98 protein-coding genes and 6 tRNA genes (2 of these 104 running past the window's edge) are annotated in these 115,343 nt (G+C 52.1%); 74 read left to right on the forward strand and 30 right to left on the reverse strand.

The features are described from left to right. From X474_RS01065 to X474_RS01080, 4 genes are all read left to right on the forward strand, one after another. Positions 1-2,315: the 3' portion of a bifunctional acetate--CoA ligase family protein/GNAT family N-acetyltransferase gene (locus tag X474_RS01065; RefSeq protein ID WP_044346179.1), read on the forward strand. The gene continues 349 nt to the left of window position 1, outside the view; the window shows 2,315 of its 2,664 coding nt (coding positions 350-2,664); the start codon falls outside the window, past its left edge; the stop codon is at positions 2,313-2,315. Between the two features lie 168 nt (positions 2,316-2,483). Beyond that, positions 2,484-4,328, forward strand: coding sequence for an indolepyruvate ferredoxin oxidoreductase subunit alpha (gene iorA, locus X474_RS01070; protein WP_044346180.1), 1,845 nt, complete (start codon positions 2,484-2,486; stop codon positions 4,326-4,328). 15 nt (positions 4,329-4,343) lie between these two features. After that, the gene (locus X474_RS01075; protein ID WP_044346181.1) at positions 4,344-4,940 is read left to right on the forward strand and encodes an indolepyruvate oxidoreductase subunit beta; all 597 of its coding nucleotides are present in this window, start codon (positions 4,344-4,346) and stop codon (positions 4,938-4,940) included. A 201-nt stretch (positions 4,941-5,141) separates the two neighbouring features. Next, complete coding sequence (locus X474_RS01080) at positions 5,142-6,458, forward strand: phenylacetate--CoA ligase family protein (protein WP_044346182.1); 1,317 nt, start codon at positions 5,142-5,144, stop codon at positions 6,456-6,458. A 216-nt stretch (positions 6,459-6,674) separates the two neighbouring features. On the opposite strand, the gene topA is transcribed toward X474_RS01080, so the two are convergent. Together topA and dprA are read right to left on the reverse strand one after the other, a co-directional pair. Further along, positions 6,675-9,083 carry a type I DNA topoisomerase gene (gene topA / locus X474_RS01085; protein WP_044346183.1) on the reverse strand — a complete coding sequence of 803 codons (2,409 nt, stop codon included), beginning with the start codon at positions 9,081-9,083 and terminating at the stop codon, positions 6,675-6,677. Positions 9,084-9,101: 18 nt separating this feature from the next. Next, the gene (dprA, locus tag X474_RS01090; RefSeq protein WP_044346184.1) at positions 9,102-10,220 is read right to left on the reverse strand and encodes a DNA-processing protein DprA; all 1,119 of its coding nucleotides are present in this window, start codon (positions 10,218-10,220) and stop codon (positions 9,102-9,104) included. A gap of 471 nt (positions 10,221-10,691) precedes the next feature. Between dprA and X474_RS01095 the strand changes: the two genes are divergently transcribed. The 3 genes from X474_RS01095 to X474_RS01105 all read left to right on the forward strand — a co-directional run bounded on the left by X474_RS01095 (position 10,692) and on the right by X474_RS01105 (position 16,007). Continuing rightward, positions 10,692-12,206 carry a hypothetical protein gene (locus X474_RS01095; protein WP_044346185.1) on the forward strand — a complete coding sequence of 505 codons (1,515 nt, stop codon included), beginning with the start codon at positions 10,692-10,694 and terminating at the stop codon, positions 12,204-12,206. 69 nt (positions 12,207-12,275) lie between these two features. Then, a complete protein-coding gene (locus X474_RS01100) occupies positions 12,276-13,991 on the forward strand; it encodes a long-chain-fatty-acid--CoA ligase (RefSeq protein WP_044346186.1) in 1,716 nt (571 codons plus the stop codon). A gap of 147 nt (positions 13,992-14,138) precedes the next feature. Beyond that, entirely contained in the window at positions 14,139-16,007 is a 1,869-nt protein-coding gene (locus X474_RS01105; RefSeq protein ID WP_044346357.1) for an adenosylcobalamin-dependent ribonucleoside-diphosphate reductase, read from the forward strand. A gap of 231 nt (positions 16,008-16,238) precedes the next feature. On the opposite strand, the gene X474_RS01110 is transcribed toward X474_RS01105, so the two are convergent. The 7 genes from X474_RS01110 to X474_RS01145 form a co-directional block, all read right to left on the reverse strand. Next, on the reverse strand, positions 16,239-17,708 hold the full coding sequence (locus tag X474_RS01110; protein ID WP_044346187.1) for a PAS domain S-box protein: 1,470 nt from the start codon (positions 17,706-17,708) through the stop codon (positions 16,239-16,241). Between the two features lie 200 nt (positions 17,709-17,908). Further along, complete coding sequence (gene tpx, locus X474_RS01115) at positions 17,909-18,424, reverse strand: thiol peroxidase (RefSeq protein ID WP_044346188.1); 516 nt, start codon at positions 18,422-18,424, stop codon at positions 17,909-17,911. A gap of 343 nt (positions 18,425-18,767) precedes the next feature. Continuing rightward, complete coding sequence (locus X474_RS01120) at positions 18,768-19,214, reverse strand: universal stress protein (protein ID WP_044346189.1); 447 nt, start codon at positions 19,212-19,214, stop codon at positions 18,768-18,770. A 42-nt stretch (positions 19,215-19,256) separates the two neighbouring features. Then, entirely contained in the window at positions 19,257-20,168 is a 912-nt protein-coding gene (locus tag X474_RS01125; RefSeq protein WP_044346190.1) for a serine/threonine-protein kinase, read from the reverse strand. Positions 20,169-20,321: 153 nt separating this feature from the next. After that, on the reverse strand, positions 20,322-20,882 hold the full coding sequence (locus X474_RS01130; protein WP_044346191.1) for a GAF domain-containing protein: 561 nt from the start codon (positions 20,880-20,882) through the stop codon (positions 20,322-20,324). 719 nt (positions 20,883-21,601) lie between these two features. Next, the gene (locus tag X474_RS01140) at positions 21,602-22,576 is read right to left on the reverse strand and encodes a CsgG/HfaB family protein (protein ID WP_044346193.1); all 975 of its coding nucleotides are present in this window, start codon (positions 22,574-22,576) and stop codon (positions 21,602-21,604) included. A 25-nt stretch (positions 22,577-22,601) separates the two neighbouring features. Beyond that, positions 22,602-23,270 (reverse strand): glycine zipper domain-containing protein, encoded by a 669-nt coding sequence (locus X474_RS01145; protein ID WP_044346194.1) that lies wholly within the window; start codon positions 23,268-23,270, stop codon positions 22,602-22,604. Between the two features lie 1,079 nt (positions 23,271-24,349). Between X474_RS01145 and X474_RS25405 the strand changes: the two genes are divergently transcribed. Both X474_RS25405 and X474_RS01155 read left to right on the forward strand, forming a co-directional pair. Beyond that, on the forward strand, positions 24,350-24,535 hold the full coding sequence (locus X474_RS25405) for an IS3 family transposase (RefSeq protein WP_331456617.1): 186 nt from the start codon (positions 24,350-24,352) through the stop codon (positions 24,533-24,535). 898 nt (positions 24,536-25,433) lie between these two features. Beyond that, positions 25,434-26,237, forward strand: coding sequence for a hypothetical protein (locus X474_RS01155; protein WP_044346195.1), 804 nt, complete (start codon positions 25,434-25,436; stop codon positions 26,235-26,237). A 114-nt stretch (positions 26,238-26,351) separates the two neighbouring features. Here X474_RS01155 and X474_RS01160 read toward each other — a convergent pair whose 3' ends face one another. The 4 genes from X474_RS01160 to X474_RS01175 form a co-directional block, all read right to left on the reverse strand. After that, a complete protein-coding gene (locus X474_RS01160) occupies positions 26,352-29,654 on the reverse strand; it encodes a CHAT domain-containing protein (protein ID WP_044346196.1) in 3,303 nt (1,100 codons plus the stop codon). Positions 29,655-29,778: 124 nt separating this feature from the next. After that, the gene (locus X474_RS01165) at positions 29,779-30,639 is read right to left on the reverse strand and encodes a hypothetical protein (RefSeq protein WP_044346197.1); all 861 of its coding nucleotides are present in this window, start codon (positions 30,637-30,639) and stop codon (positions 29,779-29,781) included. A gap of 90 nt (positions 30,640-30,729) precedes the next feature. Next, positions 30,730-31,425, reverse strand: coding sequence for a DUF4384 domain-containing protein (locus X474_RS01170; RefSeq protein ID WP_044346198.1), 696 nt, complete (start codon positions 31,423-31,425; stop codon positions 30,730-30,732). A 577-nt stretch (positions 31,426-32,002) separates the two neighbouring features. Continuing rightward, complete coding sequence (locus X474_RS01175; protein ID WP_044346199.1) at positions 32,003-32,740, reverse strand: hypothetical protein; 738 nt, start codon at positions 32,738-32,740, stop codon at positions 32,003-32,005. 894 nt (positions 32,741-33,634) lie between these two features. Between X474_RS01175 and X474_RS01180 the strand changes: the two genes are divergently transcribed. From X474_RS01180 to X474_RS01190, 3 genes are all read left to right on the forward strand, one after another. After that, entirely contained in the window at positions 33,635-35,731 is a 2,097-nt protein-coding gene (locus X474_RS01180; protein WP_044346358.1) for an acetate--CoA ligase family protein, read from the forward strand. 85 nt (positions 35,732-35,816) lie between these two features. After that, positions 35,817-36,710: an AraC family transcriptional regulator gene (locus X474_RS01185; RefSeq protein WP_052514726.1), complete on the forward strand. Its 894-nt coding sequence runs from the start codon at positions 35,817-35,819 to the stop codon at positions 36,708-36,710. 167 nt (positions 36,711-36,877) lie between these two features. Then, positions 36,878-38,200 carry an alkyl/aryl-sulfatase gene (locus X474_RS01190; RefSeq protein WP_044346200.1) on the forward strand — a complete coding sequence of 441 codons (1,323 nt, stop codon included), beginning with the start codon at positions 36,878-36,880 and terminating at the stop codon, positions 38,198-38,200. Positions 38,201-38,449: 249 nt separating this feature from the next. Here the strand turns inward: X474_RS01190 and X474_RS01195 are convergent, their stop codons facing one another. Next, complete coding sequence (locus X474_RS01195; protein WP_044346201.1) at positions 38,450-40,558, reverse strand: TonB-dependent receptor; 2,109 nt, start codon at positions 40,556-40,558, stop codon at positions 38,450-38,452. Positions 40,559-40,737: 179 nt separating this feature from the next. Between X474_RS01195 and X474_RS25410 the strand changes: the two genes are divergently transcribed. From X474_RS25410 to X474_RS01220, 5 genes are all read left to right on the forward strand, one after another. Next, the gene (locus X474_RS25410; RefSeq protein WP_082464067.1) at positions 40,738-41,742 is read left to right on the forward strand and encodes a helix-turn-helix domain-containing protein; all 1,005 of its coding nucleotides are present in this window, start codon (positions 40,738-40,740) and stop codon (positions 41,740-41,742) included. A 1,064-nt stretch (positions 41,743-42,806) separates the two neighbouring features. Further along, positions 42,807-45,920 (forward strand): CoB--CoM heterodisulfide reductase iron-sulfur subunit A family protein, encoded by a 3,114-nt coding sequence (locus tag X474_RS01205; protein WP_044346203.1) that lies wholly within the window; start codon positions 42,807-42,809, stop codon positions 45,918-45,920. Position 45,921: 1 nt separating this feature from the next. After that, positions 45,922-46,698 carry a hydrogenase iron-sulfur subunit gene (locus tag X474_RS01210; protein WP_052514728.1) on the forward strand — a complete coding sequence of 259 codons (777 nt, stop codon included), beginning with the start codon at positions 45,922-45,924 and terminating at the stop codon, positions 46,696-46,698. Between the two features lie 354 nt (positions 46,699-47,052). After that, on the forward strand, positions 47,053-47,256 hold the full coding sequence (gene dmpI / locus X474_RS01215) for a 4-oxalocrotonate tautomerase DmpI (RefSeq protein ID WP_044346204.1): 204 nt from the start codon (positions 47,053-47,055) through the stop codon (positions 47,254-47,256). A gap of 118 nt (positions 47,257-47,374) precedes the next feature. Continuing rightward, positions 47,375-47,710, forward strand: a complete 336-nt coding sequence (locus X474_RS01220; protein WP_044346205.1) for a winged helix-turn-helix transcriptional regulator — start codon at positions 47,375-47,377, stop codon at positions 47,708-47,710. A gap of 613 nt (positions 47,711-48,323) precedes the next feature. On the opposite strand, the gene X474_RS01230 is transcribed toward X474_RS01220, so the two are convergent. The 6 genes from X474_RS01230 to X474_RS01250 form a co-directional block, all read right to left on the reverse strand. Further along, positions 48,324-49,073 (reverse strand): hypothetical protein, encoded by a 750-nt coding sequence (locus X474_RS01230; RefSeq protein ID WP_197281913.1) that lies wholly within the window; start codon positions 49,071-49,073, stop codon positions 48,324-48,326. 483 nt (positions 49,074-49,556) lie between these two features. Continuing rightward, positions 49,557-49,700 carry a DUF6538 domain-containing protein gene (locus X474_RS27130; protein ID WP_353743120.1) on the reverse strand — a complete coding sequence of 48 codons (144 nt, stop codon included), beginning with the start codon at positions 49,698-49,700 and terminating at the stop codon, positions 49,557-49,559. Between the two features lie 97 nt (positions 49,701-49,797). Beyond that, positions 49,798-49,874: transfer RNA gene (locus tag X474_RS01235), tRNA-Met, on the reverse strand. Between the two features lie 80 nt (positions 49,875-49,954). Then, positions 49,955-50,974: a DUF933 domain-containing protein gene (locus X474_RS01240; RefSeq protein ID WP_044346207.1), complete on the reverse strand. Its 1,020-nt coding sequence runs from the start codon at positions 50,972-50,974 to the stop codon at positions 49,955-49,957. Further along, complete coding sequence (gene hemB, locus X474_RS01245; RefSeq protein ID WP_044346208.1) at positions 50,975-51,955, reverse strand: porphobilinogen synthase; 981 nt, start codon at positions 51,953-51,955, stop codon at positions 50,975-50,977. It lies immediately after the preceding gene. A gap of 133 nt (positions 51,956-52,088) precedes the next feature. Further along, positions 52,089-52,985, reverse strand: a complete 897-nt coding sequence (locus X474_RS01250; protein WP_044346209.1) for a 50S ribosomal protein L11 methyltransferase — start codon at positions 52,983-52,985, stop codon at positions 52,089-52,091. Between the two features lie 426 nt (positions 52,986-53,411). On the opposite strand from X474_RS01250, the gene X474_RS01260 reads away from it, so the two are divergent. Further along, complete coding sequence (locus X474_RS01260) at positions 53,412-54,359, forward strand: HEAT repeat domain-containing protein (RefSeq protein WP_044346211.1); 948 nt, start codon at positions 53,412-53,414, stop codon at positions 54,357-54,359. Positions 54,360-54,366: 7 nt separating this feature from the next. Here X474_RS01260 and hemW read toward each other — a convergent pair whose 3' ends face one another. Continuing rightward, on the reverse strand, positions 54,367-55,521 hold the full coding sequence (gene hemW / locus X474_RS01265) for a radical SAM family heme chaperone HemW (RefSeq protein WP_044346212.1): 1,155 nt from the start codon (positions 55,519-55,521) through the stop codon (positions 54,367-54,369). Next, complete coding sequence (locus tag X474_RS01270) at positions 55,514-55,957, reverse strand: hypothetical protein (protein WP_044346213.1); 444 nt, start codon at positions 55,955-55,957, stop codon at positions 55,514-55,516. Before X474_RS01270 ends, hemW begins: the two co-directional genes overlap by 8 nt. 351 nt (positions 55,958-56,308) lie before the next feature. Between X474_RS01270 and X474_RS01275 the strand changes: the two genes are divergently transcribed. The 8 genes from X474_RS01275 (at position 56,309) to X474_RS01310 (ending at position 71,296) form a co-directional block, all read left to right on the forward strand. Then, a complete protein-coding gene (locus tag X474_RS01275; RefSeq protein ID WP_044346214.1) occupies positions 56,309-58,516 on the forward strand; it encodes an FHA domain-containing protein in 2,208 nt (735 codons plus the stop codon). 183 nt (positions 58,517-58,699) lie between these two features. Further along, the gene (locus X474_RS01280) at positions 58,700-62,515 is read left to right on the forward strand and encodes a serine/threonine-protein kinase (RefSeq protein WP_052514730.1); all 3,816 of its coding nucleotides are present in this window, start codon (positions 58,700-58,702) and stop codon (positions 62,513-62,515) included. Between the two features lie 245 nt (positions 62,516-62,760). Then, positions 62,761-63,372, forward strand: a complete 612-nt coding sequence (locus tag X474_RS01285; protein WP_052514732.1) for an NUDIX hydrolase — start codon at positions 62,761-62,763, stop codon at positions 63,370-63,372. Positions 63,373-63,443: 71 nt separating this feature from the next. Continuing rightward, positions 63,444-63,520 (forward strand) — tRNA-Pro (locus tag X474_RS01290). 248 nt (positions 63,521-63,768) lie between these two features. Next, complete coding sequence (locus tag X474_RS01295) at positions 63,769-65,826, forward strand: serine protein kinase (protein WP_044346215.1); 2,058 nt, start codon at positions 63,769-63,771, stop codon at positions 65,824-65,826. Positions 65,827-65,890: 64 nt separating this feature from the next. Continuing rightward, the gene (locus X474_RS01300; RefSeq protein ID WP_082464069.1) at positions 65,891-67,222 is read left to right on the forward strand and encodes a DUF444 family protein; all 1,332 of its coding nucleotides are present in this window, start codon (positions 65,891-65,893) and stop codon (positions 67,220-67,222) included. A 51-nt stretch (positions 67,223-67,273) separates the two neighbouring features. Then, a complete protein-coding gene (locus X474_RS01305; RefSeq protein WP_044346216.1) occupies positions 67,274-68,926 on the forward strand; it encodes a SpoVR family protein in 1,653 nt (550 codons plus the stop codon). A gap of 3 nt (positions 68,927-68,929) precedes the next feature. After that, positions 68,930-71,296: a serine protein kinase PrkA gene (locus X474_RS01310; RefSeq protein WP_044346217.1), complete on the forward strand. Its 2,367-nt coding sequence runs from the start codon at positions 68,930-68,932 to the stop codon at positions 71,294-71,296. Positions 71,297-71,413: 117 nt separating this feature from the next. Here X474_RS01310 and ahbC read toward each other — a convergent pair whose 3' ends face one another. Both ahbC and X474_RS01320 read right to left on the reverse strand, forming a co-directional pair. Beyond that, the gene (ahbC, locus tag X474_RS01315) at positions 71,414-72,598 is read right to left on the reverse strand and encodes a 12,18-didecarboxysiroheme deacetylase (RefSeq protein WP_044346218.1); all 1,185 of its coding nucleotides are present in this window, start codon (positions 72,596-72,598) and stop codon (positions 71,414-71,416) included. Positions 72,599-72,660: 62 nt separating this feature from the next. After that, entirely contained in the window at positions 72,661-74,460 is a 1,800-nt protein-coding gene (locus X474_RS01320) for an AAA family ATPase (RefSeq protein ID WP_044346219.1), read from the reverse strand. 253 nt (positions 74,461-74,713) lie between these two features. On the opposite strand from X474_RS01320, the gene X474_RS01325 reads away from it, so the two are divergent. The 48 genes from X474_RS01325 (at position 74,714) to rplQ (ending at position 109,429) form a co-directional block, all read left to right on the forward strand. Continuing rightward, positions 74,714-74,789 (forward strand) — tRNA-Thr (locus X474_RS01325). 120 nt (positions 74,790-74,909) lie between these two features. Continuing rightward, positions 74,910-74,994: transfer RNA gene (locus X474_RS01330), tRNA-Tyr, on the forward strand. A gap of 59 nt (positions 74,995-75,053) precedes the next feature. Next, positions 75,054-75,130, forward strand: a tRNA-Thr gene (locus tag X474_RS01335). A gap of 82 nt (positions 75,131-75,212) precedes the next feature. Further along, positions 75,213-76,412 carry an elongation factor Tu gene (gene tuf / locus X474_RS01340; protein WP_044346220.1) on the forward strand — a complete coding sequence of 400 codons (1,200 nt, stop codon included), beginning with the start codon at positions 75,213-75,215 and terminating at the stop codon, positions 76,410-76,412. 15 nt (positions 76,413-76,427) lie between these two features. After that, positions 76,428-76,580 carry a 50S ribosomal protein L33 gene (gene rpmG / locus X474_RS25415; protein WP_082464070.1) on the forward strand — a complete coding sequence of 51 codons (153 nt, stop codon included), beginning with the start codon at positions 76,428-76,430 and terminating at the stop codon, positions 76,578-76,580. A 13-nt stretch (positions 76,581-76,593) separates the two neighbouring features. After that, positions 76,594-76,671: transfer RNA gene (locus tag X474_RS01345), tRNA-Trp, on the forward strand. Between the two features lie 188 nt (positions 76,672-76,859). Next, complete coding sequence (secE, locus tag X474_RS25420) at positions 76,860-77,141, forward strand: preprotein translocase subunit SecE (RefSeq protein ID WP_082464071.1); 282 nt, start codon at positions 76,860-76,862, stop codon at positions 77,139-77,141. Between the two features lie 9 nt (positions 77,142-77,150). Then, positions 77,151-77,684: a transcription termination/antitermination protein NusG gene (gene nusG, locus X474_RS01355; protein WP_044346221.1), complete on the forward strand. Its 534-nt coding sequence runs from the start codon at positions 77,151-77,153 to the stop codon at positions 77,682-77,684. 97 nt (positions 77,685-77,781) lie between these two features. Further along, the gene (rplK, locus tag X474_RS01360) at positions 77,782-78,204 is read left to right on the forward strand and encodes a 50S ribosomal protein L11 (protein WP_044346222.1); all 423 of its coding nucleotides are present in this window, start codon (positions 77,782-77,784) and stop codon (positions 78,202-78,204) included. A 224-nt stretch (positions 78,205-78,428) separates the two neighbouring features. Then, entirely contained in the window at positions 78,429-79,139 is a 711-nt protein-coding gene (gene rplA / locus X474_RS01365; protein WP_044346223.1) for a 50S ribosomal protein L1, read from the forward strand. A 431-nt stretch (positions 79,140-79,570) separates the two neighbouring features. Beyond that, positions 79,571-80,098, forward strand: a complete 528-nt coding sequence (rplJ, locus tag X474_RS01370) for a 50S ribosomal protein L10 (RefSeq protein ID WP_044346224.1) — start codon at positions 79,571-79,573, stop codon at positions 80,096-80,098. Between the two features lie 117 nt (positions 80,099-80,215). Beyond that, positions 80,216-80,596, forward strand: a complete 381-nt coding sequence (rplL, locus tag X474_RS01375) for a 50S ribosomal protein L7/L12 (protein ID WP_044346225.1) — start codon at positions 80,216-80,218, stop codon at positions 80,594-80,596. 190 nt (positions 80,597-80,786) lie between these two features. Continuing rightward, a complete protein-coding gene (rpoB, locus tag X474_RS01380) occupies positions 80,787-84,950 on the forward strand; it encodes a DNA-directed RNA polymerase subunit beta (protein WP_044346226.1) in 4,164 nt (1,387 codons plus the stop codon). A 13-nt stretch (positions 84,951-84,963) separates the two neighbouring features. Further along, positions 84,964-89,088: a DNA-directed RNA polymerase subunit beta' gene (gene rpoC, locus X474_RS01385; RefSeq protein WP_044346227.1), complete on the forward strand. Its 4,125-nt coding sequence runs from the start codon at positions 84,964-84,966 to the stop codon at positions 89,086-89,088. Positions 89,089-89,467: 379 nt separating this feature from the next. Beyond that, positions 89,468-89,839: a 30S ribosomal protein S12 gene (rpsL, locus tag X474_RS01390; RefSeq protein WP_044346228.1), complete on the forward strand. Its 372-nt coding sequence runs from the start codon at positions 89,468-89,470 to the stop codon at positions 89,837-89,839. A 95-nt stretch (positions 89,840-89,934) separates the two neighbouring features. Next, the gene (gene rpsG / locus X474_RS01395) at positions 89,935-90,405 is read left to right on the forward strand and encodes a 30S ribosomal protein S7 (RefSeq protein ID WP_044346229.1); all 471 of its coding nucleotides are present in this window, start codon (positions 89,935-89,937) and stop codon (positions 90,403-90,405) included. Between the two features lie 33 nt (positions 90,406-90,438). Beyond that, positions 90,439-92,541, forward strand: a complete 2,103-nt coding sequence (gene fusA / locus X474_RS01400; RefSeq protein WP_044346230.1) for an elongation factor G — start codon at positions 90,439-90,441, stop codon at positions 92,539-92,541. Between the two features lie 14 nt (positions 92,542-92,555). Then, positions 92,556-93,755 (forward strand): elongation factor Tu, encoded by a 1,200-nt coding sequence (tuf, locus tag X474_RS01405; RefSeq protein WP_044346220.1) that lies wholly within the window; start codon positions 92,556-92,558, stop codon positions 93,753-93,755. Between the two features lie 131 nt (positions 93,756-93,886). Continuing rightward, positions 93,887-94,195: a 30S ribosomal protein S10 gene (rpsJ, locus tag X474_RS01410; RefSeq protein ID WP_156360570.1), complete on the forward strand. Its 309-nt coding sequence runs from the start codon at positions 93,887-93,889 to the stop codon at positions 94,193-94,195. Positions 94,196-94,253: 58 nt separating this feature from the next. Next, complete coding sequence (gene rplC, locus X474_RS01415; protein ID WP_044346232.1) at positions 94,254-94,874, forward strand: 50S ribosomal protein L3; 621 nt, start codon at positions 94,254-94,256, stop codon at positions 94,872-94,874. A 31-nt stretch (positions 94,875-94,905) separates the two neighbouring features. Next, complete coding sequence (rplD, locus tag X474_RS01420) at positions 94,906-95,526, forward strand: 50S ribosomal protein L4 (protein ID WP_044346233.1); 621 nt, start codon at positions 94,906-94,908, stop codon at positions 95,524-95,526. Beyond that, positions 95,523-95,813 (forward strand): 50S ribosomal protein L23, encoded by a 291-nt coding sequence (locus X474_RS01425; RefSeq protein ID WP_044346234.1) that lies wholly within the window; start codon positions 95,523-95,525, stop codon positions 95,811-95,813. The genes rplD and X474_RS01425 overlap by 4 nt, the downstream gene beginning before the upstream one ends. 159 nt (positions 95,814-95,972) lie before the next feature. Further along, positions 95,973-96,800 carry a 50S ribosomal protein L2 gene (gene rplB / locus X474_RS01430; protein ID WP_044346235.1) on the forward strand — a complete coding sequence of 276 codons (828 nt, stop codon included), beginning with the start codon at positions 95,973-95,975 and terminating at the stop codon, positions 96,798-96,800. A gap of 17 nt (positions 96,801-96,817) precedes the next feature. Continuing rightward, entirely contained in the window at positions 96,818-97,099 is a 282-nt protein-coding gene (rpsS, locus tag X474_RS01435; RefSeq protein WP_044346236.1) for a 30S ribosomal protein S19, read from the forward strand. A gap of 8 nt (positions 97,100-97,107) precedes the next feature. Then, positions 97,108-97,440: a 50S ribosomal protein L22 gene (gene rplV / locus X474_RS01440; RefSeq protein ID WP_044346237.1), complete on the forward strand. Its 333-nt coding sequence runs from the start codon at positions 97,108-97,110 to the stop codon at positions 97,438-97,440. 16 nt (positions 97,441-97,456) lie between these two features. Further along, positions 97,457-98,107, forward strand: coding sequence for a 30S ribosomal protein S3 (gene rpsC / locus X474_RS01445; protein WP_044346238.1), 651 nt, complete (start codon positions 97,457-97,459; stop codon positions 98,105-98,107). 27 nt (positions 98,108-98,134) lie between these two features. After that, positions 98,135-98,542, forward strand: coding sequence for a 50S ribosomal protein L16 (gene rplP, locus X474_RS01450; RefSeq protein ID WP_044346239.1), 408 nt, complete (start codon positions 98,135-98,137; stop codon positions 98,540-98,542). 58 nt (positions 98,543-98,600) lie between these two features. Then, a complete protein-coding gene (gene rpmC / locus X474_RS01455) occupies positions 98,601-98,792 on the forward strand; it encodes a 50S ribosomal protein L29 (RefSeq protein ID WP_044346240.1) in 192 nt (63 codons plus the stop codon). Positions 98,793-98,828: 36 nt separating this feature from the next. Next, positions 98,829-99,092 (forward strand): 30S ribosomal protein S17, encoded by a 264-nt coding sequence (gene rpsQ, locus X474_RS01460; protein WP_044346241.1) that lies wholly within the window; start codon positions 98,829-98,831, stop codon positions 99,090-99,092. A gap of 30 nt (positions 99,093-99,122) precedes the next feature. Continuing rightward, positions 99,123-99,491 carry a 50S ribosomal protein L14 gene (gene rplN, locus X474_RS01465; protein WP_044346242.1) on the forward strand — a complete coding sequence of 123 codons (369 nt, stop codon included), beginning with the start codon at positions 99,123-99,125 and terminating at the stop codon, positions 99,489-99,491. Between the two features lie 80 nt (positions 99,492-99,571). After that, on the forward strand, positions 99,572-99,904 hold the full coding sequence (gene rplX / locus X474_RS01470) for a 50S ribosomal protein L24 (RefSeq protein ID WP_044346243.1): 333 nt from the start codon (positions 99,572-99,574) through the stop codon (positions 99,902-99,904). A gap of 94 nt (positions 99,905-99,998) precedes the next feature. Continuing rightward, positions 99,999-100,538, forward strand: coding sequence for a 50S ribosomal protein L5 (gene rplE, locus X474_RS01475; RefSeq protein WP_044346244.1), 540 nt, complete (start codon positions 99,999-100,001; stop codon positions 100,536-100,538). A 20-nt stretch (positions 100,539-100,558) separates the two neighbouring features. Further along, positions 100,559-100,744 (forward strand): type Z 30S ribosomal protein S14, encoded by a 186-nt coding sequence (locus tag X474_RS01480; RefSeq protein ID WP_044346245.1) that lies wholly within the window; start codon positions 100,559-100,561, stop codon positions 100,742-100,744. A 12-nt stretch (positions 100,745-100,756) separates the two neighbouring features. After that, the gene (rpsH, locus tag X474_RS01485) at positions 100,757-101,152 is read left to right on the forward strand and encodes a 30S ribosomal protein S8 (protein ID WP_044346246.1); all 396 of its coding nucleotides are present in this window, start codon (positions 100,757-100,759) and stop codon (positions 101,150-101,152) included. Between the two features lie 14 nt (positions 101,153-101,166). Then, positions 101,167-101,706 carry a 50S ribosomal protein L6 gene (gene rplF, locus X474_RS01490; protein ID WP_044346247.1) on the forward strand — a complete coding sequence of 180 codons (540 nt, stop codon included), beginning with the start codon at positions 101,167-101,169 and terminating at the stop codon, positions 101,704-101,706. Positions 101,707-101,855: 149 nt separating this feature from the next. Then, positions 101,856-102,224 (forward strand): 50S ribosomal protein L18, encoded by a 369-nt coding sequence (gene rplR / locus X474_RS01495; RefSeq protein WP_044346248.1) that lies wholly within the window; start codon positions 101,856-101,858, stop codon positions 102,222-102,224. A gap of 4 nt (positions 102,225-102,228) precedes the next feature. Further along, positions 102,229-102,780: a 30S ribosomal protein S5 gene (rpsE, locus tag X474_RS01500; RefSeq protein WP_044346249.1), complete on the forward strand. Its 552-nt coding sequence runs from the start codon at positions 102,229-102,231 to the stop codon at positions 102,778-102,780. A gap of 13 nt (positions 102,781-102,793) precedes the next feature. Beyond that, positions 102,794-102,976, forward strand: coding sequence for a 50S ribosomal protein L30 (gene rpmD, locus X474_RS01505; protein WP_044346250.1), 183 nt, complete (start codon positions 102,794-102,796; stop codon positions 102,974-102,976). A gap of 17 nt (positions 102,977-102,993) precedes the next feature. Then, the gene (gene rplO, locus X474_RS01510; RefSeq protein ID WP_044346251.1) at positions 102,994-103,434 is read left to right on the forward strand and encodes a 50S ribosomal protein L15; all 441 of its coding nucleotides are present in this window, start codon (positions 102,994-102,996) and stop codon (positions 103,432-103,434) included. Between the two features lie 7 nt (positions 103,435-103,441). After that, positions 103,442-104,749, forward strand: a complete 1,308-nt coding sequence (gene secY, locus X474_RS01515; RefSeq protein ID WP_044346366.1) for a preprotein translocase subunit SecY — start codon at positions 103,442-103,444, stop codon at positions 104,747-104,749. Positions 104,750-104,819: 70 nt separating this feature from the next. After that, on the forward strand, positions 104,820-105,461 hold the full coding sequence (locus X474_RS01520) for an adenylate kinase (RefSeq protein ID WP_044346252.1): 642 nt from the start codon (positions 104,820-104,822) through the stop codon (positions 105,459-105,461). A 26-nt stretch (positions 105,462-105,487) separates the two neighbouring features. Further along, positions 105,488-106,234, forward strand: a complete 747-nt coding sequence (gene map, locus X474_RS01525; RefSeq protein ID WP_044346253.1) for a type I methionyl aminopeptidase — start codon at positions 105,488-105,490, stop codon at positions 106,232-106,234. Positions 106,235-106,469: 235 nt separating this feature from the next. Continuing rightward, positions 106,470-106,586, forward strand: a complete 117-nt coding sequence (gene rpmJ / locus X474_RS01530) for a 50S ribosomal protein L36 (protein WP_044346254.1) — start codon at positions 106,470-106,472, stop codon at positions 106,584-106,586. Positions 106,587-106,597: 11 nt separating this feature from the next. Further along, entirely contained in the window at positions 106,598-106,969 is a 372-nt protein-coding gene (rpsM, locus tag X474_RS01535; protein WP_044346255.1) for a 30S ribosomal protein S13, read from the forward strand. Further along, positions 106,969-107,364, forward strand: a complete 396-nt coding sequence (gene rpsK, locus X474_RS01540) for a 30S ribosomal protein S11 (protein WP_044346256.1) — start codon at positions 106,969-106,971, stop codon at positions 107,362-107,364. Before rpsM ends, rpsK begins: the two co-directional genes overlap by 1 nt. Before the next feature lie 27 nt (positions 107,365-107,391). Further along, positions 107,392-108,018, forward strand: a complete 627-nt coding sequence (gene rpsD / locus X474_RS01545) for a 30S ribosomal protein S4 (protein WP_044346257.1) — start codon at positions 107,392-107,394, stop codon at positions 108,016-108,018. Positions 108,019-108,056: 38 nt separating this feature from the next. Beyond that, positions 108,057-109,061 (forward strand): DNA-directed RNA polymerase subunit alpha, encoded by a 1,005-nt coding sequence (locus X474_RS01550; protein WP_044346258.1) that lies wholly within the window; start codon positions 108,057-108,059, stop codon positions 109,059-109,061. Beyond that, positions 109,058-109,429: a 50S ribosomal protein L17 gene (gene rplQ, locus X474_RS01555; protein WP_044346259.1), complete on the forward strand. Its 372-nt coding sequence runs from the start codon at positions 109,058-109,060 to the stop codon at positions 109,427-109,429. The genes X474_RS01550 and rplQ overlap by 4 nt, the downstream gene beginning before the upstream one ends. A 64-nt stretch (positions 109,430-109,493) precedes the next feature. Here rplQ and X474_RS01560 read toward each other — a convergent pair whose 3' ends face one another. The 6 genes from X474_RS01560 to X474_RS01585 form a co-directional block, all read right to left on the reverse strand. Beyond that, complete coding sequence (locus X474_RS01560) at positions 109,494-110,792, reverse strand: (Fe-S)-binding protein (RefSeq protein ID WP_044346260.1); 1,299 nt, start codon at positions 110,790-110,792, stop codon at positions 109,494-109,496. A gap of 2 nt (positions 110,793-110,794) precedes the next feature. Beyond that, on the reverse strand, positions 110,795-112,183 hold the full coding sequence (locus X474_RS01565) for an FAD-binding oxidoreductase (protein ID WP_044346261.1): 1,389 nt from the start codon (positions 112,181-112,183) through the stop codon (positions 110,795-110,797). Positions 112,184-112,190: 7 nt separating this feature from the next. Beyond that, a complete protein-coding gene (locus X474_RS01570; protein WP_197281915.1) occupies positions 112,191-113,459 on the reverse strand; it encodes a nickel-dependent lactate racemase family protein in 1,269 nt (422 codons plus the stop codon). Between the two features lie 114 nt (positions 113,460-113,573). Next, positions 113,574-114,254: an amino acid ABC transporter permease gene (locus tag X474_RS01575; protein ID WP_044346263.1), complete on the reverse strand. Its 681-nt coding sequence runs from the start codon at positions 114,252-114,254 to the stop codon at positions 113,574-113,576. Positions 114,255-114,348: 94 nt separating this feature from the next. Beyond that, the gene (locus X474_RS01580; RefSeq protein ID WP_044346264.1) at positions 114,349-115,104 is read right to left on the reverse strand and encodes an amino acid ABC transporter ATP-binding protein; all 756 of its coding nucleotides are present in this window, start codon (positions 115,102-115,104) and stop codon (positions 114,349-114,351) included. A 9-nt stretch (positions 115,105-115,113) separates the two neighbouring features. Continuing rightward, positions 115,114-115,343, reverse strand: partial view of an amino acid ABC transporter permease gene (locus X474_RS01585; protein ID WP_044346265.1) — the final stretch only. The gene runs 403 nt beyond the window's last position; only the last 230 of its 633 coding nucleotides appear in the window; its start codon lies off the right edge, out of view; it ends in the stop codon at positions 115,114-115,116.

Below are 115,343 nucleotides of genomic sequence, written 5' to 3' on the forward strand. Positions count from 1 at the left end.
AGATCCTGGCCAAGGCCAGGGAGGGCGGAGTGCGTATAGTGGGCCCCAACTGCGTGGGGATCGTAAGCTCTCCGGCCAAAATGAACGCCAGTTTTGCCCATATCATGCCCAGACCCGGCAGCCTGGCTTTTGTTTCCCAGAGCGGGGCCACCTGCACCGCGGTTTTGGATTACGCCCACACCCAAAAGATAGGTTTCAGCCATTTTGTCAGCATCGGATCAATGCTTGATGCCGATTTCGGTGATGTTATCGACTATCTGGGCAATGACCCCAACACCAGCGCCATTCTCCTTTACGTGGAATCCGTCACCAACCACCGTAAATTCATGAGCGCCGCCCGGGCGGTCTCCAGGATCAAACCCATTGTACTTCTCAAGGTGGGGCGCTCCCAGGCCGGAGCCAAGGCGGCCATGAGCCATACCGGCTCCCTGGCCGGTGCGGACGATGTTTATGACGAGGCCTTTAAAAGGGCGGGCCTGGTCCGGGTCGATACAGTGGAAGACCTCTTTGACTGCGCCGAACTCATGGCCAAGCAGCCCAGGCCCAAGGGCCCCGGCCTGGCCATTGTCTCCAATGCCGGAGGCCCGGGAGTCATGGCTGCGGATTATCTGGCCTTAAATGGTATCGAACCGGCTGAGATCAGGCCGGAGACCATGAAAAAGCTGGATGAGTTCTTGCCGCCCATGTGGAGCAGGAGCAACCCCCTGGATATCCTTGGCGACGCCTCGCCCGAGACCTTCCGCAAAACCGCCGAGATCTGCGCCGAGGCCGAGGAGTTTGACGCCCTTTTGATCATGACCACCCCGCAGGCCCAGTTCCCCTCTACTGAAAAGGCCCTTGAGTTGTGCAAGGCCATGAAAAAGGCCCGTTTTCCGGTCTTTACTTCTTGGGTGGGGGGTGAAGAGGTCTTGGAAAGCCGGGAGATTTTCCGCAAAAACGGCATCCCCACCTATGAGACTCCGGAAAGGGCGGTGCGGGCCTTCCTTTATATGTACAGCTATGACCAGAACTTAAAGGCCCTGCGGGAGGTTCCGCCCAAACTCTCCAAAAAGCTTTTGTTTGATTGGGAATGGGCCGATGCCATAATCAGGAAGACCTTGAGTGAAAATCGGCAGCTTCTCACCGAGACGGAATCCAAAAACCTTTTGGAGAGCTACGGCATACCGGTGACTCCCACCCGCAAGGCCGGGACAGCCAAAGAAGCCTCTATCCAGGCTGAGCAGATGGGCTACCCGGTGGTCTTGAAGCTGGATTCCCTGGATATCACCCACAAGACCGATGCCGGCGGGGTGAAGCTGGACCTGCGCAACTCCAAAGAAGTTGCAGCCGCCTTTGATGAGATAATGAAAAATGCCAAACGGTATGACCCCGATGCCAGGGTCTCCGGGGTTACAGTTCAACCCATGGTGAGTAAAAAGGGGGTGGAGATTATCCTGGGCGCCAAACAGGACCCGGATTTCGGGCCGGTGATTCTATTTGGCATGGGCGGTGTAGCCGCCGAGGTCATGAAGGACAGGGCCATTGGCCTGCCCCCTTTGAATCGTTTACTGGCCAAACGGATAATAGACCGCACCAAGGTCTCCAGGCTGCTCAAGGGATATCGGGACTACGGCACAAATATGGAGCTTTTGGAAGAGGTCTTAGTCCGCCTTTCCCAACTTTTGATTGATTTCCCCGAGATTTACGAGCTGGATGTAAACCCCATGTTGGCCTTTAAGGAAGGCTCTCTGGGTTTGGACGCCAGGGTGATTGTAAAGCCCGCTCTCAAGCCTTCACCCATGCATCTGACCATAAGCCCCTATCCCAACCAATATGAAACCCATAGCACCACAGATGCGGGGCTCAAGCTCTTTCTCAGACCGGTTAAACCGGAGGACAGCCCGGCCATGGAAAGGCTTTTTCAGGCCTTTTCACCCCGCTCCATCTTTTGGAGGTTTGGCAAGCGCCTGGATTCCATGCCGCCGGAGCTTTTGGCCCGCTACACCCAGATCGACTATGACCGGGAACTTGCTGTGGTTGCCCTGGATGAAACCCATGACGAGAATTTTATCTACGGGGCGGGGCGGGTGATCGGCCACCCGGACTCCACCGAAGTCGAGATCGGGCTTTCCGTGGGAGACCCCTGGCAAGGTAAGGGCGTGGGCACAGCCATATTGGAAAAATTGGTGGAAGTGGCCCGGGACCGAGGTTTCAAGACCGCATATGGGGAGGTCCATGAAGACAATAAGGCCATGTTAAAGGCTCTTGAAAAATACTCCTGCACCTTTGAGCCCCTGGAAAAGGGCAATATGAGGGTGACCCTTAGTCTGGAATAGATCAGTCCTCAATAGAGCTTCCTCTTGCCCGTGGTGTTTTCCCGTTTTTTAAAAGGCGGGAAAACACCTTTAAAGGCCTTCTGCGCCCTTTTTCAAGGTGATGGGGCCTTTGAGGATGCAAAGAAAATAGAGCTGTAAAAATACAAACTGAAGCTGACAGGAGGTGTCATGTCGGAGTTACTGACAGACAACCCGGGTAAAAAAGTGATCCTTCTTGGCAACGAGGCCATTGTGCGCGGAGCCATGGAAGCGGGATTGGCCTTTTCAAGCTGCTATCCCGGCACCCCTTCCTCAGAGGTGCCGAACAACCTTTTTGCCCTTAAGGACAAACGCGGGTTTTACATGGAGTTTGCCACCAATGAAAAGGTGGCCATGGAATGCACCGGAGGGGCTGCGGTCTCCGGATTGCGCAGCCTGACCGCCATGAAGCATGTAGGCATGAACGTGGCCTCAGACCCCATGATGACTTTGGCCTGCACCGGGGTCAAGGGCGGCATGGTCATCTATAATGCCGATGACCCATCCATGTTTTCCAGCCAGAATGAGCAGGACAACCGCTATTTTGCCAAGTTCGGCAACCTGCCCCTTTTGGAGCCCACCACAACCCAGGAGATGAAAGACCTTACGGTCTATGCCTTTGAACTCTCGGAAGAACTGGGCATGCCGGTGATCCTGCGCTCCACCACCAGGTTGGCCCATGCCAGGGGGGTTGTGGAACTGGGTGAAATGGGGCCTGTGCAAAACAAGGGGGAATTTAAAAAAGACCCCTGGAATCTGGTTACCCTGCCTGCCACCGCCCCTCAGATGCATAGAAACGTTTTGGCCAGAATGGAAAAGGCCAGGGTGATATCCAATTCATCGGCCTTGAACCAGGTGATCGGCGAAGGGGACCTGGGCATTGTCGCAAGCGGCATCGGCCTTAATTACGCCCTTGACGCGGTTGGTGACCTGGGGCTTTCCGGCAAGGTGAGCGTGCTTAAGCTGGCCATGACCAATCCCCTTCCCGATGAAATGATCAAGGATTTCCTCAAGAACAAGAAGAAGGTTCTGATTGTGGAGGAGCTGGAGCCTTATCTGGAGGAGGCTGTAAAGGTGTTGGCCCAGGAAGAGGGGCTGACCCTTAAGATCAGGGGAAAGGGCGTGGGCCGCATGAGCAGGGTTATGGAATATGATCCTGCCATGGTGCGTCAGGCCGTAGCAGACTATTTCGAGGTTGAGGATAAGACTCCGGTCCCGGTGGATTTGACGGATGTTCCCGAATTGCCGAAAAGGCCGCCCAACCTCTGCCCCGGCTGTCCCCACCGCATGACCTATTACGCGGTTAAGCAGGCCGTGGGCGAAGATGCCATTTTCCCTAGCGATATCGGCTGTTACACCCTGGGCTTCATGCCGCCTTACAATATCACGGATTTTGTGATCTGCATGGGCGCTTCGGCCAGCTCGCCTGCCGGCATCAGCAAGGGCACTGATAAGCCCATTGTGGCCTTTATCGGCGACAGCACCTTTTTCCATTCAGGCATGACCGGTCTGGCCAACGCGGTTTACAACAATCATAAATACACCCTGGTGATCTTGGACAACGGCATCACCGCCATGACCGGCCATCAGCCCTCGGCCGCCATGGATCCCGACCTGGCCGGGCTTGATCTCACCCATATTGAGCTGGAAGACGTGGTGCGCGGCCTGGGCGTGAAGCATGTTCAGGTGGTTAAACCCACCAACATGGCCAAGACCAGGGCGGCTGTGGAAGAGGCGGTCAATTATGACGGCTTAAGCGTGATCATCTCCAGGGAGCCCTGCCCCCTGCATTTGCGCCGTTTTAAAAAGACCAAAAAGCCGGTCTTCATGGTGGATCAGGAAAAGTGCAAAAACCACAGGGATTGTATTGAAAAATACGCCTGCCCGGCCTTTTTCCTGGAACAGGGCAAGGTGAATATTGACCCCAACCTTTGCATTGGTTGCGCCACCTGCGTGCAGGTATGCCCCGAGCACGCCATCCGGCCCAAAAAATAGGGAGGCCTTTGAGATATGAATAGTAAGAGGATCTTCTTTGTTGGTGTGGGCGGACAGGGCAACATCCTGGCCACCAAACTTCTGGGCGAGGCCGCCCTGGCTGCCGGGGTGCCCCTTAATTTAAGCGAAACCCACGGAATGGCCCAAAGGGGTGGGGTGGTTGAATCCACTGCCCTGATCGGGGGTGCAAAAAGCACCATAATCAGCGACGGCGAGGCCGATGTGCTGGTGGCCTTTGAGCCCTTGGAGGCTTTGCGGGCTTTGCGCAAGGCCAATAGTGACAGCCTGGTGATTGTTTCCACGGCCAAGGTGCAGCCTTTTACCGTGGCCATTGGCCAGGGTAAATACCCGGATGTGGATGAAGCGCTTTCCCTGATTTCGAAAAAAGTCAGGCGACTTGTCTCTTTGGATGCCATGGAACTGGCCAGGCAGGCCAATAACCCACTGGGGGTCAACATGGTTCTTTTGGGTGCCTTGGCCGCGGCCGGAGACTTGCCGATCGATAAGGAAAAATTTACGGATGTAATTGAAACTAAAACAAAAAAATCCTTTATTGAAGCTAATATGAAGTGCTTTGAGCTGGGCTATGAGGCTGCGGTTCAAAGTAATTAAGCTTTTTTAATCGCAAACTGGCCCGGTTCCCAGAGGTCAGGTATTATATTGTTCCTATGTAGGCTCTGTGGTGGAATTAGCTTGCCACAGGGCCTTTTTATCGGGATGTCCGCTGATTTGTGATGATGAAATCGGCCTGTGGTTATGAAAAACGGAGATTTTCGGTGAAAAGCTGAAAGGAAAAGACAGCGCGGGGATAAGATGAAAGCTTATTGGAACCAAGAAATGGAAACCATGCCGGAGGAAGAGCTCAAGGCTCTGCAACTGGCCAAGCTTCAGGAAACAGTTGAATGGGTCTATGACCGAGTGCCTTTTTACAGAAAGGCAATGGAGGATCGCGGGGTGCGGCCCGGGGATATCAAGTCCCTGGCTGATATCGCCCTGCTTCCTTTTACCGTGAAGACCGACCTGCGCGACAACTACCCCTTTGGGCTCTGCGCCGTGCCCAAAGACCAGGTGGTTCAGATACATGCCTCCAGCGGCACCACCGGCAAGCCGGTTACCGGGCCCTATACTGAACAGGATCTGGCCAACTGGGCTGAGTGCATGGCCAGAAACCTGTGGGCCGCGGGCATCCGTCCAGGTGATGTGGTGCAAAACGCCTATGGTTACGGGCTCTTTACCGGCGGCCTGGGTCTGCACCAGGGCGCCAGGCGGATCAGCGCGGCTGTGGTGCCCGCCTCCTCGGGCATGACTGAGCGCCAGATAACCCTGATGAAGGATTTCGGAACCAAGGCCCTTTTTTGCACACCATCCTATGCCTTGACCATTGCCGAAAAGGCCAGGGAACTGGGTGTGGATCTCAGGAACCTCCCCCTTTCGGTGGGTGTGTTCGGGGCCGAGCCCTGGAGTGAGGAAATGAAGCGGGAGATTGAATCCCGCATGGGCCTGGTGGCCCATGAGGTCTACGGCCTCACCGAGATGGGCGGACCGGGGGTGGCTTTCAGTTGTTCCGGCAATATCAGCGGATTGCATATAAATGAGGACCACTATATCGCCGAAGTGGTGGATCCCCTGACTTTAGAGCCCCTGCCCTTGGGCGAGGTGGGCGAACTGGTCTTTACTTCGATCCAGCGTCGGGCCATGCCGCTGTTGCGCTACCGCACCAGGGATATAACCCGCCTGGTCCGTAAAAAGTGTTCTTGCGGCCGCACCTTCCTGGTCATGGAAAAGGTGCTGGGCCGAGACGATGATATGATGATCATCTCGGGGGTTAATGTTTTTCCCTCCCAGGTTGAGTCCATATTGCTGGATATCAAGGAGGTGGAGCCCCAATATGTGATAATCATTAAAAAACAGGGTCATCTGGACCGGCTGCACGTGGATGTTGAAGCCAGTAAAAGCGTCTATGAAAAGGGACCGGAAAAAGTGGCCATGGTGGAGAAGGACATCTCTTCCAAGATCAAGGGCATCATAGGGATCAGCGTCAGCGTGCGCCTGGTTCCGCCCAAGACCCTGATGCGTTCCGAAGGCAAGGCTCAAAGGGTGAGGGACACCAGAATGTCCAGAGATCACTGACGCTTTACCTCTAAATTGAGTTAAAAAAGTCCGCTTGGATATATTATCCAAGCGGACTTTTTTGCTGAAAAATTAAATGTTGATAATGCCTGAAATTTTGCTGATCAGGGAAGCCTTCTAAGGGAAGTTTTTGATTGCCTGGAAAAAATAAAACCCGGGGCTGTAATAGTTAATCAGCCCGGGGTTTGTTTTGTTTTAATATTTAAATTGTGGCTTTTATTCGTCTGCGTCCCTTTTGTAGCCGCATTCCTTGTTGGGGCACTGGACGGTTTGTCCGGCCTTGGTGGTCTTTAAGACCAGGAAGGGGTGGTTGCAGTCCGGGCAGGGCTCGGGCAATGGTTTGTTCCAGGTGGCGTACTGGCATTTGGGATAATTGTCGCAGCCGTAAAAGGGTTTGCCCCTGCGGGAGCGTTTTTCAACCAGATCAGCACCGCAGTCCGGGCATTTGACTCCTGTGGGCATGCCCCTGGAGTAGCGGCATTTGGGATAGTTGCTGCAGGAAATGAACTTGCCGCCCACCCTGGTTTTTTTGATCACCAGTTCATGGCCGCATTTGGGGCATTTTTCTCCGGTGGCCTCGGGCTTTTCTTTTTCCTTGGGGTTGCCCTCTTCGTCCAACTCCATGATATTGCGGCACTTGGGATAGGCTGAACAGGCCAGAAAAGATCCATAAGGCCCGTTTTTGACCTGCATTGGAGCCCCGCACTCGCTGCAGTTTATACCCGGGTCGGGAAGGGGCTCGGCCATGATGATTTTGCCGTTGTCATCCCTGGTGAAATCCCTTGTGGTTTTGCATTCCGGATAGCCGTCGCAGGCCAAAAATTCGCCATGCTTGCCCAGGCGAATGGACATGTTCTGTCCGCAGGTGGGGCACTTTATATCCGTGGGCATGCCTTTGCCCTTGATCTGGCGCATCTCGGTCTTGGCCTTTTCCAGGGCATGGGAAAAAGGTCCGTAAAAGTCTGTTAAAAGCTCCCGCCAGTTGCGTTTGCCTTCCTCCACATCATCCAGCTCCCGCTCCAGCCCGGCGGTGAAATCCACCTCCATGACCCGGGAGAAACTCTCCACCAGCAGATCGGTGACGATCATGCCCAAAGGCGAAGGAATAAGATGACGTTTTTTGAATTTGGTTACATATTCCTTGTCCTGCAAGGTGGAGAGGATGGAGGCGTAGGTCGAGGGCCTGCCAATGCCCTTTTCCTCCAGCTCCCTTACCAGGCTGGCCTCGGTGAAACGGGGCGGGGGCTGGGTGAAATGCTGCTTCGGATCAAGGCCCACCAGGTCGACCACCTGGTCCTTGGCCAGGGGAGGCAAGAGCCCGTCTTTATCGATCTGGATTTTCTTTCCGCCTTTTTCGTCTTTATCTTCCACATATACAGCGGTGAAGCCCTTGAATTTAAGGATTTGCCCGCTGGCCCTGAAAAGGCCGGGTCCGGCTGTGATCTCCGCCTGGGTGCGATCGTAACGGGCCGGGGCCATCTGGCAGGCCACAAAGCGATTCCAGATTAGCCTGTAAAGGGCCAGTTCGTCTCTTTTTAAATAGTTTTTTACAGATTCGGGCGTACGTAAGGAACTGGTCGGCCGAATCGCCTCATGGGCCTCCTGGGCGCTTGAGCGGGATTTATAGGCCGCGGGCTTGGCCGGTACGTATTCCTTGCCGAACCTCTCTTCAATCAGATCCCTGACTTCGGCCAAGGCCTCATCGGCCAGGCGGGTGGAGTCGGTCCTCATGTAGGTGATAAGACCAACCTGGCCTTCGGCGGTCTCCAGACCTTCATAAAGCCTTTGGGCCAGGGCCATGGTGCGTTTGGGGGTGTAGCCCAGCTTGCGGTAGGCCTCCTGTTGCAGGGTGCTTGTGATAAAGGGCGGAGCGGGGTTTTGTTTGCGCTCCCTTTTGGTGACCTTTTGCACGATAAAGGGTTGTTCCTTTACCGCTTTTACTGCTTCGTCTGCCTGCTTTTCGTTTTTGGGGTCGAATTTTTTGTCTTTGAACTTGGCCAGGCGGGCTGTGAACACAGGCGGTTCGTCTGCCTTGAGGTCTGCTGTGACGGTCCAGTATTCTTGAGGTTCAAAGGCCTGTATGGCCCTTTCCCGCTCCACCACCAGGCGCAGGGCCACAGACTGCACCCGACCGGCTGATAACCCCCGTTTCACCTTGTCCCACAAGATGGGCGAGATCTGATACCCCACCAGACGGTCCAGGATGCGGCGGGCCTGCTGGCTGTCAAACCGGTTTATATCCAGCTTGTTGGGGTTTTCCACCGCCTGCTTGATGGCCTTTTTGGTCAGCTCGTGGAACAGAACCCTTTTGTATTCCTCCGGTGAACCGCCCAACTCCTGGGCAATATGCCAGGCTATGGCCTCTCCCTCACGGTCCGGGTCAGGTGCGAGATAGATGCTGTTTGCCTTTTTGGCGGCCTTTTTAAGCTCGCGGACCACCTTTTCCTTGCCCTTGATCACCTGATAGGCCGGGTCGAAATTATGTTCCAGATCCACCCCAAGTTTGGTCGGGGGCAGATCCACGATATGCCCCACCGAGGCCATGACCTCAAAATTCTTGCCCAGGTATTTTTTTATGGTGCGGGCTTTTGCGGGCGACTCTACTATGAGAAGGGATTTCGGCATTTCCACCTGTCCGAAGCTTTATTGAACAACGTAATATTCACCGGGCTCGCGTGTCACCAGCCCGTTTAGTTCCAAGTGTACCAGTAAGGCCTTGACCTCCTGGGAGTTAAGTTTGCTCTCTCGGGTGAGAATATCAACATGAACCGGATCATCACCCAAAAGAGACATGATTACAGCGGCCTTTGCCGGTAAGCCGGAGAGGTCCGGCGCTTTTTCTTCCTGATTCGACGCCTCAGGCATATAAGCCATGGCCCCCGGTTCCAGAAGATCCGCCACTGACTGTAAAAGTCCGGCGCCCTGGCTTATAAGATGATGGCAGCCAACCGAGCCCGGACTGCCTACCGGCCCGGGCACGGCAAACACCTCCCTGCCCTGGTCCAGGGCGTGCCTGGCGGTGATCAAAGAACCGCTTTTAAGCCCTGCCTCAACCACCACTACAGCCCGGCTAAGACCTGATATAATGCGGTTGCGGATCGGGAAGTTAGGCGCCTGGGGCGGGGTTCCCAAGGGGAATTCGCTTATAATAGCACCCTTTTGGCCAATCTCAATGGCCAGCTCCAAATTTTCCCTGGGATAAGGAACATCCAGGCCGCAGCCCAAGACCGCCACTGTATGGCCGCCTGCGGAAAGGGCTCCCCAATGGGCCTCGGTGTCAATGCCCTTGGCCAGGCCCGAAACCACGCTCAAGCGGTTTTGGGAAAGTTCCGTCCCCAGTTTACGTGCCAAGCGCCTGCCGTAGGGGCTCATGCGGCGGGAACCGACCACAGCCACAGCACCTTGCCCGACCTCTTCTAATGAACCGCGCAGATACAAAACCGGAGGAGGAAACGGTATGGACGCCAGGTTCCGAGGATACAGAGGATCTATAAGGGTGATCGCTTTTGCGTTTATTCCGCCCAAGCGTCTCAGCTCCTGTTCCGGATCCTTGACCCAGGCTTTTTCCCTTATGGCCCGGATTACCTTTGCATTGAGGCCCTTTACCCTTTTCAGTTCATTTTCCGAGGCCTGAAAAACCTCGCGGGGGGAGCCCAACGCCTCAATCAGGCGAATAAAGCGCGTGCTGCCCACTCCCGGTATGAGCCTTAAGCCCAGCCAGTAGGGTAGATCAGCTTCTGCCTTGCTCTTATTCCTCTCCATAGGTTTTGCAAGCTAACCATCACTAAGAGCCTCGTCAAGGTTTTTTTCCAAGTGGGTTGATTCAGGCCACAACGAAAAACCCCCTTTGGAAGGCTTCTGCCGGCCCGGAATACGCCTTTGCGTCTCTATATGAAATATTGGTTATATATAGTAAATAACTAATCATATGTGTTTAAGAGGTTGAAATTGAAAATAAAAAAATTTTAAAAACCAACAACCCCGCACAAGGGTGTCATTTTTGTGGAGAAAATACTTGCCTGACAATAGCCTGAGAGTCTATGGTGTTAGCAACTTCCCGCAAAAAAACCCAGCAGGCTGTTACAATTCTATTCCAAGCTAAGGGAGGAGTAATCCCTTTATTTGAATTGAGTGCTGTTCGAAAAGATGGGCAGTAAAATTTAGCCGTTCTTGGGGAAGACCAAATAAAAACCAGGTCTTTTCCGTAGTGTCTCCGCTCCGCTGGGATGATTCATGCTGAGAACCATATCTTTTGTGATGCTGTTTTGTGTTTTCTGGGGCTGGCAGCCCCTGGGATCCCATGCCGCAAGTACCGCCCTTGTGCGCGCTGAATGGAATCTGGCGGTGGTGGTGGATTGCGCCCCTCCCATGCAGCTTGTGTGGGGCAAGGATGTGAGGCTTGAAAGCCTTGAGAGGCTTTTGGAAATAAAATTAAGAACCTTGCCCCAGAGAATCAGTGCCGGGCTATGGCTGGGGCAAAAGGGAGCGACCGGTCCCGCGGTTAAACCGGATAAGGCAGGCAACTTAAGGGAGCTTTCTCTTTCCTTAAACGGTTGTAAGCTTGACCCTGATCTCAGCCACGCCCTTTCCGAGGCAGCCAAATGGCTTGGCAAAAAAGGCAAAGGCAGCCTGCTTTTAGTAACAGCCGGGGATGAAGGTTCTTTTCCTGTTTTAGACCTGCCCTTGCCGAAAGGGGATTTTTATTGCCACGTGGTTTCTTTGGGTAAGGGATCACCCAAAATGCGCCGCCTGGCCGGTTTGGGCGGCGGTGCGTTTTTTGAGGTGAAGACCCCTGAAAGGTTGAGGCGGCAGATGCAGGCCGCCTGGCTCACCGCTATTACACCCACCAGGCTTTTGGTCGAGGCTCACGATGAGGCCAACCACGCAATTCCCGTGGTTTTTGATCTGAAACGGCAGGGGGCCTATGGTGAGCGCCAGGGCATAACAGGCCGCAGAATGCAGATTCGGTCCGGGGTTTATAATCTCTCCTGGCCGTCTGGAAACCGTATTGGCCCGGGGGAGCCACCGGCAAAGGTCAAGGTGGTATCCGGTCCAAATAATTTGTTGAGAACAGGCGGCAAGGGCCTGTTGGAAGTGGTTCTGCAAAAAGGGCTGGAGCCCGAAGAAGCCTGGAATCTCAGGTTGGCAAGGCCCAGTGACGGGTCTGTGGTTGAAAAGTGGCGCAGCGCGCCCTTTAAAAAGGAATTGCCCGCAGGAAAATATTTGCTTTCCTTGCCCAGGGCTAAAATGAGCTGGCGCCTGGACTTGGCGGCCGGAGGCAGGATAAAGGTGCCGGTGGGACTTTTTTGCGGGTTGAATGTCAAAATAAAAGGGGCTTTTGGCGATTTGCGCCTTGCTTATGAGGCCAGGGCCAAAGGCGGCATTGTCTTGAGGGAGGTTGGGCATAGCGGCCGGACACTTAAGTTGCCTCCCGGAGAATATGACTTACGGATCATGACGATACCCGAGACAAAAATAGAAGTCTCTTTGCACACCGGTGAAGAAAAAATGCTTGCCTTGCCCGTGCTGGGGGCTCTTTTGGTTGAAAAGCCCAAACAAAAAGGAGAGGCCGGGTTCACGGTGTTGGATGCCAAGGGCAGGGAATTGGCCGAGGGTGAGGCGGGCCTGCCTTTGAATCTGCTTCCCGGGGCTTATAGCCTTAAAACCAAGCTGAGTCAAGAAAACATATCCTTTGTGGTGGAGTCGGGCAGGGTCACTTCTTTGGCCCCCTTGGCTAAAGGATTGTGAGAGATTTAGGGGTGTTGCCGTATCTAAAACTGATTGGGCCGGGGCAGCCGGTCCCCGAGGAGGTGTGCGATGACAAGTGATAGTCTGGGTGATCGGCCTTGGTACCAGGATTGGCCTGTAGGTGTAGATAAAATAATTGACGTGCCTGAAATCGGCATGGGTGAATTGCTGCGCGATACCGCGAGTAAACACCCGGACAACAAAGCCGTTGTATTTTTGGATTCAGTCATAACATACAGGCAGTTGGATGACTATGTGGACCGCTTCGCCACTGCCTTGCACAACCTTGGCCTGCGCAAAGGCGATGTGGCCGCGGTGATGCTGCCCAATTCGCATCAGTTTGTTATTGCCTTTTTCGCCTGTCAGCGACTGGGTGTTACGGTTACCGCCATCAACCCCACCTACAAGGCGATGGAGGTGAAGCATCAGCTCAATGACTCCGGCGCCAAGGCCCTCATTGTGCTGGATTCGGTTTTTGAGGCTCCCGCCAAGATCATAAGGGAGACCGGGATAAAACACCTTATCGGAACAAATATTGCCGATGTCTGCGGCTTTTCGCCCATAAAGATCTTCCTGGGTAAATTGCTGAAGAAGATACCCACCGGCAAGATGCCTCCTGAGACCCTGAGCTTCAAGGAGCTGTTAAAAACTCAGCCAAATGTGCCTGAAGTCACGATTAACCCGGCCGAAGACCTGGCTGTTCTGCAATACACCGGCGGCACCACCGGCACGCCCAAGGGAGCCATGCTTACCGCCAAGAACCTGGTCTCCAATGTGGCCATGGGGTCGGCCTGGATCAGAGGCGTTGATCCCAGCTGGGGCTGGGTGGGGGTTCTGCCCCTGTTCCATGTTTTTGCCATGACCTGCTGCATGAACATGGCTGTGGCCACCGGCGGTTATCAGCTTTTATTCCCCAGGCCTCCGGCTGAAATGAAGGAATGGGCCGCTCAGATCGAGAAATGGGGCAAGGGAACCAGCATGGTTATGGCCGGTGTGGCGGTTTTGTTCAACAAGATCAACAATACCGAGGGGCTGGATCAATTCGACCTTAGCCCGCTCAAAAAATGCCTAAGCGGAGCCGGTCCCCTGCCCAGGGATGTGCAGCTGACCTTTGAGAAAAAGATCGGTTCACTGGTTGTGGAGGGTTACGGCCTCAGCGAATCATCCCCTGTGGTGACGGCCAACCCCTTTGAACTGCCCGAGGGCAGCGAAAGGGTTTGGGGTTCGATCGGCCTGCCTTTCCCCAATACAGATGCCAAAATAATGGATCTGGAGACTGGAGACACCCAGCTTGGCTATGGCGAAGACCAGGTGGGTGAACTCTGCGTCAAGGGTCCCCAGGTGATGAAGGGTTATTACAACCGCCCCGAGGAAAGCGCCCGCGCCCTCAGGGACGGTTGGCTCTATACCGGTGATGTGGCCTATATGAACGACAGAGGCTGGATCTTTATCATGGATCGGGCCAGGGACTTGGTGAAGCACAAGGGCTACAGCGTGTTCCCCAAGGAAGTGGAAGACTACATGTTCTCCCATCCCAAGATTCTGGAAGTGGCTGTGGTTGGTCTGCCTGATCCGGCTGTGGGTGAAAAGCTCAAAGCCTTTGTGGTGCTTAAAGACGATTTTGAGGGCCAGGTCGAAGAACAGGAGATCATTGCCTGGTGCAAGGAGAACATGACCCATTACAAGGTGCCGGCAACTGTGGAGTTCAGGGACGAGTTGCCCAAGACCATGGTGGGCAAGGTTCTGCGCAGGGTGCTTAAGGAAGAGGAGCTGTCCAAGGCCTGATTTGACCTTGTTTTGTCGGAAGTAAACCAGCTACAGGCGGGTCCCCACGGACCCGCCTGTTTGTTTATAATGAGAATACCGGCGGAGTCGGCCAGGCAGGAGAGTTGTCTTCCCCAACGGAGAATCCAAAAACTTTTAAGGTTTGATATGCATTCTGAAACCTCAAAGGAAAATGCCCGAAAAGATCCTGGTTTTCCCTTTGGCCCCCATGCCGGGGAGATCTTGAGGAGACGTTACCTGATCCGGGATGAAAAGGGCAGGGTGGTTGAAACCCCGGAACGGATGCTTCAGAGGGTGGCCCGGGCCATGGCCGGGGCAGAGGAGATATCGGGCGGCTCGGCCGAGGCCCGCATCTGGGAGAAACGTTTTTTATCAGCCCTTAGTCAAGGGTTGTTTTTGCCTAATTCACCGACTCTCATGAACGCCGGTCGACCTTTGGGACAATTATCCGCCTGTTTTGTCCTGCCTGTGGAGGACAGCCTGGAGGGTATTTTTGAGACGGTCAAGCAGGCTGCCATAATTCATAAAACCGGGGGCGGAACGGGTTTTGATTTTTCCGGGTTGCGCCCGGCGGGAGACCAGGTTGCCTCTACCGGCGGCATAAGCTCCGGCCCGGTGAGTTTCATGCAGGTTTTTGATACTGCAACTGAAGCCATAAAACAGGGCGGGGTGAGGCGGGGGGCCAACATGGGGATTCTGCATGTCTCCCACCCGGATATAGAGCTTTTTATAAGGGCCAAGACTGAACTGGATCTTTTTTCCAACTTTAATCTTTCGGTCATGGTTACAGATGAGTTCATGCAAAAGGTGCGGGCAGATCGGGACTGGGATCTGATCAACCCCAGAAACGGCTCCCGGGTGCGTAAACTGAAGGCCAGGGGGCTATTTGAGCTGATGGTTGAATCGGCCCATGGCGCCGGTGAACCCGGTCTGGTTTTTTTTGATGCCCTTAACAGGGGCAATCCCACTCCGGCCCTGGGGCGGTTCAATGCCACCAACCCTTGCGGTGAACAGCCCCTTTTGCCTTATGAATCCTGTAATCTGGCTTCCTTGGTTCTGCCCAGGTTTGTAAAGGGAAAACAGATAAATTATCCCGCCCTGGAGGAGGCCGCCGGTCTGGTGGTTCGCTTTTTGGATAATGCCTTGGAAGTAAACCGGTTTCCCTTGCCGCAGGTGAAAAAGGCCACTCGTTTGACCCGCAAAGTGGGGCTTGGGGTTATGGGGTTTGCCGATCTGCTCATAGCGCTAAATATCCCTTATGAGTCAAGCCGGGCTGCTCAAGTGGCCCAAAAGGTAATGAAGGCAATAAATAGCGCTGCCAGGGAGATGAGCCGTGACCTGGCCCGGCAAAGGGGCAGCTTCCCCGCTTTTGCCAAAAGCGTTTTTCCCGCTCAAGGCGAGACCCGCATGAGAAACGCCACTGTAACCACTTTGGCTCCCACCGGTGCTCTTTCTTTGCTCATGGGTTGCTCCGCGGGCATAGAGCCGCTTTTTGCCTTAAGCCATAAGAGGCGTATGCTTGATGACCAACTGGTCAATGAAGTGAACCCAGCCTTTAAGGCCCGCTTGGCTGAACTTGGGCTGGACACTTTGCAGAACCAAAAGGCCCTGGCTCAAAGCGGCCTGGCCGCAAGTATCGCCGGATTGCCCTTTAAAGACCGGGAGGTCTTTAAATCAGCCCATGAGATAACGGCCCAGGGGCATATGGCCATTCAAAGGGCTTTTCAGCTTTATACGGATAATGCCGTATCCAAAACCGTGAATCTGCCTGCCCGGGCCCCGGTCAAGGAGGTGTGGCAGGTTTTTGAACAGGCCCACGCCATGGGGTTGAAGGGCATCACAGTCTTTCGGCACGGGAGCAGAGGAAGGCAGGTTCTGGAACTGGCTTCTCTGCCTGGTGAGCCTGCCAGGGACAGCCCAAGCAAACCGGGGCAATGCCCCCGTTGCGGAGGCGCATTGGCCACTGAGGGAGGATGTCAAACCTGCTTTTGGTGCGGGGCTTCGGGATGTGAATGACGCCTGATTGGACGAAGAATGCAGGTTGTGGAATTTAAAGGGCCGTTTACACTTTTGAGCCCGGAAAAAGGTATTCTTTTCGACTGCCCTGAGGCCGGGGAGCCCGGCCTTTATATATGGGCGGTGAAGATGATAGCTCCAGTTATTTAACTTCCTGAAAATTTGTATAAAATTCCATCAGACAAAGCCTGGGTCGGTCAAGTCGAAAAGCCGTGGCCCGACCGGTAGTTGCTAATTGCTGGATTTAACCAGATCCAAAATTTCCACATCATTTATATATGTTTTGGTCTTGAACTGAGTGAGATTTTGCAGCCTGTGAGTGATGCCGGCCATTTTAATGGCTTCTTTTTGATAAACGGCATAGTCTTTCAGCACCTCTGGGCTGTTTTCATACTTTTCAAACATAAGCTCCGCATGGGTGACGATGACTTGCAGGGGCTGGTTGAACTCGTGACAAACCGCGCCCGCCGTCTTTATGGCAGCCATGAGGCGCTCTTTTTCCATGAGGTTTCTTTGGGCCTCCTGCCTTTCGGTTGCGTCGATCACAACCGAATAAAGCAGTTCCTTGCCTTCCATGACAATAGGGCCGGAATAGACATCCACTGCTTTGACCTCTCCATTTGCCAGGCGGTGTTTAAATGCAAAATGGTTTTGGGATGCTGATTTTGCCTTCCCCATTTCGTGTTCTATTTCGTCGGCGGTAAGGATGTTGATATCGCTTATGAGCATGGAGGTGAGCCCGGCGTGATCATAACCGTAAAAGGTGCAGGCAGAGGGGTTGGCATCTATGATTTCAGAGGTCTGGGGATCGATCAACAATATAACCGCTGGGCTTTTTTCAAAGAGCGCCTGGTAGTGGGTCTGGCTTTCTCTTAATGCCCTGGTGAGGTCCCGGAATTTTGTGGCGTCTTGAATGATAGCCAGGGAATGGGGGGTTCCGTCTGCATCCATGACGGTGGAAGTGGAGATGCGCACAATTTTTTTCCCTCCGTCGGCCCTGACTATCTCCCACTCCTCCGCCTTGAGGTTGTCCCCCAATCTCATACGCAGCATTCTATCCCGAGCTTTTTTCTGGTAGTCAGGGTCAGGATAGACGGTTTGATACCAGCCGAGGCGGTTGATCTGATCCATTTCATAGCCGGTAAGCCGAACCATGCTTTGATTCCAGATGGTGAAGCAGACAAAGGGAAAGTCTTCTATGGCATGGCACATGCAGATTCCCTCGGCCGCGGTTTCTATCACCTTGCTCGAAAGCTCGGATTGTTTGCGAAATGCTTCTTCCAGGTCCTTGCGGCCGGAGATGTCACGTAAGGTCGTAATGATATATGATTCATTTTGGGTTTTTATCAGGCGTCCTGAAATATAAACCGGGTATCGCCTGCCGTCACTGGCATTGAAAATAGTTTCCTGGTTAAGGCAGTGGCCGGTTATCTTGATCTTTTGTAAAAAGTCCAGCCAATCCTGCTCATTATACCAATAGCCCAGTTTTCTAAGCGTGTTACCTATAATATTCTTTTTGGAATCAGCGGAGAATTCAATAAAGAGGTCATTTACATCAAGCATAACCGGGTTGCGCAGGGAGCATAAAAAGGCAATGTCCGGAGTGTATTGGACAAATTTTTTTAATTTATCCTGGTTTTTTTTCTTTACCTGAGCGGGATTTGCGGATTCTTTGTCCTTGTTTTTAGACGCTTGGGCCATTTGTAATACCTTGTTTGGGTATTTAGTATTTTATTATGGTAATGACTGTTAATCGGTGGTCGGCTCGGTTTAATGGTCGCAAAAAACTATTGTTATACGGTTTTTTGGGCGCCGTAAAAAAAGGGCAGGGCGTAGTTTGAAGCATGGTGGCCTCCGGAGAAATTTTTCTCCGGAAGCCACCGGCATAAATAGCAGAAAGTCTAGAATACCTTTTTCAATGCTTCCATAACTTTTTCGTAATCCGGTTCCTGGGAGATCTCCTGAACAAGTTGCCTGTAAACCAGCATGCCGTTTTGGTCAATTATCAGGACCGCCCGCGCCAAAAGGCGCAGCTCCTTAATCAAAAGGCCGTAATTTTGTCCAAAAGATGCGTCTTTGTGGTCACTTAAGGTGACAAGTTTTTCCACTCCCTGAGCCCCGCACCACCTGGCCTGAGCAAAGGGAAGATCCATGCTCAAGGTGAGAATGACTACATTCTCTCCCAATTTTTCGGCCTCGGTGTTGAAGCGCTTGGTTTGTAATTCGCAGACCGGTGTATCCAAAGAGGGGACCGATGAGATGATAATCACCTTGCCGGTATAGTCGGAAAGGCTCTTGGCTGAAAGGTCTGTTGCCAGGGCTGTGAAGTCAGGGGCCTTGGCCCCGAGTTGAGGCTCATCTCCGGTCAGGGTCAGTGGATTTGATTGCATGAAAACTGCGTTTGGCCTGTCGCCCATTTTGTCTCCTCGTATTTTGGGGAAAACGTTTACCGAAAAGGACCTATGCCCGGATTTGTTTGGTGAAATAAGGCAATATCCTGTTCCTTTAAATAGATACTATTATCAAACAGGATTGTATTACTATAGATTTATATTTACAAAATAAAAAGGGCTTGGCAACTTAAAACAGGCGCAAGAATGGCGAATTGGGTTCAGGCTGATTTACGTGCAAGTGAAAAAAATAGCAAGGAGGAGCGGGCCGGGATGGGAGCTTAAGGAGTGAATGGAATTTGCCGGTCTCAAAGTGTGCGGCAAGAATTTTTTTAATATAACTCGATTAACTGCCGGCAAGGTAAAAGCCCTACTTGGTCTTGACCACCAGGACCGCTGTACCCTCCAGGGCGCGCACAAGCTTGATGCTGACATCTCCCAGGACAAATTCTTCTGCCTTGGACATGCGCTTACGGCCAATTATGACCAAGTCGTAATGTTGCTCACGACATTGTTCAAGTATGCCTTCAGCCACCGTAGGAAAGGTTTCGGTGATCAATTTTGTTTCTATAAGGTTTGGGTTGTAGCCGAATTCCACCAGGCTGTCCTTGGCTTTCTCCAATACCGCCTGGAAACGGGCGGGCTGCTGCTCGGTGAATTTACGGCCCATCAGTTCCTCACTGGCGCTGACCTGGCGGAAAAGATGCAATAAAGTTATGTTGCATTCCTCCGGACACATGGCCATGGATGCGAAAAACTCCAATGCGGCCCTGGAACTGACAGAATCATTAATGCAGACAAGGATTGAGTTTGGCACTGGATCACCCCTGTTTTGATTCAATCTTTCATCTTAGTTAACCTACTCCTCCAGCAGATAGATACATCGGCTTACGTCTTCGATAATTTCCTCCATGACTTCATAATAAATGCTGGCTCCTCTCGAAAAATGCATTAATACATCGTTTAAAGGTTTAGGTATTATCGGATAAATCTTTTTAAGATTTATAAAGCGGGTTTGGTGGATTATTGAGAAATCAGCTCCATCCAAATCGTCATAAAGATTGCCGTACTTTTTCCGATCCTTTTTGATCATGTGTAAGGTGTGAAGCCCCATGCCGACAGCGTAGATCAATATGTTTCCGATTCCAAAAAGGTCTAGGCCAAAGGGGTTTTCAGTTGTCTGGTAATCATAGTCAAAATCAATCCACACGTAATTTCCGCTATCTCTTTCGACAATTATGTGATCGTTTCTAATGTCACCATGGCGAAATCCGTTCAGATGCAAAAATCTGAGTGCGTCTAGGACCTTTAAAATTTGTTTCAGAATAACCGGTAAAATGCGCCTGAAATAGTCTTCATAGGATAAATTGAATGAAGCTATATAGTTAAAAAAATTAGGGCCGCTAATAACATCCAAGATCCTGATGATATTGTCTTTTTCGTCCTTATGCCAGATTCCCTGCATAAAATGGGGATGATTTCTCACCTGGTCGAGAATTTTTGCCTCTTTCTCAGGACTCCTGAAGCACATAATGGAAATTGGACCTATACGGGTCTCGAAATTTTCGAAAAAGGAAAGTTTAATGAGTTTCTTTTCTCCTGTCTCTTGATCAATGGCCCATTTAACCCAGAATTTAGGGTCATCCATTCCGAACCGCATCTCATGAGCATGGCCGGTGACCTTGTAATAGCGTCCGCCGATCAGGAGAATATCATCGCGATCTATGGAATAGATTTCAGTAGTGTCGGTGATCGGATTTAGTTTATCCATTGCACCATATTCCGGCTTTAATCGGGTTATCAAGACGTATTTAATATTTCAAGATCAGCAGCTTTTCAGTTTGGTCCTTAATGATGATCAGTTATTGGATTAAGTTTTATCTCAGCTTAAATCAGGCCCGGATGAATTATTTTCTGGTCTTTATTAAAGCATTCGCAAAGGTAAATTTTCTAAGGCCATTTTGACATGCTCAAGGAAATTTTTGAGCCCGTTATTGTCAATGACCAGGCCTAATAACTCACTCATAATAGCGAGTGATTCCACGTCGTCATCGTGCAGCATTCTTGGCTCGGCGAAATATATCCTCAGCACGCCGGTGATTACTTCCCGGCATTTGATGGGGATGGAAAGCAATGAGACGATGCCTTCCTCTTCCGCGGCCTTGGGATACTGCACCCTGGGATCGTTCTGCATGTTCTCCACAAATACGGCTTCGCCGGTATACAGAGAACAATGGGAGGCGTCTACGAAAAGCACCGGTCCTTTATTAAGGTATTGATCACTGATGCCATAGCTGGCCACGTGGATCATCTGATTTTCCTGCTCATCCAAAAGCATGATGCTGCATCCCTTGGCCTTGAAGGATCGGGTGGTGCCTTCAACCAGATGCTGGATAAGGGTGTTCAGATCCCCATAGGTTGCTATGGCATGGCAGATCACCTTGAACTGCCTGAGGTAAAAGCGCCTTTCTGATTTGGTGACCATGGTATAGCCCTCTCTTGCTTTTTGGCCTTTCTGTTTTGCGGCTTAAATCAACTTTTGCTTTTGGCTTTGTTTCAGGGTCTTTTCGCTGCCTGGCAGCGAGTAATAGCTGGAAAGATTTAAATAAGTAGCTTAGTTATGTGATTTCCGGATCTTTCAAGGGTCATCCCATGAAACCTGAATCAGCACACTAAAAACAACCTGCCGGGTAAATTGTCTTAAATGAAATTGGCTATTTTTATTTATGAAAACAAACCATTATTTGATTCCTGAATGTCAAGTTACAATCGATTATTACTACTAATCATACTATCATAAATGAGTTTAAGCGGGCCAAATTGAAAATGTTCACAAGGTGTAATGGCACATGGGGATGGTGAATTCTTTATTCTTATTAAGCGGGCCGAAGCATTAGTCAGGTTTGATAGGCTGATTCGGCAGGATTTTTCACCGGCTGAGAGTGGGCCACGAAATACCCCTAAAATCAGAGATTTTGGGGATCCCGAATGACGGCCAGCGGGATTGCGAGTCTTTCTTAAGACTAGTAATTCTAGCCAGTTGGCAAAACTCGGTTTTTGCCAACTGTTTGCTGACAAAGCCCAGGAGGACTTTGTCAGCAAACAGGGATGCCCCCATTTCGGGGCTCCCGGTGGTTGTTTATTTTTGTGGGCGAGCGTTGTTTGTAAAGAAAAAAGAAAAGGGGTGATTCCATTCCTTCATCACTACTTAAAAACATCATCCACTGATCTGTCAGGCTCCCTGGTTGTCCGAACCACTCTGGGAGGGGATGCCGGTTTACAGATATCGCCTTTTGCTATGCTGAGGCCCTCAACCGGCCTGATGAGCTTTGCAATGCTCATTTTCGACTCTACGCTTACAACTTCGATAGTTCCCAGATCAGTTTGAGATGATCCCAGCATAACGCCTGTATCCTCATCAATAATGGTTTCTCCTTTTCGGATGACTTTAAAAGTATCGCCTCTTGTTATACCTCCGCTTGATCCCCGGTTAAGGTAATATTGACCGTTTTTGGCCAAGGCCACCTTGACGGGGAAAATTTCATTCAAAATCATGTAAACCAATTTATGGGTGAATCCATTGAGCGCCCTTTGGATGTGCATACCCTCTAAACGCCGGGTTTCAATATTCCCAAAGCATTTTTGATATTGGAGTTGATCTGCAGCTAGAATTTTACCTGTCTCGGCATTAACTATGCGGATGCTTGCACCCAGAGATACTTTGCCCGTTCTTCTATAGCGGGAAGTGTAGGGGATTTTTTCGCTTTCCACCCTGCCTTCCATATTGTTAAGAACTCCGAACAAAAGGAGCTTCGCTCCAAGCATCCTGCCCACCCGAATGGAGTTTTTCGGGGAGGTCATCTCAGATGCACTGAAATCCAGCTCCTTCATGGCCGCATCAAGTCTTGACCTTTCAACTACGCTTAGCCGCTTTGATTTGACTATCTCGGTGACGATTTTGTCGGTTAATAAATTGGTTCGCACCATGTTTTTAATCTCAGCTTTGGCTGATTTTCCCTCTGGGCCTTCGATATTTAATTGAGTGGATACAGAGTTGCCCGGCAGGTCAAAATCAAATACAGCTATGGTTAAAAGCTTTCCCTTAGCCTCCACATTTCCGGCACTTAAAACAAAACCTAAGCAAAGGCTTATGACTAAGAAAATCCTGGCTTTTTGCATTTTCCCCACCTCAAATGATCTTGATTTATCCGGCTGTCAGAAAGGGGATGCTTTCCGTTGTTTTTTCAATTACTTCTCGGTAGAGTTTTTTCTTTGAGGGGTCAAGGGCCGCACCAATCACCGCGCCGGTGGCGCCTCCCACCAATGCTCCGGCTTTGGCTGAAGAGGAATCCTTGCTGCCCACGGAGGTGCCGACAAGCCCGCCCACGGAAGCCCCCAGTAAACCGCCTCCCAGTGCTGCCCAGCCTTTTTTGGAATCACCTGTGCCTTCACCCATCCAAACCAGGCTACCGGTCTCCAGCATGGTCATTTTTGCTGTCATGCTTACTTCGGATCCTTCATTGTCGACATTTACAATGACCAGTGTTTTTACGTTATGAATGCGAAGTTGGGCGGCTCCTTTGCCGGTGGTAAATTCAGCTGCGTTTTGAAAATCGGCTTCTTGTGCAATTTGGTCCAGATTTGCCCGGTCTATGACCAGAAAACCTTTTTTTAATAAAGCCATTGAAAACAGGTCGGCAGTCTCTTGTTTTTGAAGATCCGTTAAGTTTGCGCTGTTAACGACCACAGCCAATCTACCAACTTTGTTGAAGTTGGCCCTTGGGTGAACGAATCCACTACCTGCCGCGCAGGCACTGATAAAGCAAAGGCATATTATTACGCCTAAAATTTTGAAGTTAAGATTCGCTTTCATTAAAATCTCCGTTTTCACATTAGGTTTAATATCAAATAATGGGAGCCTTTAATTTAGTCTATAAAGAAGTTTTACTACTAAATTGCTTATAATTATTGTAAAAAAAGAGACGCTTAATCACGCTGGTAAATTACTTCATAATTAAAAAAAACTAGACAACTCAACTAAACGTTAGAAAAATAAACAGGTAATTTGTTTGTGTCAATCTTTAATATCTTTCAATTATGGTTTTGTAAGCTTTTTGATGACAAAGAAGGTAATATCTCAATAGTTCTTATCTTTTTTGGAGAGAAAGCATAAATAATATCAAATAGTTAGCAATAAATATGCTTTAAGTTTTCAATACGTAAAGTGCTTTAATTTAATAATATAAATTTAACTATTAGCTATAATATTCAAGGTAAGATGTTTGCAATAAGATTAACGAATATTTCGTGATCTATATTGCTGAAAAATTCTGGTTTGGTTGTAAAAGTAATTGGTTGCCTGGAAATAAACTCTCAGCTTTAGCGGTTTGTTTAATGATGACTTGTTTGTATTCAGGTGTGGTGCTCCTCTGGTACGGTAAACGGTATTGGATTTTAGCAGGAAGAGGCGCCCCCAAATTTTAGGCAACTGTGTTAGTCTGATTTGGCTATATAAATCAGAAGAAAATGATGGCTAAGCGTAAGACCTATAGACTCACGTTTAAGTGCAAGGTTGCTCTTGAAGTTATCAAGGGGGACATGGGCATAGCCGAGCTTGCCTCCAATTAAGGGACTAATCCGTTCATGTTAGGTGGAAAATGCAGGCTCTTGGGGCATGGAGGCTTTTTCCCGTGGCGGCCATACTGCCCATGAGGCCCGGGAACAGGGGCGTATCTAGGAAGTTTATACCAAGATCGGGGAACTGACTGAGGAGAGGGGATTTTGGCAAAGCCTTGGGGTGCTGGGTCACGTCCGGAGAATGGTAATGATTGCTCCCAATCACCAAAGGCCAAAGCCTTACTCGCCGATGTTACCTGGTTTGTGTCAGGCGTTCGTCATCTTACTACCAGGGCAAAAGCGAATCTCCCCTGAATTTGAAGGTGATGCTTCTGGCTGACGAGCAGTGCTTTTTGTGCCCCCTTTTTCGATAGCCGCCGCATGATCCGCTCCATAAAAGAGCAAGGCTACAGCCTGGGGCGTAAAAGGGTGTACCGCTTGATGGGCAAGATGGGAATTGCGGCCATATACCCCACACCCCGGGTGCAGCAAGCTTCGCCCGGAGACCAAGGTCTATCCTAACCTACTGAGGGGTATGGTCATTGAACGGACAAGCCATGTGTGTGGTTCGCCAATATCATTTACATTCCCATGTGTCAGGGGCCCATGTACCTGGTGCCGGTAATGAACTGATACTTGCGTCGGGTGCTCTACCGGCGGTCTGGGAGGATGCCGTTGATGCATACGCTTTCGGAGATATTCAACATCGAGCAGTGAGCCACTTAACATGTTTGGCCTTTAACAAGGAGAAAAGTTAAAAAATACCCATAAAGGGCTGCGGTGCCTCAATGGACAACGTATTCATTGAGCGACTGTGGTGGTCGTTTAAGTACGGATGTGTTTACATTAATTTTTTAAAACGGAAAAGCCCTTGGAAAAGGGCTGGGGATCTGGATCGACTTTTAGAATACCCGGAGGGAACTTCCCTCACTGGGCTATCGCACCCCGGACCAGGCATACTTCCAGGGCGCCCAAAAAGCGGCTTAAATATGAACGACCAAATCAAACTTAATCAAGCCGCCAAGCTGTCCGAAAAAATTGGTTCACCGCTTCGTAATGAAAGATTATGAATAATTATTGGTGTGTTGTTACAGTTTGGACTTGGTTGCCGGCCAGGGGTCGGGCTTTGATTAAATAAAAACGTATTTTGGCTATAATCAGATGGGTGATAGTATGAGAATATTTCAATTTTTTTGACTTTAAATTTTAAAAAACTTTTTAGCTTAACTGATTTGTTATTACTGTTTGCAAAAATTATGAAGTGCTATTAATTGTATAAGGCTTGAACGGGAAAAATAAATATTTTATATGAAAATGAATTAAAATGAAAAATAGTTATTTTTTAGGTGTTTGTATGTCTTTATAAAAAAGTATATGATAATATGAAATGAAAATTTAGTGTCTTGTTTTGGGGGAAATTATGTTTTGTTGGAAAAGGTATATTTTTTTAATCTTTATTGTTTGCTTCGCTCTTAATTTTGGATTTATGGTGTTTAGCTCCTCTTTTGTCTGGGCTAAGGTAGTATCGTCTTATGATTCTGCTAAAATAATCAAAAATGGAAAAGTAATTTTAGAAAAAAACATTGTTGCCCCGGATGCGAAAAATAATCCCTGGCCAGGAGTGATGACAGGTAAGTTAAGTAAGGATGCGGATAAACTATTTTATCATCTTTGGAAATACCGTTCAAACACCTTCACTATAATCCATGGAAATCAAAGTAGTTTGGCCAAAATGATCTTCAGACTGGCGTTGTTTAATAAAGATATAGACGCATCTATGAAGCCGGACAGGTTTGCCAGAGGAGCCCAGGCTTTTCACTATTCTATTGATCAAGTCCTCAATTGGCTTAATGATAATAAATTCAATGTTGCTTCTCCATATGATACTGAAGAACGGGAACTGATCGATATTTTAATAAGCAAAAAGGTTATCTCTAAAACAAATGATGGATTCGTTAAAGGGGATCCAAATATCAGACATATTGTTGGTGCCTCTAAGGGGAAAAGGCGGTCGTTGGCTTTAAATCTAAATCAAGAGCGATGGCATGTTTATTGGGATGAAGATCAAGATTTCCGGACGAAGTATATTGCTAAATGGAATCAACTTGGTGAACGCAAACAAAAAGAAGCCATAAAAAAGTTAAAAGGATATAATCCCGATAATCTTCAACAGTTGATTGAGGAATGGGCTGTCTGGCAACAGGAATCACTGCCTGTCAAATAGCTTGTCAGCATAGGTTTTTAGTTTGAATTATTGAAGCAGAGTGCTTTTTTACAAGGCACTCTGCTTCATGTTTGATTTATTTGGCGGTAACTTTATTCCGGGTAAGTGGTTTTTTTACCTCCCAAATATCGCTGGGACAGCCCAGAAGAACGGATGGGTGGGAGTTTGTGTGTAATTTTTAGGCAGCGGTGGTTTTTGCAGGTAATCGAGCTGGGCTTTCTGTAGGGATTTTGCCGGAGACATACTGGCCAGGTTAACGAAAAATTCTCCTACAATAAATCCGACAGCCTGGTCGTCCGCAAACCATAATGTGCCGAGCACACTTTTGAAATTCCGGCGCATAAAGGTGTCAGCCAGGCAAATCTGATCAACTCCCGGAGTCCATCCGGCATCGACCAATTCTTGGTTTAGTTCTTTATTTTCCAGCTCTTTGCGTAAAGAGGCCTTTACCTTTGGTGAATATGTGACTGCGGTATTGCAAGCGGACAGAACCGCTACTTTGGCATTGGCAAAAGGTTGATCCGGCATTTCCATGATGTCTTTAAGAGTCAGCACTCCGTCATGCTTTTCCCGACCTGAGTAAGACATGTAAAGAAAGCCCAGGAGTGGAGATTTTGTAGGGAAGGTTTTTTTGCAAAAGTTTAAAAATGGTTCAAATTTTTTTCTTCTTTTAGAGTACTTATCTTTTTTCTTCCCTGTCAGGTTAGGATCATCCAGAATACTGGTCCACTTTTTATATGCTTTGTTGATTTTGCGTCTGTCTTGTAGTAACTCGGCATAAGGCACTCCGTGGGTGGCAAAATAAAAAACTTCAAAAGGTTTTTGTGAAACCAATTCACGCCAGGCATCTTCTGTTGCCTCGGCTCTCAATAAAATCGAAGGCTGCTTGAGGTTATTTGATTTTGCTGTCGCTGCCATCCTTTTGATTTCAGCCTCGGTTCCCGGCAACGGGGGCAATGCGGCCTTCAGATCTTTGTGGTCGGGGTTGCCCAGAGCTACAATTTGCATATCAGTAGAGAGGCCCTGGCTGCTCTCTTGGCTCTTGAAGACTTGTTCAAAGTAGGACAGCCTCACATAAGAAATAGTTTTATCCTGCACCAGGTATTTGGGGAATGCCTTGTCTTTAAGGTCAGATACCAGGGCAGCATAGGGTACATAACTTAAATACTTGCTGGTTACGATCAGTAAATGATTTTTGCCTGCCAGTTTGGCCTCAAAAGGCTTGATCAGAATTCCATAAAGGCGAGCAAGAACTTGGTTGCATTGAATCAAGTCCTCTTGTTCGCTTCTTTTGCTTTTTTGATGCCCAAAAAGCTCAATTTGTTCCCAAATGAAATCATCCCTGATCAGGGAGGCCAATTGCCGGTAGCTTATCGGCACCCTTTTAATCTCAACTCCATCCTTTGTGAGGCAGAGAATGTTCAAGCAATCCGAAAGGGGGAAGTATTGCAGTAATGCCTGATCAGGACCCAGCTTGGCCTGGATTTTTGTGATATCCAGACGTGAGTTGCTGTCAAACATCGCCGCATCATTTGGGTATTTCGCTTTCCATTGCTTCAGAAGATCTTTATATGATGCCGCCAGGTTATCAGAAGCCAGTTCGAGTTTCTTTGCCTCCTCGAACAGCTCCGGATCGGCCTTTGAATTGTTTTTTTCCTGCTTGGCTATGCGGCTGGAAAGGCTGGACCGGTTTTGCCCCAACTTTTTCTGTTGAGCAATAAGGGTTTTTAGTTTTTTATAAAGGTCGTTTTTTTTCTGATCTTCAAATTCAGGCAAAGCGGTTTGAGCGGCGTTTTTAATCACCTCGTTTTTATAAATTTCCTGAAAATTGAATAAGGCTGTCAGGTAGGCCGGTTTGTTTTCCTTTTGAACCAACTCGGATGCCACCTCAATCGCCTCGGTAAAGAGGTCTTCCTTATCTTTCAGATAGTCTCCCATTAATTCGGAATCGTTTCCCGCAGCACTGATTTGCATGACCGTTTCAATGGCCGCCTGGTAATGTTTGAGAGCTTTTTTAAGGTTTCCTTTTTCTTTCTCGGCAAACCCCAGGCCTTGCTGAGCGCTCCAGAGCACCTCTTTTTTACCGGTCTTTTTTGCAAGCTCATATGCCTTTTCATATGGTTGCCGGGAGAGGTCCAGGGCTTTTTGTTTGCTTATGGACAGGAAGCGGGGTGGTTCGTCTTCAAATAAAAGGTCACGGGAAACACGTTCGGGATCAATGCCTGTTTTGTAGATGCGGGCAATCTGGTTCAGGGCCTCGGCCTGATAGGCAATAATTTCAAGCTTGGTATAAAGGGCTAAAGCTTTTTGGTAGTGATCCAAAGCTCTGGGATAGTCCTTTTGGTGCAGCTCATACAACTTACCCAGACCCAAGTGTGAACTTGCCAGCCCTTCTTTAAAATCGGCCTTTTCATAAAGGTCAAGTGATTCTTCATAGTCCGCCTGGGCTTTTGGAAAATATCCCTGAATACGGTAAATCAGCGCCCTGTTGCTCAGGGCTATGGCTTGGTCCTTTATGTTTTGTATTTCCTTTGCAATTTTAAGGGCCTGTTCAATGGAATCGATGGCTGTTTCGTATTGGCCGGCGCTTTTGAAAACCAGACCTTTATTATTGTAATCTGCCCCCAGATTTCGTTTAAGGTTGGCCTGTCGGGCCTGGTCCATGGCTTTTTTAAAATATTTCAGGGCTTTTTGATAATCGCCAAGCTCCCAGTAGGTGATACCCAGGTTTGAATTGGCTTCCAATATCGCGTGGTTGTTTTGGGCCTTCTGAGCAAGGGGCAAAGCCTTGTTCAGATGGTCAATTGCTTTTTCGTACTGACCAAGTTTATTAAAACAAAGCCCCAAGGAATTTAAAGCCATTGACTGGGTGCTCAGATCTTGACCTTTTTGCAGATGCGATAGGGCTTTCTTATAGAAGATAATGCTTTGGTTGTACATTTCGCTTCTACGGTAGGCATCTGCGATTCTGAGCTCAATCTCGGTCCTTTCCTTCTGCTTTAGTTTGTATTTTTGCTTAATGAGCTTTAATTGCTTAATGGAAGCTTTGTAATCCCCTTGAGCGTAGAAGGCCCCTGCAAGGTTACCGCGCAGTTTGATTGCGAATTCAGGGGACGGCTTTTTATGGATTTCAAGAGCCTTTTTAAAGGTGGACACTGCCCCCTCGTTGTTTCCCAACCTGATTTGCATTGCCCCGATGTTGGATAAAACCTTTTGGGCCGCGGCAGGGTTTTTAGCTTTGATCAAAAGATCAACCACAATTTGGAAATGTTCGATCGCCTGTTTGAGCTTGCCTTGCTTGTAAAAAGTCTGGCCTTTTTGAAAATGAGTTTTAAGGTCGGCGGCGCATACTGACGTACAAAAAATTAACCCGGCAATCAGGGCAATACCAAGAGATAGGATCTTACTTTTTTGCATCCTGAACCCTCTTCAATCAGGTAGGAAGTTTGCGAAATGTTTTGATAGGAATTTAAGGGATGTTGGCGGGAGAGGAATCTCTCCCGCCAAGTGCTTATAAAGTCAAGGAACATTTATCCGAGAATTATTCACCGCTAAGTGTCTCGGCGTCTTGCATGAGCCCCTTGGCATTACCCACCATGGATTTACTCACAGCGAGCAAGGTTTTGGTAGTATTGAGTAATTTGGTTCCACCACCGCTGGCCATGTCCTTAGCTGCGGAAAGGAACCCTCCCACACCGCCACTGGTTGCCTTTTCTGTAGTTTTTTTGACTTCCTGCAGTAAGGCGGCCACATTGGCGGAAAACGCCACGAACTGGTTGATGGTGGAAGAAACTTTGGGAATTACACTGGACTGAATCTTTTTCCTGTCTTCAACTGACAAACTCTTGGACTGTTTGGCTTCTTGAGCATATTCGCGCCTGGCTTGGCTGAGTTCTTCCTGCGCGGTCTGCATTTCGTTCAGCTTGTCCGAGTCTGCTTCGCTCACTACAACCTGAGCACTTTTTTTTCTGGAATCGGCCAGTTTGTGAGCGAGTTTCGCCCTGGATTTGCAGTTGCATTTCTCCCACATGACAGCATATTGCTTTTGAAGTTTGTAGTACTCTTCGGCCAAGCCAATTACCTGGTCTTTAAAATCTTCGCCGCAGGCCCCCGGCTCGGGTGAGGTCTTGACCAGCTCTTTGTATTTTTTGTCTTTCTCCTCAATCTGTTTGCGTAGTGTTTTTTCTTTTTGCCAATCGCAAGGCGGTGGGGTGGGTCCACTGGGTTTTTTTAAAATTGCCAGGGACAATTCTTCCATTTCCGCAGAGTTTTTACCCGAATCCTGAGCCAGGGCATTGGCTTGTCCGGATAATTCAGCTGTTGCCCAGACAATGCCGCCTAGTAATAAAAGTGAGATAAAGGCAATCCAAAACCACTTGCGACTGTGACGTGTGTGGCTCATCAGTTAATCCCCCCGATAACAGCTAAATAACTATCATCCGCTTGATATGAAAAAAAATGATTTGTGATGTAACTTTGTTTTGTAGTTTGGTTAGTTGTGGTCCAAGGCATAGTAAACCACCAGAACGTCATCCGGAGATGAGCTAGCCTGGGAAGAAGTTTTAATTCCGCTTTGAGTGTCTTCTTCCTCTTCAAAGACCAGATCTCTGGAGGTTCTTCTGGATTCATTGTTTTCCTGGATGCCGTTGAGGTCGGCGGCGCAGTTTCTGACCTGTCCTTTGTTTTCCGTAGCCTCCAGAGAAGCTTCATCCAGCTCCGGGACCCTTTCTTTAGTCAAGAAGACCAGGACCTCTTCCTTACCGGGATTGTTATCGAATTTAAATGAACCCTTAACAGGTATTGTGCAGACCTGGTTTTTTTTAATCAGGTTGTCCCTGCCGGTCAGTTTATTGGGGAACAGCATGTAAAGGCTGCCGGAACTGCCTTTTAAAAACCAGTAGGCATAGCAATCTGTATTCACTGTATATTTGAATTTAACCTTGTCACCCGACCGGAAGGCGTGATTAGGCAATACAGTTGATTTATGGCCGTTGCGTACAAGTTCAACCGCTGTCTTCATGGAGACCACGATTGCGTTACCGCTGGAATCGACCTTTGCGGCGACCGCGGGCCTTTCATCGTCTTCAAAAACCAAATCACGGTTGGTGCGTTTGGCGTCGGCAACCGCTGCGGTTAAGGTAAAAACGCAGGCTAAGGTGAGAAATGATAAGAACTTGCCGTGCTTCATAAATCACTCCTTGATAAGGTGCTAGTGTTAAAGATTACACTACTTATTAATGGTTGATTGAGCTTTGTTTATATAAGACGTCCGGATGATAAAATTTATTACGATTCTATATTTATTGTTAATCAAGTCAAGGTGGAAAGATGGACAGAGCTTAAGAAAGTTATTAATATTAGAAGGATTAATGTGTTTGATTTGTGTAACTATTGTAAATAATTATCTGAAAGAGTAACGCGCGTTAAAATTATCAGTTAATTGAAAAAAACCGGCTTCTTTAATTATAACTACTATGTGATTTTATCGTTATTGGACAGATTGACTTTTAAGTACACTAGCTTTGAGAAATCATAAGTAATTCTATATTCTGTGGATTATCCATAGGGCTAATTGAAGGAATGTAGTTTTTTGAATGATTGTTGGCGTGTTGTTGTGGCTTGGAGATGGCCTTTTGATAAAGGCCGGATAATTGTTTAAATTTAAGTTATGCTTTAGCTACAATAAGATGATTAATAGTATAAGAAATTTGCAAATAATAAATTAAATTTATAATCACAAACTCGCCGGTTAAACTGGGTTAATTTTAAATTCGCCCGCTTGTATTTATTTCTTCCAGCTTGTGAATATCTTGATTGATAATATCCATATCTTTTTCCATGCTATTGATTTTACTTAAATATTGACTAAGTTCCTGTTTGGTTGCCTGGATTTTATCGTAAAAAGACTGACGGTAATTTTCTGCTTCTTCTTTGGTTTTGAATTTGCATGTGCCGCAAATGAACACAACCCCTGAGCCCAAAAGTTTGTTTTTTTCTTCTATTTCCTGGTTTTGTTTGAATAATTCAATTTCTGCAGCTAAGCGCGACTCAAGTTGCTCCTGTTCAGATCTTTTCTTTTCCAGATCATGTTCCGCATTTGTCAGCTTGGCATTCAAACTCTTTAATTTCACCCTCGCATCATATTCTTCTGTAGTAATTTCCTCTACATTTTGAGCGACAATCAAAATAGCGCTTGTGGGCGAAAAACCAAAGCCATGGCCGAACCCCCAAGAGTATCCGGTCTCCTCTTTCATGTAACTATCAGTTTTGGCAAAGGTTTTTCCAAATCCCTCTTGTAAGGGTATTATCGCTTTAATCTCCATTCCTTTTTCGTTAATTTCCTTAGTCAATGCATCCATTTTTATGGCCAACTCTTCATAATCAGGGACTATGGAATAGATGTTTTCTATGCCCCGTGAGTATTTTATGGAATGATTTATTGAAGATAAATCCTGTTTTTGAATTTCTATTATATTGTATTGGGTCTCTATCCATTTTTTCATTTGCAACTCTCTGTTTAATAATTAAGGATTTTTAAAACTCTTTATCATGGATTATAATTTGATGCTTCACGTTTTGTTGCTTTAAAAGATATATCAGTAATTAATTCCGATAGCTTAAAGTTAGTTATTTGAAAAAGTACCTATTATGCTGAAGGATTAAGGTTAATTGTTCTCCCCTGACTTGTTGGTTTTTATTTTTTTTAATCCGCAAATTTTGTGCGAAGTTTTCATCATTCCTACTGAAATGATTTTAAAGAAGAGTTGTGTTTTCCGGGCCTTCCTTGATTAAACAGCGCACTATAAATCACGCCGGAGAAAAGGACACACTTGGGAGCACAGTTTATATTTTTTTGGGGAAAGGCCTTCAATGCAAAAAAAGTTGTTTCTGAATAGTTTTATGGATCAGTTGAGGCATTCGTGCAGAAAACGTAAAGGTTGTGTAATTAAAATAAACAGTTGGTATGGTTTGAGTGGTTAATAATCCACAATGACTCAAGTGGGCCGGAAGCACATCCCAGAATGACACTCCGCTAAATCATGAGCTTAATATGCCTACAATTTAAAAGGGTTGGCAACTCCACGTTTTTACAAAACCAACAAGATACTCGGTGCATTGAGTCACGGTGCATCGCTTTCAGTTGGCCGCTTGCCAAAACAGCGATTTATTTTATGCCGGATTACCGGTACCTTCCTATATGTCATATATGCAAAGGTAGAGTTGTTTCAGGCTGATCCTCAAAAATGGTTTAAGGAAAACTACATCAGAATTCGCCACTAGATCATAAACAGTTGGCAAATCTGGGCCTATTAAGACCAATACACAGGAATCTTGGTTTTTATTTGCAAACAGCTCTTGGGCAGATCCAGCAGGACAAGGAAAAAAGGAATATCCTCATGGAATTTTTTTTCAACCCCCGAGGTATAGCGGTAGTGGGCGCATCGCCCCATCCCGGTAAAGGCGGCAACATCATCATATCCAACCTGCAAAAAGGGTATGAGGGCGAGATTTATCCGGTAACGCCCCGTCATCAGGAGGTCAACGGGCTTAAATGCTATGACCATATCCTTGCGGTTCCTGACCCGGTGGATATGGCTATTGTGTATGTGGGGGCTAAATTAGTGCCCCAAATTATCCGCGATTGCGGTAAGCGGGGCATTGGCGGGGTGATGCTTCAGTCTGCTGGATTTTCCGAGTCCGGGCCTGAGGGCGCCGAGATACAGGCCGAGATAGCGGAAACCGCGGCCAAGGCCGGGGTGCGGATCTGGGGGCCCAATTGCATGGGCCTGGTTGATGCGGTCAACAAAAACGTATTTTCCACTGTGGCTCCAGCCATCTGGAGCGCAGGCATGACCGGCGGCAATGTTTCCCTGATTGTGCAAAGCGGCATGCTGGCCGGGGCTTTTCTGATTGATATCATGACTCACGGCGGCAGGGGGATTGCCAAGGCCTGCTCTATTGGCAACAAGATGGATGTTCATGAATGCGATATCCTGGAATATCTTTTGAACGACCCGGACACCGGGGTGATCGGGCTTTACCTTGAGTCCATAGTGGACGGTCCCCGTTTTGTATCCCTTTGTAAAAACGCCGCTAAACCCATTGTGGTGCTCAAGGGCGGGAAAAGCGCCAAGGGAGCCCAGGCTGCCATGAGCCACACAGCCAGCCTGGCCGGGGACGGAGCCATAGTAAGCGGCGCTTTACGTCAAGCCGGGGTGATCGAGGCGGACGACTTTTTCCAGATGATGGAGCTTTGCGAGACTCTCGGCGCTTATCCCTCCTTGCCCGCCGAGAGGCAAAACAGGGTGGCTGTCCTTACTTACAGCGGCGGCGCGGGCATTGTTTCGGCAGACTTTTTCGAGTCGTACGGCCTTGTCCTGGGTGAATTGAACCAGGAGGCCATTGAAATGCTGGGGCAGGTTTACCCCGCCTGGATGAAACCAGACAACCCCATGGACCTGTGGCCAGCGGTGATCGTAAACGGCACGATCAGGGTTTACAACCAGGCGGTAAAGGCGGCCTGTTTTGATCCCGGGATAGACGCGATTTTTGCCCATTGCTTTGTGGGCGGCTTTGATCTGGAGCCCGACCTTCCGGCCATGGCCCGCATGTCCAGGCAGGCGGGTAAACCTTTGGTATGCTGGATTACCGGTGAGCGCAAGGCGGTGCACCAGTTCCAGGTGGAGGCCCACAAGCTTAAGGTGCCGGTCTTTCATGAGGTGAAAAGGTGCGTGGAGTGTTTGAGCGCCCTTCTCAACCAGCCCCAAAAAGGAGCCGCCACAGGTTTCTCACAGGCAGCTGATGAACGGGAAAAACTGCTTGGCCTGCTTGACGGCCACAAAGGCGGTTTGGATGAATATGAATCCAAACGCATATTAAAAACCCTCGAGGTTCCGATTGTCTCGGAAGAAATAGTCGGCTCAACCGATGAGGCCCTGACCGCCGCCCGGGCCCTTGGGTTCCCGGTGGTTATGAAGGGTGTGGACCCTGAAATCATCCATAAAACCGAGGCCAACCTGGTGAGGCTTGACATAGCGTCCGAAGACCAGGTGCCGGGGGTTTATGAAGAGCTGAGGGCGTCAATGGGTGAACAAGGCAGGGTGCTGGTTCAGGCCCAGATAAGTGGCGGCCTGGAGCTTATCGCAGGCCTGGTCCGCGACCCCCAGTTCGGCCCCTGCGTAATGTGCGGCTTGGGCGGTGTGTTTGCCGAGCTTATCAAGGACAGAGTCTTTGCCGCCGCTCCCCTTAACCATGAAGACGCCCTGGCCCTGATGGGCCGACTTAAGTCCCAGGAATTGTTGAATGGCTTCAGAGGGGGAGATCCGGTTGACAGGGACGCCCTGGCTGGCGTTCTGCTGGGCCTCTCCAGGCTGGGGATGGCCGCCCCCACGGTCTCGCAAGTGGATATAAATCCCCTTATCGTGGCTAACGGAAAACCCGTTGCCGTGGATGCCACCATTGTTGTTGAGGATTTGGAATTAAATCCTGTTTGAACAAAAGGGCGGAACAAGGTCTGCTTGGGTAAAAAGCCGGATTGGATGAGCCTCAGCCTTGCTCCGCCGTATAAAAGATCTGAAAATGCCTGATAAACAAGAAAACATCCCCATGGTCTCCTTTTATAAGGGAGAGAAACTGAAGCACGAGTTTGAGGTGCTCTGGCTTGAGGATCTGTTTGCCAGGCAAAATGAGCTGCCTTTCAGGCTGGATCAACCCTGCCGGGTTAATTTTTATCACTTGGTTTTTATTACCAAAGGCTCGGGCAGGCATTGGATTGACTTTGAGCCATACAACATAAGAAAAGGAAGTCTTTTATTTATCTGCCAAGGCCAGGTGCACAGTTTTGAGCCAAAGCCGGAGTTGGGCGGCATCATGTTGTTGTTTACCGAGGCTTTTTTACAGGAAAATATGATCCATTCAGACCTGCTGGCTTATTACAGGCTTTACAACTACCACCTGCACTCCCCGGTCTTACAGCCCGTCGATACTGGGGGCGATGTTTTTCAAAACATTTTTCAGGAAATATTTAAGGAGTTTAAGGCTCCGGATGATTTCGCCAAGCCGGAGGTGTTGCGCTCTTTGCTGAAATTGCTTTTGTTAAAGGCAGAGCGAATCAAGCGCACCTTGGTTTCCGGAGTTGAAAAATCCGATTGGTTCATTAAATTCAGCGAGTTCAGGGCGTTTTTGGAAAACCGTTTCACTCAAACCAGGAACGCCCATGATTACGCCAGGGAGCTGGGTGTTTCCTACAAGCATTTGAACCGGATATGCAAGGCAGTAAGCGGATGCACCGCCAAGCGGTTTATTGACAACTACGTTGTTCTGGAAATAAAGCGCAGACTGGCCACCTCCAGTATCTCGGTCAAGGAATTAACTTATGAGCTGGGTTTTGATGAACCCACTAATTTGGTTAAGTACTTTAAAAAACATGCTTTAGTATCCCCGTCTCATTTCCGCCGCGATCTTGTTAAATAGCCTCCGGTTCGATATTTACCATTTTTAGGCTTTTCCTGACCTTTAATTTGTCCTTTGGTCTTTATATCCTTATCAACAGTCATACACATTGCAACAGCTTTGAATAGTTATAAAAATAATAACTTCAAAGGCCGTCGAGCCGTTCTTTCCCCCTAACGGAGGATGTCATGCCCATCAAGCTTAAAAATAAAGAGTCTGAAATCCCGCTGGAAGCCATGAAGAATCATGCCAAGGCCATGTTTGAAAAAGAGGTCGTCAAGTTGACTGAGAATGTCTATGTGGCCGTGGGCTATGCGCCTTCAAACTCAGCCATGATCATAGGCGAGGAAGGGGTTGTTATAATCGACACCAGCCAAAGCATTGGATCCGCGCGGGATATCCTGGCCGAATTTCGCAAAATAACAGATAGGCCCATCAAGGCGATTATTTACACCCATGGTCATCGCGACCATATCAGCGGGACTCAGGTCTTTATTGATGAAGGGTCTGATCCGGAAATCTATGCCCGGGCTAATCTGCATAATCCCCTGGACGATGCCAACCTGGATCAGGTGGGGCCCTACAAAATTCTGCAACAGCGGACCGTTCGGCAGTACGGAATCAAGGTGCTTAAGCCTCACACCGAAAAGATCAGTATGGGGCTGGGGCCTGCCGTGTTTAATGCCGAGGGTCTTGGCCAGGGATTTGTCCCTCCCACCAGGACCTTTGATAACGAAAAAATGGAGATAAGCGCAGCCGGGATCAAACTTGAATTATACAAGGCCCCGGGTGAAACCGATGACCAGCTTTTCGTCTGGCATCCCGAGCAGAAGGTGCTTTTCTGTGGCGATAATTTTTATCAGACCTTCCCCAACCTTTACGCTATCCGGGGTACGGTTTACCGGGATTACAATCTCTGGGCCGACAGCCTGGACCACATGACAAAGTTCCCGGTTGAACACCTGGCGCCGGGCCACACCCGCCCCATATCCGGTCCTTTGGTTGGGCAAACCCTGGCTGATTACCGGGATGCCATCCGTTTTGTTATCGCCAAAACCGCGGAAGGCATGAATATGGGGCTCACCCCGGATGAACTGGTCTCTTATGTGAAGCTGCCGGATCATTTGGCAGAAAAATATTATCTACAGGAGTTTTTAGGGACTGTGGCCTGGTCTGTGCGCGGTTATTTTAACGGCACTTTGGGCTGGTTTGACGGTAATCCAACCAATCTGTTCCCCATTCCCCCCAAGGAGCGGGCCGGTCGTATTGCCGGTATGGCAGGCGGTGAAGATGCCCTTTTGGAACAATTGGAAAAGGCTTTTGCCAATAAAGATCACCAGTGGTGCCTGGAACTGGCAGACCTGGTTATCGCTCTTGAAACCCACAAGCAAAGAGCCCGGCAGATCAAAGCACAAGCCATGATCGCCTTGGCCGACCAACAGACCAGCGCCATTGCGCGCAACTATTACCTGGCCTATGCCAAGGAGCTTAAAGCCGAGTTGGGAGAATAGGGGGGTAAGGAAAAGAGCCATGGAGGGTGTGTCAAATTGTGAGTAGCAATTGGATCCGGTTGGGGCAAAACCTAAAATTTCGGCGAGTGACGTCTGACAAAGTCCAGGATGCCTTTGTCAGCAAACTGGGGCGGCCTTGGCCGCCCCGGATTTACTTGCGTGGAACATTCATACCAAACTCACCCTGAAGATTGGGCCCTTGGACCTGGCTTACGGTGTTCAGAAACAACAGTTTCCTGACCACCGGCCTTAAAACTTGTAGGAGATCTGAAATCCGACAACACGAGGTTCGCCCATCATAAACAGGTCGTACTCCTCCACAGTTTCGGTGAAATACTCTTTATCAAAAAGATTGCGCACGTATAGATAGGCATTCAGGCTGGAAGCGAATTCCCAACCAATTTTCATGTTGACAAGATCCAACTCCTCCCGGGAGAAGTGTGCGCTATTATCTTTACTGAAATAGGTTTTACCCAAACGGTGGTAGTCGGCGGCAACAAAAAAACCATTTGATTTGCGGTAGGTTATTCCCAGGTCGAGGGTGTATTCGGGTGTATTGGTCATATGGTTGTCGTTGTACTTCACCGACCCTGTACCTATATTTTCTTCGAAGTCATCATATACTGCCTCTATCAATCCAATGGAACCGTATAGATGAAGCGAATGAATGGGACGATAAGAGAAATCAACCTCAACTCCTTGAGCGTGGGCCTCCCCGGCGTTGACCACGACGAATTTCATTGGAGACGCCTCTTGAGAGACTTGCAAGTCATTGTACTCGGTGTAGAAGAAATTAACGCCTGCGATTAATTTATTTGAAAACAAAGTAAATTTGGCGCCCAACTCGTAATCAAGGGAATGTTGAGCATCAAAAGTCGCTGCTTCAGGGTCTGTTTCAATGTAGTTGAAACCTCCGGGCATATAGCCTTGAGCCAGAGTGGCATAAAACATTGTTTTATCATTCAGGTGATAATTTAGACCGGCTTTTCCCAGAAAGACATCCCAGGAATCAGAGACATTGTAAGATTGAGAGGCAATTAAATCGGCCTTTGTAATTTCGTCATACTCCTGATGATGGTGCTCCATATCCCGGGCAACATACTCATAACGACCACCTAAGGTCATGGTAAGTTTTTCGCTTACCAGGGGAACTGTTATTTCACCAAAGGTGGCGTAATATTGGCTGTCTATTGTCGAGGGGTCGTTTGAAGTTGTCACACCCAGGCCATAATAAGACATATCAAAGGTATAGCCCGACGTGTTTCTTTTGGATTGCTCGTTCGCAGCGTATATTCCGGCCAGCCATTTAAACTTACTGTTGTCTTCAGCCGGAGGTGATGAAAAACGTATCTCCTGGCCCAAGGTGTATTCTTCAATATCATCAAAACCACCATATTTCGGGAAACCAAAATACTGGTAAGAATTGGCGTTGCCTTGCCTGAAGGTGGTAATGGCCTTAAAGTCAAACGCATCAAAGTTCCCTGACAGGTCCATAGCTGCGTTGTGGGTGGTTGCCTTCATTTCGGGATTTGTAAAATTTGTGGTGATATCATAGGAAAGATCTTTGCCGACCACGAACGGAACGGCCGCCGCATCAATATCACTCAGGCCGTATTGCAAATTAAGCTCAAAATTATCACTTGGATAATAAAGGGCTTTGACAAACAGGCTGCCACTTTTATGATGGTCCCACTCTTCTTCTCCACCTGGTGTATGATCCGTCATCCAGCCATCGGTTTTGCTATAGTTTCCAGCTAATCGCACAAATAGTTTTTCCTCTATCACGGGGGCATTAATCTGGAAGTTGGCTCCAATACCGTTGTTCTCTTCCAGGTATCCCTGAGCATTACCCTGAAACAGGCCCGATGGTTTTTTAGTTTTGATATTGATGACACCGGCCATGGCATTTTTTCCGTATAGTGTTCCTTGAGGTCCGCGAAGGAATTCAACCTGACTGATATTATTGAAATCGCAGACCACTCCGAATCTTGATTCCCATGGGATGCCATCAAAATTTATCAGGACTGGGCTGCGTTCTGAGATAACACTCATTCCAAACATACCGACTCCACGGAAGTTAAAAGATCCTCCGTCCATCCTTCCCGATTGGAGATACTGAATATTGGGGAGGAAAAGAGCCAGATCCGACATTTTGCGGATATTACGGTCTTGGATTTCGTTTTCGGTAATGACCGTTAGGGGGATAGCGACTTTTTGTGCAAGGTTTTCTCTTTTTTCAGCGGTCACTATTATTGGCTCAAGTCTGTTCGGAGTGGTCTCCGCTTGGGACTTTATGCCTGGTAATAGGAATAAACTTAATAATATCAACAAAATAAATTTACTTAAAGAACAATGCATGCCAGCACCTTTTTAGAAAATAGTTGATCTTGCGGGTTTATCCATCTATAGTTGGGTAAAAATAAGGGAGTCTTTACAAATTTTTGGAATATTAATTCTTCTGGAAAACCAAAGCTTTCATTCGGCGAACAAAACTTAACGGTTTTCGAAAACTCGGAAAAATTTGTGAATGGTGCGAAATGCCTCGACAACAGATGCATCAGACTAATGAAGAAGGCATTATATACAATGGTAAGTTCCTAGGGAATACCCACCGGAATACTCTGGAATTCACTGAGCGCAATGTAGATGCAAATGAGTTGAAATGGGAGTGCCCTCCTGAATTGGGGGTCGGTTATTTCAAGAAGATTGTATTGCGTTCCGGCTTTGAACTTTGGTTTTCATCGTGTAAATATCATGAAAAAACTAAATTCGTATCATGCGAAAGTTCATTAGGGTTACATTTCAACTTTGTATTATCCGGAGAATGCCGTTGTATCTCCGAGGAGCAAAGTAGTAAGTTTAAATCGACTGAGGGGCATCAGCATATTGTTTATTTTCCCTATGATTCAGTGCATGAAATCTATCCTTATCAAATTTTTAGTGACGTATGTATTGTAGTTAAACCAGAGTTATTTTATTCTTTATTTGATAGAACCGACGATTTTTTGGATTGTGACCTTAACAAGGTAACTAGTAGGGAGCATTATCGTCAATGCAGCGTTATTACGACAGAAATGCGTGAAATCCTGCAAAGAATAATCTATTGCAACGTTAGCAGATCCTTGCGAAAGCTCTTTTTGGAAAGCCAAGCTCTATATCTGCTTTACTGCCAATTGGCACAATGGCACCCCGAGAAGGTCATCAACGAGAGACCAGTCTATCATCCCCGAGATTTAGAGGCGATTCAGCAGGTGAAAAGGTTTTTGGAAAAAAACCTCAATTCAAAGCATAACCTTTCCACCCTGGCTAATTTGGCCGGAATGTCTCACACTAAATTAAATCGTTGTTTCAAAGAGATTTACGGCTTGACTGTCTTTAAATTTTTAAGGGAGAAAAGGCTTGTTAAGGCACATGAATTACTAGGCATGGGTTACACAGTCACCGAGATAGCCTATCAACTGGGATATAGTTCCTTAAGTCATTTTTCCCAAACCTTTTATCGTTATTATGGTATATATCCCAATCAAATTCGCAGGCAGTGAAGTATGTAAAATCTAGAGGTTTTGCTGTTAATCAAAGCCTGTTTATTCCTTTTATCTGAATGGAAAGCCTTGGATGTTCGAAAAATATTGGCCATAGGTGTGGAGGCCGCGGTCGTCCGGACCGCGATGGGTTGGAGCGTCAAGAATGCTGCTTATGGTTTTGGCATCACTTTTACCGATACACTCGGCGATACTGCACAGGTCAGGATTCTTCATTATCGATTGGTTGTTTTATGAATGAGTGCTACGCAACTACGCTGCTTTGAAATTACAGGGAATCAACCTGACGATAGAGTCCGCCCTGAAGCGGAGTTTGTTTTTTGAATAGCGAGTGAACCGGCAAGGCGCCTTTCGTTTTTGGCCATGACATGCCGAAGGTTAACTTCCGGTCTTGTAAGTTCAAGTTCTGCCCCTGACAGATTTATACCACCACTTTAAGCTGGTTCTTATAAACGCCACTTTAATTTCAACTGCGATTTCAGTCGGTTCTAAACGGCACGGCCATAGATTACCCGTTTGCCCAAGTGTGCCCGTATGTTGCGGTTTTTCTCTCCTTTTTTTAGTTGAAAAGTGATCTGCTCTGGGAATGGCTTTGGAGCAGATTTGTAAATCCAAGCTGAACACCATTCGGGCATGCAGAAGTAATTACATGTTTGACTATGCCCCTGGCCTGCGCTATTGTAGCTATATCGTAGCTATAAATTGGGGGAAAACATGTCAGTTCGCGTCGGCTTCACCTGAGCGCCCTTAAATAGCCTACCGGGGCGCGGTAGAAGGAGAATGCCGAGGCTGTTCCTTTTCATTCCATAAGCAACTAATCACAGCCTTTCCTGATCTTTCCTCGACCTCCCGGGTTGATCTTTCCCAGGGTTTTCGGCCCTGGCCAAGTCATACCTCCTGGAGTCACACGTGTCCCGACAGGCAACCTCTTTTAAGTTTTGCGGAGCCGCTCAGCGTGAATCAGATTCCGCAGGCGGGAGGGGGCAATCCGGGTTGGCAGGCCGAAGCGGCAGGTGCATCACACAGGTGGTTGAAACCGCCGGGGAGATTAGGCGAGGAAAATCATGCTAAACGATCTTAACCGACAGATTTTAAACGATTTGGGCGATGTGCTGGTGGTGGGGGGAGGCATTAGCGGCATACAGGCCGCGCTGGATTTGGGTAACGCGGGCTTTAAGGTTTACCTGGTGGACAAGGCTCCCACCATCGGGGGCCACATGGCCCAGTTGGACAAAACCTTTCCCAGCAACGACTGCTCAATGTGTATCGAGTCTCCCAAGTTTGTGGAATGCGGAAGGCATCCAAACATAGAGATCATGGCCTACACTGAGGTGGAAAAGGTGGAGGGTAAGGCCGGTGATTTCAAGGTCACTCTCTTCAGAAAGCCGCGTTATATCATTGAGGAGAAATGCACCGGCTGTACGGTCTGCGTGGAGTATTGTCCGGTGGTCTACCCTGACCAGTTCAACCAGGAAATTTCAGACAACAAGGCCATACATGTCTATTTCGCCCAGGCGATTCCGCTTAAACCCTATATCGACGAGAGCTGCCTGTATTTAAAGGAGAATAAGTGCCAGTTATGCAAAGCGGTTTGTCAAAACGAGGCCATTGATTTCGGTCAGACCGGCGAAAAGGTCGAGGTGAAGGTGGGAGCCGTTATTCTGGCCCCTGGTTTTGAACCCTTTCACCAACAACTTGGCCAGGACTACCACTACGGCGAGTTTGAAAATGTGGTTACCAGCATGGATTATGAACGCCTGCTTTGCGCAACCGGCCCCTATGAGGGTGAAATCCTGCGCGCTTCAGACGGCAAACACCCCCACAAGATAGCCTGGATTCAATGCGTGGGCTCCCGGCGGGTCAGCAAAGGAAACAACAGCTACTGCTCTTCTGTCTGCTGCACCTACACCCAAAAGCAGGTGATTTTGACCAAGGACCATGACGCGGATGCCGGTTGCTTTATCTTTCACAACGATATTCGCTCCTATGGCAAGGATTTCGAGCGTTTTTTCCAGCGCACCCAAGACCTGCCCGGGGTCAATTTTATACGCAGCTATGCTTCGATAGTGCGTGAAGCCCCGGAGACCAAAAACGTTTTTGTCCGCTACGCCACGCCGGACCAGGGAGTCAAGGAGGAAGAGTTTGACATGGTGGTGCTTTCCGTGGGGCTCACACCACCATCCGACTACCAAAAGTTGGCCGATATATTCGGCATTGACCTTAACAGCCACGGCTTCTGCCGCCTGGAACCATTCAATCCCATGCAGACTTCACGGCCGGGAATCTTTATCAGCGGGGCCTTTCAGGGGCCGGTGGATATCCCCGAATCGGTGGTCACCGCCAGCGGAGCCGGTGCGCAGTGCGGTCAACTGCTTTCCTATCGGCGCGGCAACCTGGCCAAGAAAAGGGTCTATCCGGAAGAAAGAGACGTCTCCTTGGAAGAGCCGCGCATCGGGGTCTATGTGTGCCATTGCGGGGCCAACATCGGCCGCATCGTGGATGTTCCCTCCACAGTGGAATATGCGCTCAGCCTGCCCAACGTGGTTCATGCCGAGGAAAACCTTTTCATCTGCTCCACAGAGGCAGCTGCCATGCTGGCCAGGGACATTGAGGAGCGCGGCCTTAACCGGGTGATCGTGGCGGCCTGCACCCCGCGCACCCATGAGCCCCTTTTCCGCGACACCCTGCGCGAGGCGGGCATTAACCAATATTACTACGACATGGCCAACATAAGGGAGCACTGCTCTTGGGTGCACTCCAAGGACAGCGAGGCGGCCACGGCCAAGGCCAAGGACCTCATCCGCATGTCCGTGGCCCGGGCCTCTTTTTTGGAGCCTTTGCAGGAATTCGAGCTGCCGGTGGATAAGCGGGCTTTGGTGGTGGGAGGGGGCATGGCCGGTATGACTGCCTCGCTTTCCATCGCCCGGCAGGGGCATGAGGTCTATCTGGTGGAAAAGGAAGCTGAGCTGGGGGGCATGGCGCGCCGTATAACCCGCACCCTGGAAGGTAATGATGTACAGGAAAACCTGCGTGAACTGATCCGCCGGGTGCACCAAAACCCCCTCATCCATGTGTACACCAGCGCCGTCATACCCAAGGCCGAAGGCTATGTGGGCAACTTCACCACCATGGTGGTCTCCCAGGGCAGAACCTTGAAGATCAAGCACGGAGCCACGGTCATTGCGGTGGGGGCCCAGGTTTATGAGCCCGGCGAATACCTCTATGGCCAGGACGAGAGGGTGCTGACCAACCTGGAGTTTGAGGAAAAGCTGGCAGGTGAAGACAAAGCTGTTTCAGAGGCCCAAAACGTGGTGATGATCCAGTGCGTGGGCTGCCGCAACGAGGACCGCAACTATTGCAGCCGGGTCTGCTGCAGCCATTCCATTAAAAACGCACTCAAGTTAAAGGAGCTTAACCCCGAGGCAAATATTTTTATTTTGTTCCGCGATATGCGCACCTATGGTTTTCGTGAGGATTATTATCGCCTAGCTTCCAGCCAAGATGTGAAGTTCATCCGTTACGAACCCGAGACTCTGCCAAAAGTGGAGCCGCTGGAAAAGGAAGGGCGGAGCGTTTTGCAGGTCAGCTTGCCGGAATACCTTCTGGGACAGGAATTGGCCATAGATGCCGACCTTGTGGTTTTGGCCGCGGCGGTTATTCCCCGTGAAGATGCCCAGGATATTTCCCAGTTGTTCAAGGTTTCCTTGAGCGCGGACGGCTTTTTCCAGGAAGCTCATGTCAAGCTTCGGCCCGTGGATTTCGGGGCAGAGGGCGTTTACCTGTGCGGCGCGGCGCATTACCCGAAACACATCACCGAAACCATAAGCCAGGCCTATGGGGCGGCCGGGCGGGCTCTGACCCTTTTGGCCAATGACACGGTGGTGGCCTCGGGTTCGGTCTGCGCGGTGGACGAGCATAAATGCATAGGATGCCGGGGCTGCGTTACGGCCTGCTCTTATGGGGCCATCGAGATGGTCAAAACCAAGCGGGGTGAGAAAGCCAGGGTGATTCCGGTGCTCTGTAAAGGTGACGGCCTTTGCAATGCCAAGTGCCCCACAAAAGCCATCCAGTTGAAGCACTACACCGACCAGGAACTCTTGGGCCAGATCAGGGCGGGCCTGGGGGCCGACTCCCTGGAATCCGGCAAACCCGAGACCGAACATGCGGAGGTGGCATAACATGAGCAAGGATTCTCGCTTCACACCCAAGATCCTGGGCATTATCTGCAACTGGTGCTGTTATGGCGGAGCCGACCTGTGCGGTGTTTCCCGTTTCCAATATCCCCCTTACATCCGGCTGATAAGGGTGATGTGTTCGGGCAGAGTCGACCTGGACCATATCTTTGAGGCCTTTTTGAACGGAGCCGACGGCCTGTTCATAGGCGGCTGCCATTTGGGTGATTGCCACTATATCACCCACGGCAATTACGAGGCCTTGAGCATGACCAGGTTGGCGCAAAAGCTGCTCGAGCATATCGGAATCAATCCCCGCAGGCTTAAGATCGAATGGGTCTCGGCCGGTGAGGGGATCAGGTTTGCCAATGTGATGAACGAGTTCAGCGCAAAGATAGAAGGGCTGGGTCCGCTGGGTAAAGGCGAAGGTCTTGATGAAAAGGAAGTAAAAACCAAACTCGGCGAGATAGTCGACCTGATTCCGTATATCAAAATTGCCAAACAGGAAAAGCTTGCCCTGCATCTGCTCGACGACCCCACAGGATATGACACGCTTTACAGCGATGAGGAAGTAAGCCACCTTTTGGATGAAGCGCCTTTATTTGAAATTGATGAGAATAAATGCAAAGCCTGCATGATTTGTTTGAACAAGTGCCCTGTGGACGCCATTGTGGGCGCAAAAAAAGAGGCTCATTTTATTTTGCAGGATAAATGCATCAAATGCGGCACCTGTTACGCCGCCTGCCCACCCCGCTTTGGGGCGGTGAGAAAAATCGTGGCTTGAGGTGTGTGTGGTTCATAGTCCACCCTTTCAACGGGGAGGAAAGGGTGGGTTATGAGGCTGCGGACCCTGCCACCGGATTCTGCCGCAGGTGTGGGAATTTGCGCCGGTCAATAATGAAATGGCCGGGGTGTTGCCTGGCTCGATGCGTTTGCTGGTAAGGGAGCCGTGGCTCTCGGCTGGCCTGGGATGATGCCCGAGCTTGGGGAGAAGCGGACTAAATAAGAGGGTCGTAAAAATAATTGGAGTTTCTGTTTGCTATTATTTTGATAGCGCGCTATTATTTTCGTAGCGTGACGCTCCGGCCGAGCAGATGCATCTGATTGAGCTATTGAAACTAATCTCAAGGAGAAGATTATGCCCGTTATCACCATCAGCATGGGAACAGGTCAGGCAGACGCCGAGCAGAAGAAAACCATTATCCAGGATTTTACGGCCCGGGCCGTGGAGATCATGGGTTTGCCGCCGCAATCGTTCACCGTTCTCATTAACGAACTCAGCCACGATGCCGTCGGGGTTGGGGGGACGACTCTGAAAGAGAAATTCGCCGCCCAAAAATAGACAGTGCTTTCTTTTTTTTACTTTGGGCGCTACATTATTCGTAGCGCCCAAAGGATCAACCATATCGGAGGGTGCTGATAAGCAAAGGTTTTTCATAATACATCAAGGATTTTTTCTCATGCCGATACCCCGTCCCGGCGAACCTGTCAGAGGCTCTCGCACCGGAATCCCCGTAATGGCCTTATTCGACCTGCTCGGCAGACGTTGGGCCATGGGTGTCATCTGGAACCTGAGCCAGGGAGCCGCTTCTTTCAGAAGCCTCCAGAGGGCCTGTGAATCCATTTCACCTTCGGTTCTCAACAGCCGTCTGAAAGACCTGAGAGAAGCCGGATTCGTTGAACTCTCTGACGATGGGTACGCCCTCACCGCACTTGGCCAAGAACTTTTCCAACTCCTGAAGCCGTTTAAAGAATGGTCGATCAGATGGGGCGATAATTTCAATTCAAAGGTTTGAAATATTTTTTGGGGAGAGGTTCAGTGATTTTAGAACTCAGGTTTTCATGAATCCGGATTTTCGGCAGACAGGCTTCTTTTATCAAAGGATGGCCCCAACTTATAAGGCGTGAGGGGCAGCAATTATTTTCAAACATGTTGTTCACGGATTTGCAGGCCTGAGACCGGTGGTTTTTTAAAAAAGGCACTTAAAAGTTAAGCCAGGGATTCTGATGCTCCTCATGGCACCCCTTGGTGTGGGTCTGAATGAAGCGCTCTGCATGCCGTTGGGCCTTGCCGTTTAGGACCTGGTTTTTCTTGGGGCATAGCAACCAGGTAACGGTAAGCGGCCAGGAACAGGTGAGAGCGATGGCACCTGCCGGTATTGGTGAGCACTCTGTCCACCACAACGCCGTGTCGCTTTTAAAATATCTTACGTTACCCTTTTTCTCCCTATGGTTCAGGGTAATCTGACACTTTTTTGAAACCGATTACTCAGATGTATAGCAGCAGGGGTAAATTTAGTAATATTAAATAGATATTGAGGCCCCTGGTGGCATGATCAACCTGACAATCATCGGTTGATCCAGTGGATTTTTAGGTTGGAGCGCTGTTTTTGCCTTCGAAAGGGTGTTTTAAACATTGGGGTCATACTTTGAAGGGTTGAATCCGATCAAAACGATGCCGAATGCCACAAAACCAATAAGGCCGAACATCCACTGTGGGTCAGGATAAATGTAAAATACAACTCTTATTCCGCTCCCCCACAGGAAAAGAAAAAAACTGGTTAGAAAAAAAATCATCCATTCTGTAAATCGGTTGCCCTGTGCAAAGAGATCGTACATCTGAGGCAGAATTCTCTTAAATATGGCGTACAACCCAACCATGATAAGCAGCGTTCCAAAGACAAACAAAATCCAGGGAGAGAGTCCTAATCCCCGGTTGAAGTGTCCTGTGTCTCCACCCGTTGCAAAGGGTCGCATCACAATGTAGGCGATTAATTCCATAAAGTTGGCTATGACAAACCAGAACAGCACGTGAAATTGCCTTTTATGCCTGATAATTCTCTTCTTTTGTAGTAACAATATGCCCAATGTGACAATGAGCGTGTGAACAACCAAAGGGCTAGCGCCGATAATCGCTTCCACCGGATTATGCCCCGAAGGAAAAAGATGGGAATATGCAACCCCTTCGTCCCAGCCGGTCATCATCAACGGATTTCCCCAGACAATAGCAAAAGGGCTGGACATATCACCGAAAAGCCAGGCCACCGTGCTATGGGTGAACTCGTGCATAACGACTACAGCAGACTGCAGTAAGGCAAACGTTATCAGCACCATAAACAAGTATCCCGCTGCTTCTCTGCTTTTTTTAAATGCGCTCAAAGTTCTTTCCTTTTTCAGCGAGATTAGACGGCCTTGTTTACGCCATTTGTAGAATCAGATTTCCTGTTTTCATCTACTTGTCTGAACCGCACCCGTTGACGGCACCCGGCAACTGTAGAGAAATCCGGCTTTCCTGGGCCTCCGTTGTAGATTGATCCTGGGGCTTATCACCCATAGAGGAATGAGGCCTGAGACAGCGTCATTGTTTGATTGTTTTACAGGCATCGTCAAGTGATTAAAGTTAATGCATATTCAAATATTCGGCCAGAAGCTTTAAAAGAAGGACTCTGTGAAGGAGTTGTCAGCGGGTTTTAAAAGGGAAAATCCTGAGAAAAGGGCTGAGGAGCTGGATCTAATTTTATAACCCCTTGAGGGAACTTTCCTCGCTGGAGCACCGCAGTCCGGAGCAGACATACCTCCTGGGTGCCCAAAAGCGGCTTAAGCATGGCCATCCAAATCAGTCTCAACCAAGCCGCTAAACGTTCAAAAAGTGGGATCCACCACCTTCTTGAGGCCTAGACAAAATTCAGTACAGCCACAGCGTTTTAAAAGATGCTTTGGAACCCTGGCTCTAAAATAATAAATCTGGGAACGTTTTTGAAGGTAGGAAGGGGTAGAACAAGCCATGCGCAAATCTCCGTGTGCCACCCAGTGTAACTTTTTGTGTAACACTTGGGTCTGTTAGGCTTGAGAATTGCGCTAAGGCTTGGATAATATTCAAAGTTGGTGGCGATGCAGGGACTTGAACCCCGGACACTACGGATATGAGCCGTATGCTCTCACCATCTGAGCTACATCGCCACGGACCGGCATAATGTACGGGCATAAGACTGATCTGTCAAGGCCTGAGCGCCAAAAAAAAGCCTCCGGCTTAACTGCCCTTACACATTGAATCTTACGTGTAGAATGTCTCCGTCCTGGACCTGGTAATCCTTGCCCACAAGCTTCATTTGGCCCGCTTTTTTTACGGCCGCCTCGGATCCCTGCTCCATCAGGTCTTCATAGCGCATGACTTCGGCCCTGATAAAGCCTTTTTCCAGGTCTGTGTGGATAACACCGGCAGCCCTGGGGGCCAGGGCGTCCCGCTCCACAGTCCAGGCCCGCACTTCGTCTTCACCAACCGTAAAGAAGCTGATCAAATCCAGGGCCTGGTATCCGGCCTGGATGAGCCTGTCCAAAGCGCTTTCCGTGATGCCAAGATCGGCCATGAACTCTGCGCGCTCTTCTTCGCTGAGCTCGGCCAGTTCAGACTCGATCCCCGCCCTTATCACCACCGGAGTTTCTTCACCCAGATCGGGGGCCTGGTCGTCGTCTTCTTCGTTGTTGGCCACCACAATCAGAGGCTTGGCAGTGAGCAGGCCAAAACCCTTGAGTTTCACGTGTCCGGCCACTTCCGGCAAAAGGCGCAAGGGCTTTTCAGCGTTTAGGTGCTCTTTGGCTGTCTCCAAAAGGCTTTTTTCCTCTTCATCAACCTTGCGCCCGCGTTTGCGTTCCAGGGCGATGCGCTCCAGACGGCGCTCCACGGTGATAAGGTCGTTTAAGAGCAGCTCGTCCGCAAAATCCTGATGATCGGAAATCATGTCCGGCTCACCGAGACCGCCGTCAAAATTGCGCACCACCTCCACCAGGCCGTCGGCCTGGCGCAGCTCCAGAGGCAGCTTGGTCAGGGGGTCTTCGGCCTTGACCACCGGCTGGGCCGGGTCCAGATAGGTAACCTGGGCATAGGTGGTCTTTTTGGGGTTGAACAGGGCGGAGAGCTTGTCCACCCGCTCGTCAGGCACAGGCAAAAGGACCTGGTTGGTTTCGTCCCGGCCCTTGCCCGTGGATAGTTTGCGCCCTGCCAGGGCAGAGAAAATAGTGCTCTTGCCTGAACTCGGCAGGCCGCAGAGGGTCAATCGCATTTATTTGCCTCCCGCAAGCTGCTTGGCAGCGTCTTTGGCAAAATAGGTGAGAATCATATCAGCGCCGGCTCTTTTGATGGCGTAAAGGCTCTCCATCATAACCGCGTCATGGTCCAGCCAGCCTTTTTCCGCAGCTGCCTTGAGCATGGCGTATTCGCCGCTCACCTGATAGGCCGCCACAGGCAGGTCATATTCCTCGCGCACCCGGGTCAGCACATCCAGATATGGCATGGCCGGTTTCACCATGACAATGTCGGCGCCTTCTTCTATATCCAGCGCCACTTCGCGCATGCCTTCGATCACATTGCGCGGGTCCATCTGGTAGGAGCGGCGGTCACCGAACTGAGGTGAAGAGTCCGCCGCATCCCGGAAGGGGCCGTAAAAGGCGCTGCAGTATTTGGCTGCGTAACTCATGATCGGCAGGTCTTCAAAACCTTCGTTATCCAGGGTCTCCCGGATCTCGATCACCCTGCCGTCCATCATGTCCGAAGGAGCAACCATGTCGCAGCCCGCCTTGGCATAGGCCAGGGCGGCTTTGGCCAAAAGCTCCAAGGTAGCGTCGTTGTGTACGGTTTTTTTGTCCAATATGCCGCAATGCCCATGGTCCGTATATTCGCAAAGGCAGACATCGCACATGACCAGAAGCCCGGGAACCGCTTTTTTCAGGGCTCTCACCGCCTGGGGTACAATGCCCTTTTCATCATATGCGCCTCTGCCCAGGGGGTCTTTTTTCTCGGGAATGCCAAAGAGCATAACCGCGGGAATGCCCAGGTCGCGGACCTTTTTGCATTCCTCAACCAGGGTGTCCACACTGAAGCGGTCCACGCCGGGCATGGAAGGGACCGGTTGCCTGAGCTTCTGACCGGGGCATACAAACATGGGATAGATAAAGTCATTACAGGTCAAGGCTGTTTCAGCCACCATGTCCCGTAAGAGCTGGTTGCGGCGAAGTCGGCGCATGCGCACCAGCGGAAAAGTCATTTCAAGCCTCCGGATGGGGTTAAGTTAAAGAATAGCTAGAGTATTACCTCATGTTGTTTGGGTGTCAATGAGCCTGAACGCCGGGTGAAGACCCGGTGAACGAATCTTTTATATCATTATAGAAAGAAGGCCGTTAGAGGTTTTGTTTTATCAGGCAGAGCCCGGCCCAGTCCTGATCATGGGCCTCATTATGCAACAAAAGGCCCTGTTTTTGGGAACTTTCAATAATTTCCGGGGCCATCTGATCCCTGAAACCGCTGAAAACCACCCTCGCGCCTCCGCCCAGGCTACGGGCCAGTATGGGAAGTGCATCCAGGATAATGGCCCCCGGCATATTGCAGGCCATCAAACCAAAGGGGCCTGCCAGGGCCTGGTGAAAACCCAGGGTGAAACGCACCCGGGGTCCGGCCAAAGGGTTCAACTTAAGGTTGCGCCTGACTGCCCGTAATGATGCAAGTTCCGGGTCCAGGGCCAAAATGGGCCCGGCATAGAGCAGGGCCATGCCCAGGGAAAGAATGCCAGTGCCCGCCCCCACGTCAGCCAGCCAGAGCCCTGGTTCTGGGTGAAAATTTTCCTGAAAACAGGCGTCCAGAAGCCTGAGGTTCAGCCTGGTGCTGGGGTGGTCTCCCGCTCCAAAGGCGGTTGCGGCATCCAGAACAATGGTTTTTGGCCCTGGTTTGATTCCGGTCCAGGCCGGGGCCAGCCCCAGGTTTGGGGTGACCTGATCGGCCAGGGGTTCACGCCAGGTCTCTTTGGGGTCACTGGCAGTAAACCGGCGCATAACCGGGCTGCTTTTGCATTCCCCGGGCAGTGAGTTTTGAAAAGCCTCGACTGCCTTGAGCCCTTCTTTATCCCGGATCCAGATGCCCCTCACCTCTGTGGGTTGCTGCCAAACCTGTACGGCCCGGTTTTTTTTCATGGCCCTGGCCACCTGGCGGGCCGTGCTGGTCAAAAGCGCGGGCACCTGTATCTCAAGCCAGGATTTCGAGCTTTGGCGCTTTTTTTCTGATCCATTCGGTTCAAGGGGCATCAGGGCTCCTTATTGCAGCTTTCAGGGCCGGTTTTGGGTTGGCGATCTGGGCAGCGGGCTTAAACTTTGCCTGGTTTTTAAGATTAATAAAGCCAAATGCGGATAAAAGCAAAAGGGTGTCTTTTTCTCCTTAAGGGTACTGAAAATCAACTGCGTTTTCAGGTTGAGAGTCGGATAAGTTATATAAAAGGCTTTTGGACCCTTTTTCAGTCCAAATCCGGTAAAAATACAGGTTTTGACGGGCTTATTGATTTGCATGGTTTTTTAAATTGCAGAAAATGAGTCGCCTTAAGGCTGTTTTAAGTGAGATCGGTTAATATATGTAATCTACATCAATTGACAAGCCAGGTTTTACAGGTGATCATAAAAAATAACGTTTTCAAAATAACTGACTAATCTTTTTCCTTTTTTGTGGATGGATAATTCATGTCTGGCCAGTTGCAGCAGACCGTCTTGGAAGCCTTGGACAAAGAAGACCCCAATGTTTTGCGGGCCGCCTGTCTTATGTCTGGAGAACTCAAAATAGCCCAGGCTGAGAGGGGGTTGCTCAAGGCCCTGAACAACCAGGCCTGGCAAGTGCAGGCAGAGGCAGCCAAATCCCTGGGCTTGATTCAGGCCAAGGGGGCCTTGCCTTATCTGCGCAGGCTGCTCAAGGCCTCGGAAGGGGATCTGAGGCAGAAGATGCTGGCTGCAGCCGGAGGCGCGCCCCCGGCAGAAGGGGAAGAAACCCATCCGGCGGTGCTCAAGGCCGCGGCTCTTGCCATAAACCGGATTCAGCCTTCCGTGGCCGAGGATGTCCTGGTTGGGGCCCTGGCTTCGGATAACCCCAAGGTCATGGGAGCCGCCATGGCCGGGTTGGCCACCCTGGATTCGGAAAAGGGCAGGGAGCGCATGGTGGAGCTTCTGGGGAATGAGGATCTTTCCCTGCGTAAAGGCGCTGCGGCCTGTCTGGGCAAACTGAAGGATAAATCCGCCTTGTCCGGCCTTTTGGCCCTTTTGCGGGATGACGATTCTTCGGTGCGCAAAGAAGCCGTAATAGCCCTTAACCACATAAAGGATAAAAGGACCCTGCCGCCGATGATCAGCCTGATGAAAGATCCGGATGCGGAAGTGCGCCGGGTTACCGCCATTGCCCTGGGCAACACACGCCAGCGCAAGGGTGAGGTGGTGGATGCGTTGATAGAGGCTTTAAAGGATCGTGATGCCCAGGTTCGCAAGGCCTGTTTGAGCGCCCTGGGCAACTTGAAGGCCGGTCAGGCCCTGGAAGCCGCCGCGGAACTTATGGCGGAATCCCATGAGGATGTAGCCACCCAGGCGGCGGTGACCGTCACCCTTTTGGGCGTCGCCAGGCACACCCCGGACTACCAGGACTAGCGCCAGGCTAGGTATCGGTTAGATCCAGGAAAAGGGCGGCCGCACTGTCTGCCATGTCCAGGCCCTTTGGGGTGGGGACGAGATAGTCCCCGTTTAGAAAAGCCCAGTTTTTGCGTTTAAGTTCAGCTATGGCCCCTTGATATTTTTTCAAGGGGTCTTTTTGGATCAAATCCGCCAATCCGGCCAAGTCAACACCTTCCAGGGTGCGCAGCCCCAGCATTATTCTCTCCAGGGCCTGTTGAGAAAGGCTTAAATTCTCCTCAAATAAAAAGGGTTCTTTTTGTTTGAGGATGCTTTTTTGATATTCGTTGATCTCCGGGTTGATGCACCAGCGCCGCCCCTTTAAATGGCCATGGGCTCCCGGACCCAGAGCCAGGTAATAGCCTCCCCGCCAGGTGGACTGGTTGTGGCGGCATTTTTTCCCTTCCACGGCATAGTTGCTCACTTCATAGCGCCTTAGCCCGCCTTGGGGCAGAATCTCCCGCGCCGCAGCCTCCATGGTCAGGATATCGGCCATAAGGGGCAAAGGCGGCTGATCCTTGGTGTAGCGCTTGCCAAAAGGCGTCTCCGGGGCCAGGGTCAGCTCATACAGGGACAAATGGTCGCACTCAAGCTCCAGGGCGGTCTTCAGGTCTTTTCCCAGCATTTTGGGGGTCTGGCCCGGCAAACCGTAGATAAGGTCCAGGTTTATGTTGGTGAAACCGGCCTTGCGGGCCTCTTGAAAACAATGCCTTATCTGGTCCGGGGAGTGTCTGCGCCCCAGGCTGGTCAAAAGTTTCCGGGAAAAGGTCTGGGCCCCCAGGCTGAGCCGGTTGAATCCCGCCTGCCTAAGGGACTTTAACTTGCCCGCGCTTAAGGTGCCCGGATTGGCTTCCAGGCTTATTTCCGCTCCGGCCTTGATACCCAGGGTTTGGGAAACTTTTGCAAGCAGTCGGCTTAAAAAACCGGCCGGTCTCATGGTGGGGGTGCCGCCGCCGAAAAAAACCGTGTCCAGGGGGCGGTCCAGCTTGTAGCCCTTGAGGAGTTCTATGTGCTTAAAAAGGGCCTGATCCAAAAGTCGCGCTTCTTTGGGGTCAAAGACCTTGGCGAAAAAGTCGCAATAAGGGCAGCGATAGGGGCAATGGGGCAGGTGCAGATAAAGCCCCAGTTCAGGCTCAGTCATGGGGGGATTCATTTTCATTAATGGCTTGGGTTTTTTTCTGTTGGGGTTTCTTGATATAAAAACGCCAGGCCAACAGGCCCGCCAGCCAGATCAGGTCAAAGGTCAGGGCCAGGGTCCAAAGAACCGGGTTGTCTTTCATCTGGGCCGGGGAGCCGGGCCCGGCGGTTATTGTGTCCGAATCAAGCACCCCCCAAGCCAGGATTACCATGGCTCCGCAAAAGGCAACAGCCGCAGACCATAAAAGTATGCTTTGCTTTTTTTGAAAACCCGCGGCCAGCAACAAAAGGGCAGTGACCAGGGCTGCGGCCAGGCCGGTCAGGGCAGAGACCTTGAGCACCAAAAATGCGGTGAGCATGAGGCAAAGGTTCAGCCCCACAAAACCCTGGACCAGGGTTTTGAGCTTATCCGCAATATGCTCCGGATTTGCAGTAGTCATAAGCGTTTCTTTCCCGGGATTTTCATATTGGGCGTAAGTATAACGTATGCCGGACCAAAAGGGGCGCACCCGGTTTTAAGAAAAGGGTTTGCCCGAAAAAGGGGGCTTTCGTGCTTTTGTCTAAAGTTTTTTGATTGCGGTTTTTTTGCTTTTGAAAGAAAGCTTTGACTAAAGAAAAAAAACCTATCTTTTTCGGATAATATTCAGGGTATTAGGTGAAAGTTCATTTTTATGGGAGGATTATGCTAATATGCAGCTATAGCTGGTTGAAAAATTGATCACATACGTTTTTGCCTTTTTCATGCCGGAGAACGTATAAGGCTCCGGTCCGGGCTGAAGGAGACCCTGCCAATGAGTAAATTGACTTTACTGACCGGGGATCAGAAAGGTCAGATCCTGGAGTTTGGGGATAAAAAAAACCTCACCGTAGGCCGGGATCCGGAATGTGACCTGCAACTGGATGACCTGGACGTATCCAGGCGTCATGCGGAATTCTCGGTTACTCCACAGGGGATATTGCTTAAAGATCTGGGTTCCACCAACGGCACCAGGGTTAACGGCGAAAAGATCACCGAAAGAGTCCTGCAAAACGGTGATGAATTATCCCTGGGCGGGGTGAAGGCCAAAATGGAGCTTCCCCAACAGGCAGGCACCAGGGTCAGCGGCACCCGAGTCAGCGGTACGGTGGCCGGCGGGGGAACCGTGGTGCGCAAGGCGCTTTCCAGCCTGGTGGGGGCGGATGGTAAAGAGCTGGATTTAAAGGGCGAGGTCACCTTGGTGGGCCGGGCCGCGGACTGCGATCTGGTGTTAAAGGAAGAAAGTGTCTCCTCCAGGCACGCAGAACTGAAAAATACGCCCCAGGGCGTGTTGCTCAAGGATCTGGATTCCACCAACGGCACCACGGTAAATGGGCAGAAGGTCACCGAAAAATTGTTGAAACACGGTGACGAAATTGCCTTTGATGTGGTTAAATTCCGTTTTAAGCAGGCAGGGGGATCGGATTTCACCAAGGTGCAAAGGCCCGAAGACCGTATAAGCCCGGCCCAGAAGGCAATGGCCGGGGCTCCCGCGGCCAAAAAATCATCTGCCGGTCTGATTGCGGCCCTGGTTATTCTGCTGGCAGTGGGCGGGGCTGCGGCCTGGTGGTTCACCATGGGGCCCGGGGCTAAAAAACCGGTTACAGTTGCCAAAACCACAGAGACCCCGACTCCGGCTCCCAAGCCTGAGCCGGCCCCTGCGCCCAAGCCCGAACCCGCACCCAAGCCCGAGCCTCAGCCGGTGGCTAAACCAGCACCTCAGCCGGTGCCGCAGCCCCAGCCCGAGGTGGCGGGCAAACAAAGTAGACAGACCATAGACCGACTGGTCTTCAACCATGTATGGTCTTATACCGCAGGCGATAAGATCTTTTCTTCCCCTGCGGTGGCGGATGTGAACGGTGATGGAGTGCTGGATGTGGTGGTGGGCTGCAACGACTCCATGCTCTATAACGTTGACGGTAAAAAAGGCAGACTTTTGTGGAGGTTCCGTACAGACGGGCCGGTGCAGAGTTCGCCTTTGTTAAAAGATCTCACCGGAGACAAGGTGCATGACATTATTTTCGGCACCGATGCGGGCAAGGTCTATGCCTTGAACGGCGAGGGGCAGAAGGTTTGGGAGGCACCTGAATCCGGGACCGGGCCTGCAGGCAGCGAGTTCCGCTCCTCTCCGGCTGCCGGAGACTTAAACGGCGACGGATTGGATGACGTGGTCATCGGTTGCCAGAACGGCAGGATCTATGCCTTTACCGGCGACCGGGGATGGAAACTTTGGGACACCGGCGGCATTTTAAAGGCCGGAGCTTTTGCCACACCGGCCCTGGCCGATGTGAACAACGACCAGGTGCCCGACGCCATGATAGGCTCTCTGGACAACAATTTCTACTGCATTAACGGTAAAAACGGCTGGAAGATCTGGCAGTTTGGCACAAAAGCCCCGATCAAGGCCTCGGCCGCGGTTGCGGATCTGGATGGCGATGAAAGGGTTGAGGTGGTCCTGGCCAGCACAGACGGCGGAGTTTACGCCCTGCATGCATCAGACGGGGTGGAGCTGTGGCGTTTTGAGTCCGGGGTTCCCATTGAGGCCTCGCCCGAGCTTTTGGATCTCAATGGAGACAGCACTCTGGATGTGGTCGTAGCCTTGAGCAACGGCAAACTCACTGCCTTAAACGGCAAGAACGGGCTGAGGGTCTGGGAGTTTGACATGAAGGGCGCGGCTGTGGTCTCAAGCCCTGTTATCTATGATTTCAACCAGGACGGCACCGAAGATGTCCTGATCGCCGACCGCAACCGGGTGATTCATGCCATCAGCGGGACCACCGGTTGGGAGCTGGCCAACTTCACCCTTGGCGCCGGTGTGATTTCTTCCCCGGCCCTGGCTGATGTGAACAGTGACGGACTGTTGGATGTGGTCATAGGTGTGGAGGACAACAACCTGGTGGTGTTGACCCTGAATGTGCCGGTGAACCCCGGTACGGTGCACTGGCCCAATTTCCGCTTGAACTCCAGGCGCACAGGCCGTTGATTTAAAACACCTGTTTTTCAAGAAAAGCGGTCCCGGCTTGTCCGGGGCTGCTTTTTTGCCTGTCTTCTTTATAATTGGCGAAAGAGGCTTTTTGCTTTATTAGTATTAACAGGCTCAAATCCATTATTTTCCGATCAGCCTTGAGGCGCCCGCAAAGCGAGACCGGCAAAGGACAGTTCCGAAGTGCAAAACCAAAACCTGGAAGGCAGGCGGCTCGGTAAATACCGCCTTGATTCGCTCCTGGGCAGAGGGGGCATGGCAGAGGTTTATCTGGCCATGCACGAAATGCTCGAGAGCCGGGTGGCGGTCAAGGTGCTTCCCTCTGATCTGGCTCAGGATCGCCAGATGGTGGAGCGTTTTCTGCGCGAAGCCCGGGCGGCCGCCAGCTTAAGGCACCCCAATATAATCCGTATTCACGACGTTGGTCAGGACAACGGGGTGAATTACTTTGCCATGGATTATGTGGAAGGAGCCGCCTTAAGCACGCTTATCGCATCCAAAGGAGTGCTTGCCGAGCAGGAGACCGTTCGCCTGAGCAGGCAGGTGCTCTCCGCCTTGAGCGACGCCCATGGGGCCGGGATAATCCATCGGGACATAAAACCGGATAATGTGCTGATAGACAACAGGGGCGATGCCGTGGTCATGGATTTTGGCATTGCCAAGGCCTCGGCCAACACCAGGTTCACCCAGGTGGGCACCTTTATGGGCACGGTGCATTATTCCAGCCCGGAACAGGCCAGGGGCATGGATGTGGATGCCTGCAGCGATCTGTATTCCTGGGGCATTGTGATGTATGAAATGGCAACCGGAAACACTCCTTTCAAGGGGGAGGATACGGCGGCTGTTTTTTATCAGCACGTTCATGAACCACCGGTTCCGCCGGACCAGGTTAACCCCTCTGTATCACCGGGGCTCTCGGACTTCATACTGAAACTTCTGGAAAAAGAGCCCCAGAAAAGGCCCCAGTCCGCAGATGACGCCCTTAGGATGTTAAACCACTTGGTGGGGCATCCCACCAGGCCGCCGAAATCCATTCCCCGGGTGGAGGCCAGGGCCCTGGCCCTGTTGAATGAAGCCCGGTCCCAGCTTGAAAAAGGTCAGTGGGCCGCTTCGGCCGCCTTGGCGGAAAAGGCGGTATCCATGGATTCCGAGTCTGAAATGGCCCGGGAGGTTCTGCGCCAGGCCAAGCAGGAGCAGGACCGGGATTCCAAGATATTCCAGCTTACCGCAGAGGCCCAGGCCTGTTTTGCCGAGGGGCTTTTCAGCCAGGCGGCCAGGGTGATCTCAGAGCTGGTGGGGGTGGCGAGGGATAAAAAGGCCGCCTTGGCCTGGCTGGAAGAGGCCCAGGCCAGGTCTGCCGATTTATCGGAGCTGGAGGCCTTATTGCAAAAGGGCAGGGCCTTTGAGGCTGCCGGTGAGTTTCAACAGGCAGAGACCGTTTACCGGGGTTATCGTCAGACCAAAGGGGACCACCCCCTGATTGTGCAGGCCCATAATCGCCTGACCAATCTCAAGGAAGACCAGACCCAGGTTTTTGAGCTCGATGCCTCGGAAGCAACCCAAAACGAGGCTCCGCCTCAAGTTATAAGCCCTGTTGATCAGGATATCCCCTCCGGCCAACCGTCTGTGCCGATACATGATCAGACCGAAGTATTCAGCCCCATGGAGCATGAGGGCCCATCGCCCAGCCGGACCATTGCCCTGGACCGGGCCGGGAACGGAGCTGAAGGCAAGGAAGAGCCTTCCCCGGCCGCCTGGGGCGGTCCCCAGGACAAGCCCGTGAAAAAGCGTGGCAAACTCCTTTATCTGATATTGCTTTTGGCCTTTATTGTGGGGGCCTCGGCTGTGGGCACCTATTGGTGGTTGGCCCGTGGGCCCGAACCTGAGGTTGATGTCAGCGGAGATCAGCCAAAGGTTTCGGTACCTGAACCGGAAAAACAGCCTCCCCTGCCGGATAAAGTGGTGGAAGTAAAACCCAAGCCCAAGCCGGAACCCGCCCCAAGGGCCGATCAATTGCTTGCCCGGGCCAGGGAAAGCCTTGAGTCCGGAGAACTGGATCAGGCTGAAAAGGGGTTTAAGTCGGTCCTTTCCCTTGATCCGAATAACCAGGCGGCCCGGCAGGGACTTTCTGAAACCGCCCAAAGGCGTGAGTCCATTTACCTCAACCAGGTGATGCTTAAGGTGAAGGATGCCGATGACCTGTTGAAGGCCGGTGAATTGGATCGAGCCGAGGCTCTTTACAAGGAGGTCCTGGCCCGGAGGCCCGGTTTTGCTCCGGCTGAAAACGGCCTGCAAAAGGTTGGCTCAAAGAAAAAAGAGCTGGCCAGGCAACAGGAAAGTCAGCTTGAGGCGCAAAAGGCCGAAAATCGGGCTGGGCAGGCTGTGCAAAAAGGCGAGGAGTTTTTACAGGCTGATGAGCTGGATCAGGCCGAGGCTTCCTTTAAAGAGGCTCTGGGCCTGAAACCGGGTTATGCCCCGGCTGATAACGGTCTGCAAAGGGTCTTGGCCCGGCGCAAGGTTTTGGAGAGGCTTAAGGAACAGGAGAAAGTTCGCGCAGAGGCCCTGGCCAAGACCGAGCAGTTTGTCAGGCAAGGCAACGCTTTTTTGGCCAAGGGGGAGCTGGAACAGGCCAGTGAGGCCTATGGAAAAGCTATAGAAACAACACCCGGTTACGCTCCGGCCACAGAGGGCCTTAACCGGGTTTTAAGGCAAAGGCAGGCCCGGCAGGCCATTCGCAAGGAAAAAGAACTCCGCTTGCAGACACTTTTAAGTGATGCCGATGAATTCATGACCCAGGGAAGATTGGATGAGGCGGAAAACGCCCTGGAAAGGGCCCGGCAACTTAAACCGCACCTGCCTGTGATTGCTGAAAAGGAAGCCATACTAAAAGAGGCTCGCGCCCGGATAAGGGAGGAGCAAGAGCAAAAGGCCCGGGCCGGAGAGTTGGTTATCCAGGGGGAAGAGGCCATTAAGGCGGAAGAGCCCCAAAAGGCCCTGGCTGCTTTTCAGGAGGCTTTGACCAAGGACCCCGGCAATCAAAAGGCCGTTCAGGGAGTGGCCAGAGCCAAAGAGCTTCAGCAGGAGCTGAAAAGGCTGGAGGCCCTGGCCCTGGAAAGGACCCGCAAAAGGGCTGCTTTGAAAAAAGCGCTTAAAAACGGCAAGGCCTATTTGGAAAGCGGTTTTCCCAATAAGGCCAAGAGTGAATTCGTCAAGGCCCTTGAGCTTGAGTCGGGGAACAAGGAGGCCGAAAAGGGGCTTGAAAAGGCGGAAGCCGGAATAAAGGCCAAGAGCAAACCCAAATCCAAACCCGAAACCGAAACCGAGGTGGCTGTTAAGTCAGAACCAAGGGTAAAGCCTGACAAATCATCTGGAGGCAAAGCCAAAGGCAAGGTTACCCAAACTTCCTCAGTGAAAGCCGTTAATGTCTCTGACGACCAAAGGCGGCAGGCAAATCTGGCCTTTACCCAAGGTTCAAATTATTTCAACACCGGCAAATATGCAGATGCGGCCAGGGAGTTTGAAACCTATCTTATGGTGTTTCCCAACGACGGCACAGCCAAGAAAAATCTGGCCCAGGCCAAACGCATGGCCCATGAGGTGCGTTACGGCAGCCTGATCGTAAACTGCATACCCCGGGCAGAGGTATATGTGGACGGCCAAAAAAAAGGCCGCACCCCCCTGACCCTGCGGGAGGTTCTGGTTGGTCGGCGCAAGATTGAGGTGAGGGCCTTGGGCGGCAGCTCGCAAAAGACCGTCAATGTCAAAAGCCGCACGGAAACCAAGGTGCCCTTCAGCCTTTACGGCGGGGCGGTGGAGATTAAATCTTCTTCCATAGCCCAGGTTTATTTTCAAGGCCAGAATATGGGGCAAACCCCCTTTGTCATGAGCAATCTTCCCTTGGGAGACCAGGTTTTCACCTTGCGTCTGGCAGGCGGCAGGGAATTGCGGCGTAAAGTCACCTTAAGGGCCGATAAGGTCGTACAGATAAGGGGCGACTGATTTTTCCTTCCTTTTTCCGGCCGGTTTAGATTTTTTGTCCAAAGATAAAGCACCTCTTAAAATCCATGGCAACCCGGGCTGTGAAAAAGGTAGAATGATTATTCATTCAATATGTTGGATCAGTTGTTCAGGTTTGTTTTTCATGGCGGTATGGTTGTAAATATCCCTTTTCGGACACATCTTTATCGTTAAGAGTTTAAGGGTGAGTTTTTCCGCCAAGGCAACCGGCGGATAAAGAGCGTCATATGATAAGTGAAAGACTTTCAAAAGTAGGGCGGGAGTTCAAACAGACTCTGGCCATGAGAGATCCTGTGAGGGTGGATTCTCCGGGGGCCAAGCCTGCTGCCGTGTTAATGCCCCTTTGGGATGACGGTAAAGACATTCAGGTGATTTTTACCAAGCGTTCGGCTGCTTTGCCCCATCATGCCGGGCAGATTTCCTTTCCCGGAGGCATGAGGGACCCGGAGGACAAGGACACCAGCTTCACTGCTCTGAGAGAGACCGCCGAGGAGATAGGCGTGCCGCCCGCCCGGGTGGAGATTGTGGCCCGTCTGGACCAGACGGTGACCATCACCGATTTTGTGATCACCCCTTATGTGGGCATCTTGGATTTTAACGGAGATTTCGAGCTGAACCCCACCGAGGTGGACAGGCTGGTGATCACCCCGTTAAGCAAGGTTCTGGACTTCTCCCTTTATAAGCCTCGTGAAATAAAATGGCAGGGTATGGCTTTTCAGCAAAAGGCCCTGGAGCACAATGGGGATATTATCTGGGGCGCCACAGCCAGAATACTGTTGGATCTTCTTTCCGCCTTGGGTGATGATGCCAAAAAGATTGTCTTTGCGGCGCTTAATTAGCGTTTCTCGACAAGAAGATTGAAAAAATTGGTGGACAGCCCACCGACCCTAGTGTACTAATATCTCCTTGTCGGGACGTGGCTCAGTCTGGTAGAGCACTGCGTTCGGGACGCAGGGGTCGCTGGTTCAAATCCAGTCGTCCCGACCACAAGTCAAGTATTTTTTAAAAAGCCGGGGTTTCCCCCCGGCTTTTTTATTGCCCATCCCCTTCCTTAAGATTTAACCAATCAGCAATTGGAGTTAAATAGCACTCTTATCCAGGCTGCTTCAATGCAGGCCTGTTCCTTTGCGTGGGTTGTTAAATCTTTCCAACCCTATTTTTCTGCCGGGAAAATAAAGGCTCCCCTAAAGAAAATACACTTTAGCGTTATAATTTAAATAGGAATAGGAGGGTTTATGTCTGGCAATGATACGCGGTCGCTGCCTTATCATTTGGCAGCAGTCAAGGAGGGTGAAAGGCGTTTTGAAAACGCTTTTCAGGGGATTTCCAGGATGATCCTGGAAGGCAACGTCCGGACAGTGACGGTGAACGGAAAAACCACCTATGATTTTGAGGTGTTCCGCACCGGCCGCCGCCACATAATCGGTATGTTCAACGAGTTGAACAGCTTTGTTTCCTATGTAAAGGACGCGGCTGAAGGTGGATCTTCCAGAGAGATGGCCTATGTCCTGGTGGGTGAACCGGGAAACGGCAAAACCTTTTTTGTGGATTACCTTTGCCAGTGTTATCGCCGGTTTTTGAGCAAAGACGGCAACCGGAAATACACCTTTCGTTTTAACGGCCTGGAAAAATTGGAGACCTACGGCCATATCAAGGCGATCGAGTCCCAGACTTATGAAGACCCCATGATTCTGGCCATGAATCTTTATGAAGATCCGGATATGAACAGGGAATATCTGGCCAAGGCCGGGTTCACGGATCAGCAGATAGATCTTCTGTATGAGGACTACCGCCCCCTTGGGGCCTGCTCTGACTACATCTGGAAGGATTTGGCCGCGCACCTAGACGGCGATGTTCAGAAGATGCTTCAGCAGGTAGAGATAGTTCCGGTTCCCTTGAGTGAATCATTGGGAACCGTCACCGGAAAATATCCGGCCAAGGACAAGATAACCTCTTCGGCTGTGGACCTTTTGGGTGAGGAGTCCATCCAAAGGCTTCTGCACATATCAGACACCAATAACCCCTATCGCTTTGACTTGAGAAGGGGCGCTTTGGCCAGGGTTGCCGGCGGGGGAGTTCACTTCAGTGATGAGATCTTTAAAAACAAAAAGGACCTGATCCAGGTTTATCTCGGGGTTATCCAGAACCGCACTATTGAGATAGAGGGCTTCAAATGGCCCATTGACACCTTGATAATTGCCACCAGCAACAATTCCGAGTTCAACAAGTTCATGGCCGAAAAGGAAGAGGCCCCCATTGTGGACCGCTGCCGCATCTCGTATGTGTCCCACAATACGGATTACAAGCTGCAAAGGGAGCTCACCAACTATGCTATCGGCAGTGAAAGCCGCACCACGCTTACCAGGGAGGTTCTGCATCAGGATCCCAACCTGAATTACGCCGCCTCCACCGCGGTGGTGCTTTCCAGGTTGCCCCGTTCGGAAAAGCTCACCCCGGTGGAGACAATGAAGCTGGCGGCGGGTGAGGTGGCCGGTGAGAAAAGCATCAAGACCCTGGCCGAGGTCATAGACACCCTGAACCAGGACCCCAATATCATCAATCGGTTCGGCCAAAAGGGGATGGGCCAGAGAAACCTGGGGCGGGCCATTCAGCTCATGGTGGAAAGCTCGGAGACCAACGAGGGCAAGTGCATGTTTGCCCACGATATCTTCAAGGCTCTGGACAGGATAATCCTGGACTATGTCACAGAAGCCAATGACCGGGCCAAATATCTGGAGGACTTAAAAATCGCCAAGACCCTCTACAGGGAGAGGGTCATGACCGAGATGTTCAACGCCTATATGGACGAACCCCTGGCCGTTAAAAAAGACGTTTTGAACTATGTGAACATGATCATAGGCATTGACGCTGAAAACCTGGGCGCTGACCGGTTGTGGAAGTACAAGGACCCCCAGACCGGGGAACTCGTGGCGCTTAAGATTGACGAGCGCTTTATCAACAGCGTGGAAGAACGGTTGGAGCTGAAGACCGAAGAGCAGAGGGAATCTTTCCGCACTTCCATCAGAAAGATTTATGGCCAGAAGATCACCATGGATCCGTCCTATGACTTTATGGACAATCTGGAACTGGTCAAGGCAGTGACCGATGTGCGCCTGAAATCGGATATTGCCGGTGCGGGTAGCCTTATCGGGGCCCTGGCCAACCGCACAAACGAAGAGAACCAAAAGCTCTATGATCGCATGATCAGCACCATGCTCGAAAAATTGGGTTACTGCCGAACCTGTGCCCAGAAAACCATAGAGTATTTCTGCACTCAGGAGGACGACAGCTGAGGCTTCTTGCTGTGACCTTTAGTCATGCTTCCGGTGATTATGGACCGGATCAGGGAAGGGGCGCATGGCAAAACATGAGAAAAAACCGGCGGCCAGGCCTTTAGTGGGACTCGGTCTTTCAAGGCCCCGGCCTTTAGCCTGTCCCTTTGCCTTGGGGGCGGATGAGGTTTTTGCCCTGGCCAAGGACGGAGATCTTGACTCCCTTCAGGGGATGAATCGGGCCCAGTGGAGTTATCACGCCCGCATTCAGTCTATTGATGAACTTTTAGAACGGGACAAGCAAAGGGAAAAGGACGGTTTCCCCAGAAAGATAAGGGTGGGGAGGCTGATCAAGCCCGGTAAAAGCGGCAAGGAAAAGATAGTGGTGGTCCCCACCACTGTGGAAGAAAAATTTATCCATGACAAGATTCGCAGCGCCGAAGAAGAACAGGCCGGGGACTCGGGCGGCTCCGGTGAAGGGGAAGAGGGCGAGGTAATCGGCGAGGAGCCGGTGCACGGCGATTCCCCGGCAGGCGGACCCGGCGGTGAAGGCGGCGGCCCCCATGAAATGGAGTCCAGCGCCTATGATCTGGGCCGCATCCTGACCGAGCAGTTCGAGCTGCCGAATCTGCAGGATAAAGGGAAAAAGAGGTCCCTCACCAACTATACTTATGACCTGACCGACAGAAACCGGGGCTCGGGGCAGGTGCTCGATAAAAAGGCCACCTTAAGGCGGATCGTGCGCACCAATATCGCATTGGGCCGTCTGCCCGACCCAAACGACATAGACACAACCGGTTTTCTCATCTCTCCCGACGATATGGTCTACAGGGTTCTTTCCAGGGAGATTGACTATGAATCCCAGGCTATGGTCTTTTTCCTCAGGGACTACTCCGGTTCCATGAGCGGCAAACCCACCGATCTGGTGGTCTCCCAGCATGTGCTGATCTACTCCTGGCTTTTGTATCAGTATGCCAAACAGGTGGAAACCCGTTTTATCCTCCATGACACAGAAGCCAAGGAAGTGCCGGATTTCTTCACCTACTACAATTCAGCTGTGGCGGGGGGCACCAAGGTGGTCAGCGCCTACCGCCTGGTTAACGAGATAGTCAAAAACGAGAACCTGGAGCCGGATTACAACATCTATGTGTTCCATGGCACAGACGGTGATGACTGGGACACCGAAGGCAAGGAGACGGTGCCTGAACTCACCAAGATGCTTAAATTTTCCAATCGGGTGGGGGTCACCATAGCCGGTTCGTCCAGGATTGCGGCCGGCAGGACCAACCTGGAGCTGGTGCTGAACCGGTCCAAACTGCTCAAGGACTCTCCGGACCAGCTTCGCATGGATGTGATCAAAGAAGACGCGGATGAAGCAAGGTTGATCGAAGGAATTAAAAAGCTCATCTCCGAGTAAAAGGGCGGGCAAGGGGGCTTTAAGCCCGGCCGCCCGGAAAAGAAGCGGACGATGGAACTGATAGATCAACATACCAAAAAGGTCATGGAGGGCTGCAAGGAAAGGGCCCGTCAAGCGGGACTTGACTTCCACGATGAGACCCTGGAATACATTGTCAGCAACCGGGATCTCCTGGAGCTCTCCCCCAAGATGATGATACCCACCCTGTACGACTACTGGGTTCACGATGTTGAAGTGCTCAAGGAAAGGGGAAAGTATGAGCTTTACCCGGTCAACCCTTATGAAACCGTCATAAACACCAGGCCTGCAATAAGTTTTTATAATGACAACAACCCGGACTGGTTGAATGTGATGATCTTCTACCATGTCCTGGCCCATATCGACCTTTTTCAGAACAACCTTTTCTACCGGGGCACCTGGGATTACGATTTCACCGGTCGCGCCTTGTCGGACAAAAGGTTGATCGCCCGTTTGCGTTCTCAAAAGGGGCGCTGGGTGGATTATGTGATTGAGTTTGCCCGGGGGGTGGATAACCTGGTGGGTTATTATCACCAGCTTGGCCTTTTGCAGGAAGCGGTGATTAAAAACGGAAACGAACGACTTGATTATTATTTCGATGTCTTTTTACAGGCGGGTGGAGAAATCAGCGTCAGCGAGTATGTGGAAAAGGTCGAAAAATACAACCAGTGTAAGCGGGAGCACGGAGAGTTGGGTGAAGAGGTTTTCTTTGATGAGATAAAGAAAAAACACCCCGAGTTTGAGGCCAGTTTTGAGAAATATAAAAGGGGAAAAAGAATCTCTCGTTTGGACCCAATGGAATTTATTATGGAATATTCGCCTTTTCTGGCCAAAAAGGAGAATCGCTGGATGAAACCCGTGCTGGAGGTGGTGCGCAATACATCGCTTTTTTTCCAGCCCCAGATCAGAACCAAGATATTGAACGAAGGCTGGGCCAGCTATTGGCATGAAGTCTTGTTTCTCAAAGATGACCGCATTAAGGGAAACGAGGTTAATTTTGCCCGGGTAAACGCCTACGTAACTTCCCTGCCCAGGGTTGGGCTCAATCCCTATGCCCTGGGAATGCGCCTTTTCAGCCATATCAAGGAATATGGAGACAAGGGAAAGATATCTCTGGATTTTGACCGGCTGAAGGATTCCAAGTCCCGTGACGAATACGATAAAAAGCTTGGCCAGGGGATGGACTGCATTTTTCAAATCCGTGAAAATATGTGTGATTTTACGTTCATACAGAAGTTTGTGGATCAGGACTTTGTGGATAAATACAAGCTTTTCGTAAGCGGTAAAAGGCTGAATCGCACCAAGATGGTCTGGGAATATTATGTGAAGTCCAGGAATGCAAAAGACTACCGGGAAATGCTTATTGACGGGCTTTATCATCCGCCCAAAATCGAAGTTATGCCTGAAAAGGCCAAAGAGGGTGCAATCTATTTAAACCACCGATTTGAAGGCAAGCCCCTGGTTAAGGATTTTATTGCCAACACAATGATCGGATTGGAGTTTTTGTGGGGCGGGCCGGTTCAGTTGGAAACCAGCGAGGTGGCCCCGCCGACCATTCCTTCGGCAGGCAACCTGCCGACCGGGGTTAATATCCCGGGCCAGGCTAAAAGCAAGGAAAAGATAATCTGGCAAAGGGTGCTCTACACCATGGACAAAAAGAAACTGTCCAGAAAGGTGGTTGGTTGAGCCATGATCGGCAGCAATATTGACAAGGCCATGGAACGTCTGGATCAGATGGATCAGGTGCGCAACCAGCTTTCCACCATGAGCTTTGAGTCTTTTCTGGAGATGCTGGTCAGGAGCCCCAGACAGGTTCTGCGCAATATTTTTCAGTTCTTTCACGATATGGTCAAGGCCCACATAGGGGAGGGTCATGACGAATACCCCGATGATCCGGAATCCATAGGCTTTCGGGATTATGATTGCGCCCGTCTTTTTGTGGAAGGTTCGGACAATCCTTTTTTTGCGGATCGCCTTTTTGCCAACCGTCTGGTGAGGCTGGTGGAGAACTTGAGGCGAGGCAGCCAGCAAAACAAGATTTATATCTTCGACGGCCCGCCGGGTTGCGGCAAAAGCACCTTTTTAAATAACCTGTTGCGCAAGTTCGAGGAATACGCCAACACCGACGACGGATTAAGGCTGGAGGTGAACTGGCGGCTGGACAGAAAACTTTTGGGCGACCATTCCTCCCATCCCCAGGGCCCCTTGATTGAAAAGCTGCATCGCCTTTTGGGTGAGGCCGAGGATTTTGAGGAATTCGAGGGCGCCCCTGATGAGGCCAGGGCTGCCTGGCGGGAGCGTCAGCTGGGCAAGGATCAGAATTCCTATCTGCACGGAGCTTATGTGGAAGTCCCCTGCCCGAGCCATGACCACCCGATTCTGATGATTCCCAGGCCTATTCGAAGACAGTTTTTGGAGGATTTGTTCCACGAAAGCGATTTTCTGGAGATTCTGTTTAATGATAAGGAATATGAGTGGGTCTTGCGCGATGAGCCCTGCACCATTTGTCAGGCCCTTTATCAAAGCCTTCTCGACCGCTTGAAAAGCCACCGCCAGGTCATGGGCATGGTCTTTACCAGGCCTTATGTCTTTAACCGCAGACTGGGCGAGGGAATCAGCATCTTCAACCCGGGCGATGTGACCACCAGAAGGCCCTTTTTCACCGATCCTGTGCTGCAGAAGCGAATTAACATGCTAATGCGCGGGGCGCATCAGGTGCAATATGTGTATTCCCGCTACGCTCAGACCAATAACGGCATCTATGCCTTGATGGATATCAAGCAGAAGAACACCGGCCGGTTGGTGGAGCTGCACAATATCATCAGTGAAGGTGTGCATAAGGTGGAGACCATAGAAGAGAGTGTGTCTTCTTTGTTCCTGGCCCTGATGAACCCCGAAGATAAGGCGAATATCGAGGGGATACCTTCGTTTTCCGACCGAATCGAATATGTGAATATCCCCTATGTGCTGGATATCAGGACAGAGATAAAGATTTTGCTCAGTGTTTTCGGCAGCCATGTCACTGCCAATTTCCTGCCCAGGGTTTTGGAGAATTTCGCCAGGATTATCGTGTCCACCCGCATGAAAACCCACTCCCGAGCCCTGACCGAGTGGCTGGGCAGCGCTGAAAAATACAATCTTTATTGCGATAAGCATTACCGGCTTTTGAAGATGGAGCTTTATGCGGGCCTGATCCCGCCCTGGCTGGTTGAGGAAGACTTGAAGCGCTTTAACACCAAGGTCAGGCGCAAACTTTTGGCCGAAAGTGAGACCGAGGGGCGAAAGGGCTTGTCAGGTCGGGATTCCATCAAAATTTTCAGCGAGTTTCATTCCCGATACGCCAAAGAGGGCAAGCTGATAAACATGAATATGCTCTATACCTATTTCACCAAGGTGAGAAAGGATCTCTCCGAGCAGATTCCAACCGGTTTTTTGGACGCGCTGCTTTCCCTAAACGACTACACAGTGCTGCAGCAGGTGAAAGAGGCCCTCTACTATTACAATGAGGAACGCATCTCAAAGGATATACAGAATTATCTATTTGCCTTGAACTATGACCTCGGGGCGAGTGTGATCTGCGAATACACCGGTGAACCCCTGACTATCAGTGAAGAGTATCTGACCGCCATTGAATACAAGCTTTTAGGCAGGGGGGTGGGAGCCGCCAGGCGAAAGGAGTTCAGAAAAGAGACCCAGCGCCAGTTCACCAGCAAGACCCTGACCCAGGAGATGCTGTTGGAGGGAACCACCATCGCCAAAACCGCGCTTTTTTTGCAGCTGCGTGAACGATATGTACATAACTTAAAGGAAAAGGTGCTGGACCCCTTTATTGAAAACGAGAATTTCAGAAGGGCCATCAAGGACTGCGGCACCGATGATTTCAAGACCTATGATGACCGCATAAGAAACGAAGTCTCGTTTATGATGAACAACTTGCAGGAAAAGCACCATTACACCTCCCAGGGGGCCAAGGAAGTGTGCATGGATATCATTGATCGGGGCCTGGTGGGTAAATTCAATCAGGAGCAGAAAAGGCCCGAGCCCCAGACTTCCTGATTAATGTAAAGAGGTCTAAATCGGAAAAACGCCTTTCAGACTTTTTCAACCAGTCTGAAAGGCGTTTTATCGTTCTGTGGAGATGGCCTGGTTTTTAAAAGGTGAAACCGGAAAACCTTAGGGCTTTTTGATCTCTTCGTCGGTAAGGTAGCAGGCCGGGTCCGGGGACCAGAGGTCTCCGGTGGCTGCCTCCGCCCTCACCCTGAAATTGCCTCCGCAGATATCCAGCCAACGGCACTCGGCACAACGCCCGGTGACATAGGGCCTTTTATCTTTCAGCTTTTTCAGGATCGGGTTTTCCATGTCGGTCCAGATCTGGCTGAAGGGGCGCTTGCGGATGTTGCCCAGGCTCAAATGACGCCAAAACTGGTCGGGATGAACCTCGCCGTCCCAGCTTATACAGCCAATACCCCGGCCGGAGCTGTTGCCTTCGTTCCACTGTAGAAGCTCAAATACTTCTTCCGCCCTTTGGGGGTCTTCTCTTAAAAGACGCTGGTATACATAAGGTCCGTCCGCATGGTTGTCCACTGTGAGGACTTCCGGACAAAGACCCTTGTCAAAGAGCTTTTTGGTGCGGTCCATGATGAGGTCCAGAAGCTCCCTGGTCTCTTTGTGGCTCAAATCTTCGTTCATGAGCTTGCTGCCCCGGCCCGCATAGACCAGGTGATAGAAACAGACCCTGGGAACGCCCTCGGCCTCCAGCAGGTCGAAAATAGCAGGCACTTCGCCTGCGTTTTTCTTAAAGACCGTAAAACGCAAGCCAACCTTGAGCCCGGCTTCCTTACAGTTTCTGATGCCCTGAACCGCCTGGTCAAAGGCCCCCTTAACCCCGCGGAAGCGGTCATGCACCTCTTGCATGCCGTCTAAGCTGACGCCCACATAGCTCAAGCCTATCTCCTTGAGCTCTTTGGCCTTGTCTTTATCGATAAGGGTGCCGTTGGTGCTTATCACCGCCCGCATCCCTTTTTTAACCGCATAGCTGGCCAAAAGGGGCAGATCCGGCCTCATCAGGGGCTCCCCCCCGCTGAAGAGCAGGACCGGCGAACCAAAGTCGGCCAGGTCGTCGATCATGGCCTTGGCCTCATCTGTGGAGAGTTCGGTTTTGTCCGGACCGGCAGTGGCCTGGGCATAACAGTGGGCGCATTTCAGGTTGCAGGCCTTGGTCATGTTCCAGACCACAACCGGTTTTTTATCTTCGGCAAATTGAAGAAGATGGCTCGGCAGGTCTTTGGATTTTCTGCCGTAGCGAAGCGCATCGGAAGGTTCGACCGTGCCGCAGTATAGCTTGCTGATTCCTATCATATTTAGTAATGCTTTCTGACTTCACTAAACCCGGGGCGGGGTTGGCTTCCGGCCCGGATTGATTAGTTGTCTTGGTTATGCCAGGCTTGATCAGGGCCCTCGGGGTACTGATCCTTAAAAAGTCCGTGCAGGTAGGTCTCGGTGTCTTCCACCGCCGCCGGGGGCAGATCAAAGTGGGCGACTCCGGTACGGTCCCGCACCAGGCGCAAGGCCGGTTCAAGCACCTGGGCCAGGCGCTGGCAATATGCCGTGACGGTCCAGCCCTCTCGGGCGGCCCTGGTTATCAGGGCGGACTTGGCCTCGTGATCGAAGTTTATCTCAAAATTGTACCGTTCATAGAACTTGTTCTCAAAAATAGTGATTTCTTTTAATTGGGCCAGCACATTGTCATAGGCCAGGCCCAGGGTCATGCCCACCCTGTAATACTCGTTGGCGATCAGGTCCATCACCCCGTGGGTGAGGGGCTCGGGCAGGCTGGCCTTGTACATCGACTCACGGGCGGCAATGGTTTTTAACAGCTCCAGGCGTTCGTCCCGGCAAGCCTGGGCAAAACGTTCTTTATCGGGATAGTCTCCCTGGAGTTCCAACAGGTTCTTCAGTTCGCCGTCAGGATCCTGAACCAGCTCACTGGTAACCAGGAGCCGCTTGAACTCCTTGCCGGGAAGGTGCTTTTCAAAAGGCAAAAGCGCCTTTTCCAGCACAGAGACCAGTGCCCTGGCTCCGGTTTTTAGGGTGTATGCCTTTTCAGCCAAAAGGGCCAGGGCCTTGTCTTCCAGCCTGAGGTCTATGCCGTAGGCCGCGAAATCCCTTTTTTTGCTGATCACCACCGGATTGTTGGGGCTTTTTAAAATGTCATGGAGGTCTTTGGTTGTGAGCTCCTCCAAGGCCACCTGAACCGGCAGCCTGCCCACAAATTCGGTCTCAAAACCGAACTGAACCAGGTCTTGAGCCGTGGCGCTTTTAAGGTATTGTTCATCCGGCCTCTCCTGGGGCAGGACCGAGCCGAACCCCAGGCTTTTTTGATGCAGGCGCTTTTTAACCACATCGGCCAGACCGTTGAAGGCGCCGCTCATTATGAATAGGATGTGCCGGGTGTTGACGGAGCGTTTTTCGTGTTTGCCGGTTTTTCGGTATTTTTCAATGGCCTGGATCTGGCTGATGGGGTCGTGCGGGGTTTTTAAGTCCACTTCGGTTTCTTCCATGGGCTTTAAAAGGGCCCTTTGCACGCCTGTTCTGCTCACGTCCGGTCCGACCAGGTTGTTGGAGCTTGCTATCTTGTCCACTTCGTCAATGTAGACTATGCCGAACCCGGCGAGTTCCAAGTCTCCGTCGGCCTGGTTGACCAGATCCCGAACCAGGTCCTCCACATCACCGCCCACATACCCTGTTTCACTGAATTTGGTGGCGTCGCCTTTGGCAAAGGGAACTCCCAGCTTGGCGGCGATGAGCTTGACGATATAGGTCTTTCCAACCCCCGTGGGCCCCATCATCAGTATATTGTTTTTGATCAATCCGACTCCGTCGGCAGGGTCTCCCTCTCCCATCTGGCTTAAATAGCGGGCTCTTTTAAAGTGAGTGCAGATTTTGGTGGCGAGTACGGCCTTGGCTTCATCCTGTCGGATGATATACTGATCCAGATAGGAAATAAGCTCTTCCGGCATAAGATCCACATTGATCTTTGAAAAGATGCCGCTGTCATCTCCCTGGGTGTCGGGATGGGGCAAAGGGTTTAAGCTCGGTGAAATAAACTCGGATTTTTCCCTGTACTTCCTAGAGAGGTAATCATCTAGGTCCTTTTCGGTAGTTTTAGGGCCGGTTAATTCTATTTTGCCCTTTTTCTCTTTCTTATCGGGGCCTTGCATAAGATACCGTCCTTATAAGACCAGGAAAATTTACCTGGTTCGGCATTATGACCATCTAATACTATCAAAATTAAGGCCGAAATCACCGATGCGCAAGGCAAGGGTGCTTTCAGAAATGACCAGCGTTTTTGGTATTGCGGGAGTTGAGCTTGTGTGTCATATTTGACGAGTTCTAAAACATCGGTCGTTTTGAAAACAAGTGTAAATTTTGGCTTGCTTATCAAAAGACTGTGCGGTATATTCCGAACCCTTGGCTGGCGTAGCTCAATTGGCAGAGCAGCTGATTTGTAATCAGCAGGTTGCGGGTTCAAGTCCCATCGCCAGCTCCAGATGCCAAAATAGGCGACCGGGGCAAGCGGGGACAATAGTGATAGCCGATGGGCGCCTTCCAATAGTTCTAAAGGTTTGATGGCCGCCGGAACTGTTGGTATATAGATAGCGAAAAAAGTGGTGAGGTTCCCGAGTGGCCAAAGGGAGCAGACTGTAAATCTGCCGGCAACGCCTTCGGAGGTTCGAATCCTCCCCTCACCACCAAAAATTGTTAAGCGTCCCTGGCAGGTTTGGGGCGTTTCGGGAATAATTAATAAATATAAGCCCACGTAGCTCAGCAGGTAGAGCACTTCCTTGGTAAGGAAGAGGTTCACCGGTTCAAGCCCGGTCGTGGGCTCCACTGTTTGAGGCAGGTTATCAACAAGACCTGGGGCGGAAGTGATCGCCCTGATGGTTTTCACCTCCATAAAGGAGTGTCCTCAATGGCCAAGGAAAAGTTTGAGCGGAAAAAGCCGCACGTAAATGTTGGAACCATCGGTCACATTGACCACGGCAAGACCACTCTGACGGCCGCCATTACACGTTGCTTGGCTGCCAGGGGCGCTGCGGACTTTGTTCCCTTTGATTCTATTGACAAAGCCCCTGAAGAGCGTGAACGCGGCATCACCATCGCCACCGCGCACGTGGAATACGAGACTGACAAGCGTCACTACGCCCACGTGGACTGCCCTGGTCACGCCGACTATATCAAGAACATGATCACCGGCGCGGCCCAGATGGACGGCGCTATCCTGGTGGTCGGCGCCGACGACGGCCCCATGCCCCAGACCCGCGAGCACATCCTGCTTGCCCGTCAGGTCGGCGTGCCCGCCATCGTGGTCTTCCTGAACAAGGTGGACATGGTCGATGACGAGGAGCTGATCGAGCTGGTCGATATGGAGCTGCGGGAGCTTCTGGATAAATACGACTTCCCCGGCGACGACACACCGATCATCCCCGGCAGCGCCTTGAAGGCCCTGGAGTGCGGTTGCGGCAAAGAAGAGTGCGAAGCCTGCGCCCCCATCCTGAAGCTGATGGATGCCGTTGACGAGTTCATTCCCGCTCCCGAGCGTCCCTTGGATCAGCCTTTCCTGATGCCGATCGAGGACGTGTTCAGCATCTCCGGCCGCGGCACCGTGGTGACCGGTCGCGTGGAGCGCGGCGTGATCAAGGTCAGCGAAGAGATTGAGATCGTGGGTATCAAAGAGACCATCAAGACCGTCTGCACCGGTGTCGAGATGTTCAGGAAGATCCTGGACCAGGGCGAAGCCGGCGACAACGTCGGTGTGCTCCTGCGCGGCACCAAGCGTGACGAGGTCGAGCGTGGTCAGGTTGTTGCCAAACCCGGCAGCATCACCCCGCACACCAAATTCAAGGCCGAGGTCTACATTCTGAACAAGGAAGAGGGTGGCCGTCATACACCTTTCTTTAACGGCTATCGTCCCCAGTTCTACTTCCGGACCACAGACGTGACCGGTGTGGTGACCTTGCCCGAGGGTGTTGAGATGGTTATGCCCGGTGACAACGTCTCCATTGAGGGCACCCTGATTACCCCCATCGCCATGGAGAAAGAGCTCCGCTTCGCTATTCGCGAAGGCGGCCGCACCGTGGGCGCAGGCGTGATCTCCGAGATCATTGAGTAAGGTTGGCTGATAAAGATGGCTCGAGATACTATTCAGTTGGTGTGCCAGACTTGCAAACGCAAGAACTACACCACTACAAAAAATAAACGACTTACTCCTGATAAGCTGGAGCGTAAAAAATACTGCAAATTCTGCGGTGCTCATACGCTCCACAAAGAAGGCAAGTAAGATGTATTACTGCAGGCCTGTAGCTCAACTAGGCTAGAGCGTCGGACTCCAAATCCGAAGGCTGGGGGTTCGATTCCCTCCAGGCCTGCCAACATTTACGATTGCAGATGTGCTCCGGATAGTGCGTCTCAGACTCTTTCTGAACAGCTTAAGCGGACGGAAAGAGCCGGTGGCGCGTTCCGGGTATAACTGTCTGGGACCTGGCGGTTATTGGACCAAAACCTAGAGTCTGGATTTTAGTCAGGCATCTGCACAAGATATAGATTCGGGGCAAGCCCAATGGCGCAGAAGCGATCCAAAAAAGTCGTAAAGTCAAAACGTACGGCTATACCGGTTAAATCAGCCAAAGAGGCCCCGAAGAAGGGTCCCGGCAAGTGGTGGGAGACCGCAGCGCAATTTTTGCGTGAGGTTAAAACCGAACTCAAAAAGGTCACATGGCCTTCGCGCAAGCAGACCGTTTCCTCCACAGGGGTCGTTGTTGTCCTGGTTTTGGTGGTTGCCTCGTTTCTGGCCCTGGTGGATGCCATATTGTCACGGTTAGTCCGCTATGTGATCGGTTAGGTGAGCCCAGTGGCGAAACAGTGGTACATTGTTCATACCTACTCCGGCTATGAAAAGAAGGTTCAGGCCTCCTTGGCGGAGAGGGTTGCATCTCACGGATTAAGTGAGTATTTCGGCCAGATTCTCCTTCCCATGGAGAAGGTGGTCGAGATGGTCAAGGGACAGAGGCGCGAGACTTCACGCAAGTTCTATCCCGGTTACATCCTGGTCGAGATGGAGATGAACGATAAGACCTGGCACCTGGTGAAGTCCACCGCCAAGGTAACGGGGTTTGTGGGCGGCACGGAAACCAAACCCACCCCCATAACCCAGGAAGAGGCTCAGCGGATTCTGGACCAAATGGCTGAAGGAGCCAAGCAGGCAAAGCCGAAATACAGCTTTGCCGAAGGCGACGAGGTGCGGGTGATAGACGGGCCCTTCAGCAACTTCAACGGAGTGGTCGAGGAGGTTTTCCCGGACAAGGGCAAGCTTCGTGTATTAATCAGCATTTTCGGCAGAGCCACTCCGGTGGAGCTGGAGTTCGTACAAGTCTCCAGTATTTAATTTTGCGGGCGTCCTTGGGTTATCTGTGAGAGCCCAATAAATTTTAAGGGCGCTTTTCAATATCAGACACAATATCAAGACCTGTGAGATATTTAAGATGGCCAAAAAAGTCATAGCCAACATCAAATTGCAGATTCCGGCCGGTAAGGCAAATCCCAGCCCCCCTGTGGGTCCGGCCCTCAGCCCCCATGGTGCCAACATCATGGAATTCTGCAAGGCCTTCAACGCCCGCACCCAGTCAATGGGAGACACCATCATTCCGGTGGTGATCACGGTTTACGCTGACCGCAGCTTCAGCTTCATCACCAAGACACCCCCTGCGGCGGTGTTACTGCGCAAGGCGGCCGGTGTAGAAAAAGGCAGCGGTGTGCCGAACCGTGACAAGGTAGGCAAGGTCACTATGGATCAGATCAAGGAAATTGCTGAGCTTAAGCTCCCTGATTTGAATACCAACAACCTCGAATCCGCCATGATGAGCATAAGGGGCACCGCCCGCTCCATGGGACTGGAAGTGGTCTAGGGTTCACAAGGAACTCAAAACTCTTTGCAGAGTACTCCCCAAAATTGTAAGGCAACTTGGCCCCCTAGGGCTGGGTTGCCCTCAGTTATTGGGGAAGACGAGTTTAAACCTACCGGCTTTTGAATTTAAAGGCCGAACCATACACAGAGGAAGATTCCGTGGAGGCAGCTTAGGCCCTGCCGTTTTAGCACACGGGACTCCCACCGAATCAAGGGAGATAAAAAATGGCCAAACATGGAAAAAAATTCTATGCAGCCAGGCAAGATCTGGATTCTAAAACCCGTTTTGATTTCAAAGGCGGAATTGAGACAGCCGTAGCAAAGGCCCCGGCCAAATTCGACGAAACGCTTGATGTGGCTGTTCGCCTGGGTGTCGACCCCCGCCATGCCGACCAGATGGTCCGCGGCACCGTAGTTTTACCCCACGGCACCGGTAAGACCGTTCGTGTAGCCGTATTTGCCAAGGGTGAAAAGGAAAAAGAAGCCTTGGAGGCCGGCGCAGACTTTGTAGGCGCAGATGAACTGGCTGAAAAAGTGCAAGGTGGCTGGGTTGACTTCGACCGCGCGGTGGCCACCCCGGATATGATGGCCACAGTTGGTAAACTGGGTCGCATCCTGGGACCCCGCGGACTTATGCCCAACACCAAAAGCGGTACTGTCACCTTTGACCTTGCCCGCGCCATCAACGAAATCAAGGCCGGTAAGATTGAATTCCGGGTGGAAAAAGGCGGTATCGTGCACGCCCCCATCGGCAAAGTGAGTTTTGGGCCGGAAAAGCTTTTAGAGAACTTTGAAAGCCTGATCGAGACCCTGATTCGCATGAAGCCTTCCACCAGCAAAGGCACCTATGTCAAGGGAATCACCGTCTCGACCACCATGGGACCTGGAATCAAGCTGGATACCGCTGAAGTCAAAAACTTGATGGCCAATCGTTAGACTTGCATAAGTGGACTTTTTAGTTCACAATTAATGGTTGGCTGGAAAATATACAGTAGTTGAAAGGTGAGCCGTGGTAAGCGGCTCACTAAGCGGCAGTGTATACTGGCCGCGTTTCAGCTATTTGTGGAGCGCAAAAGTGTCCGGATTAGTTGGGTTTTTTTAATGAAGCTAAAAAACCGAGTCCGGGCTTTTGAGCCCTCGGCGGCCTTCGTCGAAGGCTTTCATATAGGGATCAGTAACAAGGTGAGTGTCTGAGACAGTGGGTGGCCTTGCTTAACTTGGCCGTAATTACCCTTTGTAAGGAAGGGTTGCCTACCGAGGCATGCCGAGGCGGGTTTTACGATGATCGATCGCAGTAACCTCCTTGCAGTCTTGGGAACACTGCCTTACGACTTTGGTCTCAATTTAGTGAAGGAGGATTGTTAACTGTGAAACGAAGCGAAAAAGAAGCTGTCGTTCAACAGACCTCCGACCGGCTCTCACGCGCCAAAGCGGTGATTTTGGCTGACTACTCCGGCTTAAAGGTTGAGCAGATGACCGAATTGCGTCAGCAGCTTACAGCCAAGGGCCTGGATTTCGTAGTCATCAAAAACAGGCTGTTTAAACGTGCGCTGGATGAGCCCGGCCTGGAGGCCATGGGCGATCAGCTGACCGGTCCCAATGGGTTCGGCTTCGCCTATGAAGAACCTGTGGATCTGGCCAAGATCCTGGTTGACTTTGCCAAGGACAACCCCAAGCTGGAAGTAAAAGGCGGGGTCTTGGAAGGTAAACCGGTTATGGCTTCCCAGGTTGAGGCTCTGGCCAAGCTGCCGAGCAGGGATGTCCTGCTGGCTATGCTTTTGGGCGCCATGAACGGCGTGGCCAGGAACTTCGTCAGTGTGCTGGCGGCCAACCCCCGTGGTCTGGTCACCGCACTTCAGGCGATTGCCGATCAAAAGGGTCAGGAAGCCGCCTAATTACGGTTTTGCCCGTCTTGTTTGCAAGCGGGCGCAATTAAAACTTAGATCATCATCGTGTATTTCGGGGCCTTACACCAAGTTTGAAACGGCCCCCGCCGAAAGGAAAAAATTAAAATGGCTGATATCACCAAGGCTGATGTTATCGAGTTCATCAAAAACATGAGTGTCCTGGAGCTGAGCGAGCTGGTTAAAGAGCTGGAAGAGACCTTTGGCGTCTCTGCCGCCGCCCCCATGGCCGTGGCCGCCGCTCCGGCTGCCGGCGATGCTCCCGCTGCCGAGGAACAGACCGAGTTCGACGTTATTCTTGAGTCTGCCGGCGACAAGAAGATCCAGGTGATCAAGGCCGTACGCGCCATCACCGGTCTGGGCCTGAAAGAGGCCAAAGCCATGGTCGACGGCGCTCCCGCCCCGGTCAAAGAAGCCGTCAGCAAAGAAGACGCCGAGGGCATGAAGACCCAGTTGGAAGAGGCCGGCGCGGTCGTCCAGGTCAAATAGCTCGAAGCTCGTTAAGATCGTTCGCTAGGCCTGCCCGGGTCCCTTCCCGGGCAGGCCCGTAAATCATAGCCCCCCGGTGTATGCCGGGCCGCCTAAGGTGGAATTACCTTGTCCGGACAAATGCCGAGGCGGCCTGTGCCAGGGCGAAGCCGCCTGGGGGGAGTCATTTGCCGCCCTTTGAGGAGGGTCCATGAGCCAGGTCAGCGAGACCAAAACCCGGGTCCGCAAAAACTTCGGCAAAATCGCCAAGATAGTTGATATCCCCAACCTGATCGACATGCAGAGGCAGAGCTACGAGACGTTTCTGCAAAAAGACGTGCCATCTTCGGAACGTAAGGACGTTGGGCTGCAGGGAGTCTTCAAAAGTGTTTTCCCCATCAGGGATTTCTCGGGAACTTCCTCTTTGGAGTTCGTGGGTTACGCCTTTGGTGAGGTTAAATACGACGTGGAGGAGTGCCTGGCTAGGGGCATGACCTACGAGGCACCGCTGAAGCTGACTGTCAGACTGGTTGTCTTTGACGTTGATAAAGAGACCGAGGCCCAGACAATCAGGGACATCAAGGAACAGGAAATCTATTTCGGAACCCTTCCCTTGATGACAGACAGAGGGACCTTCATCGTAAACGGCACTGAGAGGGTGGTGGTCAGCCAGCTGCACCGCTCTCCGGGTATCTTTTTGGACCACGATAAGGGGCGCACCCATTCCAGCGGCAAGCTGCTTTACTCCGCCCGCATCATCCCCTTACGCGGTTCCTGGATCGACTTTGAGTTCGATCCCAAAGATATTTTATATGTCCGCATTGACCGTAGGCGCAAGTTCCCGGTTACCTTGCTGTTAAAAGCACTAGGCTACTCGGCTGCCGAACTTTTGCGTACAGTCTACAAAATCGACGGTTTTGAGCTGGACGGCGACCAGGTCTTCTTACGCATTGATCAGGACCGGGATATGGGTAGGGTTATGCCCAAGGGCGTGCCTGATCCCGAAGGGGAAAAACCCCTGGTTAAACCCGGCAAGAAAATGACCAGAAGGGCGTTAAAGCGCCTGGCCGAAACAGGCACCGAACTCGTCTTGGTTGACGACGAGATGCTTGAAGGGGCCTACGCGGCTTCAGACCTGGCCGATCCGGTCACCGGTGAACTTTTGGTGGGCGTAAACCAGCCCATAGATTCTGAACTTCTGGCCAAACTCAAGGCCTGCGGAGTCAAGGAAGTTCCGGTTCTCCATATAGACGGCTTTAACAACACCACCAGTTTCAGGGACACCCTTGAACTGGACAAGGTGGAAGGCAACGAAGACGCCATTGTGGACATCTACCGCAGGCTCAGGCCTTCCAACCCGCCGACCTTGCAGGTGGCCAAGGCCTTTTTCAATAACCTGTTCTTCTCGGCCGAACACTACGACCTCTCGGCTGTGGGGCGGTTGAAGCTGAACCTGAGACTGGGTTTGGACGTACCGGTTGAGGTGCGCACCCTGCGTAAGGAAGACATCCTCACCGCAGTGAAGCTGCTCATCGAGCTGAAAGAATCCGAAGGCCAGGTCGATGATATCGACCACCTGGGCAACCGCCGGGTGCGCGCCGTGGGCGAACTTCTGGAAAACCAGTATCGCATCGGCTTGGTGCGCATGGAGCGCGCCATTAAAGAGCGCATGAGCCTGCAGGAGATCGAGGCTCTGATGCCCCATGACCTGATCAACTCCAAACCCGTATCCGCGGTGGTCAAGGAGTTCTTCGGCACCAGTCAGCTGAGCCAGTTCATGGATCAGACCAACCCCTTGAGCGAGGTCACCCACAAGCGCCGCTTAAGCGCCTTGGGACCCGGCGGCCTCACCAGGGAAAGGGCCGGTTTTGAGGTTCGCGACGTTCACTCCACTCATTATGGCCGAATCTGCCCCATTGAGACCCCTGAAGGTCCCAACATTGGCCTGATCGTGAGCCTCTCAACCTACGCCAGGGTGAACGACTATGGTTTCATTGAAACCCCTTATCGTTCGGCCTCGGAAGGTAAGGCCAGTAAGGATGTCCAGTTCCTATCAGCCTTGGACGAGGAAGGTCATATTATCGCCCAGGCCAACGCGCCTTTGGATGATGAAGGCAACTTTGTCCGCGATATCGTGACCGTGCGCGAACAGGGCGAATTCGCCATGGTTCCCCCGGAAGATGTTGAGTACATGGACGTAAGCCCCAACCAGCTGGTTTCGGTGGCCGCGTCTTTGATTCCCTTCCTGGAAAACGACGATGCCAACCGCGCCCTGATGGGCTCCAACATGCAGCGCCAGGCCGTGCCTCTGTTGCGTACCGACGCCCCTCTGGTCGGAACCGGCATCGAGGGCGTGGTGGCCCGTGACTCCGGAGTCTGCATTGTGGCAGAAGCCGACGGTGTGGTCGACGACGTGGACGCCGCCCGTATTGTGGTACGCTATGATGAACCTTTGACCGACGAGCCCAGCTCCCAGGTCAAGATATATAAACTGGTCAAGTACCAGCGAAGCAATCAAAACACTTGCTCCAGTCAAAAAGCCATTTGCGTGCGCGGCCAAAGGGTTAAAAAGGGTCAGATCCTGGCCGACGGCCCCGCGGTTCAGCACGGTGAGTTGGCGCTCGGCCACAACGTGGTCGTGGCCTTCATGAGTTGGGGCGGCTACAACTACGAAGACTCCATCCTCATCAGTGAACGAATCGTCAAAGACGATGTCTTTACCTCGGTTCACATTGAGGAATTTGAGATCGTAGCCAGGGACACCAAGCTGGGCAAGGAAGAGATCACCAGGGATATCCCCAATGTGGGTGAAGAGGCCCTGGCCAATCTGGACGAAAGCGGCATCATCCGCGTTGGCGCGGAGATCAGGGCCGGTGATGTCCTGGTCGGCAAGATCACCCCCAAAGGTGAAACCCAGCTCAGCCCCGAAGAAAAACTTTTACGCGCCATCTTCGGCGAAAAGGCCGGTGATGTTAAGGATACTTCCCTCAGGGTCCCCCCTGGAGTGGAAGGCATTGTTATCGATGCCCGGGTCTTTTCCAGAAAAGGCATTGAAAAAGACGAGCGCGCCCAGTCCATTGAAGATGCGGAAGTCAATCGCCTGCTCAAGGACCAGGAGGACGAAATCCGCATCATGCGGAGAAACGCCACCGATATCCTGGAGCGACTGTTGCAAGGCGTCAGCCTGGCCGCTCCCTTTAAGGGCGATGACGGCAGAGCCCTGATTCCGGCCAAGACCGAGCTTACAGGCGACATGGTCCGCCAGATTCCCATGCGCCGCATGCTGGATCTGGACCTGGCCGGTGTGGAGCCTTCGGTCCAGCAGGAGCTTGAAAGGGTCGTTTCCGGATACATGGACCAGGTGGAGACCATTCGGAACCAGTTTGAAGACAAGATCAGCAAGCTCAAAAAGGGCGACGAGCTGCCTCCGGGTGTCATCAAGATGGTCAAGGTCTATGTTGCCATGAAGCGTAAGCTCTCCGTGGGCGACAAAATGGCCGGTCGTCACGGAAACAAGGGTGTGGTCAGCCGCATCCTTCCCGAAGAGGATTTGCCCCACTTCCCGGACGGCACCCCGGTTGACATCGTGCTCAACCCCTTGGGCGTGCCGAGCCGTATGAACGTGGGCCAGGTCCTGGAGACACACCTCGGCTGGGCTTCCAAGGGCCTTGGCGCCCAGATCAACAAGATGGTCCAGTCGGTGCAGGCCGCCAAGGAAGAGGTCGAAAAGAACAAAGCGACGGAGGAGATTCGCCAATACCTGAAAAAAGTTCATTCCGAAGAGGAATACGATAACAACTATCAGGATGTTGACGGCGAAGAACTCTTGCGCATGGCCTCGAACCTGGGGTATGGAGTGCCCCTGGCCACCCCGGTGTTTGACGGCGCTCAGGAAGATGAGATCCGCAGCCTCTTGAAATTGGCGGGACTCCCTGAAAGCGCCCAGGCCAGGTTGATTGACGGACGCACCGGTGAATACTTTGACAAGGATGTCACCGTGGGCGTCATGTACATGCTTAAACTTCACCACTTGGTTGACGACAAGATTCACGCACGCTCCATTGGACCATACTCCCTGGTTACCCAGCAGCCCCTTGGCGGCAAGGCCCAGTTCGGAGGGCAGAGGCTGGGCGAGATGGAGGTCTGGGCCATGGAAGCCTATGGCGCGGCTTATTGCCTGCAGGAGTTTTTGACGGTCAAGAGCGACGACGTTGCCGGACGCACCAGGATGTACGAGAAGATCGTCAAGGGGGACAATTTCTTGGAGGCAGGTTTGCCTGAAAGCTTCAACGTGTTGGTCAAAGAGTTGCAAGCCCTTTGCCTGGACGTGGAGTTGACCGAGACAACGGCTCAAGACGCAGCCTTGTCTGAATAAAAGGAGAAGTCTCTTGGAAGACCTCTACAGCTATTTTGCCAAACCCAAGGACCCGCTTTCATTTAATGCGGTGAGGATTTCTTTGGCCAGCCCGGAGAAGATCAAAAACTGGTCCTTCGGGGAGGTCAAAAAACCTGAGACCATTAACTACCGCACCTTTAAACCGGAGCGGGACGGGCTGTTCTGCGCCAAAATTTTCGGTCCCACCAAAGACTACGAGTGCAACTGCGGAAAATATAAACGCATGAAGCACCGCGGGGTGGTATGCGAAAAATGCGGCGTGGAGGTTATCCAGTCCAAGGTCCGCAGGGAGCGCATGGGGCACATCGACCTGGCTTCGCCGGTTGCCCACATATGGTTTTTAAAATCCCTGCCCTCCAAAATCGGCAACCTTCTGGACCTGACTTTAAAGGAACTGGAAAGGGTGCTTTATTTTGAGAGCTGGATCGTGATGGATCCGGGCGACACTCCTCTGACCAAGGGCTCTTTGATAATGGAAGAGCGCTATGGCCAGCTTCGCGAAGAGTATGGGGACCGCTTTGAGGCCGGCATCGGCGCCGAAGCCATTCAAAAGCTCCTGACCGAGCTGGATCTTCAGGAACTTTACGACGATCTGAGGGCCGAAATGGTGGCTACGGCCAGTGAGGCCAAGCGCAAAAAACTGGCCAAGCGCCTCAAGGTCATCGACGCATTTTTGGGTTCCGGAAACGAGCCTTCCTGGATGGTTATGAACACCATTCCGGTTTTGCCTCCGGACCTGCGCCCCCTGGTGCCGCTTGACGGCGGCCGTTTCGCAACCAGCGATTTGAACGACCTTTACCGCAGGGTGATTAACAGAAACAACCGGTTGCGCCGCTTAAGCGAGCTGGCCGCTCCGGACATTATTATTCGTAACGAAAAACGCATGCTCCAGGAGGCTGTGGACGTCTTGTTCGACAACGGCCGCCGGGGCAAGACGATCACCGGCCCCAACAAGCGCCCCTTGAAATCCCTTTCCGATATGTTGAAGGGTAAACAGGGCCGGTTCAGGCAGAACCTTCTGGGTAAACGTGTGGACTATTCCGGCCGTTCGGTCATCGTCATCGGCCCGGACCTACGTCTGCACCAGTGCGGCCTGCCCAAGAAAATGGCGCTTGAACTCTTTAAGCCCTTTGTCTACAACCGGCTTGAAGAGAAAAACCTGGTCACCACCATCAAGGGCGCCAAAAAGATGGTGGAAAGAGAAACCGAAGAGGTGTGGGACACCCTTTCCGAGGTGGTGCGCGAATATCCCATTATGCTGAACCGCGCCCCCACCCTGCACCGCTTGGGAATCCAGGCCTTTGAGCCCCTGTTGGTGGAAGGAAAGGCTATTCAGTTACATCCCCTGGTCTGCCCGGCCTACAACGCCGACTTTGACGGTGACCAGATGGCTGTCCACGTGCCTCTTTCCGTGGAAGCTCAGATCGAGGCCAGGGTGCTTATGATGAGCACCAACAATATCCTGAGCCCTGCCAACGGCGAGCCGATTATCGTGCCGAGCCAGGATATCGTGCTTGGGCTTTACTATCTCACCAGGGAGCGCCCCAGGGCCAAGGGTGAGGGCAAGATCTTTGCCGATCCGGGCGAGGTGCGCATGGCCTTTGACGCCGGAGAAGCCGATCTGCAGGCGGGCATTGAATGCCGCATAAAGGGGGAGAGGTTAAAGACCACGGTCGGCAGGGTGCTCATGAGCGAGATTCTGCCTCCGGAACTGGATTTCAGCGAAGTCAACAAGACCATGACCAAAAAGGCATTAAAGCTTCTGGTTAGCCGTTGCTATCGCATCGCCGGCACCAAGGCCGCCGTGCTCCTGGCCGACCGCCTGAAGGACATGGGATACCACTACTCCACCAAGAGCGGCATCTCCATCGCAGTGAAGGATATGATCATCCCCAGTTCAAAGGATGACATCCTGAACAAGGCCATGAGCGAAGTCAAGGTGATTGAGGAGCAGTACAAAGACGGTATCATCACCGACGGTGAGAAATATAACAAGGTTGTCGATACCTGGTCCAAGGCAACGGAAGACGTCGCCGCCCAGATGATGGAGGACATAAGCACCGAAACCTATCTGGACGAAGACGGCAACGAGCAGACCGGCTCCAGTTTCAACCCCATCTATATGATGGCTGATTCCGGCGCCCGTGGCTCCAAAGACCAGATGAAACAGCTGGCCGGTATGCGCGGTCTTATGGCCAAACCCTCGGGTGAGATCATCGAGACGCCCATTACCGCCAACTTCCGCGAGGGCCTTACGGTTCTGCAGTACTTCATCTCCACTCACGGCGCTCGCAAGGGTCTGGCCGATACGGCTCTTAAGACCGCCAACTCCGGTTACCTGACCAGGAGGCTGGTGGACGTTAGCCAGGATGCCATTGTGGCCGAACTGGATTGCGGCACTATTAACGGCATTACCGTGGAAGCCCTCTTGGAAGGCGGCGAGGTTATTCAGCACGTGGGCGAACGTGTGCTCGGCCGAACCGCCCTGCGCCCGGTGCGTGATCCCCATACTGGCGCGATCCTGATTCCTGCCAACGCAGAGATCGATGAAGAGGGTGTGGCCAAACTGGAAGAAGCCGGTGTGGAAAAGGTTGAGATCAGAAGCGTCCTCACCTGCGAATCCAGGCGGGGCGTCTGCGCCAAATGCTATGGCCGCGATCTGGCCCACTCCAAGCCCGTCGACGTGGGCGAAGCCGTGGGTATTATTGCCGCCCAGTCCATTGGCGAGCCCGGTACCCAGCTGACAATGCGTACCTTCCATATCGGCGGTACAGCCGCCAGAAGCGCCGAGCAGTCCAGGGTCGAGGCCAGGTCTGATGGTGAACTGAAGTTCTTCAACCTTGAGGTGGTCAAGAGTGAATCCGGCCACTTCATGGCCATGAACAGGAACGGTGAAGTAGCTATCCTGTCTGAAGAAGGCAGGGAAAAGGAACGCTACAAGATCCCCTACGGCGCTCAGATCATGTTTGCCGAAGGCGAAAAGGTCACTAAGGGCGATGTGGTGGCCCAGTGGGATCCTTACACCTCCCCGATCCTTACGGACGTGGACGGCAATGTCAAGTTCGGAGACCTTTTGGAGAACATCTCGGTTACCGAGCGTTTGGACCCGGTTACCGGCCGTTCCACCAAGGTCACGACCGAGAGCCGCAACCAGGATTTGAGGCCGCGTATCTCCATCAAGGAGTTCGGCAGCAACCGCACGGCCAAACTGCCCGGCGGAAAGGGTGCGGCCCGTTATATTCTGCCTGTGGGCGCCATTATCATGGTTGCCGAGGGTGATGAGGTCAAGGCCGGCGACGTTTTGGCCCGTATTCCCCGGGAAACCACAAAAACCAAGGACATCACAGGTGGTCTGCCGAGGGTTGTTGAACTCTTTGAGGTGCGTAAACCCAAAGAGGCAGCGGTTATCACCGAGATTGACGGTATTGTGGAGTTCGGCAAGCAGACCAAGGGTAAACGCAAGGTTGTCGTGCGTCCCGAAATCGGTGACCCGGCTGAATACCTCATTCCCAAAGGTAAGCACGTCACAGTGCATGAAGGTGACTTTGTGCGGGCCGGTGAACCCTTGATGGACGGCTCTATCAACCCTCACGACCTTCTTAGAAGTAGGGAGGTCAAGGACCTGGCCAGGTATCTGGTGGATGAGGTTCAGGACGTTTACCGCCTGCAGGGCGTTAAGATCAACGATAAACACATCGAAGTGATAGTCCGCCAGATGTTGCGCAGGGTCCTGGTTAAGGATCCCGGCGACACCAAGTTCCTCATGGGGGAACAGGTCGAAGGCTTCCGCTTTGATGATGAAAACCGGAGAGTGGAGGCCGAGGGCCTTGCCCCTGCCGAGGCCGAGCCCCTTTTGATGGGTATCACCAAGGCCAGTCTTTCCACAGACTCCTTTATTTCAGCCGCTTCGTTCCAGGAAACCACCAAGGTTCTGACCGAGGCCTCGGCTGCCGGCAAGCTGGATGAACTAAAAGGGCTCAAGGAAAACGTCATTATGGGCCGTTTGATTCCTGCCGGAACCGGTGTGGAAAAATATCTCAACCTACACATACCTCATGCCGAGGCTCCCTTGGAGGAGCTGGAAAACAAAATGGGGTTGGGTGCGGCTGAAGGTTAGACCGAACTTGTTTAAAAAAGGCGGTTTTTTTAAAAAATTGCCTCACCGGTGGGAATTACACCGGAGTATGATAAGAAAGTAAGGCGGCGGGTTTGTCCCCTGGGACGAATCCGCCACCGGCTCTACCAGTGTGGAAAGATGTCTATACGGCTTAAAATGCCTTGACACATGTGGAATGGGCCGGTACAAATAGCATTTCCAGCAGCAACGTAAGCTTCCTATCGCTTGCTCCAGTGGAAAGTCGGGAGCACTAGGGGGCGAACGTGCTTTGGTGGAGAGCGTATTCTGTTGTCACAACGGAATGCCTGTAGACCCAAAGTTTTAGATTGCTAGCTATTTACACAGTTTAATAAAGACTGACATTGGGAGACTTAAAGAGGTGCCCACGATTAACCAATTAGTGCGCAAGGGTCGCGAGCAGCAACACAAGAAAAAGGCTACCCCGGCCTTGCAGAGCTGCCCGCAAAAGCGGGGGGTGTGCATCCGCGTATACACAACCACTCCCAAGAAGCCTAACTCCGCTCTTCGTAAGGTTGCGAGGGTCAGGCTTACCAATGGAATCGAAGTCACCAGCTACATTCCTGGCGAAGGTCATAACCTCCAAGAACACTCCGTGGTCCTTATCCGCGGCGGGCGAGTCAAAGACTTGCCCGGTGTGCGCTATCACGTAGTGCGCGGAACCTTGGATGCTATGGGTGTAGCGGATCGGCGTAAGGGCCGTTCCAAGTATGGAGCCAGGAGGCCCAAGTAGATATCTACTTTCCAGGCCACGTGGTTGTGGTGCCCCTTTAATCATTATGATAAGGGGCACCTGCATGTAAGGCATACAAAAGCGGAAGTGAAGAAATGCCCAGGAGACGAGAAGTACCTAAACGCGAAGTGCTGCCGGACACTCGGCACCGCAGCCGGTTGGTGACCAAGTTCGTCAACAAACTTATGTTTGACGGTAAGAAGCAAACGGCGCAGCGTATTATGTACGGTGCCATGGATGCAATTAAAGATCGCACAGGTGAAGATCCTTTGCGCGTCTTTGAGAAAGCCATGGACAACGTGCGTCCGTCCATTGAGGTCAAGAGCAGGCGCGTCGGCGGCTCCACCTATCAGGTGCCCGTTGATATCCGGCCCGAAAGAAGGCAAGCTCTGGCAATGCGGTGGTTGATCTCCTTTGCCCGTAATCGCGGGGAGAAAACCATGGCTGAAAAATTGGCCAGTGAATTGTTGGATGCGGCAGCCGGACGCGGCAGTTCTGTCAAGAAGAAAGAAGACACCCACCGTATGGCAGAGGCCAACAAGGCCTTTGCGCATTACAGGTGGTAGCCGGCATTAGCCGCCAAGGCAAGGTTTGAGAAAGTGGCCCGCAAGACTCCCATAAGTCGACAGCGTAATATTGGCCTTATGGCCCACATCGACGCTGGTAAGACCACGACCACGGAGCGCATCCTGTTCTATACAGGGGTGTCCCACCGCTTGGGAGAGGTCCATGACGGTGAAGCGGTCATGGACTGGATGGAGCAGGAACAGGAGCGCGGTATTACCATTACCAGCGCTGCAACCACCTGCTTCTGGAAAAAGCATAGAATTAATATCATTGACACTCCCGGTCACGTGGACTTCACCGTAGAGGTGGAGCGAAGCCTGCGTGTGCTGGACGGCGTTATAGCCGTCTTCTGCGCGGTCGGCGGTGTGCAGCCCCAGTCCGAAACGGTTTGGCGACAGGCAGACCGTTACGGCGTTCCCCGCATAGCCTTCATCAACAAGATGGATCGCACCGGCGCCGATTGGCGTCGGGCAACCGAGATGATCAAGACCCGCCTCGGCGCCAGGCCCCTGCCTTTGCAGGTGGCGATCGGCGCTGAAGAGAATTTCGCGGGAGTGGTCGATCTTGTCGGTATGAAGGCGCTCATGTTCGACGAATCCGACGGAAGCATCTCCGAAGCCCCGATCCCTGACGATATCAAGGATGAGGTTGAGGAAGCCCGCATGGAGCTCATCGAAACCGTCTGTGAATTTGACGACGAGATGATGGAGCGTTACCTGGAGGGCGAAGATCCCAAGGAATCCGATATAAAGAACGCACTGCGCCAGGCTGTCCTGGAGCTGGCCGTTGTTCCGGTCATGCTTGGCAGCGCCTTTAAGAATAAAGGTGTGCAACCACTCTTGGACGCTGTGATCGATCTTCTTCCTTCACCTCTTGATGTGACAACCGTCATTGGAACCAATGAGGATGGTGAAGAAGTGCCGTGTAAGGCCGCCGACGAAGCTCCTGCAGCGGCCCTGGCTTTCAAGCTCATGAGCGACCCCTATGTGGGGCACCTGACATTCTTGCGGGTATACTCCGGCGTGCTTCGCTCCGGCGACACGGTTGTAAACGGAAACAACGGTAAAAAAGAACGTATCGGCCGTTTACTTAAAATGCACGCCAATAACCGGGAAGAGATCAAGGAAGTATACGCCGGCGATATCGTCGCCGCAGTCGGCCTTAAGCACACCGCAACCGGCGACAGCCTCTGCGACCCGGCCCAGCCCGTGGTTCTGGAGCAGCTGCATATTCCAGAGCCGGTGGTCGCGGTGGCTATCAAGCCGGCCAGCAAGCCCATGGTCGAAAAGATGGGCATGGCCCTTGCCAGGATCGCCGCAGAAGATCCCAGTTTCCGGATCGAGCAGAATACCGAAACCAAACAGACCGTTATCAGGGGTATGGGTGAGCTCCATCTGGAGATTATCGTTGATCGCCTGAAACGGGAATTCAATGTTGTCTGCGAAGTGGGTGCGCCTCAAGTGGCCTACCGGGAGAGGATTCTGGGCGAGGCCAAGGCCGAGGGGCGTTATGTCAAGCAGTCCGGCGGCAGGGGCCAGTACGGCCACTGCAAGATCGAGCTTGAGCCCGGCGAAGCGGGACAGGGTGTGGTCTTTGAAGACAAGATTGTCGGCGGGGCCATTCCCAAAGAATATATCAAACCTGTGGAACAGGGAATTAAGGGTGCGGCTGAAAAAGGCATCCTGGCCGGATTCCCCCTGATGGATTTCACCGTCAGGCTGGTGGACGGCTCCTACCACGAGGTTGACTCCAACGAACGGGCGTTTACTATTGCAGGTTCGTTGGCTCTTAAGGAAGCTTGCCGCAAAGCGGGTATGGGACTTTTGGAGCCCATGATGAAGCTGGAAGCCACCACCCCGGAAGAATATCTGGGCGATGTTATGGGTGACATCAGCACCCGCCGCGGAAAGGTCCAATCCATGGATACCCGTCCCGGGGTTCAGGTAGTGACCGCAACCGTGCCTTTGGCTCAAATGTTCGGCTACGCAAACGACCTGCGTTCGGCCACCCAAGGGCGCGCCACATTCAGTATGGAATTTTCGCATTATGAGCCTGTGCCCGACTCGATAGCCGAAGAGGTCATCAAAAACGAGCGTGCACAGCGTGAGGCCGACTCACGCGGCCTGGCTGCCTAGAGGAGGAAGAACAGATGGCCAAAGAAAAGTTTGAGCGGAAAAAACCGCACGTAAATGTTGGAACCATCGGTCACATTGACCACGGCAAGACCACTCTGACAGCCGCCATTACACGTTGTTTGGCTGCCAGGGGCGCCGCGGACTTTGTTCCCTTTGATTCTATTGACAAAGCCCCTGAAGAGCGTGAACGCGGCATCACCATCGCCACCGCGCACGTGGAATACGAGACTGACAAGCGTCACTACGCCCACGTGGACTGCCCCGGTCACGCCGACTATATCAAGAACATGATCACCGGCGCGGCCCAGATGGACGGCGCTATCCTGGTGGTCGGCGCCGACGACGGCCCCATGCCCCAGACCCGCGAGCACATCCTGCTGGCCCGTCAGGTCGGCGTGCCCGCCATCGTGGTCTTCCTGAACAAGGTGGACATGGTCGATGACGAGGAACTGATCGAGCTGGTCGATATGGAGCTGCGGGAGCTTCTGGATAAATACGACTTCCCCGGCGACGACACACCGATCATCCCCGGCAGCGCCTTGAAGGCCCTGGAGTGCGGTTGCGGCAAAGAAGAGTGTGAAGCCTGCGCCCCCATCCTGAAGCTGATGGATGCCGTTGACGAGTTCATTCCCGCTCCCGAGCGTCCCTTGGATCAGCCTTTCCTGATGCCGATCGAGGACGTGTTCAGCATCTCCGGCCGCGGCACCGTGGTGACCGGTCGTGTAGAGCGCGGCGTGATCAAGGTCAGCGAAGAGATCGAGATCGTGGGTATCAAAGAGACCATCAAGACCGTCTGCACCGGTGTCGAGATGTTCAGGAAGATCCTGGACCAGGGCGAAGCCGGCGACAACGTCGGTGTGCTCCTGCGCGGCACCAAGCGTGACGAGGTCGAGCGTGGTCAGGTTGTTGCCAAGCCCGGCAGCATCACCCCGCACACCAAATTCAAGGCCGAGGTCTACATTCTGAACAAGGAAGAGGGTGGCCGTCATACACCGTTCTTTAACGGCTACCGTCCCCAGTTCTACTTCCGGACCACTGACGTGACCGGTGTGGTGACCTTGCCCGAGGGTGTTGAGATGGTTATGCCCGGCGACAACGTCTCCATTGAGGGCACCCTGATCACCCCCATCGCCATGGAAAAAGAGCTCCGCTTCGCCATTCGCGAAGGCGGCCGCACCGTGGGCGCTGGCGTGATCTCTGAGATCATTGAGTAGCAACAGGCTCGGACTGTGAGAAGCCCCATAACCTGGGCTCTTTTGGTTGTAACTGCTTTCGTCTTAAAAGGCGCGTATAAGCGCTCTCTGAAACTATCAGAGCGCAGGCTGGGTGTAGGAGATATTCGATGATCCAAAATCAAAAAATACGTATCAGGCTCAAAGCCTACGATCACAAGCTGCTGGATCAATCCGCCGCCGAGATCGTGGAGACAGCGCGACGCACAGGCGCCAAGGTTGCAGGGCCAATTCCTCTGCCGACCAAAATCAACAAGTTTTGTGTGCTTCGTTCGCCGCATATCGACAAGAAGAGCCGTGAGCAGTTCGAGATTCGCACCCATAAGCGGCTGTTGGATATCTTGGAACCCACTCAGCAGACAGTGGATGCCTTGATGAAGCTGGATTTGTCCGCGGGTGTGGACGTGGAGATCAAGCTGTAGGCCTTAGGGTGTCAGCAATCACCTTAAGCCTCGGCAAAGCCGATAGAAGGTAAACGTCATGTTGAAGGGTTTAATCGGCAAGAAGTTGGGAATGACCCGGCTTTTCCTGCAAGCTGGAAAAGCGGTGCCGGTGACGGTGCTGGAGGTCGGACCTTGCAAGGTTGTCCAAGTGAAAACCGCTGAGTCCGATAAATACGAAGCTGTGCAGCTTGGTTTCGGTACAAGGCGCGCCAAGGTTGTGAACAAGCCTCAAGGTGGCCATTATGCCAAAGCCGGGGTGGACCCCTGTGCCGTGCTGAAGGAATTCAGGACCGAAGAGTCCGACGAATTTCAGGTGGGCCAGGAATTTACCGCCGAAATGTTCGCACAGGGTGACAAGGTAAATATCAGCGCCAAGACCAAAGGCCGCGGCTTCCAGGGTGTTGTAAAACGCCATGGTTTCGCCGGCGGGCGGGACACCCACGGGTGCACCACTCACAAGAAGCCTGGTTCCATCGGTGCCAGCGCAACTCCGGCGCGCGTCATCAAGGGCAAGAAACTCCCTGGCCAGTACGGCAACGAGATGAAAACCGTACGCAATGTAAAGGTCGTGGACGTTCGTCCTGATCAGAACCTTGTCTTGGTCAGCGGTGCGGTGCCAGGCGCCAATGGCGGCATCGTGTTTTTGGAAAAGGCCTGATGGGACCTAATGGTCCGGTGGGTGAATAAAGATGCCAACTATTGATATTTTAGATGCAAAAAAACAGAAGGTCGGCGATGTTGAGCTGAGCGAGAAAGTATTCGACGCTCCGCTTAAAGCCCACCTGCTGCACGAGGTTGTGGTTTGGCAATTGGCTTGCCGCAGATCCGGCAACGCTCATACCAAAACCAGGTCCGAAGTTCGAGGCGGCGGTCGCAAACCCTGGCGGCAAAAAGGCACAGGCCGGGCCCGTGCAGGCACCAGGCGTAGTCCTTTGTGGCGTGGCGGCGGAACCACTTTCGGTCCCAGGAAGCGGGACTATGGATACCGCCCCCCCAAAAAGGTGCGCAAGGCCGCCCTTAGGGTCGCTTTAAGTGACAAGCTGAGGGAAGAGCAGATGCTCGTGCTCAGGGATTTCGGGCTGACTGAGATCAAAACCAAGGTGGCTTTGGAAGTTTTGAATAACCTGGAATCCACCAACACATTGGTGGTCACCGGCAGCGCCAACGAAATGCTCGAAAAGAGCCTGCGCAACCTGCCGAAGGTTAAGCTTCTGAAGGCCGATGGCTTGAACGTCTACGACATCCTGAAGTACGACAGGCTCCTTCTGATGGAGGACGCTGTTCAGCCCATCGAGGAGGCGCTGGCATGAAAAGCCTTCAAAGCGTGTTGAAGCGGCCCCTGATCACCGAGAAAAGCACCATGGCCAAGGAATTGGACAATAAAGTGCTCTTCGAGGTGGACAAACGGGCTACCAAGATAGAGATCCGAAAGGCAGTGGAAAGCATTTTCAATGTCAAGGTTCTGGAAGTGCGCACAGTCAGCCAAAAAGGCAAGACTAAACGCATGGGAAAAAACCTGGGTAAGCGAAACGACTGGAAAAAGGCCTACGTAACCCTGGCTCCTGGCCAGAGCGTAGAGTTCTTCGAAGGGGCCTAAATCCCCTTTTCCGAAGTTAAAGCTTGCAATTCAGCCAAAGATCGTTAGTATTATCGACTTTGGCTGCACCTTGAAAAATTGATAGTGCGATTGGGAACAGAGACGCCGGCCCCTTTACGTCAAAGGGGCCTGCTCAGATAGTCTCAGAGAGGCGATCTCATGGCTATTAAGAAATACAAACCGACCTCACCGGGGCGTCGTTACGCTACGCGGTTGGTACGTGAAGAGATCACCACAGACCAGCCTGAAAAGAGCCTTCTGGAACACGTCAAAAAGACTGGCGGAAGGAACAACAATGGGCGGGTCACAGCCAAGCATCGTGGTGGCGGACACAAAAGGCGCTTCAGGCGCATTGACTTCAAGAGGGATAAATTCAGCATTCCGGCCAAGGTCGCTAGTATCGAGTACGACCCCAACCGCAGCGCCTATATTGCCCTCCTTAACTACGTCGATGGCGAAAAACGCTATATCCTGTGGCCCAAAGGCCTCAAGGTGGGCGATGCCGTCATTTCAGACGATAAAGTGGACGTCCGTCCTGGCAACGCCATGCTTTTGGATGCCATGCCGCTCGGAACCCACGTCCATAACATCGAGTTAAAAATCGGCGCAGGCGGACAGATGGTTCGCAGTGCCGGCACCTACGCCCAGCTCATGGCCAAGGAACACGGCTACGCCACCTTGAAGCTTCCCAGTGGAGAGATGAGGCGGGTCAACCTGCGTTGTCGCGCCACAGTGGGCGAAATCGGTAACGAACAGCACGAAAACGTAACCCTGGGCAAGGCCGGCCGCACCCGTTGGCTCGGCAGACGCCCGCAGGTTCGTGGTGTCGCCATGAACCCTGTCGACCATCCGATGGGCGGTGGCGAGGGTAAATCCAGTGGTGGCCGTCATCCGGTCAGCCCCTGGGGCATGCCAACCAAGGGGTATCGCACCAGGCGCAAGAAGCCGTCAGATCGCTTCATTGTGCGGCGGCGTAACCAGAAGTAAAGGCAGGAGTACAAGCTATGCCCCGCAGTTTGCGCAAGGGACCGTTTGTAGACGAGCATTTAAGGATCAAAGTCCAAAACGCTCAGGATTCCGGATCCCGCAAGGTTTTAAAGACGTGGAGCCGTCGCTCCACCATCATGCCCGATTTCGTTGGCCTGACCTTTGCTGTGCACAACGGCAAGAAGTTCATTCCTGTCTTTGTCACTGAGAACATGGTCGGGCACAAGCTGGGTGAATTTTCCCCGACCCGCACTTTTTACGCCCATGCCGGCGATAAAAAGGGCAAGGTCAAGAAGTAGAGGTCGGCATGGAAGCGGTTGCTAAAGCAAAATACGTGCGCATCTCGCCACGAAAAGCCCGATTGATGGCCAAAGCCGTCCAGGGACTCAAGGCTGAAGAAGCGCTGAACAAACTCATGTTCACACCTAAAAAGTCAGCGTTTTTGTTCACGAAAGTGATCAAAAGCGCAGTTGCCAACGCCTCTCAGAACGAGGGTGCGGATGTGGACAGCCTCTACATCAAGCACGCCTATGTGGATGGAGGCCCCACCCTTAAGAGGTGGCGCCCCCGGGCGATGGGCAGGGCTTATGTAATTCGCAAGCGGACCAGCCACATCACCGTCGTGGTGGCAGAGCGCTAGCAAGGAGGAATGTACTTTGGGACAGAAGGTACACCCCGTTGGCTTTAGGCTGGGCATCACCCGCACCTGGGATTCCCGCTGGTTCGCCGGCAAGGACTACGCAGCCTTGGTCCACGAGGACAATCGCATTCGCGAGTTCGTTAAAAAGAGACTAGGTCATGCGGGTATCGCCCGAGTCGAGATCGAACGAGCCGCCAACAGGGCCAAAATAAGGATTCACACGGCCAGGCCGGGAATCGTTATCGGTAAAAAAGGTTCTGAGATCGAAGCGGTCAAAAAAGAGCTTGAAGCAAAGATCCACCGCGAGGTTATGCTGGACATCTATGAAGTCCGCAAACCGGAGGTGAATGCCCAGCTCGTGGCCGAGAATGTGGTGGGACAGCTATTAAGGCGTGTTGCTTTCCGCCGCGCCATGAAAAGAGCGGTCATGGGAGCCATGAAATTTGGCGCCCAGGGCATCCGCATCCAGTGTGCCGGTCGCTTGGGCGGCGCTGAGATGGCCCGCCGTGAATGGTACCGCGAAGGTCGTGTGCCTCTGCACACCCTTAGGGCGGACATTGACTACGGCTTTGCCGAAGCAAGCACCACCTACGGCATCATCGGTGTCCAGGTGTTGATCTTCAAGGGCGAGGTCTTAGACGAAAAAGAACAGGAACAGATCCGCTAGGATCTTTTCTACAAAGGCTAGAGAACCATGCTGGCACCCAAAAGAATAAGACACCGCAAGGTCCAAAAAGGCCGCATGCGCGGAAAGGCTCATGTGGGTAACACGGTTGCCTTTGGCAGTTACGGACTTCAGGCCACCGGCAGCGGTTGGATGACCAACCAGCAGATCGAATCGGCTCGTATTGCAATCACCCGTCATATCAAGCGCGGTGGTAAGGTTTATATCAGGGTATTCCCGGATAAACCCTATACCAGCAAACCCGCTGAGACTCGTATGGGTAAAGGTAAGGGAGCTCCCGAGGGTTGGGTGGCTGTGGTGAAGCGCGGTCGCATCCTTTATGAAATCGAGGGAGTGGACAGGGACGTCGCCAGGGAGGCTTTACGCCTCGCCGGACACAAACTGTCCTTTTCGACCCGCTTTGTTGAGCGTAGTTAGTGGATAATCTTCGGCCTTTTACGTTGAGAGGCCGGGGCCAGAACAAGGAGCGAGCGAGATGAAAGCGTCCGAACTGCGGGAGCTTTCCGCCGAGGAACTGAGGGAAAAGCTCAAGCACCTTCGCGAAGAGCACTTCAATCTTAAGTTCCAACACGCCACCAGCCAGCTCGAGAACCCCATGCGAGTGGGCCAGACCCGTCGGGACATCGCACGGGTCATTACCGTGCTTGGCGAAGTGGAAGAGAATTAGGCATTTAGAGCCTTTCAATAGGTAGGGCGTATTGCAATGACTGAAAAAACGCGCGGTAACGCCAAAACGCTCACAGGTATCGTTGTTAGTGATGCCATGGACAAAACAATCGTTGTCCGTGTAGAGCGGTTGGTTAAACACCCCATCTATAAAAAGTATGTGCGGCGGCGCAAACGGTTCACCGCTCACGATGAACAGAACGAGTGCCGTGTAGGCGACACCGTGCTCATCATGCAGAGTCGGCCGATCAGCCGCACCAAGAGGTGGCGGGTCAGCAAGATTTTGCAAAAGGTGGCCTAGTTAGGGTCACTTTCCAGGGAGCGATAAGCCATGATCCAGCCGGAAACAAACCTTCTGGCGGCGGACAACTCAGGCGCCAAAAGGTTGTATTGCATAAAGGTGTTGGGCGGGAGCAAAAGACGCTACGCCAGCTTGGGAGACATCATTGTGGTCTCTGTTAAAGAGGCCCTCCCCAACTCCAAGGTCAAAAAGGGCGACGTCCTTAAGGCCGTGGTGGTGAGGACGAAAAAAGAAGTACCCAGGCCAGACGGCACCTACATTAAATTTGACGACAACTCGGCCGTCTTGATCAATACCGCCGGGGAGCCTGTGGGAACTCGTATCTTCGGACCCGTGGCCAGGGAACTCAGGGCCAAGAGATTTATGAAGATCGTGTCCTTGGCGCCCGAGGTGCTGTAGGCAGTCAAGTAAAGACCGACATTTGTGCTTTCAAGGGGCCAAGCCAAAGGCTTTGTCCATAAAATACGGCAGGTAGGGCCATGAAGGCGAAAGTAAAGATTAAAAAAGAAGACCGGGTGATGGTTATCGCCGGGCGGGATAAGGGTAAAGTGGGTAAAGTCATCCGCGTTTATCCGGAAAAAAACACCGCCTTGGTGGAGCGGGTCAACATGATCAAGCGCCACACCCGTGCCGGTCAAGCTCAGAGCGGACAGGGCGGAATTATTGAAAAAGAAGCCGCCATCTCTTTAAGCAACCTTAAGGTTATGTGTGACAAATGCGCCGGCCCCGTGCGCGTTGGACACAAAGTTTTGGAAGACGGCGTCCGGGTGCGGATCTGCAAAAAATGCGGTGAGCAACTGGAAGCCAAGTAAGTAGAGTTCTCGAATGAGAGACTCTCTAACCGTGGGACGAGCCTGAAGCAGACTTCTCAGTTCAGGCTTTAACAACGGAAAGCAAGGTAACAAGATGCCGAGGCTGAAAGACCATTATTTCCAGCATTGCGTGCCTCAGCTGGTGGAGCAGTTTTCATACAAAAACCTCCACCAGGTGCCCAAGCTGGTTAAAGCTGTGCTCAATATCGGAATGGGCGAGGCAATCCAGAACGTCAAGTTGCTGGATAGCGCGGCGGAGGAATTGACTCTGATCGCTGGCCAAAAGGCCATGATCAACAAGGCCAAAAGATCCATCGCCGCCTTTAAGCTCAGGGAGGGGATGCCGATTGGCACCTCCGTAACTCTGCGCCATGACCATATGTGGTACTTCCTGGACAAGCTCCTGCACATCGCCCTGCCGCGTGTGCGCGACTTCAGGGGAGTGAGCTCCAAATCCTTTGACGGAAGGGGCAACTACACCCTGGGTATAAAAGAGCATATTATCTTCCCTGAGATCGATTACGACAAGATCGACCGCGTCAAGGGAATGAACATAACAATAGTGACCACGGCTGAGACCGATGAAGAGGGGCGCGCTCTTCTCAGGCTCATGGGCATGCCGTTTAAGTCTTGATAGGTGCAAGGAGGCTTGAGTTGGCCAAAAAGGCATTAATGAACAAGGCCCAGATGAAGCCAAAATATGGGGTTAGGGAATATAATCGCTGCCCGATCTGTGGTCGTCCCAGGGCCTATATACGCAAATTCGGCATCTGCCGTATTTGTTTCAGAAGCATGGCACTGCGCGGGGAAATCCCCGGCGTGACTAAGTCAAGCTGGTAGGAGTGAGCTAAAATGGCAATGTCCGATCCCATCGCAGATATGCTCACCCGTGTGCGCAACGCTTTCAGGGCCCGTCATGAAGAAGTTGATGTCCCGGCGAGCGGCCTGAAGGTCAATATAGCCAAAGCGCTTGAGACCGAGGGTTACATCACCGGTTACGAAGTTCTGCCGGGCCAGAAGCAGGATACCCTGCGCATTCGGCTGAAATATCAAAAGGATAAAAGCGTCATAGAAGGCATTGAGCGGGTCAGTAAACCCAGTCGCCGAGTCTATGTGTCGCATAAAGATATACCTCAGGTCTTAAGTGGTCTGGGCGTAAACATTCTCTCCACACCCAAAGGCGTCATGAGCGATCGCCTGGCCAGACAGAACAAAGTCGGTGGAGAGATTCTCTGCGCGGTCTGGTAGGAAGGGTTTCAGCCATGAGTAGGATAGGTAAACTTCCCGTGGCTCTTCCCCAAGGCGTGGAAGCGAAAGTCACGGGTCAGACTATAGAGGTCAAGGGACCTAAGGGTGCTCTGACCAGGACCTTTCACCAGGCCATAAAGATTATTGAGGAAGAGTCCTCCTTAAGATTCGAGCCCCGTGAAGAGGGCAAAGACTCCTGGGCCCTGTGGGGCCTTTGCCGGAGCCTTTTGTTCAACATGGTCCAAGGCGTAAATGAAGGCTACACCAAGGTGCTTGAGATCAACGGTGTGGGTTATAAGGCCGAATTGGCCGGACAAACCCTAAAACTCGCCCTTGGCTTCAGCCACCCGGTTGAATTTGAAGTCCCCAAGGACGTTGCCGCCCAGGTTGACAAGGCCGGTCGAATCACCCTGACCTCCATTGATAAGGAGCTTCTGGGACAGACTGCGGCCACAATCAGGGGCTTCAGGCCGCCCGAACCCTACAAGGGCAAGGGGATCAAGTACGCAGATGAAGAGATCCGCCGCAAGGTCGGCAAGGCTGGTGTGAAGTAAATCTTCATTACGGCTCGGCTGATCAGGGGATATGAGAAATAGGCTCGGGTAAAGCGGATAGGGTCCTTAATAAGTCGAGGATCCCTGCTTTGCCCTCAAAATAGCCGCTTCAAATGATTTAGCGGCGGATATGAGAAGAGGTTTTGACAATGGGCAAGACCAATCCCAGGAAAAAAGCCTGGTTGAAAAGAAAGGCCAGGGTCGCCAAAAAGCTCCACGGTACACAGGAGCGACCCCGCTTGACCGTCACCAGGACGCTGAACCATATGTACGCCCAGGTGGTGGATGACGATAACGGTGTGACTATGGCTGCGGCCAGCAGTCGAAGCGCCGACATCCACAAGTTGCCCGGCCACAAGGGCAACGTGGCCACCGCCAAGGAAGTGGGCAAGGCCATTGCCGAAGCTGCTAAGGCAGCCGGTATCAAGGCAGTGGTTTTTGACCGCAATGGATTTTTGTACCACGGCCGTATAAAGGCCTTGGCTGACGCCGCCCGCGAGGCAGGCCTGGAGTTCTAGCCCTATGCTGGACAAACGCAACAAACCGAACAGACAGAAAAAGAGAGACGGAGCCAGGCGCGAGCGCACCGAGGATGAGTTCCAGCTCATCGATAAGGTTGTGCATATCAACCGGGTGGCAAAGGTTGTCAAAGGTGGTAGGCGCTTCAGCTTCTCGGCTGTGGTGGTCGTAGGTGATGGATCAGGCAACGTCGGTTGTGGTCTGGGTAAGGCCAACGAGGTTCCCGAGGCTATTCGCAAGGCCGTGGAAAGGGCTAAAAAAGATATGCAGCCCATTCCCCTGGTGGATGGAACCATCCCGCATCACGTAACGGGCAGGTTCAACTCCGGTAGGGTCTTGTTGAAACCGGCTCACCCCGGCACCGGTGTTATCGCCGGCGGCGCGGTGCGCGCGGTTTTGGAGGCCGCCGGTGTGACTGACATCCTCACCAAATGCTTGGGCTCCCACAACCCCCACAACGTGGTTAAAGCGACCCTGGAGGGTTTGCGGAACCTGCACAGCGCAGACCAGATCGCCAAAAAGCGCGGCCTGTCCGTAGCTGAAATCCAAGGCTAAGTGAGGTATTGTCATGGCCGATAGAATTCGCGTTCAATTGATTAAAAGCGGCATCGGCAGGCCGCAGAAACATAAAGACACTCTGCGCGGTCTGGGCCTGACCAAGATGCACAAGATCATGGACTTGGAAGACACTCCCGCCATCAGGGGCATGGTCTTCAAGGTCCGTCATCTGGTCAAAGTCCTGCCGGATTAAGGGTTACGGGTGTTGCCATGAAATTGAATGAACTTAAGCCCCCTGAGGGCTCTCGTAAAAATAGAAAAAGACTGGGCCGCGGGCAGGGGTCAGGCACTGGTAAGACCTCCGGTAAGGGCCATAAAGGCCAGAACTCCCGCTCCGGCGGCGGCGTCCGCCCCGGCTTCGAGGGTGGTCAGATGCCTTTGCAGCGCCGGTTGCCCAAAAGGGGCTTTAAAAATCCCTTTAAGGTAAAGGTGGCTGAGGTTACTCTTGCCCAGCTCGAACGCTTTGCCCCCGATAGTGTAGTCGACGCCCAGGCGCTGGCCGAAGAAGGCCTGCTCAAGGGCAAGTTCGACTGCATCAAACTCTTGGGCACAGGTGAGCTGAAGCACGCTCTGACTGTTAAAGTTGATAAAGTTAGCGCCGGTGCCAAGGCCAAAGTCGAGGCAGCAGGCGGTAAGGTGGAGTTAAGCTAAAGTGGCCATTTCCAGCGGCGTTGGAAGTATTGCTCGCATCCCTGAACTGAAGCGGCGGGTATTATTCACTTTTATGATGCTGGCCGTTTACAGGGTCGGCTGCGCCGTTCCCACTCCGGGAATAGACGCCGCTGCCCTTTCTGCTTTCTTTGCCCAACAACGAGACACCCTGCTGGGACTATTCGATATGTTCAGCGGCGGTGCCTTGGAGCGAATGAGCATCTTTGCCCTGGGGATTATGCCCTACATCAGCGCAAGCATCATCCTGGAGCTCCTGACTGTGGTTATCCCGCATTTGGGAGCTCTCAAAAAAGAGGGTGAAGCAGGGCGTAAAAAAATAACTCAGTATGCCAGGTACGGCACCGTTGTCCTGGCCCTGATTCAGGGCCTGGGTATCGCAATCGGTCTGGAATCCGCCACCTCCCCCACCGGATCTCCCGTAGTTCCGGCTGCGGGATGGGGGTTCAGGATTCTGACCATGCTTACCATGAGCGCCGGTACTGCATTCATCATGTGGATGGGTGAGCAGATAACCGAGCGCGGCATCGGCAACGGAATCAGCCTTATCATTTTTGCCGGTATTGTGGCTGGAATGCCCAGCGGCATTGGCAGAACCTTCGATATGCTGAAAATCGGCGAGATGAGCATCTTCATGCTTTTGCTTTTAGTGGTGCTCATGCTGGCCGTGGTTGCAGCCATCTGCTTTGTGGAGCAGGGCCAAAGACGCCTTCCGGTGCAGTACGCCAAGAGGGTGGTAGGCCGTCGAATGTACGGTGGACAGACAACCCATCTGCCCCTCAAGGTGAATACAAGCGGTGTTATTCCGCCGATTTTTGCCAGCTCCATCATCATGTTCCCGGCCACAATCGCCCAGTTCATACAAATTGAATGGGTGCAAAAGGCGGCCAGTTATTTGACCCCCAGCAGCTGGGTGTATTACGTACTTTACGTTGGTTTGATCTTCTTCTTCTGCTACTTCTACACTGCCGTGACCTTTAACCCGGCGGATGTGGCGGATAACATGAAGAAGTATGGCGGATTTATTCCGGGTATACGCCCGGGTAAACGCACTGCCGAATACATTGACAGGGTTCTCACCAGGATCACGCTGGGCGGAGCGGTGTATGTGTCTTTGGTTTGTGTGTTGCCGACCATTTTGATGAACGAACTAAACGTACCGTTCTACTTTGGCGGTACTGGCCTTTTGATCGTCGTGGGTGTGGCTCTGGACACCATGGCTCAGTTGGAGAGCCATATGATTCAGCGCAGCTACGAAGGATTCATGAGCAAGGGCAAAAAAGTCAGAGGCAGGTAGTTACGGGTGGTTAGGGCCTGGACTCAGGGCCCTTTAAGTTGCAGGTACTTCTCTTCAAGGGAGCGGGAAAATGAACATCATTTTGTTAGGCCCTCCGGGTGCCGGAAAAGGCACTCAAGCGAAGATGTTGATAGATGCCTACGGCATCCCCCAGATCTCCACCGGTGATATGCTGAGGGAGGCTGTAAAAAATCAGACTCCGCTTGGACTTGAAGCCAAGAAGTACATGGATGCCGGCAAGCTGGTTACCGATGAAGTCGTAATCGGTTTGGTCAAGGAGCGCATCGCCCGCGAAGACTGCGCCAAAGGCTTTATGCTCGATGGATTTCCCAGAACTGTGCCTCAGGCCGAGGAGCTGGACAAAGTTTTGGCCGACATGCAAAAAGGTATTGACCATGTGGTCAGCATCGAAGTCCCCAACTCCGAGTTGATGGGAAGGCTGACCGGACGGCGCACCTGCAAGGCATGCGGACAGGGCTTTCATATGATCTTTGATCCGCCAAAGGTCGAAGGCGTCTGTGATAAATGCGGCGGGGAACTTTATCAGCGCGACGATGATAATGAAGAAACCGTTTCCAATCGCTTGCAGGTCTATGAAGACCAGACTAAGCCTTTAATTAATTACTACCAGGAAAAGAGCCTTTTGCGTCCCATAGACGGTGTGGGAGCTATCAAAGAAATTTTTGAGCGCGTTAAGGCTGTTTTAGGTTAACAAAATACATAGGCGCTTAAGCTGTTATGATTAAATTAAAAAGCCCGGATGAGATTCAAGCCATGCGCGAAGCTAACCGGGTGGTGGGCAAGGTCCTCCAAATGTTCCGTAAGGAAGTGGTGCCTGGAATCAGCACTGCCAAATTGGATCAGATGGGTGAGGAACTTTGCAGAAGCCTGGGCGCTGTCCCCGGCTTCAAAGGATATGGTGGTTTTCCGTATGCCACCTGCTGCTCAGTAAATGAACAGGTGGTGCATGGATTTCCAAATAAGCACTCGCTAAAAGAAGGCGATATCATATCACTGGACTTCGGCGCGGTGCTTGATGGATTCAATGGTGATGCCGCCATCACGCTACCGGTGGGTGAGGTCAGCAAAAAGGCAACTGCCTTGATGAAGGCCACCGAAGCTTCGCTCTATGCAGGTATAGACCAGATGAAGGTCGGCAACCGCTTGGGGGATATATCCAATGCGGTGCAAAAGAGAGCGGAGTCAGCCGGTTTCAGCGTGGTAAGACAATTTGTGGGCCATGGAATTGGCCGTAAATTGCATGAAGACCCGCAAGTCCCCAACTTCGGGCCCAAAGGCAGGGGCGTTCTTCTTAAAGAAGGAATGGTCCTGGCAGTGGAACCCATGATTAATGAGGGCACCTGGGAAGTGGCTGTTTTAGATGATGGGTGGACGGCCGTGACTGTAGACGGTAAACTATCCGCCCACTATGAACATACTGTGGCGATCACCAAAGATGGCCCAATGATCCTCAGCCTGCCCTAATTTAAGGGTCTACGGACAAAAGGGGTTTTTCACCTCGCTCCTTGAGCCGTGCCCTGGCGGGATGGGGTAGTAGTATTGGTAACGATCAACGGTTCTTTTTGGTTTGTTTTTTTAAAGCGTTAGGCTGAATCAAAAAGAAAAAAATTTTGCGGAACAGCTAAAATCATTTTTAGTGCGCTTCGCCAAATAATAATCCGGGTTAATCTAAACCCGGCTTAAGAAGAGGGCTAGACCCATGAAGGTCAGGGCATCAGTAAAACGCATTTGCAGAGATTGCAAAATCATCAAGCGCAAAGGCATTGTGCGGGTAATCTGCAAGAAAAACCCGCGCCATAAGCAGCGGCAGGGATAGGAGGTAAGGTTGTGGCCAGGATCGCAGGCATAGACTTGCCGCGCACCAAGCGCATCGACGTTGCGCTTACGTATATTTATGGAATCGGCTCAACCTCGTCCAAGCATATCTTGGCCGAGGCCGGGGTGGAACCAGGCACGCGCAGCGACCAGCTTACTGAAGACGAAGTCAATCGCATCCGCCAGGTCATCGACGCGGCTTTCAAGGTCGAGGGTGATCTCAGACGCGAAGTGTCCATGAACATCAAGCGTCTTATGGATCTGGGCTGCTATCGCGGCCTCAGGCACAGGAGAGGCTTGCCGGTTAATGGGCAGCGCACTCAGACCAACGCCCGAACCCGTAAGGGCCCGCGCAGGTCGGTGCTCGGTAAGAGGAAGAAATAATGGCTAAGGCGCAAAAAAAAGTCACACGTAAGCGCAAAGAGCGTAAGAATATTCCCACCGGGGTGGCTCATATTCAGTCCACCTTCAATAACACGGTGGTGACAATTACAGACCCGGCCGGCAACACGGTCTCCTGGTCTTCTGCCGGTGTGCAGGGTTTCAAGGGCTCCAGGAAGTCCACACCCTTTGCTGCCCAGCTGGCTGGTGAAGATGCGGCCAAAAAGGCCATGGATCATGGTATGCGCTCTTTAGAGGTCTATATCAAGGGCCCCGGAGCCGGACGTGAAGCCGCGCTCAGAGCTTTGAACGCCGCAGGCATGCAGATTACTGTCATCCGCGACGTTACGCCTATTCCGCACAATGGCTGCCGGCCGCCTAAACGGCGCCGCGTGTAGCTGTTAAAGATTTCGGAGGATTAGACTTTGGCTAGATATCGTGGTTCCGTCTGCCGGCTCTGCCGCCGTGAAGGGCAGAAACTTTTTTTGAAAGGAGACCGCTGCTACAGCGACAAGTGTGCTGTAGAGCGCCGTGGTTTCCCCCCGGGCCAGCACGGACAGAGACGGGGTAAGGTCAGCGATTATGGTTTGCAGTTGCGCGAGAAACAGAAAGTCAAGCGCATGTATGGACTGATGGAAAGTCAGTTCCGCCTTACCTATAAGCGCGCCGCCCACATGAAGGGCGTGACCGGTCACAACCTGCTGTTCTTGTTGGAGACCCGTCTTGACAATGTGGCCTATAGGCTGGGTTTTGCCAACTCCCGCAACCAGGCTCGTCAGTTGGTCCGTCACGGTCACGTGATGATCAACGGCCGCCGCACCAACATCCCCTCAGCCAGGGTGAAGGTTGGTGACGTAGTGGCTATTCGTGAGCAGAGCAGGGAGTCGGAGCAGATCCAGATTGCCATGGAAGCGGCAGCCAGGCGTACCGTCCCCAGTTGGCTCGAGCTTGAAGCCAAGGAGTTCAAAGGGGAGGTCAAGGCCTTGCCGACTCGCGAAGAACTGACCATGCCGATGCAGGAACAGCTCATCGTCGAGCTCTACTCCCGCTAGAATTAAAAGGCAGGGTACATAATCCCTAGGGAGTTGACATGGAGAGGAATTGGAGAGAATTGATCAGGCCCACACGTTTGGATGTGGACGAAAGAACCCACAGCGAGTTTTACGGAAAGTTCGCCTGTGAGCCATTAGAGCGCGGGTTTGGTCATACAATCGGCAACGCTTTGAGAAGGATTTTGATCTCCAGCCTGCAAGGTGCTGCGATCACGAACGTCCGCATCGAAGGTGTATTGCATGAGTTCTCCACCATCCCTGGGGTGTTGGAGGACGTAAGCGACATTCTTCTGAATCTCAAGGGCGTGCGTCTACGCTACCTGGGGGAAGGGCTGACCCAGCTTACCATTGACGCCAAGGGTGAGCGTGTTCTCAAGGCCGGTGATATTATCACCCCCCCCGACGTGGAGATCATGAACCCTGATCATCACATCGCGACCCTGGGACCTGAAGGCGAGATCAAGGCCGAACTCACGGTGAACACCGGAAACGGCTATAAAATTGCTGAGCGGAATAAAAACGAGGATGACCCCATTGGTTTCATCGCCTTGGATGCCGCCTTCTCGCCCATAACCAAGGTTAACTATGTGGTGACACAGGCCAGGGTCGGCCAGATTACGGACTATGATAAGCTGACCTTGGAGGTCCACACCAACGGAGCTGTCAAGCCCGAAGATGCCGTGGCTTATGCCGCGAAGATTTTAAAAGAACAACTTACGATCTTTATCAACTTCCCGGAAGAGCCCGAGCCTGAGATCGTTGAGGAAGAGGAAGAACCGCCGGTTAACGAAAACCTCTTCCGTACAGTGGACGAGCTGGAACTCAGCGTGCGTTCGGCTAACTGCCTTAAGAACGCAAATATTAAATATATCGGTGAGTTGGTCCAGCGCACTGAGAGCGAGATGCTCAAGACCAAAAACTTTGGCCGCAAATCCTTAAACGAGATCAAGGAAATGCTGGCCGACATGGATCTTACGCTGGGCATGACACTAGAGAACTTCCCCGCCCGGGAAGAGCTAGACGCAAGGAATAAAGAAAAATGAGGCACAAGCGTCTTTCTAGGAGACTTTCGCGCACCACAGCCCATCGCAAGGCGATGATGCGCAACTTGGTTACCTCCCTGTTCCTTCATGACAGGCTGGAAACAACTTTGGCTAAAGCCAAGGAGTTGCGCCCGGTTGCGGAAAAAATGATAACTCTGGCCAAGCGTGGCGATCTTCATGCCCGCCGTCAGGCCGAGTCTTTTATCCGCAGCCACACCGTCTGCGGTAAGCTATTTGAGGACGGCAAGAGCCGTTATCAGGACCGTCCCGGTGGATACATTCGCATAACCCATACCAGGGTCAGACGCGGCGATGCCGCTCCCATGGCCATGGTGGAGCTGGTAAACGCTCCGGCTAAAGAAAAATAACCGGAACGCACCCAAAGCTTGTTAAAACGGGGATAACCTGGAATACCGGGTGATCCCCGTTTTTTTATTTAACGCCCAGGGCAGTGGCCAAAAGATCTACGATATGCACTACCTTTTGTCCTGTCTGATATTTCAAGACTCCGCTTTTGAGTTGAATCATGCAGGCCGGGCATCCGGTTGCGATTAACTTTACCCCGGTTTTTTCGGCACGGATCATTTTGGCTTTTAGTATCTGTTGGGATACATCCTTGTGAACCAGGCCATAAGTCCCGCCCGAACCGCAACACTGATCAGGCTTTTCCATTTCAACAAGCCCGCCTCTACTAATCAGGTTGAGTAAATGGCGAGGCTGGTCCAGTATACCTTGGCCCCGGGCCAGGTGACAGGGATCATGATAGGTTAGGCCTTGGCACAAGGGTCTGGTGAAGTGTTCCTCAAGAAGCTTGGGGTCGAATTGGGAAATCAGAAATTCCGATATATCCATGACGTCATCAGCCATGGCCCTGGCTTTTTCCGCCAGTTCTGGAGAGTCGGCCAGCAGATGCGGGTAGACCTTTTTCAGGGTGAATCCACAAGAGGCGCAGAGAATCACAATCTTCTGCCCAGCCGGTCGGCCACTCAAAGCCTCCAGGTTTTTAAGGGCATTTTCCCGGGCTATGGTGATCTCACCATTTACATGCATGGGTGCGGCGCAGCAAATCTGTTCCTTGGGAATCTGTACGCTCACCCCCAGGGCGTTAAGCACCTTTACCAGGTTTGCGGCCTGTTGAGTGAAGGCATGATTGGCCAGGCAGCCCGTAAAAAAACTTACCGTAGTTTTTTCTCCTCGGGCCGGAAAAACCTCCGGCGAAGAAGCCCTGAAGCCAGGCCAATCCAATCTGGGTATGTATTGATTTTGGTCAACATAGGGCAGGGGAAACCTGCGTCGCAGACCGCTTTCCATGGGTAAGGATTTAAAGGCCAAGGGTTCCAGCAAGGCTGCCTGTCTGATGGTCTTCTCCGGCAGGGTAAGCCCCTTTATCACCAGTTTTTTTATAAAAGGCAGCCCCTGTTTCCGGCTGACCAGCGCCCTGGCTAGTGGGATTATGCGCTCTGTCTTAACCTGGCTGCCGCATTTTTCCTGGCAGGCCAGGCACATGATGCAGTTGTCCAAAGTCTGGCCCAGGGGGGTGTTCAATTCCAGATCCCGGCTGGTTATGGCATCCAAAAGGGCTATGCGGCCTCGGCTGGTGAATTTTTCCAGTTTAAGCTGCTCATAAACCGGGCAAACACTGCGGCATTCGCCGCATCTCACGCATTTATCCAACTCTGTCTTTAGCTCATCCAGAAGTCCGGACTCAAAAAAGCTGTTTTCTGGGGCCATGGTCAATCCCGTTCTTCTGTACGGGGCAGGACCTTTCCCGGATTCAGGATCTGGTTGGGATCCAAAAAAGCCTTTAATTTGGCCATGAATTCAATGGTGGAGTGGTCCAGGTTCCAGGAAATTTCATCTGTTTTATCAAGGCCAATGCCGTGCTCGGCGGCTATGCGTCCCTCGAGATTGACCGCGGCCTGGTAGATTTCTCTTCTGACGGTCAGGGCCTGGGCTTTTTCCAGGTCATGCTCATGACCGGCAAAGCTGATATGGATGTTTCCATCCCCAAAATGGCCGAAATTGGCCATGACCAGATGGTGGTCCCTGGCCACCTGGTCCAGACTTTTCAGCATATCCGGTAATTGGGCCACAGGGACCGAGATGTCTTCTTCTTCCCAGCGAGGTTTGATCAGATGCAAAGAGGCGTGCAGGGAGCGACGCTTTGACCAAAGCCTTTCACGGTCCGCTCCCTTAAGGGCCTGTTCAATCCTGCTGGCCCCGTTTTCCCGGCAAAGCCTGTCCAAAGAAGCAAGATCAGAGGCCACCTTTTCCTGTCGGCCGTCGACTTCCATCAGCAAAAGGGCCTCTGCCTGGGAGGCCAGGTCAGTGTCCTCTTTGGCATCCAAGGCCTTGAGGCACTCATGGTCCATGAATTCAAGAATGGAAGGGGTGACATGGGCCCGGGCCATGGCGGGCAGGATTCGGGCTGCCCGTTGCATGGTGGGGAAAAGGGCCATAAGGGTGCCCTGCTTGGGCGGAAGAGGCAAAAGCCGCAGAATGGCCTGGGTCACTATGCCCAAAGACCCTTCAGAGCCTACAAAGAGTTCGCTCAAGCTGAACCCGACTACGTCTTTGATGCACTTGGAGCCGGTGTGGATGATCTGCCCGGTGGGCAGAACCACCTCAAGGCCCAGGACAAAATTCTTGGTGACCCCATATTTGACAGCCCGCATGCCACCTGCATTTTCGGCGATATTGCCGCCCAGGGTGGAAAAATCAACACTGGCAGGGTCGGGCGGATAGAAAAGTCCGAATCTGGCTGCTTCCCGGGCCAGGTCACCATTGATCACCCCGGGCTCCACCACAGCCAGGCGGTTTGCCTGATCCAGCTTAAGTATCCGGTTCATCCGCTCCAGGGAAAGGAGAATACCGCCTTTAGCTGCCACAGCCCCGCCGGTAAGGCCGGTTCCCGCGCCTCTCGGGACCAGAGGTAGGTTGTTTTTATTGGCGAGCTTTACAATTTCGCACACTTGCCCGGTTTTGTCGGGAAGGGCAACCGCCTGGGGCAAGGCGCGGTATTTCCCCGCGTCATAGGAATAGGTCAAAAGGTCTTCCTCTGCGAACAGGCAGGCCTTTTCACCCAGGATAGATATAAGTTGTTTTTTTATGTCTCTGTTCATTTTATTTTTATTCGGGATTCACCTGAGGGACCAGATTGCCGCCATGGGTGATTATACCGAGGCTCGGGTTTTTAAAACGCATGGATTCGGCGCTAATGGCCTGCTCCGGATTTTCATACCAGGTGAAGTTAATTTTTTGAGCCAAGGCAGAGGGTATGCCTCGGGAGACCAGGCATAGGCGGATTCTTTTAGCCAGCCTGCAGATAAAGACCGCTTCCGGGGCTGCCACTTGGTCTTCCACCAGTTGTTTTTCTATCCGGGTGAGCAGAGGCTCAAGCCCCAGGCCAATGTAATCGGCCAGAAGGGGATGCCCTCCCATTCCTTCGGCGCAGTCGGCCAAAAGAATAAGACTTCCCTGGTCTTCGGTGAGCATCTCGCCCGAGGCCAGCCCCTTGGTGGCTTGCCAGAAATCCAGGTGGTGGGGTTCCGCGTCCACCAGGACCAGGGGGTGGCGGCTCTGGGCAAGGGGACAGTAGACCTGGTTCGTGTATTTGATTCCTTGCCTATGGGCCAATATAGGGTCGCCGGTCACGCATTGATGGACTTCGCCCTCTTGGTCCAGGATTAAGTTGACTATAAAGTTGAGCGGAGCCAGGGATTGCACCGTGTCTTCCAGGTCCCTGCGCAGCAGGGCGTCTGTTTTGCCAAGCTGGTTTTCAGTTAGTTTGGTCATGCGCTGGTGAAAACAGCTGATGGTCTCTGCCCCCGAAGCGCCGGGCAGGATTATTTTGGCCCCGCCGCCGTACCCGGCGTCCAGGTGGGGGCATATCATGCCCAGGCCGATGCGCAGGTCAGCCCGGGCCACTGCCTTATGCACCCAAAAGGGGATGCCCAAGGGGCTGGTCCCCATGTAAACCATGTTTTCCAGGTTGGTGCAGGGGTCGTTCACTACCTGGTATTTTTGCGCCGCCCGCGGCCCCAGTTTGGCCTGGATCTCAGGGGGAGTCATGGGGCGATGGGTTCCCAGGGCCAGGACAAAGCAGATCTGAGACGGCGCCACGCCTTTAGCGTGCAGGGCTTCCAAGATCAGGGGTATGGCCAGGTGGGCCGGGGTCTCCCTGGTGATGTCGTCCACAATGATCGCCACCTGGCTCCGAGGGGAGGCCAAACGGTCCAGGGTCTCTGAGCCTATGGGACGGCTCAGGGCCTTTTTGATCAAGGCTTGGGGATCATCCGGGCAGGTGACCGGAGTGGGGCTTATAACTTCTGTGGGCAGGGCGCCACTTATATCAAGCTTTATATCCCGGCCTGGATAAGGCAAATTTACTTGCGCCAAAACAGGTCTCCTTAAAAGATGGGAGCCCAGGCAACCGATTGCCAAGGGCTGGGGCTGCATAATATCCGGCCGCAGGAAAAATGTTACTAAAAGCTGGTTTTGCGGAAGGGCTTTTTAATGGCCCTCCATTTCAATGGATACTCCCGGTATGGCCAGGCGTTTGCTTAAAAGGTGCAGGATGAGGCTGGCCAGGCCCACCAGAATAAAATAGATGAGGGCAACCAGAATATAGGTGGAGATGGGGGCAAAAAGCCTGCTGGAGATGATCTTGGCCTGGCCCATCAGGTCCGGCACGGCTATTAGAAACACCACGGCTGTGTATTTCACCATGGAGATCATTTCATTGGACCAGGCCGGAATGGCCAGGCGGAAGGCCTGGGGCAGGATGATGTGGCGCAGGGCTCCCCATTTGCTCATGCCAATGGCTCTGGCCGCCTTCATCTGCCCGCTGCCCACAGCCTGGATGGCTCCTCGGAAATATTCGGCCTGATAGGCGCTGCTGTTCAAGCCCAGGGTGAGATAGGCCGCCGCCATGCGGGAAAAGCTGATACCCAGCTCGGGCAGGCCGTAATAGACTACAAAGAGCTGAACCAGCAAGGGAGTGCCCCGGAAAAGGGTCAGGTAACCCAATACAATGCGGTTGATCCAGGGCCCGCCGCTGGTGCGCAGCACAGCCAGGGGAAGGCCGATGACAAAACCCAGGAAAAGGGCTCCCAGGGTGAGTGTTATCGTCACCTGGGTCCCGTCTATAAGTTCGGGTAAGGCGTCTTTTGCAAACAGAAAAAACTCGGTCATTTACACCTACCGGCTCGGTTCGCCGGCCTCTTTATGCTTAAAACCTTGGTAAGCTTTTGGTTTTACAGTCATAGTCTTGCTTAGAGACTCGGCTTTAGCCGGTTTCCTCCATGCGGTTCAACATGGAAAGAAACTGTCGGGCCCTGTCTGTCTGGGGCTTGGCGAAAAAATCTCCCGGCGGGGCCTGCTCCACAATATGGCCGCCTTCCATGAAGATGATTCGGTCCGCCACTTCCTTGGCAAAGCCCATTTCATGGGAAACCACCACCATGGTCATGCCGTCGGCCGCCACTTTTTTCATGACGCTCAATACCTCGCCGGTAAGCTCGGGGTCCAGGGCGCTGGTGGGTTCGTCGAACAGGATCACATGGGGATCCATGCCGAGCGCCCGGGCTATGCCCACCCTTTGTTTTTGTCCGCCCGAAAGTTGAGAGGGGTATTTATCGGCATGTTCAGCCATCCCCACCCGCAAAAGTTCTCTCATGGCCTTTTGCCTGGCGTCTTGCTTGGCCATGCCCAACACCCTGCACATGCCTATGGAGACATTTTCCAGGGCGTTTAAATGGTTGAACAAGTTGAACTCCTGAAAAACCATGCCAATGCGCTGGCGCACCTTGTCCTGGTCTGTGCCGGGGGCGGTTATCTCTTTTTTGTCCAGCCAGATGCTGCCCTTGCTGGGCTTTATCAGAAGATTGATGCAGTTTAAAAGGGTGCTCTTGCCGGTGCCGCTGGGCCCTATGAGCACAACTACTTCGCTGGGCATCACATCAAAGGAAACACCTTTGATGACCTCGAGCTGGCCAAAGGTCTTGTGCAGGTTGTCTATTCTGATGATCGGTTGATCAGCCATGAAAAATCCTTAAATCTCAATCTTGTAGCGATGTTCCAGCGTTTCCAGCACCCGAATGGCCAAAAGCGTCAGCAAAAGGTAGAGGATTGCCGCTGTGGCAAAGGCCTGAAACGGCTCCATGGTGCGGGCGCTGACATGCTGGGCCTTGCGCATTATTTCCGGTACGCCGATTACATAGACCAGCGAGGAATCCTTTAAAACCAAGGTGACTTCATTGGCCCAGGAGGGCAGGGCGACCC

It is taken from the genome of Dethiosulfatarculus sandiegensis, assembly GCF_000931935.2.
Lineage (GTDB): Bacteria > Desulfobacterota > Desulfarculia > Desulfarculales > Desulfarculaceae > Dethiosulfatarculus > Dethiosulfatarculus sandiegensis.

Bases quoted from the DNA above. Each gene is read 5' to 3' on its own strand.
- iorA (WP_044346180.1), top strand. From the start codon at position 2,484: ATGTCGGAGTTACTGACAGACAACCCGGGTAAAAAAGTGATCCTTCTT.
- X474_RS01075 (WP_044346181.1), top strand. From the start codon at position 4,344: ATGAATAGTAAGAGGATCTTCTTTGTTGGTGTGGGCGGACAGGGCAAC.
- X474_RS01080 (WP_044346182.1), top strand. From the start codon at position 5,142: ATGAAAGCTTATTGGAACCAAGAAATGGAAACCATGCCGGAGGAAGAG.
- topA (WP_044346183.1), bottom strand. From the start codon at position 9,083: ATGCCGAAATCCCTTCTCATAGTAGAGTCGCCCGCAAAAGCCCGCACC.
- dprA (WP_044346184.1), bottom strand. From the start codon at position 10,220: ATGGAGAGGAATAAGAGCAAGGCAGAAGCTGATCTACCCTACTGGCTG.
- X474_RS01095 (WP_044346185.1), top strand. From the start codon at position 10,692: ATGCTGAGAACCATATCTTTTGTGATGCTGTTTTGTGTTTTCTGGGGC.
- X474_RS01100 (WP_044346186.1), top strand. From the start codon at position 12,276: ATGACAAGTGATAGTCTGGGTGATCGGCCTTGGTACCAGGATTGGCCT.
- X474_RS01105 (WP_044346357.1), top strand. From the start codon at position 14,139: ATGCATTCTGAAACCTCAAAGGAAAATGCCCGAAAAGATCCTGGTTTT.
- X474_RS01110 (WP_044346187.1), bottom strand. From the start codon at position 17,708: ATGGCCCAAGCGTCTAAAAACAAGGACAAAGAATCCGCAAATCCCGCT.
- tpx (WP_044346188.1), bottom strand. From the start codon at position 18,424: ATGGGCGACAGGCCAAACGCAGTTTTCATGCAATCAAATCCACTGACC.
- X474_RS01125 (WP_044346190.1), bottom strand. From the start codon at position 20,168: ATGGATAAACTAAATCCGATCACCGACACTACTGAAATCTATTCCATA.
- X474_RS01130 (WP_044346191.1), bottom strand. From the start codon at position 20,882: ATGGTCACCAAATCAGAAAGGCGCTTTTACCTCAGGCAGTTCAAGGTG.
- X474_RS01140 (WP_044346193.1), bottom strand. From the start codon at position 22,576: ATGCAAAAAGCCAGGATTTTCTTAGTCATAAGCCTTTGCTTAGGTTTT.
- X474_RS01145 (WP_044346194.1), bottom strand. From the start codon at position 23,270: ATGAAAGCGAATCTTAACTTCAAAATTTTAGGCGTAATAATATGCCTT.
- X474_RS01155 (WP_044346195.1), top strand. From the start codon at position 25,434: ATGTTTTGTTGGAAAAGGTATATTTTTTTAATCTTTATTGTTTGCTTC.
- X474_RS01160 (WP_044346196.1), bottom strand. From the start codon at position 29,654: ATGCAAAAAAGTAAGATCCTATCTCTTGGTATTGCCCTGATTGCCGGG.
- X474_RS01165 (WP_044346197.1), bottom strand. From the start codon at position 30,639: ATGAGCCACACACGTCACAGTCGCAAGTGGTTTTGGATTGCCTTTATC.
- X474_RS01170 (WP_044346198.1), bottom strand. From the start codon at position 31,425: ATGAAGCACGGCAAGTTCTTATCATTTCTCACCTTAGCCTGCGTTTTT.
- X474_RS01175 (WP_044346199.1), bottom strand. From the start codon at position 32,740: ATGAAAAAATGGATAGAGACCCAATACAATATAATAGAAATTCAAAAA.
- X474_RS01180 (WP_044346358.1), top strand. From the start codon at position 33,635: ATGGAATTTTTTTTCAACCCCCGAGGTATAGCGGTAGTGGGCGCATCG.
- X474_RS01185 (WP_052514726.1), top strand. From the start codon at position 35,817: ATGCCTGATAAACAAGAAAACATCCCCATGGTCTCCTTTTATAAGGGA.
- X474_RS01190 (WP_044346200.1), top strand. From the start codon at position 36,878: ATGCCCATCAAGCTTAAAAATAAAGAGTCTGAAATCCCGCTGGAAGCC.
- X474_RS01195 (WP_044346201.1), bottom strand. From the start codon at position 40,558: ATGCATTGTTCTTTAAGTAAATTTATTTTGTTGATATTATTAAGTTTA.
- X474_RS25410 (WP_082464067.1), top strand. From the start codon at position 40,738: ATGCCTCGACAACAGATGCATCAGACTAATGAAGAAGGCATTATATAC.
- X474_RS01205 (WP_044346203.1), top strand. From the start codon at position 42,807: ATGCTAAACGATCTTAACCGACAGATTTTAAACGATTTGGGCGATGTG.
- X474_RS01210 (WP_052514728.1), top strand. From the start codon at position 45,922: ATGAGCAAGGATTCTCGCTTCACACCCAAGATCCTGGGCATTATCTGC.
- dmpI (WP_044346204.1), top strand. From the start codon at position 47,053: ATGCCCGTTATCACCATCAGCATGGGAACAGGTCAGGCAGACGCCGAG.
- X474_RS01220 (WP_044346205.1), top strand. From the start codon at position 47,375: ATGCCGATACCCCGTCCCGGCGAACCTGTCAGAGGCTCTCGCACCGGA.
- X474_RS27130 (WP_353743120.1), bottom strand. From the start codon at position 49,700: ATGGCTTGTTCTACCCCTTCCTACCTTCAAAAACGTTCCCAGATTTAT.
- X474_RS01240 (WP_044346207.1), bottom strand. From the start codon at position 50,974: ATGCGATTGACCCTCTGCGGCCTGCCGAGTTCAGGCAAGAGCACTATT.
- hemB (WP_044346208.1), bottom strand. From the start codon at position 51,955: ATGACTTTTCCGCTGGTGCGCATGCGCCGACTTCGCCGCAACCAGCTC.
- X474_RS01250 (WP_044346209.1), bottom strand. From the start codon at position 52,985: ATGCCCCTTGAACCGAATGGATCAGAAAAAAAGCGCCAAAGCTCGAAA.
- X474_RS01260 (WP_044346211.1), top strand. From the start codon at position 53,412: ATGTCTGGCCAGTTGCAGCAGACCGTCTTGGAAGCCTTGGACAAAGAA.
- hemW (WP_044346212.1), bottom strand. From the start codon at position 55,521: ATGACTGAGCCTGAACTGGGGCTTTATCTGCACCTGCCCCATTGCCCC.
- X474_RS01270 (WP_044346213.1), bottom strand. From the start codon at position 55,957: ATGACTACTGCAAATCCGGAGCATATTGCGGATAAGCTCAAAACCCTG.
- X474_RS01275 (WP_044346214.1), top strand. From the start codon at position 56,309: ATGAGTAAATTGACTTTACTGACCGGGGATCAGAAAGGTCAGATCCTG.
- X474_RS01285 (WP_052514732.1), top strand. From the start codon at position 62,761: ATGATAAGTGAAAGACTTTCAAAAGTAGGGCGGGAGTTCAAACAGACT.
- X474_RS01295 (WP_044346215.1), top strand. From the start codon at position 63,769: ATGTCTGGCAATGATACGCGGTCGCTGCCTTATCATTTGGCAGCAGTC.
- X474_RS01300 (WP_082464069.1), top strand. From the start codon at position 65,891: ATGGCAAAACATGAGAAAAAACCGGCGGCCAGGCCTTTAGTGGGACTC.
- X474_RS01305 (WP_044346216.1), top strand. From the start codon at position 67,274: ATGGAACTGATAGATCAACATACCAAAAAGGTCATGGAGGGCTGCAAG.
- X474_RS01310 (WP_044346217.1), top strand. From the start codon at position 68,930: ATGATCGGCAGCAATATTGACAAGGCCATGGAACGTCTGGATCAGATG.
- ahbC (WP_044346218.1), bottom strand. From the start codon at position 72,598: ATGATAGGAATCAGCAAGCTATACTGCGGCACGGTCGAACCTTCCGAT.
- X474_RS01320 (WP_044346219.1), bottom strand. From the start codon at position 74,460: ATGCAAGGCCCCGATAAGAAAGAGAAAAAGGGCAAAATAGAATTAACC.
- tuf (WP_044346220.1), top strand. From the start codon at position 75,213: ATGGCCAAGGAAAAGTTTGAGCGGAAAAAGCCGCACGTAAATGTTGGA.
- rpmG (WP_082464070.1), top strand. From the start codon at position 76,428: ATGGCTCGAGATACTATTCAGTTGGTGTGCCAGACTTGCAAACGCAAG.
- secE (WP_082464071.1), top strand. From the start codon at position 76,860: ATGGCGCAGAAGCGATCCAAAAAAGTCGTAAAGTCAAAACGTACGGCT.
- rplK (WP_044346222.1), top strand. From the start codon at position 77,782: ATGGCCAAAAAAGTCATAGCCAACATCAAATTGCAGATTCCGGCCGGT.
- rplA (WP_044346223.1), top strand. From the start codon at position 78,429: ATGGCCAAACATGGAAAAAAATTCTATGCAGCCAGGCAAGATCTGGAT.
- rplL (WP_044346225.1), top strand. From the start codon at position 80,216: ATGGCTGATATCACCAAGGCTGATGTTATCGAGTTCATCAAAAACATG.
- rpoB (WP_044346226.1), top strand. From the start codon at position 80,787: ATGAGCCAGGTCAGCGAGACCAAAACCCGGGTCCGCAAAAACTTCGGC.
- rpsG (WP_044346229.1), top strand. From the start codon at position 89,935: ATGCCCAGGAGACGAGAAGTACCTAAACGCGAAGTGCTGCCGGACACT.
- tuf (WP_044346220.1), top strand. From the start codon at position 92,556: ATGGCCAAAGAAAAGTTTGAGCGGAAAAAACCGCACGTAAATGTTGGA.
- rplC (WP_044346232.1), top strand. From the start codon at position 94,254: ATGTTGAAGGGTTTAATCGGCAAGAAGTTGGGAATGACCCGGCTTTTC.
- rplD (WP_044346233.1), top strand. From the start codon at position 94,906: ATGCCAACTATTGATATTTTAGATGCAAAAAAACAGAAGGTCGGCGAT.
- X474_RS01425 (WP_044346234.1), top strand. From the start codon at position 95,523: ATGAAAAGCCTTCAAAGCGTGTTGAAGCGGCCCCTGATCACCGAGAAA.
- rplB (WP_044346235.1), top strand. From the start codon at position 95,973: ATGGCTATTAAGAAATACAAACCGACCTCACCGGGGCGTCGTTACGCT.
- rpsS (WP_044346236.1), top strand. From the start codon at position 96,818: ATGCCCCGCAGTTTGCGCAAGGGACCGTTTGTAGACGAGCATTTAAGG.
- rplV (WP_044346237.1), top strand. From the start codon at position 97,108: ATGGAAGCGGTTGCTAAAGCAAAATACGTGCGCATCTCGCCACGAAAA.
- rplP (WP_044346239.1), top strand. From the start codon at position 98,135: ATGCTGGCACCCAAAAGAATAAGACACCGCAAGGTCCAAAAAGGCCGC.
- rpmC (WP_044346240.1), top strand. From the start codon at position 98,601: ATGAAAGCGTCCGAACTGCGGGAGCTTTCCGCCGAGGAACTGAGGGAA.
- rpsQ (WP_044346241.1), top strand. From the start codon at position 98,829: ATGACTGAAAAAACGCGCGGTAACGCCAAAACGCTCACAGGTATCGTT.
- rplN (WP_044346242.1), top strand. From the start codon at position 99,123: ATGATCCAGCCGGAAACAAACCTTCTGGCGGCGGACAACTCAGGCGCC.
- rplX (WP_044346243.1), top strand. From the start codon at position 99,572: ATGAAGGCGAAAGTAAAGATTAAAAAAGAAGACCGGGTGATGGTTATC.
- rplE (WP_044346244.1), top strand. From the start codon at position 99,999: ATGCCGAGGCTGAAAGACCATTATTTCCAGCATTGCGTGCCTCAGCTG.
- rpsH (WP_044346246.1), top strand. From the start codon at position 100,757: ATGGCAATGTCCGATCCCATCGCAGATATGCTCACCCGTGTGCGCAAC.
- rplF (WP_044346247.1), top strand. From the start codon at position 101,167: ATGAGTAGGATAGGTAAACTTCCCGTGGCTCTTCCCCAAGGCGTGGAA.
- rplR (WP_044346248.1), top strand. From the start codon at position 101,856: ATGGGCAAGACCAATCCCAGGAAAAAAGCCTGGTTGAAAAGAAAGGCC.
- rpsE (WP_044346249.1), top strand. From the start codon at position 102,229: ATGCTGGACAAACGCAACAAACCGAACAGACAGAAAAAGAGAGACGGA.
- rpmD (WP_044346250.1), top strand. From the start codon at position 102,794: ATGGCCGATAGAATTCGCGTTCAATTGATTAAAAGCGGCATCGGCAGG.
- rplO (WP_044346251.1), top strand. From the start codon at position 102,994: ATGAAATTGAATGAACTTAAGCCCCCTGAGGGCTCTCGTAAAAATAGA.
- X474_RS01520 (WP_044346252.1), top strand. From the start codon at position 104,820: ATGAACATCATTTTGTTAGGCCCTCCGGGTGCCGGAAAAGGCACTCAA.
- map (WP_044346253.1), top strand. From the start codon at position 105,488: ATGATTAAATTAAAAAGCCCGGATGAGATTCAAGCCATGCGCGAAGCT.
- rpmJ (WP_044346254.1), top strand. From the start codon at position 106,470: ATGAAGGTCAGGGCATCAGTAAAACGCATTTGCAGAGATTGCAAAATC.
- rpsK (WP_044346256.1), top strand. From the start codon at position 106,969: ATGGCTAAGGCGCAAAAAAAAGTCACACGTAAGCGCAAAGAGCGTAAG.
- X474_RS01550 (WP_044346258.1), top strand. From the start codon at position 108,057: ATGGAGAGGAATTGGAGAGAATTGATCAGGCCCACACGTTTGGATGTG.
- rplQ (WP_044346259.1), top strand. From the start codon at position 109,058: ATGAGGCACAAGCGTCTTTCTAGGAGACTTTCGCGCACCACAGCCCAT.
- X474_RS01560 (WP_044346260.1), bottom strand. From the start codon at position 110,792: ATGGCCCCAGAAAACAGCTTTTTTGAGTCCGGACTTCTGGATGAGCTA.
- X474_RS01565 (WP_044346261.1), bottom strand. From the start codon at position 112,183: ATGAACAGAGACATAAAAAAACAACTTATATCTATCCTGGGTGAAAAG.
- X474_RS01575 (WP_044346263.1), bottom strand. From the start codon at position 114,254: ATGACCGAGTTTTTTCTGTTTGCAAAAGACGCCTTACCCGAACTTATA.
- X474_RS01580 (WP_044346264.1), bottom strand. From the start codon at position 115,104: ATGGCTGATCAACCGATCATCAGAATAGACAACCTGCACAAGACCTTT.